Annotated in this window: 109 protein-coding genes, 10 pseudogenes and 2 riboswitches; of the genes and pseudogenes, 32 read left to right on the plus strand and 87 right to left on the minus strand. The window is 36.7% G+C overall.

Annotation, left to right across the window (positions count from 1 at the left end; genetic code table 11):
- Positions 1 to 153: 153 nt before the first annotated feature.
- The 4 genes from RCG17_RS00370 to RCG17_RS00385 all read right to left on the minus strand — a co-directional run bounded on the left by RCG17_RS00370 (position 154) and on the right by RCG17_RS00385 (position 4543).
- Positions 154 to 945 carry an LssY C-terminal domain-containing protein gene (locus RCG17_RS00370; RefSeq protein WP_308173340.1) on the minus strand — a complete coding sequence of 264 codons (792 nt, stop codon included), beginning with the start codon at positions 943 to 945 and terminating at the stop codon, positions 154 to 156.
- Positions 946 to 1306: 361 nt separating this feature from the next.
- Entirely contained in the window at positions 1307 to 2314 is a 1008-nt protein-coding gene (locus RCG17_RS00375; protein WP_308173341.1) for a DUF3231 family protein, read from the minus strand.
- Positions 2315 to 2520: 206 nt separating this feature from the next.
- The gene (locus RCG17_RS00380) at positions 2521 to 3525 is read right to left on the minus strand and encodes an ABC transporter substrate-binding protein (RefSeq protein ID WP_308173342.1); all 1005 of its coding nucleotides are present in this window, start codon (positions 3523 to 3525) and stop codon (positions 2521 to 2523) included.
- 124 nt (positions 3526 to 3649) lie between these two features.
- Positions 3650 to 4543 (minus strand): TauD/TfdA dioxygenase family protein, encoded by an 894-nt coding sequence (locus RCG17_RS00385; protein ID WP_308173343.1) that lies wholly within the window; start codon positions 4541 to 4543, stop codon positions 3650 to 3652.
- A 423-nt stretch (positions 4544 to 4966) separates the two neighbouring features.
- Here RCG17_RS00385 and RCG17_RS00390 point away from each other — a divergent pair, with 423 nt between their 5' ends.
- On the plus strand, positions 4967 to 5725 hold the full coding sequence (locus RCG17_RS00390; RefSeq protein ID WP_308173344.1) for an ABC transporter ATP-binding protein: 759 nt from the start codon (positions 4967 to 4969) through the stop codon (positions 5723 to 5725).
- A gap of 24 nt (positions 5726 to 5749) precedes the next feature.
- A complete protein-coding gene (locus RCG17_RS00395; protein ID WP_374120883.1) occupies positions 5750 to 6574 on the plus strand; it encodes an ABC transporter permease in 825 nt (274 codons plus the stop codon).
- Between the two features lie 48 nt (positions 6575 to 6622).
- Here the strand turns inward: RCG17_RS00395 and RCG17_RS00400 are convergent, their stop codons facing one another.
- Both RCG17_RS00400 and RCG17_RS00405 read right to left on the minus strand, forming a co-directional pair.
- Positions 6623 to 7090: a DUF8821 family protein gene (locus RCG17_RS00400; RefSeq protein ID WP_308173346.1), complete on the minus strand. Its 468-nt coding sequence runs from the start codon at positions 7088 to 7090 to the stop codon at positions 6623 to 6625.
- A gap of 22 nt (positions 7091 to 7112) precedes the next feature.
- Positions 7113 to 7595 carry a GyrI-like domain-containing protein gene (locus RCG17_RS00405; protein WP_308173347.1) on the minus strand — a complete coding sequence of 161 codons (483 nt, stop codon included), beginning with the start codon at positions 7593 to 7595 and terminating at the stop codon, positions 7113 to 7115.
- Between the two features lie 110 nt (positions 7596 to 7705).
- Between RCG17_RS00405 and RCG17_RS00410 the strand changes: the two genes are divergently transcribed.
- Entirely contained in the window at positions 7706 to 8656 is a 951-nt protein-coding gene (locus RCG17_RS00410; RefSeq protein ID WP_308173348.1) for a helix-turn-helix transcriptional regulator, read from the plus strand.
- A gap of 153 nt (positions 8657 to 8809) precedes the next feature.
- Here the strand turns inward: RCG17_RS00410 and RCG17_RS00415 are convergent.
- Positions 8810 to 11979 (minus strand): annotated as a pseudogene (locus RCG17_RS00415) (ATP-binding cassette domain-containing protein).
- 188 nt (positions 11980 to 12167) lie between these two features.
- Here RCG17_RS00415 and RCG17_RS00420 point away from each other — a divergent pair.
- Positions 12168 to 12839: a hypothetical protein gene (locus RCG17_RS00420; RefSeq protein WP_308173349.1), complete on the plus strand. Its 672-nt coding sequence runs from the start codon at positions 12168 to 12170 to the stop codon at positions 12837 to 12839.
- A 39-nt stretch (positions 12840 to 12878) separates the two neighbouring features.
- Here the strand turns inward: RCG17_RS00420 and RCG17_RS00425 are convergent.
- From RCG17_RS00425 to ppsA, 4 genes and pseudogenes are all read right to left on the minus strand, one after another.
- Positions 12879 to 14522 (minus strand): annotated as a pseudogene (locus tag RCG17_RS00425) (thiamine pyrophosphate-binding protein).
- Positions 14523 to 14535: 13 nt separating this feature from the next.
- Positions 14536 to 17341 (minus strand): annotated as a pseudogene (locus RCG17_RS00430) (EAL domain-containing protein).
- Positions 17342 to 17773: 432 nt separating this feature from the next.
- Positions 17774 to 18349: a GNAT family N-acetyltransferase gene (locus RCG17_RS00435; protein ID WP_308173350.1), complete on the minus strand. Its 576-nt coding sequence runs from the start codon at positions 18347 to 18349 to the stop codon at positions 17774 to 17776.
- A 127-nt stretch (positions 18350 to 18476) separates the two neighbouring features.
- A pseudogene (gene ppsA, locus RCG17_RS00440) lies at positions 18477 to 21086 on the minus strand (phosphoenolpyruvate synthase).
- Positions 21087 to 21328: 242 nt separating this feature from the next.
- Between ppsA and RCG17_RS00445 the strand changes: the two are divergent.
- Entirely contained in the window at positions 21329 to 22699 is a 1371-nt protein-coding gene (locus RCG17_RS00445; RefSeq protein WP_308173351.1) for an aldehyde dehydrogenase, read from the plus strand.
- A 141-nt stretch (positions 22700 to 22840) separates the two neighbouring features.
- Complete coding sequence (locus RCG17_RS00450; RefSeq protein ID WP_308173352.1) at positions 22841 to 23347, plus strand: cupin domain-containing protein; 507 nt, start codon at positions 22841 to 22843, stop codon at positions 23345 to 23347.
- Between the two features lie 119 nt (positions 23348 to 23466).
- On the opposite strand, the gene RCG17_RS00455 is transcribed toward RCG17_RS00450, so the two are convergent.
- Entirely contained in the window at positions 23467 to 24453 is a 987-nt protein-coding gene (locus RCG17_RS00455) for an NADPH:quinone reductase (RefSeq protein WP_308173353.1), read from the minus strand.
- A 169-nt stretch (positions 24454 to 24622) separates the two neighbouring features.
- Between RCG17_RS00455 and RCG17_RS00460 the strand changes: the two genes are divergently transcribed.
- Positions 24623 to 25120: a hypothetical protein gene (locus RCG17_RS00460; protein WP_308173354.1), complete on the plus strand. Its 498-nt coding sequence runs from the start codon at positions 24623 to 24625 to the stop codon at positions 25118 to 25120.
- Between the two features lie 767 nt (positions 25121 to 25887).
- Here the strand turns inward: RCG17_RS00460 and RCG17_RS00465 are convergent.
- The 10 genes from RCG17_RS00465 to RCG17_RS00505 form a co-directional block, all read right to left on the minus strand.
- Positions 25888 to 26685: a putative protein N(5)-glutamine methyltransferase gene (locus tag RCG17_RS00465; protein WP_308175731.1), complete on the minus strand. Its 798-nt coding sequence runs from the start codon at positions 26683 to 26685 to the stop codon at positions 25888 to 25890.
- A gap of 185 nt (positions 26686 to 26870) precedes the next feature.
- Positions 26871 to 27107 (minus strand): SelT/SelW/SelH family (seleno)protein, encoded by a 237-nt coding sequence (locus RCG17_RS00470; RefSeq protein ID WP_308173355.1) that lies wholly within the window; start codon positions 27105 to 27107, stop codon positions 26871 to 26873.
- 342 nt (positions 27108 to 27449) lie between these two features.
- Positions 27450 to 27530, minus strand: coding sequence for a putative holin-like toxin (locus tag RCG17_RS28180; RefSeq protein WP_374120932.1), 81 nt, complete (start codon positions 27528 to 27530; stop codon positions 27450 to 27452).
- Between the two features lie 358 nt (positions 27531 to 27888).
- Positions 27889 to 28182, minus strand: a complete 294-nt coding sequence (locus RCG17_RS00475; protein ID WP_308173356.1) for a hypothetical protein — start codon at positions 28180 to 28182, stop codon at positions 27889 to 27891.
- 118 nt (positions 28183 to 28300) lie between these two features.
- Complete coding sequence (locus RCG17_RS00480; RefSeq protein WP_308173357.1) at positions 28301 to 28528, minus strand: HAMP domain-containing sensor histidine kinase; 228 nt, start codon at positions 28526 to 28528, stop codon at positions 28301 to 28303.
- 12 nt (positions 28529 to 28540) lie between these two features.
- Positions 28541 to 29374, minus strand: coding sequence for a two-component system sensor histidine kinase NtrB (locus RCG17_RS00485; RefSeq protein WP_308173358.1), 834 nt, complete (start codon positions 29372 to 29374; stop codon positions 28541 to 28543).
- 448 nt (positions 29375 to 29822) lie between these two features.
- Positions 29823 to 30254 carry a hypothetical protein gene (locus RCG17_RS00490; protein ID WP_308173359.1) on the minus strand — a complete coding sequence of 144 codons (432 nt, stop codon included), beginning with the start codon at positions 30252 to 30254 and terminating at the stop codon, positions 29823 to 29825.
- Between the two features lie 293 nt (positions 30255 to 30547).
- A complete protein-coding gene (gene pgaD / locus RCG17_RS00495) occupies positions 30548 to 30913 on the minus strand; it encodes a poly-beta-1,6-N-acetyl-D-glucosamine biosynthesis protein PgaD (protein WP_308173360.1) in 366 nt (121 codons plus the stop codon).
- Positions 30914 to 30932: 19 nt separating this feature from the next.
- A complete protein-coding gene (pgaC, locus tag RCG17_RS00500; protein WP_308173361.1) occupies positions 30933 to 32171 on the minus strand; it encodes a poly-beta-1,6-N-acetyl-D-glucosamine synthase in 1239 nt (412 codons plus the stop codon).
- A 151-nt stretch (positions 32172 to 32322) separates the two neighbouring features.
- The gene (locus RCG17_RS00505; protein WP_308173362.1) at positions 32323 to 33135 is read right to left on the minus strand and encodes a DNA/RNA non-specific endonuclease; all 813 of its coding nucleotides are present in this window, start codon (positions 33133 to 33135) and stop codon (positions 32323 to 32325) included.
- A 215-nt stretch (positions 33136 to 33350) separates the two neighbouring features.
- Here RCG17_RS00505 and purF (RCG17_RS00510) point away from each other — a divergent pair, with 215 nt between their 5' ends.
- Positions 33351 to 34730 (plus strand): amidophosphoribosyltransferase, encoded by a 1380-nt coding sequence (gene purF / locus RCG17_RS00510; protein WP_308173363.1) that lies wholly within the window; start codon positions 33351 to 33353, stop codon positions 34728 to 34730.
- A 455-nt stretch (positions 34731 to 35185) separates the two neighbouring features.
- Here the strand turns inward: purF (RCG17_RS00510) and RCG17_RS00515 are convergent, their stop codons facing one another.
- The gene (locus RCG17_RS00515; RefSeq protein WP_308173364.1) at positions 35186 to 36181 is read right to left on the minus strand and encodes an aldo/keto reductase; all 996 of its coding nucleotides are present in this window, start codon (positions 36179 to 36181) and stop codon (positions 35186 to 35188) included.
- A gap of 267 nt (positions 36182 to 36448) precedes the next feature.
- Here RCG17_RS00515 and RCG17_RS00520 point away from each other — a divergent pair, with 267 nt between their 5' ends.
- Entirely contained in the window at positions 36449 to 36994 is a 546-nt protein-coding gene (locus tag RCG17_RS00520) for a TetR/AcrR family transcriptional regulator (protein ID WP_308173365.1), read from the plus strand.
- A 198-nt stretch (positions 36995 to 37192) separates the two neighbouring features.
- On the opposite strand, the gene RCG17_RS00525 is transcribed toward RCG17_RS00520, so the two are convergent.
- From RCG17_RS00525 to RCG17_RS00535, 3 genes and pseudogenes are all read right to left on the minus strand, one after another.
- Positions 37193 to 37606, minus strand: a complete 414-nt coding sequence (locus RCG17_RS00525) for a hypothetical protein (RefSeq protein ID WP_308173366.1) — start codon at positions 37604 to 37606, stop codon at positions 37193 to 37195.
- 324 nt (positions 37607 to 37930) lie between these two features.
- Positions 37931 to 38299, minus strand: a complete 369-nt coding sequence (locus RCG17_RS00530) for a PAS domain-containing protein (protein ID WP_308175732.1) — start codon at positions 38297 to 38299, stop codon at positions 37931 to 37933.
- A pseudogene (locus RCG17_RS00535) lies at positions 38279 to 39423 on the minus strand (nitrate/nitrite transporter); the annotation flags it as partial. The pseudogene RCG17_RS00535 and the gene RCG17_RS00530, both read right to left, overlap by 21 nt.
- A 292-nt stretch (positions 39424 to 39715) precedes the next feature.
- Here RCG17_RS00535 and RCG17_RS00540 point away from each other — a divergent pair.
- The 3 genes from RCG17_RS00540 (at position 39716) to RCG17_RS00550 (ending at position 41647) form a co-directional block, all read left to right on the plus strand.
- Positions 39716 to 39919 (plus strand): hypothetical protein, encoded by a 204-nt coding sequence (locus tag RCG17_RS00540; RefSeq protein ID WP_308173367.1) that lies wholly within the window; start codon positions 39716 to 39718, stop codon positions 39917 to 39919.
- Between the two features lie 925 nt (positions 39920 to 40844).
- Positions 40845 to 41447 carry a metallophosphoesterase gene (locus RCG17_RS00545; protein WP_308173368.1) on the plus strand — a complete coding sequence of 201 codons (603 nt, stop codon included), beginning with the start codon at positions 40845 to 40847 and terminating at the stop codon, positions 41445 to 41447.
- The gene (locus RCG17_RS00550; protein ID WP_308173369.1) at positions 41444 to 41647 is read left to right on the plus strand and encodes a hypothetical protein; all 204 of its coding nucleotides are present in this window, start codon (positions 41444 to 41446) and stop codon (positions 41645 to 41647) included. The genes RCG17_RS00545 and RCG17_RS00550 overlap by 4 nt, the downstream gene beginning before the upstream one ends.
- Positions 41648 to 41884: 237 nt before the next feature.
- On the opposite strand, the gene RCG17_RS00555 is transcribed toward RCG17_RS00550, so the two are convergent.
- Entirely contained in the window at positions 41885 to 42781 is an 897-nt protein-coding gene (locus RCG17_RS00555; protein ID WP_308173370.1) for an RCC1 domain-containing protein, read from the minus strand.
- 493 nt (positions 42782 to 43274) lie between these two features.
- Positions 43275 to 43535, minus strand: a complete 261-nt coding sequence (locus RCG17_RS00560) for a hypothetical protein (RefSeq protein WP_308173371.1) — start codon at positions 43533 to 43535, stop codon at positions 43275 to 43277.
- Between the two features lie 72 nt (positions 43536 to 43607).
- On the opposite strand from RCG17_RS00560, the gene RCG17_RS00565 reads away from it, so the two are divergent.
- Positions 43608 to 43742, plus strand: a complete 135-nt coding sequence (locus RCG17_RS00565; RefSeq protein ID WP_308173372.1) for a hypothetical protein — start codon at positions 43608 to 43610, stop codon at positions 43740 to 43742.
- 451 nt (positions 43743 to 44193) lie between these two features.
- Here the strand turns inward: RCG17_RS00565 and RCG17_RS00570 are convergent, their stop codons facing one another.
- From RCG17_RS00570 to RCG17_RS00625, 12 genes and pseudogenes are all read right to left on the minus strand, one after another.
- On the minus strand, positions 44194 to 44661 hold the full coding sequence (locus RCG17_RS00570; RefSeq protein WP_308173373.1) for a hypothetical protein: 468 nt from the start codon (positions 44659 to 44661) through the stop codon (positions 44194 to 44196).
- A gap of 117 nt (positions 44662 to 44778) precedes the next feature.
- Positions 44779 to 45438, minus strand: a pseudogene (locus tag RCG17_RS00575) (NAD(P)H-dependent oxidoreductase).
- A gap of 45 nt (positions 45439 to 45483) precedes the next feature.
- Positions 45484 to 46182, minus strand: a complete 699-nt coding sequence (locus tag RCG17_RS00580; protein WP_308173374.1) for a pirin family protein — start codon at positions 46180 to 46182, stop codon at positions 45484 to 45486.
- Positions 46183 to 46234: 52 nt separating this feature from the next.
- Entirely contained in the window at positions 46235 to 46369 is a 135-nt protein-coding gene (locus tag RCG17_RS00585; RefSeq protein WP_308173375.1) for a BA3454 family stress response protein, read from the minus strand.
- A 33-nt stretch (positions 46370 to 46402) separates the two neighbouring features.
- The gene (locus tag RCG17_RS00590) at positions 46403 to 46678 is read right to left on the minus strand and encodes a hypothetical protein (RefSeq protein WP_308173376.1); all 276 of its coding nucleotides are present in this window, start codon (positions 46676 to 46678) and stop codon (positions 46403 to 46405) included.
- A 17-nt stretch (positions 46679 to 46695) separates the two neighbouring features.
- The gene (locus tag RCG17_RS00595; protein ID WP_308173377.1) at positions 46696 to 47304 is read right to left on the minus strand and encodes an alpha/beta hydrolase; all 609 of its coding nucleotides are present in this window, start codon (positions 47302 to 47304) and stop codon (positions 46696 to 46698) included.
- Positions 47304 to 48248, minus strand: a complete 945-nt coding sequence (locus RCG17_RS00600) for a ring-cleaving dioxygenase (RefSeq protein WP_308173378.1) — start codon at positions 48246 to 48248, stop codon at positions 47304 to 47306. Before RCG17_RS00600 ends, RCG17_RS00595 begins: the two co-directional genes overlap by 1 nt.
- Positions 48249 to 48273: 25 nt before the next feature.
- A complete protein-coding gene (locus RCG17_RS00605) occupies positions 48274 to 48882 on the minus strand; it encodes a flavin reductase family protein (RefSeq protein ID WP_308173379.1) in 609 nt (202 codons plus the stop codon).
- Between the two features lie 23 nt (positions 48883 to 48905).
- Complete coding sequence (locus tag RCG17_RS00610; protein WP_308173380.1) at positions 48906 to 49844, minus strand: ring-cleaving dioxygenase; 939 nt, start codon at positions 49842 to 49844, stop codon at positions 48906 to 48908.
- A 112-nt stretch (positions 49845 to 49956) separates the two neighbouring features.
- Entirely contained in the window at positions 49957 to 50355 is a 399-nt protein-coding gene (locus RCG17_RS00615; protein ID WP_308173381.1) for a DoxX family protein, read from the minus strand.
- Between the two features lie 85 nt (positions 50356 to 50440).
- Complete coding sequence (locus RCG17_RS00620) at positions 50441 to 50839, minus strand: MarR family winged helix-turn-helix transcriptional regulator (protein WP_308173382.1); 399 nt, start codon at positions 50837 to 50839, stop codon at positions 50441 to 50443.
- 203 nt (positions 50840 to 51042) lie between these two features.
- Positions 51043 to 51153 (minus strand): annotated as a pseudogene (locus RCG17_RS00625) (IS3 family transposase); the annotation flags it as partial.
- A 376-nt stretch (positions 51154 to 51529) separates the two neighbouring features.
- On the opposite strand from RCG17_RS00625, the gene RCG17_RS00630 reads away from it, so the two are divergent.
- Entirely contained in the window at positions 51530 to 51760 is a 231-nt protein-coding gene (locus RCG17_RS00630; protein ID WP_308173383.1) for a hypothetical protein, read from the plus strand.
- A 199-nt stretch (positions 51761 to 51959) separates the two neighbouring features.
- Here the strand turns inward: RCG17_RS00630 and RCG17_RS00635 are convergent, their stop codons facing one another.
- The 3 genes from RCG17_RS00635 to RCG17_RS00645 form a co-directional block, all read right to left on the minus strand.
- Positions 51960 to 53591 carry a P-loop domain-containing protein gene (locus RCG17_RS00635; protein ID WP_308173384.1) on the minus strand — a complete coding sequence of 544 codons (1632 nt, stop codon included), beginning with the start codon at positions 53589 to 53591 and terminating at the stop codon, positions 51960 to 51962.
- A gap of 825 nt (positions 53592 to 54416) precedes the next feature.
- Positions 54417 to 55265 (minus strand): sialate O-acetylesterase, encoded by an 849-nt coding sequence (locus RCG17_RS00640; RefSeq protein ID WP_308173385.1) that lies wholly within the window; start codon positions 55263 to 55265, stop codon positions 54417 to 54419.
- Between the two features lie 203 nt (positions 55266 to 55468).
- Positions 55469 to 56668, minus strand: a complete 1200-nt coding sequence (locus RCG17_RS00645; protein ID WP_308173386.1) for a class I SAM-dependent rRNA methyltransferase — start codon at positions 56666 to 56668, stop codon at positions 55469 to 55471.
- Positions 56669 to 57251: 583 nt separating this feature from the next.
- Here RCG17_RS00645 and RCG17_RS00650 point away from each other — a divergent pair.
- Together RCG17_RS00650 and RCG17_RS00655 are read left to right on the plus strand one after the other, a co-directional pair.
- A complete protein-coding gene (locus RCG17_RS00650) occupies positions 57252 to 57434 on the plus strand; it encodes a DUF2187 family protein (protein WP_308173387.1) in 183 nt (60 codons plus the stop codon).
- 241 nt (positions 57435 to 57675) lie between these two features.
- A complete protein-coding gene (locus RCG17_RS00655) occupies positions 57676 to 58476 on the plus strand; it encodes a carbon-nitrogen hydrolase family protein (RefSeq protein WP_308173388.1) in 801 nt (266 codons plus the stop codon).
- 184 nt (positions 58477 to 58660) lie between these two features.
- Here RCG17_RS00655 and RCG17_RS00660 read toward each other — a convergent pair whose 3' ends face one another.
- The 7 genes from RCG17_RS00660 to RCG17_RS00690 form a co-directional block, all read right to left on the minus strand.
- Positions 58661 to 59854 (minus strand): Ger(x)C family spore germination protein, encoded by a 1194-nt coding sequence (locus tag RCG17_RS00660; protein ID WP_308173389.1) that lies wholly within the window; start codon positions 59852 to 59854, stop codon positions 58661 to 58663.
- Positions 59851 to 61437, minus strand: coding sequence for a spore germination protein (locus tag RCG17_RS00665; RefSeq protein WP_308173390.1), 1587 nt, complete (start codon positions 61435 to 61437; stop codon positions 59851 to 59853). Before RCG17_RS00665 ends, RCG17_RS00660 begins: the two co-directional genes overlap by 4 nt.
- A gap of 14 nt (positions 61438 to 61451) precedes the next feature.
- A complete protein-coding gene (locus RCG17_RS00670) occupies positions 61452 to 62546 on the minus strand; it encodes a GerAB/ArcD/ProY family transporter (RefSeq protein ID WP_308173391.1) in 1095 nt (364 codons plus the stop codon).
- A 519-nt stretch (positions 62547 to 63065) separates the two neighbouring features.
- Complete coding sequence (locus tag RCG17_RS00675) at positions 63066 to 63833, minus strand: hypothetical protein (RefSeq protein WP_308173392.1); 768 nt, start codon at positions 63831 to 63833, stop codon at positions 63066 to 63068.
- A gap of 171 nt (positions 63834 to 64004) precedes the next feature.
- On the minus strand, positions 64005 to 65744 hold the full coding sequence (locus RCG17_RS00680) for a glycosyl hydrolase family 18 protein (RefSeq protein WP_308173393.1): 1740 nt from the start codon (positions 65742 to 65744) through the stop codon (positions 64005 to 64007).
- Positions 65745 to 66018: 274 nt separating this feature from the next.
- Positions 66019 to 66816, minus strand: a complete 798-nt coding sequence (gene murI / locus RCG17_RS00685; protein ID WP_308173394.1) for a glutamate racemase — start codon at positions 66814 to 66816, stop codon at positions 66019 to 66021.
- Positions 66817 to 67016: 200 nt separating this feature from the next.
- Positions 67017 to 67448 (minus strand): VOC family protein, encoded by a 432-nt coding sequence (locus RCG17_RS00690; RefSeq protein ID WP_308173395.1) that lies wholly within the window; start codon positions 67446 to 67448, stop codon positions 67017 to 67019.
- 400 nt (positions 67449 to 67848) lie between these two features.
- On the opposite strand from RCG17_RS00690, the gene RCG17_RS00695 reads away from it, so the two are divergent.
- Positions 67849 to 68337, plus strand: a complete 489-nt coding sequence (locus RCG17_RS00695) for a CBO0543 family protein (RefSeq protein WP_308173396.1) — start codon at positions 67849 to 67851, stop codon at positions 68335 to 68337.
- Positions 68338 to 68348: 11 nt separating this feature from the next.
- Entirely contained in the window at positions 68349 to 68825 is a 477-nt protein-coding gene (locus tag RCG17_RS00700; RefSeq protein ID WP_308173397.1) for a hypothetical protein, read from the plus strand.
- A gap of 309 nt (positions 68826 to 69134) precedes the next feature.
- On the opposite strand, the gene RCG17_RS00705 is transcribed toward RCG17_RS00700, so the two are convergent.
- Both RCG17_RS00705 and RCG17_RS00710 read right to left on the minus strand, forming a co-directional pair.
- Positions 69135 to 69545, minus strand: coding sequence for an aldo/keto reductase (locus RCG17_RS00705; protein WP_308175733.1), 411 nt, complete (start codon positions 69543 to 69545; stop codon positions 69135 to 69137).
- Between the two features lie 48 nt (positions 69546 to 69593).
- Positions 69594 to 70349: a carboxymuconolactone decarboxylase family protein gene (locus RCG17_RS00710; RefSeq protein ID WP_308173398.1), complete on the minus strand. Its 756-nt coding sequence runs from the start codon at positions 70347 to 70349 to the stop codon at positions 69594 to 69596.
- A 352-nt stretch (positions 70350 to 70701) separates the two neighbouring features.
- Here RCG17_RS00710 and RCG17_RS00715 point away from each other — a divergent pair, with 352 nt between their 5' ends.
- Positions 70702 to 71304: a type II toxin-antitoxin system SpoIISA family toxin gene (locus RCG17_RS00715; RefSeq protein ID WP_308175734.1), complete on the plus strand. Its 603-nt coding sequence runs from the start codon at positions 70702 to 70704 to the stop codon at positions 71302 to 71304.
- A 277-nt stretch (positions 71305 to 71581) separates the two neighbouring features.
- The gene (locus RCG17_RS00720; RefSeq protein ID WP_308173399.1) at positions 71582 to 71707 is read left to right on the plus strand and encodes a hypothetical protein; all 126 of its coding nucleotides are present in this window, start codon (positions 71582 to 71584) and stop codon (positions 71705 to 71707) included.
- A gap of 447 nt (positions 71708 to 72154) precedes the next feature.
- Here RCG17_RS00720 and RCG17_RS00725 read toward each other — a convergent pair whose 3' ends face one another.
- Positions 72155 to 73231 (minus strand): YjgB family protein, encoded by a 1077-nt coding sequence (locus RCG17_RS00725; protein WP_308173400.1) that lies wholly within the window; start codon positions 73229 to 73231, stop codon positions 72155 to 72157.
- A gap of 818 nt (positions 73232 to 74049) precedes the next feature.
- A pseudogene (locus RCG17_RS28185) lies at positions 74050 to 74256 on the minus strand (amino acid permease); the annotation flags it as partial.
- A gap of 280 nt (positions 74257 to 74536) precedes the next feature.
- A riboswitch (cyclic di-AMP (ydaO/yuaA leader) is annotated at positions 74537 to 74681 on the minus strand.
- Positions 74682 to 74875: 194 nt separating this feature from the next.
- Between RCG17_RS28185 and RCG17_RS00735 the strand changes: the two are divergent.
- Positions 74876 to 76357, plus strand: a complete 1482-nt coding sequence (locus RCG17_RS00735) for an ATP-binding protein (protein ID WP_308173402.1) — start codon at positions 74876 to 74878, stop codon at positions 76355 to 76357.
- Complete coding sequence (locus RCG17_RS00740; RefSeq protein WP_308173403.1) at positions 76347 to 77051, plus strand: response regulator; 705 nt, start codon at positions 76347 to 76349, stop codon at positions 77049 to 77051. The genes RCG17_RS00735 and RCG17_RS00740 overlap by 11 nt, the downstream gene beginning before the upstream one ends.
- 191 nt (positions 77052 to 77242) lie before the next feature.
- Here RCG17_RS00740 and RCG17_RS00745 read toward each other — a convergent pair whose 3' ends face one another.
- On the minus strand, positions 77243 to 78139 hold the full coding sequence (locus RCG17_RS00745) for a DMT family transporter (RefSeq protein WP_308175735.1): 897 nt from the start codon (positions 78137 to 78139) through the stop codon (positions 77243 to 77245).
- Positions 78140 to 78228: 89 nt separating this feature from the next.
- Entirely contained in the window at positions 78229 to 78363 is a 135-nt protein-coding gene (locus RCG17_RS00750; protein ID WP_308173404.1) for a hypothetical protein, read from the minus strand.
- A 128-nt stretch (positions 78364 to 78491) separates the two neighbouring features.
- Here RCG17_RS00750 and RCG17_RS00755 point away from each other — a divergent pair, with 128 nt between their 5' ends.
- Together RCG17_RS00755 and RCG17_RS00760 are read left to right on the plus strand one after the other, a co-directional pair.
- On the plus strand, positions 78492 to 79361 hold the full coding sequence (locus RCG17_RS00755; RefSeq protein WP_308173405.1) for a LysR family transcriptional regulator: 870 nt from the start codon (positions 78492 to 78494) through the stop codon (positions 79359 to 79361).
- A 186-nt stretch (positions 79362 to 79547) separates the two neighbouring features.
- Positions 79548 to 79727: a DUF2187 family protein gene (locus tag RCG17_RS00760; RefSeq protein ID WP_308175736.1), complete on the plus strand. Its 180-nt coding sequence runs from the start codon at positions 79548 to 79550 to the stop codon at positions 79725 to 79727.
- A gap of 157 nt (positions 79728 to 79884) precedes the next feature.
- Here the strand turns inward: RCG17_RS00760 and RCG17_RS00765 are convergent, their stop codons facing one another.
- From RCG17_RS00765 to RCG17_RS00780, 4 genes are all read right to left on the minus strand, one after another.
- Positions 79885 to 80670: a Cof-type HAD-IIB family hydrolase gene (locus RCG17_RS00765; protein WP_308173406.1), complete on the minus strand. Its 786-nt coding sequence runs from the start codon at positions 80668 to 80670 to the stop codon at positions 79885 to 79887.
- A 72-nt stretch (positions 80671 to 80742) separates the two neighbouring features.
- Positions 80743 to 81516 carry a DeoR/GlpR family DNA-binding transcription regulator gene (locus RCG17_RS00770; protein WP_308173407.1) on the minus strand — a complete coding sequence of 258 codons (774 nt, stop codon included), beginning with the start codon at positions 81514 to 81516 and terminating at the stop codon, positions 80743 to 80745.
- Positions 81517 to 81797: 281 nt separating this feature from the next.
- Positions 81798 to 82400, minus strand: coding sequence for a DoxX family protein (locus RCG17_RS00775; RefSeq protein ID WP_308173408.1), 603 nt, complete (start codon positions 82398 to 82400; stop codon positions 81798 to 81800).
- 207 nt (positions 82401 to 82607) lie between these two features.
- Positions 82608 to 83630 carry a DUF3231 family protein gene (locus RCG17_RS00780; RefSeq protein ID WP_308173409.1) on the minus strand — a complete coding sequence of 341 codons (1023 nt, stop codon included), beginning with the start codon at positions 83628 to 83630 and terminating at the stop codon, positions 82608 to 82610.
- Between the two features lie 263 nt (positions 83631 to 83893).
- Between RCG17_RS00780 and RCG17_RS00785 the strand changes: the two genes are divergently transcribed.
- Complete coding sequence (locus RCG17_RS00785; protein ID WP_308173410.1) at positions 83894 to 84838, plus strand: aldo/keto reductase family protein; 945 nt, start codon at positions 83894 to 83896, stop codon at positions 84836 to 84838.
- 186 nt (positions 84839 to 85024) lie between these two features.
- Positions 85025 to 85513 (plus strand): pyridoxamine 5'-phosphate oxidase family protein, encoded by a 489-nt coding sequence (locus RCG17_RS00790; protein ID WP_308173411.1) that lies wholly within the window; start codon positions 85025 to 85027, stop codon positions 85511 to 85513.
- Between the two features lie 319 nt (positions 85514 to 85832).
- On the opposite strand, the gene RCG17_RS00795 is transcribed toward RCG17_RS00790, so the two are convergent.
- The 7 genes from RCG17_RS00795 to RCG17_RS00825 all read right to left on the minus strand — a co-directional run bounded on the left by RCG17_RS00795 (position 85833) and on the right by RCG17_RS00825 (position 90650).
- Positions 85833 to 87020 carry an ABC transporter permease gene (locus RCG17_RS00795; protein ID WP_308173412.1) on the minus strand — a complete coding sequence of 396 codons (1188 nt, stop codon included), beginning with the start codon at positions 87018 to 87020 and terminating at the stop codon, positions 85833 to 85835.
- A gap of 11 nt (positions 87021 to 87031) precedes the next feature.
- On the minus strand, positions 87032 to 87220 hold the full coding sequence (locus RCG17_RS00800; RefSeq protein ID WP_308173413.1) for a hypothetical protein: 189 nt from the start codon (positions 87218 to 87220) through the stop codon (positions 87032 to 87034).
- Entirely contained in the window at positions 87217 to 88155 is a 939-nt protein-coding gene (locus RCG17_RS00805; RefSeq protein ID WP_308173414.1) for an ABC transporter ATP-binding protein, read from the minus strand. The genes RCG17_RS00800 and RCG17_RS00805 overlap by 4 nt, the downstream gene beginning before the upstream one ends.
- A gap of 114 nt (positions 88156 to 88269) precedes the next feature.
- Positions 88270 to 88473, minus strand: a complete 204-nt coding sequence (locus tag RCG17_RS00810; protein WP_308173415.1) for a hypothetical protein — start codon at positions 88471 to 88473, stop codon at positions 88270 to 88272.
- A gap of 656 nt (positions 88474 to 89129) precedes the next feature.
- Positions 89130 to 89546 (minus strand): VOC family protein, encoded by a 417-nt coding sequence (locus RCG17_RS00815; protein ID WP_308173416.1) that lies wholly within the window; start codon positions 89544 to 89546, stop codon positions 89130 to 89132.
- Between the two features lie 259 nt (positions 89547 to 89805).
- On the minus strand, positions 89806 to 90000 hold the full coding sequence (locus tag RCG17_RS00820; protein ID WP_308173417.1) for a cysteine-rich CWC family protein: 195 nt from the start codon (positions 89998 to 90000) through the stop codon (positions 89806 to 89808).
- A 185-nt stretch (positions 90001 to 90185) separates the two neighbouring features.
- Positions 90186 to 90650: a MarR family winged helix-turn-helix transcriptional regulator gene (locus tag RCG17_RS00825; RefSeq protein WP_308173418.1), complete on the minus strand. Its 465-nt coding sequence runs from the start codon at positions 90648 to 90650 to the stop codon at positions 90186 to 90188.
- A gap of 1194 nt (positions 90651 to 91844) precedes the next feature.
- Between RCG17_RS00825 and RCG17_RS00830 the strand changes: the two are divergent.
- Positions 91845 to 92792 (plus strand): annotated as a pseudogene (locus RCG17_RS00830) (RNA-guided endonuclease InsQ/TnpB family protein).
- A gap of 162 nt (positions 92793 to 92954) precedes the next feature.
- Positions 92955 to 93527, plus strand: a complete 573-nt coding sequence (locus RCG17_RS00835; RefSeq protein WP_308175737.1) for a DNA-3-methyladenine glycosylase I — start codon at positions 92955 to 92957, stop codon at positions 93525 to 93527.
- A gap of 174 nt (positions 93528 to 93701) precedes the next feature.
- Here RCG17_RS00835 and RCG17_RS00840 read toward each other — a convergent pair whose 3' ends face one another.
- Positions 93702 to 93974, minus strand: a complete 273-nt coding sequence (locus tag RCG17_RS00840; RefSeq protein WP_308173419.1) for a stage V sporulation protein S — start codon at positions 93972 to 93974, stop codon at positions 93702 to 93704.
- Positions 93975 to 94231: 257 nt separating this feature from the next.
- Here RCG17_RS00840 and RCG17_RS00845 point away from each other — a divergent pair, with 257 nt between their 5' ends.
- Entirely contained in the window at positions 94232 to 94444 is a 213-nt protein-coding gene (locus RCG17_RS00845) for a hypothetical protein (RefSeq protein ID WP_308173420.1), read from the plus strand.
- Between the two features lie 357 nt (positions 94445 to 94801).
- Here the strand turns inward: RCG17_RS00845 and RCG17_RS00850 are convergent, their stop codons facing one another.
- The gene (locus RCG17_RS00850) at positions 94802 to 95323 is read right to left on the minus strand and encodes a DoxX family protein (RefSeq protein WP_308173421.1); all 522 of its coding nucleotides are present in this window, start codon (positions 95321 to 95323) and stop codon (positions 94802 to 94804) included.
- A 478-nt stretch (positions 95324 to 95801) separates the two neighbouring features.
- Here RCG17_RS00850 and RCG17_RS00855 point away from each other — a divergent pair, with 478 nt between their 5' ends.
- Together RCG17_RS00855 and RCG17_RS00860 are read left to right on the plus strand one after the other, a co-directional pair.
- Positions 95802 to 95951, plus strand: a complete 150-nt coding sequence (locus tag RCG17_RS00855) for a hypothetical protein (protein ID WP_308173422.1) — start codon at positions 95802 to 95804, stop codon at positions 95949 to 95951.
- 108 nt (positions 95952 to 96059) lie between these two features.
- Positions 96060 to 96239, plus strand: a complete 180-nt coding sequence (locus RCG17_RS00860; protein ID WP_308173423.1) for a hypothetical protein — start codon at positions 96060 to 96062, stop codon at positions 96237 to 96239.
- A 104-nt stretch (positions 96240 to 96343) separates the two neighbouring features.
- Here RCG17_RS00860 and RCG17_RS00865 read toward each other — a convergent pair whose 3' ends face one another.
- From RCG17_RS00865 to bioW, 8 genes and pseudogenes are all read right to left on the minus strand, one after another.
- Complete coding sequence (locus RCG17_RS00865; protein WP_308173424.1) at positions 96344 to 96883, minus strand: anthranilate synthase component II; 540 nt, start codon at positions 96881 to 96883, stop codon at positions 96344 to 96346.
- 453 nt (positions 96884 to 97336) lie between these two features.
- Positions 97337 to 98488: an SLC13 family permease gene (locus RCG17_RS00870; protein ID WP_308175738.1), complete on the minus strand. Its 1152-nt coding sequence runs from the start codon at positions 98486 to 98488 to the stop codon at positions 97337 to 97339.
- Between the two features lie 262 nt (positions 98489 to 98750).
- A complete protein-coding gene (locus tag RCG17_RS00875) occupies positions 98751 to 99959 on the minus strand; it encodes a cytochrome P450 (protein WP_308173425.1) in 1209 nt (402 codons plus the stop codon).
- Between the two features lie 74 nt (positions 99960 to 100033).
- Complete coding sequence (bioB, locus tag RCG17_RS00880) at positions 100034 to 101041, minus strand: biotin synthase BioB (RefSeq protein ID WP_308173426.1); 1008 nt, start codon at positions 101039 to 101041, stop codon at positions 100034 to 100036.
- Positions 101038 to 101739: a dethiobiotin synthase gene (bioD, locus tag RCG17_RS00885; RefSeq protein WP_308173427.1), complete on the minus strand. Its 702-nt coding sequence runs from the start codon at positions 101737 to 101739 to the stop codon at positions 101038 to 101040. Before bioD ends, bioB begins: the two co-directional genes overlap by 4 nt.
- On the minus strand, positions 101736 to 102908 hold the full coding sequence (bioF, locus tag RCG17_RS00890) for an 8-amino-7-oxononanoate synthase (RefSeq protein ID WP_308173428.1): 1173 nt from the start codon (positions 102906 to 102908) through the stop codon (positions 101736 to 101738). Before bioF ends, bioD begins: the two co-directional genes overlap by 4 nt.
- Positions 102898 to 104255, minus strand: a pseudogene (bioA, locus tag RCG17_RS00895) (adenosylmethionine--8-amino-7-oxononanoate transaminase). Before bioA ends, bioF begins: the two are co-directional and overlap by 11 nt.
- Positions 104236 to 105042, minus strand: coding sequence for a 6-carboxyhexanoate--CoA ligase (gene bioW, locus RCG17_RS00900; RefSeq protein ID WP_374120884.1), 807 nt, complete (start codon positions 105040 to 105042; stop codon positions 104236 to 104238). The pseudogene bioA and the gene bioW overlap by 20 nt, the downstream one beginning before the upstream one ends.
- A 35-nt stretch (positions 105043 to 105077) precedes the next feature.
- Between bioW and RCG17_RS00905 the strand changes: the two genes are divergently transcribed.
- On the plus strand, positions 105078 to 105203 hold the full coding sequence (locus RCG17_RS00905) for a hypothetical protein (protein ID WP_308173430.1): 126 nt from the start codon (positions 105078 to 105080) through the stop codon (positions 105201 to 105203).
- Between the two features lie 606 nt (positions 105204 to 105809).
- Here the strand turns inward: RCG17_RS00905 and nrdG are convergent.
- From nrdG to RCG17_RS00950, 10 genes are all read right to left on the minus strand, one after another.
- Positions 105810 to 106307 (minus strand): anaerobic ribonucleoside-triphosphate reductase activating protein, encoded by a 498-nt coding sequence (gene nrdG, locus RCG17_RS00910; RefSeq protein ID WP_308173431.1) that lies wholly within the window; start codon positions 106305 to 106307, stop codon positions 105810 to 105812.
- A gap of 30 nt (positions 106308 to 106337) precedes the next feature.
- Complete coding sequence (gene nrdD / locus RCG17_RS00915) at positions 106338 to 107879, minus strand: anaerobic ribonucleoside-triphosphate reductase (RefSeq protein ID WP_374120885.1); 1542 nt, start codon at positions 107877 to 107879, stop codon at positions 106338 to 106340.
- Entirely contained in the window at positions 107858 to 108571 is a 714-nt protein-coding gene (gene nrdD / locus RCG17_RS28190; RefSeq protein WP_374120933.1) for an anaerobic ribonucleoside-triphosphate reductase, read from the minus strand. Before nrdD (RCG17_RS28190) ends, nrdD (RCG17_RS00915) begins: the two co-directional genes overlap by 22 nt.
- 73 nt (positions 108572 to 108644) lie before the next feature.
- Entirely contained in the window at positions 108645 to 109082 is a 438-nt protein-coding gene (dut, locus tag RCG17_RS00920; RefSeq protein WP_308173432.1) for a dUTP diphosphatase, read from the minus strand.
- 11 nt (positions 109083 to 109093) lie between these two features.
- The gene (nrdF, locus tag RCG17_RS00925; RefSeq protein WP_308173433.1) at positions 109094 to 110062 is read right to left on the minus strand and encodes a class 1b ribonucleoside-diphosphate reductase subunit beta; all 969 of its coding nucleotides are present in this window, start codon (positions 110060 to 110062) and stop codon (positions 109094 to 109096) included.
- Positions 110050 to 112143 carry a class 1b ribonucleoside-diphosphate reductase subunit alpha gene (gene nrdE / locus RCG17_RS00930; RefSeq protein WP_308173434.1) on the minus strand — a complete coding sequence of 698 codons (2094 nt, stop codon included), beginning with the start codon at positions 112141 to 112143 and terminating at the stop codon, positions 110050 to 110052. The genes nrdF and nrdE overlap by 13 nt, the downstream gene beginning before the upstream one ends.
- Complete coding sequence (gene nrdI, locus RCG17_RS00935) at positions 112140 to 112499, minus strand: class Ib ribonucleoside-diphosphate reductase assembly flavoprotein NrdI (RefSeq protein ID WP_308173435.1); 360 nt, start codon at positions 112497 to 112499, stop codon at positions 112140 to 112142. Before nrdI ends, nrdE begins: the two co-directional genes overlap by 4 nt.
- Positions 112496 to 112720 (minus strand): glutaredoxin family protein, encoded by a 225-nt coding sequence (locus RCG17_RS00940; RefSeq protein ID WP_308173436.1) that lies wholly within the window; start codon positions 112718 to 112720, stop codon positions 112496 to 112498. Before RCG17_RS00940 ends, nrdI begins: the two co-directional genes overlap by 4 nt.
- Positions 112721 to 112838: 118 nt before the next feature.
- A riboswitch (cobalamin riboswitch) is annotated at positions 112839 to 113018 on the minus strand.
- Positions 113019 to 113156: 138 nt separating this feature from the next.
- Positions 113157 to 114629, minus strand: coding sequence for an amidophosphoribosyltransferase (purF, locus tag RCG17_RS00945; protein ID WP_374120934.1), 1473 nt, complete (start codon positions 114627 to 114629; stop codon positions 113157 to 113159).
- Between the two features lie 122 nt (positions 114630 to 114751).
- On the minus strand, positions 114752 to 115303 hold the full coding sequence (locus tag RCG17_RS00950; RefSeq protein WP_308173438.1) for a cob(I)yrinic acid a,c-diamide adenosyltransferase: 552 nt from the start codon (positions 115301 to 115303) through the stop codon (positions 114752 to 114754).
- Positions 115304 to 115343: the final 40 nt, after the last annotated feature.

Consider the following 115343-nt stretch of genomic DNA (forward strand, 5'->3'; position numbering starts at 1 on the left):
AAATAGGACAAGATTACTTTATAAGCCTGCCGTTCATATTACGCCTGATAGTCTTGAAATGGCGTCCAATCATAAAAAAAAACGCAGAATTTTCCCCAGCGTTTTTTTACCCACTACTCTGGCTTAAACTGCCATTTAACTGATTAACCCTAATCACAGTAAATTAAGGATTGGGGAAAGTATTTGGAACACTTCATGTTTTAAAGATAATGCCATTGACTGAGTAGAAAAATCATTTTTATTCAAAGGCTTTCCCGATATAATTGCAATATTCCCGTCCGTGAAATACCAATCTCCGCCGCCATTGAATCCAAAAAGGTTAGGCTGATCAAACGATACAACAAGTGTAGACTTCATAAATGGTTTTAGATCTTGTACAACTTTATTTCTTTCATTATCCACAAAAGGTGAAATATGATGTGTGGGCAGATGCGTACTCCCACTAAGTTCAATCCCTTGATCATAGGTAGCAGAACCCAGCCACACCTCTTCACCATGGATTGTTGTATCTGTTTTCCAAAGTCTGATGTGATCCCTATTTTGTACGGTTTTGGTTGGTTTTTCAAAAGCTAAATCTTGCTTTCGGCCAAATAGATATAGGTTACTTACAGGAGCTTTGGGATAAGGTAAATTACTTAAAGAATCTACTGCTATTTTTATACTCGTTTTATCAGTTATTGGATCGGGGATTTTCCACCCTGACTCTGTAAAATATCTGTTAATTGTCTCCTCAGGCCCTAAAATAAGGATATTAATTGGATCACCGGGGATTCCAGATTTTGTTTTAGTCTTTAAAGGATAGTCCATTTTTGATAATATTGTACTCTTCTCAAACGGATAAATCTGTATAAACAGAATAACTCCAGCACAGAAAACTAAGATGATTGCCACAGTTAAAGAAATCCGCCTGAGATATTTACGAAACCCCTTATTTGATCGTGTCATTTTAAGTTGTTCTCCTTTAACTAGGGTTTCTAAGCTCTGTTTGTTAGCGAAAAAAGACGGCCTAAATTAACATTTATCAATCAATATTTCTTTTTTGACATATTTCTTAAAAGACGGTTTAAAAAGTAACCTACAAAACCCACTAAAACAAGAATTATTAATGGAACTAAGATATTGGAAATCATTCAAACACCTCTATATCCAAATTTAACCACATACATAGTATTCTATAATTGTTGTCATTAGTCCTCTTAGGTCGTTACTTTAATAAAAAAAACGATTCTTCGCTATTGAAGAATCGCCTTCTTAATTTTATTGATGCTATTCACAAACTATGTAATATTTTATTTATAATCTCTACCTAGACTTTTCTATTGACTGCTTGCGGAGGCTGTTCAAACCAGTTTTCTTTTATCGCTAAAAGTAAGCCTTGTCCATAATACTTCTTCATATCGTCAGCTATTTGGTCTAATTTTGAAACAATATCTGTTCTTAAACTGGAAGTCATAGCCTGACTTATCATGGCAAAACAGAATATTCCCAGACAAGTATTCACAAAAAACAACATTAACTTATCTGAAAACGGAGACATCTCTACATCGGAAATTTTATAGTCCCCTGACGCTGATATCGGAATATTTTCCTTATCAAGAACCCCTTGAAGTGAATCTAATACTTTTTCGATTCCATCTCTACCCTTACTAAAATGTTGTTTTAACTCTTTTGTCTTCGCTAATTTACTAAAAGTGACAAACACCATTTTTGAAAACTGTGCTCTATGAACAATTCTAGTTAGATTAGCAATTTCAGCAGTATTTAGAGGTCTTGACCCACCAAAAAAACCACTGAGATATGTCATGGAATCAGCAAATTCCACCTCACTATCTATTGCTACGTGTGGAGGTTTCAAATATACTCCTTGTGATAACATTAGGTCTACAATTTCATTCTGGATTTTCACAGAAAATGCAATGTTTTTTTGAAAATGATCCCGCACATCGTTTCTGGCGCAATCTGATAATGCAGTTGGATATGTACTCATCGATAGGTGCGTTAGGTCAAAACAAAAATACAAAATAAATGTATCAGAAAATACTTTGAGGGCGTCAACCCTTACGTCTTCATTGGTAAAACCAAGAGGAAGAGTAAGATTCTCTTTGATAAGAATCTCTTTGAGTTCATTTAAATTATCTTGAGATTGATTTAACATCTTTTCTATCACTTGTTTTATTTCGTTATTTTCTGTGCTTGCATAAAAATATTCAAGAAGTCTTAGGTCCATACTGCTCTTTAAATAGGAAGACCAAAGGTTAGATACTTCGCTTGCGGCTAATTCTACAAAAGACATATTGTTTTTTGCAGGACTCATTTTATCCACTCCTTTCTAATTAGTTTCTCCAATCCTCTACATAATATAAGTAGTTACAATGGCAAAAGCAACGTGCATTCTCATTGCCCTTTCAGAACAGTAAACTATAGTTATTCCCATTTACTATTGTTAAGAAACTTGCAAAATACCGTCAAAAGTGAAAGGAGCAATGATGCTTTGCATTGCTCCTTTCATTATTATTGTTTTTATTTTTTTAATGTGGCATCAATGAATTCATTGTGGATTTGTTCTTTAAAATTAAATGTTTTCTTGATGTAACCTACACTCGCTAACGTGTCAATTGAATCTTGTTGAGCCTTAATGGAATCTTCTGTAAATAATAAATTTGGCTTATCTGCTGTAATTATTTTCTTAATGATATTCGGTGAAAGTTTTGTTTTATTCGAATATATTTTAGAGGCTTCTTCTGGGTTATTGATTTGCCAATCTGCTGCTTTTTTGTAAACCTTTAAAAAAGCTTTAACAAGTTCAGGATGATCTTTGGCAAACCCTGTTCTTGCTATAATAGCTCCAGGAGCTAATATTTTCTTATTCACTTCAAGCGCAATTGCATTTCCATTTTCAACATTATTAAGATAATAGGGGTTCCAAACGACCCATGCATCTAATTTTTTTGATTGAAATGCAGATTGCCCATCATCTGGTTGTAAATTAATTAATTTAACATCACCCGTTGTTAAAGCATGCGCTTTCAATGCCTTAATTAAATACACTTGGGCAGTTGTACCCAATGCAACACCAACAGTTTTACCCTTTAAATCAGTAATACTCTTTATGTCCCCATTTTTTTGAACTAAAATTCGAACATTTGATTCCCCTGAACTTGTTTGTCCGATCACTTCAAACGGTAAACTTTTATCGATCCCTGCAATAAGCGCACCATCACCTAAAAACGATAAGTCAACCCGATTAGAGGCCAGTGATTCTAGCAGCGGCGGACCACTAGAGAATTCACTCCATTGAACTTTTGCATTCAATCCCTTAAACTCTTGATCAAACCAGCCCTTCTCCCTGGCTATAACTAAAGGCCCCATCTTCCCGTTTAAAGCGATATTAACAGTAGTCGGGCTGCCTGTATTTTTACTTGTCTCATTTGTTTTCCCTGCAGCTGAACTGCACGCTGTTAATAATGCTGTAGTTAGAACAGCCAAAAATAATCCAAATGCATACTTACGATACCCTTTTCCCATGAGATCCTCCTTTGATTTTCCCTTCTACTATCAACGTGTTGTAATAACTATGATAAAAAGAGGTTCTACAAGGAATGATTCTCCTTATAGAACCGCTAATTGTAGAATTGCACTCTCTTTACAATTATTTCTTATCAATTAGTCTGCTCGCTTCATTATTTTGACTAACAGGTACATTTTTTCCGACTGTTACTCGCCGAACCACTCGGTGATGATTTCCATAGTCAGCCACCGCATAATGTTGTGTTGCTAGATTATCCCAGATGGCGACGTCACCTTCATTCCATTTCCAACGGACTGTATTTTCTAAGCGAGTAACGTAAGAATCAAATATACTTAGCAATCTTTCAGATTCACTTGTTGTGTATCCTTCTATCTTTCCTGCAAATCCTCCTAATAACAGATGCTTTTTCCCTGTTTCGGCGTGAACATGAACAACTGGATGCCTTGTTTTATAGATCGTTGATTCAAAGACAGCTCGATAGTTCTTTCTGACCTCATCATCTGCTAGGTCACTTCGTTTATATTGAGCATAATCAAATTCATTGGAATGAATCGCCCATAACTGGTTTGCTAATTCTTTCAATGCTGCGGGAAGATCTTCATACGCCGTGTTTGTATTTGCCCAAACTGTATCGCCGCCAACCTCTGGAATGGTTACTCCTCTTAATATGGAGTATTTAGGAACTTCAGGAACAAAGGTTACATCCGTATGCCAATGATTGGCCTTTGCGCCTAGCTGAGAATCTAACTCAAAAATAAAGTTGGTGTCACTTTTAACTGGTACTGTTGGGTGTGCGTAAGGTTCGCCTAATAATTTTGCAAATGCTTCTTGAGTTGAGTCATTTAAATGAATTTGATCTCTTAAAAATATTACTTTATGCTCATGTAAGGCCTGTTTAATTTCATTTAATACACCTGGATCCAGATCACTGCTTAATTGAATACCTTGTATTTCTGCACCAATCCTTCCTGCTAATTGCACCACTTTTAATTGTTTTGCTTGATTTGTAGCCATTGAGATATTCCTCCTAATTTTATGTTTTTACAACGTCTTCTTATGAATTTATATCCCATTTAGCACATCCAATTAGTCAGATTAATAATAAAAAATAAAAAAGAGATTTAACAAAGGGAGAGCGTTGGCTTCTCTTTGTTAAATCTCTAGTTGTCTAGTCGATTTTTATCATTTCTAATTAAATTGGGATAAATTGTTAAGCAGGTCGTTGTATGAATGAATCTTAACAATAATGCAAATAGTCTGTCAACCTTTTTTTATTATTCCTATTGTTTTAGTTGGGTATTGAATTTCAAAATAATACATGATAAGTTATTATCAAATGATTTAACCGAATCGACTAGCCTTCTAGAGATTCAGTGAAATGACCTAAAATGGCATTTCGCTGAATCTCTTTTTTATTTTTAGAAAGGATGATGATGAATGTTAAAGATTCAACAGGTAAGTAAAACATTTAGGAATGATGATGAAAGTGTCCATGTTTTAGATAATCTGGATCTCTCCGTAAAAACTGGCGAGTTTTTGTCTATTATTGGTCCCAGTGGTTGCGGAAAAAGTACTTTATTAAAGTTGATTGCAGGGCTGGATTTAGAGTTTGCTGGCGACATTACTGTAGGTGATAAGTTGATTAATGGAGCTTCTAAAGACCGCGGCTTCATTTTCCAGGAGCATCGCTTGTTTCCTTGGCTTAACGTTGAGAAAAATATTTCAGGCAACCTTTCATTAAAAGATCCCGATATAAGAAAAAGAGTGGATCATTTAATCTCTCTTGTTAAACTTAAGGGATTTGAAAAATCGTATCCACGACAGCTATCCGGTGGAATGTCACAACGGGTGGCAATCGCTAGAGCTTTACTGCGCAATCCTGAAATTTTATTATTAGATGAACCATTCGGAGCCCTAGATGCTTTCACTCGCACCCATCTTCAAGAAGCTTTACTAGAAATTTGGGAGCAAAATCAGACAACAATGGTGCTTGTTACCCATGATATCGATGAAGCGATTTTTTTATCATCTAGAGTTGTGGTAATGGATTCAAATCCAGGACGTATTAAAGCGATCGTTCCTATTGATTTACCAAATCCAAGAACAAGAACGGGCAAAGCTTTCCAAGAATTTAGAACTATCATATTGAATCACCTCGACCATAAAGTCGATGACATAGAAGATTGGATTATTTAATAAACCACAGAAAGGATGACATACATGTCAATTCATTCAGTTACTCAGAACAATGCAATTACTTTAACGAAAAAAGAATCAAAATTAACAACAAGGAATGTTGTGGTTCGCGGATGGTTCCTCCCTGTTTTGGTACTCATTTTATGGCAAATTTTAGGTTCAGTTGGGATTTTGCCAGCTCAATTATTTTCATCACCCTTGTTAATTGTTATACGTTCCAATGAACTTATTCAGTCAGGGGAACTAGCAAAACATTTGCAAATAAGTTTAACCCGAGCATTTCTTGGCTTTACTATAGGGGGGGGGTTCGGACTATTAATCGGGGTTATAGTTGGTATGAAAAAAAGAGCAGAAGAGTATTTAAACCCCAGTATCCAAATGTTACGCACAGTTCCTTTACTTGTGATTACACCGCTTTTTATTATGTGGTTCGGGTTTGGTGAATTATCAAAAGTGCTCTTGATTGCTTTAGGGGCCTTCTTCCCTCTTTATTTACAAACTTTTTTGGGCATTCGTAATGTCGATAAAAAACTTTACGAGGTTGCACAAATTTTAGAGTACAACCGTCTAGAACAAATCACCAAACTCATGATTCCTGCTTCTTTACCAAACATATTACTTGGTATACGCTTATCCTTAAGCGCAGCTTGGATGTGCTTAGTGGTCGCTGAATTGTTAGGTGCAGATAAAGGGATCGGCTTCATGATCCAGGATGCTCGATCATTTATGCAAACAGACACCGTCTTTGTAGGTATTATCATCTTCGCTCTTGCTGGTAAAATATCCGACTCTATAGTCCGTTTCTTAGAAAATCGTTTACTTAAATGGCAAGATAGCTTCAAAGCTTAATATGAAATTGGCGCAATCATCTTTTGATCATTGCGCCTTTTGCTTACTTTAATATTCGCCTTTAATGACAAAATATGAGCCACGAATTGTTCCAGCTAGTTTAGATTTTTGCCTAGCAAACTTAAACTTCCCTTCTAACTCCTTTGGTACCTCCATCCCATCAGAAAGCTTTAAACCAACGGCCCGCTTCGGCTTAGGGTCATCAACCGTATACATGACGTTGACCTCAAGACCATCTTCATAAAAGACGTAGGCCATTTTAATATTTTCTACTTGAAAACGCGACGTTTCTAAAGGTTTGGCCGCAAACTCGATATCACGTTCTTCTTTCAAAATTCGGTTCACATAATCAAGGGTCTCCTGGCTCTCACTGGCTGGTACAACCGTAAATTCATGCTTGTATTTATTCATAAAATAACGGGCTTCATTCGCACGTAAACCTGCAAGCGCATCTACTACAGGTGAAGACTCTAAGCCAACTGTAGACACATTTTTAAAATCAACGATATAGGACATTTCCCACACTCCTTCTCTCTCTTTATTTCCTCACTACAGGAATCCACATTTCACCATATACTAAGCCGTTTCCCTGTCCCATCTCAACAACTGTATTTGGCCCGCCAACATAGGCAAAATCCTTTGCTTCTGGCAAAACTTGTCCAAAGGCAATGCCAGCAAGCATATTATTCAATTCGTCAACCGTCTTCTCTTCTCCTTTAACAACTAAATATTCCCCCTTAGGAAACTGGATCACCCTGGCTTCTTCTGGTGCCGCCGATGCCTCTGCCATAACGCCGGCATAATGCATCATCTTGTTATTCACAGCTTCGTTCACGGCAAAAATGTAGTCATTTACAGCTAAGGATTTTAATGTGTCAAGCCTGCCATCTTGGCTAGCTGCCTGCCAAAAATCTGCCTTCTCTTTATTTAAACCAGCAAAGTCTGTGTAATGGCTCTTAAGCTCCGTTCCCAAACCAATCACGGTAAAGCTATCTTTTTCTTCTAGTGTATAATCTGCCATATTCAAAACCATCCTCTTCTTTATATTAATCAAATGACTTGTTTTCTTCACTTGATGGGTCTATCATATCCTTTAATCATGTCAAAAAATGATACTGTTTAGGAGTCCATATGAAAAAAGTTGAACGGATTAATATCATCATGCGGTATATTAACAACCGCACCCAGTTTACCATTTCTGAAATCATGCAGGAATTTAACATTTCTCGTTCGACAGCGATCAGAGATATTAGGGAAATTGAGGCCATGGGGATGCCGCTTGTCGCTGAAACTGGAAGGGATGGGGGTTATTTTGTCATGCACAACTCTGTCCTGCCCGCTGTTCGCTTTACCGATAATGAGGTCAAAGCTCTATTTATTGCCTTTATGGCGACAAGAAATCAACAGCTCCCCTATCTAAAGAGCCGTCAGTCTTTAGCTGAAAAATTACTAAGCCTCATCTCCGAAAACCAGCAGGAGGATCTAGTGCTTTTAAATCAAATTTTGCTTTTTGAAGGGACCAACCCCCATAATCCGGACCTGCTTGAGCTTTCAGACCTCCCCCATCCTATGTTAGAAAAACTCATCCAAATTCTACTTTTGGATAGCTATTTATTAATTTCAATCAATGAAAAGACTTATCCTATTTATCTCTTACACCTTTATCAGGAAAAAGGACTTTGGCTGATTGAAGGCTTTGACTTAAAGGAAGAAAAAAAGCAGATTTTTGCTGTCGATCAACTTACAAGTGTTGAACCCTTCCAGACGAAAGAAAGATTAAGTAAGAAAAAGATTTACGAAAAACTAAGCAAGCAGGAAGAAGTTTTCAACTTGATCCTTGAACTTGGTCCAAAAGCGATCTCCCAGTTCAAAAAATACCATCCTTTAAAAGTTTCAATTTCCTATACGAATCCTTACCAAACCACTGCCATTCTAAAGACTTTTATCAATGTAAATAAGCCTGAAGAATTGACCGAAATAACAAATTGGCTCTTGTTTTTAGGTGAGGATATCAAGGTCAGAGAAGTACCAGAAAAATTCTTAGGAGGTTTACAAGGGAGATTAAACTTATACTGCCTCTAAGCATGGACCATTTGCCTGCAATTCTTCAATACACTGCATATTTTGGGTAGCGCCAGCAGTCTGACACTACCCCTATACGACATATTTTGTACATATCAAGAGCTTGTTATAACAACAATGAGCATGTCAATCTTTTGGAGTAAATATTCTCATTCAATTATTGTGCTCAAGGTATTGATGTACTGCCATCAAATCTCGTTTATTCAACTCACGAATACGATTGAAAATTGGAATATCTGCAATAGCCTCAAAATTTAAGCTTTCAGCAACAACATTTCTTACTTTACCTGTTAGCCAAGTTTGCACATCTATACCATCAACGACTTCCTTCCGTCCTTCATCATTGATGCCACTAGCAAAACAACTGACACATGGTACCGATAATTTATACACGCCGTCATGAAGATTATCTTCTGAAATGACTTTCTTTCCTTTACAGAATGGACATGGATGACTAGCTTTAATCTTATTAATTTGGGTAACAATTTTTTTGTAACCAAATGCTTCATAGACATAGATTAGTTTTTTGTACTTTCCATTGGTGAAATACTTATCAATAATGGCTTCTCTGGTTTCGTCAATATTGGGAAAATCACAGATTGTGATCCGATTTTTGCTGCTTATTGCTTCGAGATTGCCTTTAATTTTGTCCCAGAATGGTAAAACATTTTGTAATACCATTTCATATCCGATAAAACTTGCTAATTCCAATTCAAACATTTTCAACCTGACTTGTGTTTCCCTAGGCAGCAGTGAGACATCTTCTGTCAAAGTCAGATCGCCGCCAACAATTGATTTTAGTTTTTCCAGTTCTGGTAACGTCCCAACTGTTTTGATCACTTCATCAATTGGCTGTTGAATAATCTCACGAATATCAATATCGCCAAATCTAAGTTTTTTATGGTGATTGAGCACAGTTCCATGACAAATTGGACAGGTAATCATTTCTCTTGATTCTTTCATTTGCTCTTTAATCACTGATTTCGAGATCACCATATACATCCCAATGATCTTATTAAAGCCCTCCCATGTCCTCCGCGTCTTGCCTGCTTTATCATAGAATGACTTTTCCCAATACCCGTATAAAAAGGTATGCTTTTCTTCTTCTGTCATCTCATTAAAGCTTTTACTAATATCCTGACCTAGTTCATTCTTAATTTCATCAAATAGGAATTGCAATTTCGGATATTGATAATGTTTTAATACCTTCATCACGTCTGCATGTAGTAAGCCATCCCAGAATGGTGCGTTTTTGTCTTGAATGACAAGATCCAAATCAAATTTTCCTGCCACCCGGCGGCCCGAGCAGTATGGGCAATGATTTTCTTGATTATAAAAATCAAAGCTTCTTGTATCTTTATTGGTTGGATGTGCAGCGACAATATGGTTGATTAAACCACCTATCTCAAAGAGAAAGCTATATTGACTATACAAATGCCTCTCAAGATCAATCGCAATTACAGGTGCGATGTTATCAGAATCGAATTCCCCATAAATCAGACGAGCCATTGATGATAAGCTTTTTAAGATACCGCCCTTATAAACGTGTTCTGCATTTTTAAAATACTCAATATGATTTTCTTTTAAGTAGTGAATTCCCCTCTGATCTTTGAGCGTTGAAGAAATATGTATGGGGGCAACACGATCTTCATTCCTTTTTTTACGGAAATAATCATCATGACTGACAACATCAAGATGTTTGACAGATTCATGCTGCCTTTTACCAAAATCAATGATAAAATCAGAGCTTTCCATCATATAGGCGTTATGTTCAATCATCATAATACTGACAGATTCATCTTGAAGAATGTTCCTGACACTATAAATGAATTGGTTTAAAATATTTTGTGATAAACCTTTTGAAGGCTCGTCAAAAATAAACAACGTATACGGGTTTCTTGAGTTAGAAAACAACTCAGAAACTAAGTGAACACATTGAAATTCACCTGTCGACAAGGATTGTGTTTTTCTTTCCAATGTCAAATAACCAAGTCCCAGTTTGATCAGTAAGCTCAAGCGCTTATAAGCGATGTCTTCATTTGGAAGATCCTCAATGATATCTTCAATCGAGCGCTCAAATATATCATCAATTTCGTCACTGTATTTGGTGAGTTTCTTTTTAATATCAAGAAACGTCGCTACTGTTGAACGGCTAGTAATCGATTGGTTTCGGTCCTGTCCGACCATGACCAGTTTATCTTTTGGATATCGCTTCTGAAAATCCTTGGCGATACACTCATTGACAAGTGTCGATTTACCGCAGCCTGATTCACCCGTAACGGTGACAAGCCTATTTTTAGGGATCTGAATTTCATCCATTTGAATATTACGAAAGTGAAGATCCTGAAATTGATAGTATTCAGTAGGCATGGCCTGATTGCCTTCCCAAAAGATTGGCTTTGGACGCGGTGATTCATCGACAATCTTTCCGCCATATTTCCCACTGCCAGGGCCAAAGAACACTGGCTTATCAGCTGTATTTAGCACCGTGTCAGCATGATCAATCAGCCAAATTTGATTCTTATAGCCTAAGCTTTTAATCTGTTCTAAAATTTTCAATAGCGTTTGGTGATCAAGACCCACGGAGATCTCATCAATAATAATCACGGTATTTTCACTTGCTGCCATGAATTCTGCCAAGTAAAGTCTTGTTAATTCCCCGCCTGACAATGTACCCATAATCCGATTTAAGGTTAAGTACCCTATATTCATATTGATTATATTTTTAAGAATATGTTGCTTCGGCTCACTAATATGTAATTCTTCTGATAAAGAAAGGATCGATTCAATGCTTAATTCATTGATATCGGAAATACTATGTGGTTTTTCAAATAGTTCAATTTGTTTCTGCTCAACTTCCGAATTATAGCGTCGGCCCCCACACTTTGGGCACTCGACATTTTTGGTAGTCCCGCGTCCTTTACAAGTCGGACACCAGCCTAATTCATTATTAAAGGAAAAAACTTCTGGAGAAAGATGAAATTTTTCAGCAATCCTCACACGAATCTCTGTAAAACACCGGTATGGGTGCCAATGGTCGAACGCGGATTGGAAGAAATCGATGATTTTCCGAGAAAAAGAACTAAAGGCATTTCTTCCATTTTGATGGCACTGAAATTGGTTTCCATTATTGCTGGAAATAAATATTGATATTCAGCCTTTGGCAATAAGGAAACAAGACGCTTCTTGGATTCTTCACCAATTGTTTGACAAAATGTGGTTTTACCAGATCCGGACAAGCCAGCAATCCCTAACGATTGATCTTCAGGCAAGACGACATCTAAACGGTCAATATTGTTGGCAATTAATTGATTTATTTTCATCGGAATTCCACTCCAATCTCTACAACAAGTATTGCCATGTTAGCACAACTTCAAATGAAATTGTTGTATTTTTTTCAAATTGACAATCTTTCGATCTACAACTAGCCTTGCATGCAGTATAGTGTAATTAATAATATAATAGTAAGGACTTATTGACTATAAATTTTTTCGACAGGAGTTATATTTTGATGTTACCTTCAGACATATTAAACCGAGTAAAAACATCATTAAAGAAAGATTTTGGAGAAAACTTCTCTCATCAAGAATTAGATGCTCAAATTGAAGCGATGACAAAGGCAGAAATCATGGATAAATATTTCAATACTTTTGAAGAAAAAATAGATCATTCTGTGGTTTTCCGATTCATTCAGTCTATTTTCCATTTTGATTTAGACAACAAGCCTGTTAATACGGAAAAAGATCTATCATCCGCAGTAATCGATTCCTTTCTTTATGAAGAGGAAGAAAAAATAACGGGAGCAAAAATCCGCAGCATTATCAATCAAATTTTTGGAATAAATTTAGATGCGATTTCTGCATTAGATGGGGCAAAAATCTCTTTATATTCAAAAGATCAGTGGGTTTTGCAGCACGATAAAGACCTATTTGTGGTACATACGGGTAATGACGATATCGATGTTCGCATTTATCCAACAAAATATTTTACAGAAGAAACTGGATTAGAAACGCTCCCAAAGGATTTACAGCATTCATTATCAAAAATGGGATTCTATTATGATGAAAAAACCAGAAGTTATTATTACAGGAATCCATCCGAAGAAGCTGTACCAGATGCCTTTAAGGGACAAACAATGGGAACAGTCTTGAACACTATTAAGCAAAGCTATTCTAGTCTTTAAACAGGTAAAGGATGGGAACTCGTCCCATCCTTTTATTATTTATTTTCCAAAAGAAGATAAAAACTTAACACGGTCACCGATAGGAGGAGTATTATTATCGATCAATGCTACTTCTAAAACAGCAGGCCCATCCATATTGTTTAAACGATCGATCACGTCTTGATTTATATCTTCTAAGTCATTCACTCGAAAACTAGGGATATTCATCGCCGCAGCCATTGCCGAAATATTAATCATTTCCTGTTCAAACGATGGATGCGTGCGCTTAAATTGTAACGAATGCCCGTGATAGACCATTCCTAAACGTGCATTATTCATCACAACAAATAAAATTGGCAAATGGTATTCTTTTGCTGTTAGGATTTCCATCCCATGCATAAAAAAGCAGCCGTCTCCCGTAAGACACACAACTGGACGCTCTGGTTCGGCAAGTTTTGACCCTAGTGCTGATCCTATCCCTGTTCCCATTGCTCCAAAATGCACATTAATATTAAAAGTATCTGAATCGAAAACCTTCATATAATGAATGACATAAGACATGAATTCGCCAATATCCACAACATATCTGGTGGAGGAAGGTAAATATTTTTGTAGATTTAAGAAGACATTTTGCGTGTTATACTCATCCTCATCCGCAACTATATCATTTCTTTTTTCAATGAAAAGCTTTGAACGATTGTTTGGCAAACCTAGTGTCCTTAATTCTTCAATTAAAAATAATAAACTTAAATTGATGTCACCAAGAACAGGGATATCAATCTGGTACTTACGATTAAATACCGTCTCATCATAGTCCATTTGGATCGTGAAACGATCTTTTGTAAGGCTTGAATTATAATTATTCGTTGCGGTTTCACCTAAGCTTGAGCCTACAACCAATAACACCTGCCCATCGCCTTTTTCAATAAACTCGGAAGCAGCTTTATGGCTGGCAAACCCGAACACTCCTGCCGAAAGACGATGCTCCTCAGGAATATATCCTTTTGCCACAGGGGTTGTAATAATTGGCCAATCCAATAATTCAGCTAACTCGATTACTTGCTCAACGGAGTTCCTGATTCCCTGCCCTGCAAAAATATAACCTTTTTCTCTTTTTAATAGCTCTTGAGCTGCATTTTTTATTACGTCAAGATTAGGAACGATCGGTTTTCTTATCGCTTTAGCTGGTATCACAAAATCAGTTACTTTTTCGTGCTGAACATCAATTGGGATGGAAAGATGCACCTAACCTGGTACTCCAGATACCGCAATTTCAACAGCCTTCACAACTTCATGAAGTAAAACCCTTGAATCATTAATATTTACACTATATTTGGTAACAGATTGATAGATTGGGTCAGCATTTAGCTCTTGCGAAGCATTTAATCCCACTGTATTAACAGGAACGGCACCCGTAATAAATAATACCGGTAAGTGCTCCCGCATCGCATTTGCTGCCCCCGTTACCAGATTCGTGCCTCCAGGACCGCTTGAGCCAATACAAACACTCAGTTCATTTGTGTATTTGGCATAAGCAGCAGCCATATAGGATGCCGCCCCTTCATGCTTTGTCACAATCGGAGTGATTTCCGTCATCTCATTAAGCTCATCAAAAATGGCATTGACTGATCCTGCTGGAATACCAAAAATATGTTTCACACCATTACCTTTTAAATATTCTAACAAAATTCGTGCTGCTTTCATGATAGTCCCCCAATTAATCTAGTATTTTAAATGCTCTGTTTAGATATTTATTGGTAATTTCTTCAGCAGGTATTGGCCGGCTGAAAGAAAAATCCTTGCATTAAGTGACAATTTCGATCTGAAAGAAATTCTGCTTGTTCTTTTGTTTCGACACCTTCAGCAATGACATGAAGATTCAAATTTTGAGCCAGTGTGATAATGGTATTTGTAATAGCCGCATCATCAACTGTCATATCCTTGATAAAGGTTTTATCGATTTTTAAAGTATCGATCGGCAAGTCTTTCAAATAACCTAAAGAGGAATATCCAGTACCGAAATCATCAATGGCAATGTTAATTCCAAGACCTTTTAATTTTTTCATTGTTTTTAAGGTTAACTCTGTATTTTTAACAATTAAATTTTCAGTGAGTTCCAGCTGTAAATATTCAGGTGAGAGCCCTACTTTTTTCAAAACATTTTTAACCGTCGAAAATAAGTTTTTTTGTTCAAACTGACGAACAGATAAATTGACGGACATACAAATAAACTCGTTGCTTTGATTATGCCATTCCTTTAGTTGTCTACAGGCCTCTTTCAGAACCCATTCCCCGATCGGAACAATTAAGCCTGTTTCTTCCGCAATCGGGATGAATTTATCAGGCGGCATCATGCCATGCTCGGGATGCTGCCATCTCAATAAAGCTTCTACCCCGACAATTTTTCTTGTTTGATAGTTTATTTGCGGCTGGTAATAGACAACAAGTTCTTCATTTTCTAAAGCCTTATATAAAGCATTTTCAAGCTTGATGTTTTCAAAAGTTCTAGTGTCCATTCCCTCACTAAAGAAATGATAATGATTACCAGAAATTTCTTTCGATTTATACATAGCCGTGTCGGCATTTTTGATTAAAATTTCCGAAGTGTCGCCATTTTCGGGAAATAAACTAATACCGATACTTGCTTTAATATACATTTCATTATCCAATAATTTAAAGGGTTTAGAAAAAGAAGCAATGACACGATTCACAACCCTTTGCACTTCACGTTCACTTTTAATATTAGGCAAATAGATGGTAAATTCATCTCCCCCTTGCCGTGAAACCGTTGAACTTTTCGGAACGCAGGCACTTAAACGCTTTGAAACCTGCATCAGTAAGTTATCCCCTACGCTGTGCCCAAGTGTATCATTGACAAACTTAAAGCGGTCTAAATCCAAATATAAAACCGCTAATCTTCCACCAATCATTTTGGCATGTGTAAGTCCTTGGTCAAGCCTGTCTTTTAAAAGAACTCGATTAGGTAAATCTGTTAAGCTATCAAAATAGGCATGATATTTAATCTTTTCCTCTAATTGCTTTCTTTCTGTTATATCTTTAAATGTGACCACTTCACCGACAATTTGGTTGCCCTCTTTGATCGAGGAGATCACATATTCCACCGGGAAGCTGGAATTATCTTTTCTAAAAAATTTATTATCTTTATAGAAATTTTCCCATTTTCCATTAAAAATAGATGGTGCGTGAATGGGCCGTTTTGGTTCACTTCCATTGAAAACAACACAGGCTGGTTTCCCTATTAATTCATCTTCCCTTTCATAGCCTAACATAGAAGCCCCAGCTGGATTACAAAATGTAATCCTTCGATTTAGATCTAAACCAAAAATTCCATCACCCGCAGAATTAAGAATTAATTCCTTCTCACGGCTAAGCTGCTGCAATTCTGCCACAACTCTTTGAAGTTCTCTATTTTTCTCAGTTAATTCAGACGTTCTCTCTTCAATAATGACCTCTTGCTTTTCCATATATAATAAGTTTGATAGCGTAGAGGCTGTTGCGTCAACGATCGATTGAGCAAGTTGTACTTGTGCTTCAGAAAAGCTGGACACATTGTCGGTAAGATTGACCACTGCGATTTGACCTAAAACCTCGCCCATAGAAACTAATGGAAACATGAATAAGCCCTTAATTCCAAAATTACGGCAAACCTCATGATTTGGCCGTTCGTCTGCAAAGACATTTGGAATGAGAATCGGCCTTTTTTTGGATAACACCTCTTGCATCACAGCGTCATTCGTTGCATCGAATTTTATCTTATTATGTTCTTCAAGCCAGTCCTCTTCGGTCCAGTCACTATCCTTACTCAACTTTGCTGGTTTAATTCTTTTTTCAGCAAACGGTTCCAATAGGTGAACGCCAATATTATCATTTTCTAAGACTATCCCTAAGTAGTGAAAACACTTATCGAGGCTTCCCTGCATAGAGGAACACATCGAAAGATCACGCGTAACATCAAGTAATAATTGCTTCTCTTTTATAAGCTTTTCCTTATAGGTTAAATTATTTGTGTTTTGAATGGCAACGGCAGCCATATTAACGTAGGCCTCAACCGTTTGAATTTCTGACTCCGTTAAGTTCATAGGAGTTCCGTAATCAAATAAAAAAACAAGACCAAATAATTCTTGCTCAAAAGAGATAGGAAGAACTAATAGTGACTTGATTCGGAACCCTTTTACGGCTCTTGGGTCCGGGCGGCTATCCTTTGATGTATCAGGGATATAGATTGCTTTTTTTGTTTCAATGACTTCTTTTGCCAATAAATCGAATTCCGTGTCAATAACGTGCATATCCAGTGTCCAACCGTTAATGACCTCGGGTTTTCCTACATATCCTCTAAATGTTCCATCCTCCTGCGGCAAATAAATACCAACAGAATCACATTGGACGATTTCTTCAGATATAGCCGTTGTGACATGCTGCAATACTTCGCGCAAATCCAGCTTCGTATTGATCATTTTTGTTATGTTTGCAAGTCGCGAATATCTTGTTTGTTCCTTTAACATTCACACATACTCCAATCTAATGTTGTTATCCCCTTGGAATTGGTGGTATATATCCCTATTTCAAATATGTGTTCACGATCATGAACAGCGCCGATAGGACTATGGTGTTTCCTTACCCTTTCGACAAAAAGTCCTAGTTTTTTCATTTTACCTTAGTTTGCGGGGAAATTAGAAGAGTTAACAAAAATTTTATAATTTAAATCACTTGATTTTTGTTTCCAGTTTTAAATGATGATTTTAAATTGATTTGTTAAAAAAATAGCGAATTATTCGAAAAACAGCATGAAAATTCAAGAGTTAGCTGAAAAGACAGGTTTAACAGCCCACATCATTTGTTTTAGACATTCCCAAAAAGATATATACCAAATCCAAGAGTTTCTCTTAATTATTAGAAAGAGCCTGGTATTCCTACCAGGCTCACAAAATTATTTTTCACAAATTGTCCAATATATTTTCATTTAAAGGCTTTTTATTAAAGGTTAAGACTTCATCAACTGGCTGATAGGATTCTCCATAAAAGTGTTCATCCTTATATGTGTGAATCATATCATAGGTTTTTTTCATAGCTTCAAAAATCATTTCTTCAGATTCATTGTACGGTGCCCAATAGAGAATTTCCATAGGATTAACTTCGTTTGTCTCCAGCGAACGTCTTCTATAACCAATGGAATGGGCGTGCTCGAACCCTTCCCGTTTATAATAATGTAGCCTTTTCTCGGTATCACTGTCTTTATAGTTAACTGGTTCCACTTCAAGGATTATAGGTTTTCCTTTGCGTTTCATGTTTTCCATCAGTTTATGACCAAGTCCCTGTCCACGGGCACTTTTCGAAACGAATAGGTAATCAATAAAGACAAATGTGTCAAATTCCGCAAACATAAGGACATGATGAGGGCCCTCATCCTTATGATATATGTTAGAACGCTCTTTAAGGAGTGTTTCCATATGTTCTTTTGATTTCATTTCCTCAACCGGAAAATACTGATTTAATTTTTCATACCAATGCATAGATTTACTCCCTTATATTGTTATAACTTTTCCTAGAAATATAATACAAGAGAAGTATGTGTTGATTTTTATAATTAATACCAAATTACCTTTTCAAATTCAGGTTTCTTTTTTTAAGTAAAGCCCCCTATAGTATCTCTATATACCCCGCTGTTCCATTCACCCTGATCCTTTGTCCATCCTCGATCAACTTCGTGGCATATTCTACTCCGACAACTGCTGGTAAGCCATATTCACGTGCGATAACGGCTCCATGGGTCATCAGTCCGCCAACTTCAGTAACCAGCCCTTTTATGGATACAAACAATGGTGTCCAGCCAGGGTCAGTAAAAGAGGTAACCAAAATATCTCCCTCTTCTAGAACAGCCTCTTCCAGGTTTAAGATAACGCGTGCTCTTCCCTCTACCACTCCTGAGGAAACAGGCAGACCTGGTATCGCTTCGGCTGGAAGATTTTCTCGTTTGTACTCACCTGAAACGATTTCACCATCAGACGTGATCACACGTGGGGGAGTTAGTTTTTCATATAATTTGTACTCGTCTTTTCGATGGCTGATCATTTGGTAATCGAGCTTATTTGTGCGTACAACATCATGAAGTTCATCAAAAGTGAGATAGTATATATCTTCTATTTTATGAATAACGCCCTTTTTTACGAGTTTTTCGGCTTCTTTCAGTATAGCCTGCTTATAAACGAAGGTCCGATTAATCATGCCGTATTTTGGATATTCACGATATCCAATGAAATTCCGAATTAAATCAATCATTCGTTTTGTTTCTTTGGCCTTCTGTTCACCATCTGGAAATTGCTTCAATCGCTCTAATAACTCTTGTTCTTTTTTCAAAGCTTCCTGCCGTCCTTGTTCAAATTTCTGAATGGCAGCATTAGGCTCAAAATTTTTGATATTGCTGAGAATCATAGGGACAAGTGTAATTGGTTTTTCGCTCCAGCGAGTTTTCGTAATATCAATCTCTCCGCTACATCGCATTCCGTATTTGTTAAGATACTTATTGATAGCGTCATGGGCAACACGTCCACCATCAAACTTAACCAGTTCATCCAAAAAGTTATCATCTTTTACGTTTTGTAAATAATCAATGACTTCTGGATAAGGGCGAATTACATCTGCGACATCCATTAGCGCCAGACCCATTTCCGAAGTAATATTATTTGGTACCGATTGAGAAAGTGTGTCTGCTGCGTTTTTTTCACCTAACCACACGTTCATTTTTTCATTAATCCACATTGAAGCATTCATCGCAGCCATAAATACAGCTGAACTTTGCGGGTCAAATAAAATCTTCTTTAATTCTTGGATATCTTCGAGGATAAAATCAAATAATTCCGGTCCTGATTTCGTTTGGATATTTTGTTTTAACTCTTCTATGGAGGTTTGACTCTTCTTAATCAAATCATCAACGATTGCGGGATCGATTTCGGTTTGGGCTTGAGAATCCGCAGATGAAACGGTTTTTTTACTCGAACCCTGTTCTGGCTTATCATTAAATACAGGTTTTATGAAATCTCCTCGCTCGATAATGGTCATAAGTGCATCTTTCATGAGCGGGTCATGTTGTCCCATGTTAGCTAATAACATGTTTCTGCTATTAGGTGAAGCCAACATTTTTGTAATATCGACAAACAACCTTCCGCCAGCTTTACGCATGGGTGCAGGAGTTATTAACAAGTGAAAAGCCAATCCCAATGGTTTCATGGGATCGGTCATCATTTGCTGGTGGCCGACAGATAAATAGACGTGGCTTTCTTGATCATTCGCTTCAGGGATCGGAAAAAGAGTAGTAATGGGCCGGCTCTGGACAATATAAAATCGATCATCAGCCAAACACCATTCGATATCTTGCGGGCTGCCAAAATAAGCCTCAATCTGTCTTCCAATGCGTGCTAATTGTAATATTTGTTCATCAGTAAGTGTTTGAGTCTTTTGTTTCTCAGGATCGATCTGCAGTGTCTCTGTTCCGCCCTCTTTTCGTGCATAGATAGCCAATTTTTTGGCTGCTACCATTTTATCGACAATTGTACCCTCCTGTACTTTATAACAATCGGCAGAAACCAAACCAGAGACCAATGCTTCTCCGAGCCCGAAACTGGCATCAATGGATAGCAGCCTTCGGTTAGAGGTAATAGGATCAGCAGTAAATAAAATTCCTGAAGCCTGAGGAAAAACCATCCTTTGAACGATCACGGATATAAAAACTTGTCTGTGGTCAAATCTATTTTGTATTCGATATATTACCGCCCGGTCTGCAAATAAAGAAGCCCAACATTTTTTGATATACTGCAAGATAGCTTCTTTTCCGAAGATATTTAAAAAAGTGTCTTGCTGGCCGGCAAAAGAGGCATGTGGTAAATCTTCGGCAGTTGCACTAGAACGCACTGCATAAGCATGTTCATTACCAAGATGGGAAAGATGTTGAGTCACTGCTTTCATTACATCAGAAGGAATTTCTGCTTCGTTAATGATTTTTCGAATCTTCCTGCTGATTTCACCAATTTTTTCTCAATCTTCTGCTTTTAGCATTGATAGTTGATCCAACAAAGCATCATACGTTTCATTTTGTTCAATGGCTTTTTGATATCCCACTGTCGTAACACAAAATCCTTCTGGTACTTGTATTCCTTCAATTTTTGATAATTCCCCTAAATTTAAACCTTTTCCGCCAACGAGCAAACGCTGCGTTTTTTCTATTTCCTGAAAACCGAGAACCAAAGAATTCATCCAAATCTCTCCTAAGCATTCATGTTCTATTGATTTTATCAGTAGTACATGAGAATAATAAGTCTATATTAACCATTTTTTAAATGTTATAATTAAAGTAGGAAGAGAATTATTCTTACCCGATTCATCTCCTCGAAAGCCGTACATTTCCCTTATAACCCACAATCTCAATTTTTTAAAAAACTTTTTCCATCAACTCTTAACATTTTCCTACGTAAAAAAACTCCAACCGGAGGTTTTCAATGAATAACTATAAAAACTTAATTGAAAAACAAAAAACATACTTTCAAACCAATATAACAAGGGATGTTCCTTTTCGTTTAGATGCGCTTCAGAAATTAAGAACTTCCATTCAACTACATGAAAAAGAACTAATGGACGCATTGAAATCTGACTTAAATAAGTCGGATTTTGAATCCTATTCAACCGAAATTGGTGTGGTACTCGAAGAAATACGGTTCACATTGCGACATTTAAGAGCATGGACAAGTCCAAAAAGAGTCAAAACACCGCTCACCCATATTGGTTCAAAGAGCTATCTTTTTTCTGAACCGTATGGCGTTGCGCTGATTATCTCACCATGGAACTACCCGTTTCAATTGGCGTTCGCTCCGTTAATTGGTGCCATTGCTGCTGGTAATTGTGCCATTATCAAGCCTTCCGAACTAACGCCGAAAACATCTGAGTTGATGGCTAAAATAATAAACGACATTTTTTCGGCAGAATATATATCCGTTGCCCTGGGTGGGGTTGAGGTAAGCACTGCACTTTTAAATGAGGATGTTGATTATATCTTTTTCACAGGCAGTGTCCCGGTAGGAAAAATAATCATGGAAGCAGCTGCCAAAAACTTAACTCCCGTCACATTAGAATTAGGCGGAAAAAGTCCCTGTATCGTTCATGACGATGCGAAAATACATCTTGCTGCAAAAAGAATCGCATGGGGAAAGTATATGAACGCCGGGCAAACCTGTATTGCTCCGGATTACCTCTATCTTCACCAAAACATTAGAGATGAATTTTTGCACCATTTAAAAGACGCCATTCAAGAGCTTTATGGAGTAAACCCATTAAAGAACGAAAACTTTACCCATATTGTGAGCGAAAAGCATTTCAACCGCCTTCGTTCTTTTCTTACCAACGGCAGCCTCTATACTGGCGGAAACACAAATCAAGAAATGCTGATGATCGAACCAACTGTTTTAACCAATATTACATGGAAAGATGCGATTATGCAGGATGAAATATTTGGGCCCATTCTTCCGGTGATTGAGTATAACAATCTTAACGAAGTGATCAATGGCATCCGACAGCATCCAAAGCCTCTTTCACTATATCTCTTTTCTGAAAGTCCGACAGTACAAGAAGAGATTTCACATAATGTTTCGTATGGAGGAGGATGCATAAATGATACCGTTTATCATTTTGTATCACCGTACTTGCCATTTGGAGGGGTTGGAAACAGCGGGATTGGTGCCTATCATGGAAAGGGTAGCTTTGATACTTTTTCTCATGGAAAAAGTGTCCTGAAGCAAACAACATTATTTGATCTACCGTTTCGATATCCTAACGTAAAAAACGGTCTTAAAAAAATAAAGATGTTTTTAAAGTAGCAATTGCTTCCGATTTGTCTTTTTTCAATAGCTTCAAAAATTGACCATTTGTGTTGGACTAAGTTCGCCCTGTATTTATGTACGTTCCTATATGTTAGTGCATACGATAATTTGTAAAAATCTGTGAAGGGATTGAATGAGATGTACTATACTCCTTGGACGTATCCATACCCATATCAGCCAAATTATTATGCTCTTGAACCAATGTATCATTACTGGAATATGTACGATGACTCAAGAAATAAGGGAAAAGATTATGGGCGAAAACCATTTGTAATCAATATCAATGAAGCTGCGAAGCATAACAATACCTATCGTACCGCTATATGGACAGGAGAACATTTCCAAGTTACATTGATGAGTATTAATGTTGGTGATGACATTGGGCTAGAAATTCACCCTCACGTTGATCAATTCTTACGGATTGAACAAGGTAAAGGGATTGTACAAATGGGCAAGAGAAAAGATCATTTAAACTTTGTTCAACACGTTTCTGATGATTTTGCCATTATGATCCCTGCTGGCACCTGGCATAATGTAACCAATACAGGTAATACCCCCTTAAAACTTTATTCTATATATGCTCCCCCACAACATCCATTTGGTACGGTTCATTTAACAAAAGCACAGGCTATGGCGGCTGAATGATCGGATTCTAATGAATTGTTACTTCATAAAAAAATAACAGCCTGTATCGATCATTTTAAATAATGACTGATACAGGCTGTTGTAGCATTTTTTGTGAAATTAGACTAACATTAACTGTTCTAGTCTTCTGCGATTTTCAATACCATTTTCCCTTTAGCTTTGCTTGTTAAAATCTCTGCTTGTGCTTTGGCCGCTTCTTCTAGAGGCAGGATGGTTCCGACCAAAGGTTTCAGTCCCCCGTTTTTCAGCGCTGCTTCAACAGCAGCCAAACTTTGTTTATATTCTTCCTCTGGCGCATTCCAAACGGCCATGCCGAGGATATCGGCTTCTTTAGCCATGGTCATGCGAGGATTGAAATCTAATGAGCCGCGATTGCCAATTATGACCACACGACCATATTTATTTATATACTGTAAATCTTTCTCCAGATTTACATTCGCTAGCATTTCAATGATGACATCCACGCCGGCATCATTCGTAATAGAAGAAATGGCTTCCAAATAATCCGGTTGATTATGATTAAGAACGGCATCAGCACCAGATTCTTTAATTAATTCCATGCCTTCTTCAGTCCCGGCTGTTCCAATTACTTGTGCACCTGCGTATTTTGCCAGTTGGACGGCTAAGATCCCTACACCGCCTGACGCACCATGGACTAGTACCGTTTCACCCGGCTTTAAGCGTCCCCTGTGAAAAAGGGCACGATAAGCAGCTGTAACGGGAACGCCCAGCGCTGCTCCCTGTTCGAAGCTAACCGATTCCTGCAATTTATACACAGCTGTAGCATCACAAACCACTTTCTCCGCATATGTACCCGTTTGTCTTTTAGCTGGAACAGAAGCGACAAACACACGATCGCCATTCTTTAGCCTCGTGACACCTGGCCCAACTTCATCCACCACGCCTGCACCATCAAACCCAGGGATATATGGAAATTGCGGTGTATAAAAGGCATAACCCCCTGCCCGTATATACGCCTCAAACGGATTTACTCCCGCATAATAAAGCTTTACACGGACCTCGTTTTCAGTTGGCACCGGTTCTTCAGCATCAACCATTTTTAAAACTTCAGGTTCCCCGAAGGATAACATTTGAATAGCTTTCATTTAGATTCCTCCTTTTTATTCGTTCCTTTTTGTATGGTACACCATTCCCTTATCTTGGAACAACCCATTTCTATATTATTCATTTTATAAAAATCCATAGTTGTCCTCTATCAAGTGATACAAATTTGAATAAAGATATATAAACAGAGTTATTGGGAGGTGAATGATTTTGCCCAAACATAAAAAAATGAGACATGCTAGTAAATCGAAAAGCTGTAATTGTAATATACAGTTTGAAAAGATTCGGAAACAACTTGACAGAATTGAAGATACCATTGAATCCAAGTGTGTTCAACCGCCAACTGAGACTCGATGCGAATGCAGTGCGAATTTTAATGGTTTAAAAATACAAACAGGCGGTTCCCAAATAATAGAAGGAACCATTTGCAATAACTGTCGTTTTGGTATTGAACTCGGGTTTGCAGCGCCAGGCATAGACTTTCAAGGCGTATTGATAGAAGCCGTTACCTGCCTCATTAATAATACAATGACTGCTACAGGGATTGGCAGATTGTCTGGAAAGTTGGTAGACTTTGAACTATTCCTGACAAGAAATCCCAATACGATCAGATTAAGGGTTTTCAAATGTCAGGAAACTTTTATAGATACAACATTCACAGGTGCTGAAATTGGTCCGCTTTTTTCCATAACTCGGTGCCCAAGATAAACTATGGAAAGTGAGCTCGTAATTTATTAAGAATGCTGAGGGGTACTTCTTGAAGAAGTCGTCCCCCTTTTAGTTTAAAAGATTAATCAATCAACTTTCTATAAATATCTTTCCAAGGTGCATCCAAACGTTCACTATGACAAATCCAAACCTACATCAACAGAACATTTGTTCATTTAACAGCCTTTTTGGTATTATCTACGATGTGTTTTTAGCACATTATGTAATTAGTGAAAAAATATGTTATTTTGTAAAAAAAGTATCCAAATTACCAAACATTAGTTTACATAACATTATTATTGTACCTTATATCCGTTAAGTTCAGAAAATCCATTAGAGTTAAAGGTCTAGCTATTGTTCCAGATTCTTGGAAGATTGCCATCTTGTTACCTTTGAGTGTTACTTTTGTCCTCGATGGTCACAAGATTCCTATTTTTGTTACCTTCGAGGCCCTTTTTCGCCCCCGATGGTCACGAAATCCCTTTTCTTGTTACCTTCGAGGCCCTTTTTTGCTCCCAATGGTTACAAGACCCCTTTTCTCATAAAAATTTGTAAAATGGCTTCTCCCATCCTCACTCCGTTAGGAAATAGATTACTGTCCTCCATTGTTTTATGTCTTTTCAATTCAAATAGTAGATTTCAAAACATGACTACAAAAACCACTCATATTTACCTATCTATTATGATAGACCAAAAGGCTTATTTTTCCAACAAAAAAAGAACCTCTCCCTGTGAAAAGAGGTTCAAATGTGATTAGTTGTGCTTCCTTAAGTTGTTCCAATAACAACTGTTGCATCCAACTCTTCATCTCTAGCTATTTTAGAAATTAGTCCAGCATTAACAAAGATTTCAAGGGTTTGGCCTGCCTGTATTTCACTCGTCTCTACCAATAAATGTCCTCCAGGAGCAAGCCAGTGAAGAGCCTCTTTTGCTACCTTACGCTTGAAGTCAAGTCCGTCCGTTCCTCCGTCGAGTGCCCATTTTGGTTCATACAAGCGCGCCTCTTGGGGAAGCAGCTTTATTGAATCAGTGGGAACGTAAGGTACGTTGGCAACTATTATGTTTACACGGCCTCTCAACCAATGGGGCAATGCATTATACAAGTCACCTTGATAAACGTGACCGTCCATATTCTTTATGTTGTTGGAAGTACATTGTACAGCAACGGGATCAATGTCAGCTGAGTGTAAGAATACCTGATTTAATTTGTCCGCTATGGCAGCACCAACAGCACCGGAACCGCAGCACAAATCCACAACGATATCACAATTACGGGTCAATGTTTTTGCCTGCTGAACAAGAAATTGCGTACGTTGCCTTGGTACAAAAACTCCCCTCTTTACTTCTATCCGCAGCCCACAAAACATTGTAAACCCAAGTACATATTCAAGTGGTAAACCGCTGGCTCGTAGTTCTACCATTTTCATTAAATCCTCTAAACTATCAGCCTCTAAGATCAGTAACTTTGCTTCTTCTTCTGCAAAAACACATCCTGCACTCCGCAGTCTGCCAATTATACATTTTTCTAATTTATTATCTAAAGAGAAAGTTGTTTTCTGCCCTATTTACCTCACCACTCTTTAAATTTCTGTTTTTTATCATCCTTATTCTTGAACTAAAATAAATATCCATCATCACCTGTCATTTAACTTAGATAATTTCTGTACAGATCTTTTTCACAAGCACGATGCCCGATGGCACAACAAAAGGATGCGATTATATTCCGCATCCTTTTTCAATCAAATGGATATCAATTGGTTTTCGCTTTAATAGTTCCCAAAATTTCCCCTTCGTTTGGGAAACGCCCCAGTTCCTTTTTTGAGAATATGGTATGACTGTTTAAGGTCACCTCGAATACCCCTCCAGAACCTGGAAGTAATTCAAGTTTGTTGATGTCAGTTTTGAATTCTTTTAAAAGTTCTTTCGCCAAACTGACGGCTCTTGGCAAAAAATTTCAAGCGGTACAATATTGAATACGAATTTCCATAGCTTATCACTCCAATTTATATTTTTTGAAATATCTGACTTTATTTTATACCTTTATACAAGTTTATTGAATTTATTTGCACTTAGATGGTAATAGCTCAATTTCTCACCCCTAAATAATTAGAGACTATCATCTTCAATTAATATCTGTTTTTAATCTTAAAATCTAGAGGAGAATATTAAGTATTTTGAATGAATTGGGTTATAATATAGTTAAGTTCTTGCATAAATTAAAAAAGACCGATCATGCTGGATACATGTTCGGTCCAGCAATAGACGGTTCTCATAAAGGGAATCGGCTAAATGAGTGTATAATCCACCTGGGCGCAAACTCTAGGGTGGATTATTTTTGTTTGAAGGACAGAATACTTACGATTAAACTAGCAAAAGCAATCGTAAACATTAAAGTTTCGAACACTGTCATTAAGCAACACCCCCTTTCTGTTTGGGAGTGTGCCGAATCACCCTGAGAATTCCAAATCTATTGTATTTATAGTTTATCACATTATCGCTCAAACAGGAACAAACGTTTGTATACCCGATTTATAACTATTTATTAGTATAGAAAATAATTACAGGTAATATTAACTAGTAATTGAATGAACACTCTAGTCAGGATGTAATCAATATTTTTTACCATAGCAGTACTCCGGTACTATTTTCCAGACAAATTAATGTTTTTTTAATACCTGCTAAAAAAATATAAAAAGCCAAATTTCTCAGTATTAAAATTGAGAAATTTGGCTTTTCGATGCTACACAAAACTGCGCAATTGCAGAAGATCATTCCTGTTCTTTTCCTTCAATAATTAATTCAAGCTCATTATAAAAGTTGAGAACAAGTGGTTCAGGCAACCGTTCAAGGATTTCCTTTATTTCGACAAGATCTTCCGCCTCTTCGATGGTAGTTAGCTTCTTTCCTAATTGCTGATACCAAATCTTTAATTCGTCGATAAATTCATAAAAATGCAACTCAAACCGTTCGGCGAAGTCTGCGCTTTCATCGTAGGAAGTTTTCTTCATCGCCTCCCAATCTTCAAGTGCTGTCTCTAATTTCATTTTCACATTTTTAAACATTCGATCACCTTCCTTTTTCAGTTTTCACTATCTATCCTAGATATTTGATTTTAATTAAAGTGTAAAATAATCCACACCTTTCAACTAAGATGGGGATTATTTTGCGTTTAGGCCACATTTAATATGGATTTTGAATAAATTCTTCATTAAGATGCACTGGTAATTGAATATAAAACGTAGTTCCTTTCCCAGAAACACTTTCAACTGAGATAACCCCGTGATGTTCATTTATAGTGTTATATACCTGGGTAAGTCCTAAACCAGTGCCGTTTATTTTGTTTGAGAAAAACGGAGTTCCTAACATTTTTAATTTGTCTTGAGGAATACCCATACCTGTATCAGACAAGTTTATATGAACTCATCCATCTTGGTTGTAAAGATCAATCTTTATTTTCCCATCGCCTTCAATGGCTTCAACAGCGTTCTTAATAAGATTAAAAAAAGCTTTTATTAAAGAATTTCTCTTACCAACTATGGTTATTTCCGATTCGCTTACATCCATTTCGATTTCTAATGAATATAGTTTTTCTTGAAATAAAGTTAAGATCGACGTTAACTCCTTATGTACATCGATTTGAATAAAAGGATCTTCTTTCAAGGCAGGTCTAGATATTTGTAAGACATTTTGTAAAGTTTCCACTGCTTTATTTAATTCACTTTCCATCGTATCTAAATAAGAATGGGAAAATGATTCTTTTAATAACTGTAAAAATCCTTTAACGGCTGTAAGTGGATTTTTGATTTCGTGAACAATCCCAGCTGCTAATTGGCCTATGGAAGCTAATCTTTCATTATTACTTGATAATTCTTCTGATAATTTACGATGAGAAATGTCTCGAATAGCAATTTGAGCGAACACTTTTCCATCGAAATAGTAGGGAACACTTGAAAATTCAATATCCACTAATTTCCCATTACTTTGTTTAATTTTTGCATCTTTTAGTTCTAAAGTTTCTCCATTTTCAATTACTCTTTTTATACGTTTACTAGCCATACTATGTTGACTTGAAGGGACAAACTGATATATTTTTTTATATAAAATTTCATCGATTGGAAGATTAAATAGTTTTAAACCGTATGTATTACAATAAATAATCTCCTCGTTTTCATTAACAATAATAATTGCATTCGTTAAATTATTAACTACTTGTTGAAATTCGATAAAATCTATGGAATTTATTGTTTGTACCAATTTTGCCCCCCTTTCTTCTTTTATTTAAACTATCCTATCAATATTTTTATTAACAATAAATATGAAAATTCAAAAGCACATAATTTTTTCATACTAAGCGCTTGCGAAAAGTGACTGGCACTGTTCGCAATATATAAAAAAGTTTTTTAGTCCTTTAGATTCAAATAAAATTATACTAGAAAAAGTAAATAAATGTATGGAAATTTTTACAGCAGCGAACATATCTACTATTTACTAGTTAGATTAAGGTTTTTTATGAGATCTGCGTTTATAAATTTTTTAAAAAGAACGATATTTGCACAAGCGGTTTAAGAAAAACTTCATATTTTAAAGTGACAGGATTTCAAAGGCCTAAATTTTAATAGAGGAGTAAAAAAATGATTGGTATTAATGAAATTCAAGCAGCGGTTGAGGAATTGAAAGTGGCTGGATTAGATGAATTCCTAGTTCAAGAGCCAACTGCAGGTCCTCTTTCCCGCCGGTCAAGTTCAAGGCGCTCTCGCAGTTCTAGACGCTCGAGTTCAAGACGTTCGAGTTCAAGGCGCTCGAGTTCAAGGCGCTCAAGTTCAAGGCGCTCGAGTTCAAGGCGCTCAAGTTCAAGACGCTCGAGTTCAAGGCGCTCAAGTTCAAGGCGCTCAAGTTCAAGGCGCTCAAGTTCAAGGCGCTCGAGTTCCAGCTCAAGTTCAAGGCGCTCGAGTTCCAGCTCAAGTTCAAGGTGCTCGAGTTCCAGCTCAAAAAGAAGAACGAGTTCAAATCGTCGTTCAAGTTCTAGTTGTAGAAGTCGGGTGATCAGTCCAGTACCATCAAAATGCAGCTCAAGCCCCAGACGTAGTTCGAGCTCAAGCTCAAGTTCCAGTTCAAGAAGAAGAAGAACCAACACAAGACGTAGAGCTGGTTCATGAAGACTATGGTAAAACACTGTCAAACTTGAATGATAATAGGAACTCGATGAACAAAAAAATCCCGCGGCGTACATCGTCGGGGATTTTATTATATTATATGGAATTCAGCAATTATATTGTTTTGTCAATTCCCTCCATATATCGGCCGAGATGAGCTTGCGAACAGTGACTGTCACTGTTCGCAAGTGAATGTTTTACTTGAATAGTAGGTAGCAGCCCATTTGCTCACCTGAAAAAAATATAAAAAGCCAAATTTCTCAGTATTGGTTATTTATCTTTCAACGTAGTTTTTTTGTTGCAATTGTAAAACCTCAATAGTAGAAAGGGAATAATAATCAGCTATTTCCTCAATTTCAGTGGGAATTGGGAAAGAACGGCGAAAAAGTTTTCCAAACCTTCGCTTATTATATATCCCCCATAAGGTTAAAACTAGGAACGAAATTATAATTACTATAACTGTAACTAAAATAATGATACTAGAATTCACCAATGATAAAGCGTAAATATTTCTATTTATTTTCCATTCTAAATGAGACCCCAGCATAAATAAAAACAAAACTAAAAATATCCATCCGATAGCAGTGGTAACAGCTTCAAAAATCTTTCTTTTTGTTTTCTTTTCACTTTGAATTATCATCATATTACTCCTAGAACTTTTAGAGATGCACTCCTCGATCCGGACTTTCCCATGTAGCAAACTCATTTTTTGACTTTCTTAAAATTTTTACAGCATGAGGCAATGAGAAAACAACTAATAATGCAGCTATATGCCAATAGATTAGAGGATACCAAATGGTCCATATTAAATACTTTAAGATGTCTTTTTCATAACGTCTTTCAATTGTTAGTGCAACTAAAAACTGTATTATACAGATGACGGAAAGATAATTGCCAATCCAGAGTATTGGAGATGTAAATTCATGTGTGAATAAAAATTTATAAATGGTCACCAATGTTGTAAAAAACCAAGTATAAGCCCATAAAATACTTAGCACTTGCTCCATGTATACCGGAAATAAGCGACGTTGCCTCCAATCTAAAAAGATGTCTTTATGACGAAGGACAACTTCCATTCCACCTTGAGCCCATCTAGACCGTTGTTTCCAGATTCCTTTTAATGTTTCCGGAACTAACATCCAACATAAAGCTCTTGGTTCATACCGAACATCCCAAAACCTGCGTTGGAGTTTCCACGTAATTCCAATATCATCTGTGATTAAGTCTGTATCCCATAAACCAACATCCATTAAAGCCTTTTTCCTAAAGACAACAAATACGCCTGAGACAGTCATTACTTTGCCTAGAATTCTCTGTGTTCTTTTAATTAACCCAATAATACTGGCGTATTCTGCAAGTTGGATTTTTGATAAAAGATTTGACCTATTTCTAATTCTTGGATTTCCTGTAACCGCCCCTACCCTCTCACCATATTTCGGAACAATGAAATGAGGCATAATGTAGAGTAATGCATCCTTATCAAGCAAAGCATCGCTATCAATAGCTGCGATATATTCTCCTTTTGCAACAAGAACTCCTTGCTTTAAGGCATTAGCCTTTCCCTTGTTTTCTTTCACATTTACGACTCGTAAGTTCGAATATTTGCTTAAAAGCTCTTTTAATATATGAACGGTGTTGTCTTTGCTCCCGTCATTGATCACAATAATTTCATAATTGGGGTAGTTTAAACTAGCACAATGATGTACGGTCTCTTCGATAGTCTTTTCTTCGTTATAAGCAGGGACCAAAATCGAAACAAAAGGCATTTCATCTAATATTGGTATCTTATTTGAAGTATTTTTTTCTCTCCTGAAAAAAAAGATGACTCCTCCAATTGACCAAATAACACCCATAATTAATGGGTAATAAAATAAAAAAAGCACTGGAATTTGTTTCAATAATGAACACCTCCAGTTCTTTCAACTTAGAAAGTACTTGTCATCATTATAAATTATATTTACATAATGTCTATGCTAATTAATTGGAAAATCGTTATGTTTAGTCATGAAACCTTCAACCTTCCTCTGCCCTAACATTCATACAACGACTTTATTGTAACGTTGATGTGCCGTCTCCATAGTTTATCACTACGCCACCCTCAACATTAAAGATATAAACGTTAAATTCTAATTGATTATCCTCAACACTCTTGGCTTGCATGTGCACTCCGCGAGCGACTAATTCATTTCCTCTGAAGATCGGCTCAACCTGGTACCTTACGTGATTATCGGTTGTTTTAAGATACTTCGCCACCTCATCCTCATAAATTAACATACCAGGGTCATTTAAACTTCTGGTACCTGTCATTAGATTTTTCATATTGTTGTTTTGTCCGGTGAATTGATATCCGATCAGATGGCTACGATTGTACAGCCATTCCCGCTTCCCATTTACAGTTATTTGTTTGTTGTGCCAGCCAGTTGGTTTAACATAAAGTGGTTCTCGCTTTGCTGTTGGCATCATTGATTTATGCAACATAGCGTTTGCAACTCCAACCCGATTGTATGGATCTAGATTAGAAAAGGTTTCCCAGTTTCCTTTGCTTAAACTAAGGTCATCTGCTGTAAAAGTTGTACGGTTCTGGTTAACTGCGACAACTTGGTTTTTACCGTCAAAATTTAAATTGGTTAATTGATTATAAATATCGGTGTTTGTCGGTTGGCTTTGGTCTGCTGTTGTATTTGTTGTTGTGTTTTCTGTTGCTGCCGTACTCGAAGTTTCCTTTGTTACTGCTGTTTTTGTATCTGAAATAGCTTTTGATGCAGCATTATGTGTGGATGTCACATTAGCATTACTGCACCCAGCCAGAATGCTTAGCATAAGTATTGCTATAACAGAAATTTGCTTCATTGATTTTTTCAATTAATTCTCCTCCATAGAAAAATGGCTTTTATAGCACTATTACATCTTACATCAATTTTAAAATTTTAGTAAAAAAACATATAAAAAGCCAAAGTTCCAAGTGTTAGTATTTTACTTTTAAACTGTTAAAAACTTTTATCGTTTTATTGAAAAAAGGATAGAAATGATTCTTTCGACAAAAATAATAAAATGATTTTGTACGGGAGGATGAAAAAATGGAATTAGAAATGCGAGAGAAATGCGGAGTATTTGGAGTCTTTAATCACTCCAAAGCTGCTGACTTAACCTATTACGGCCTACATGCCTTACAGCATCGCGGTCAAGAGAGTGCAGGAATTGTAGTAAGTGATGGGAAAACCTTTCGACATCACCGAGGAATGGGGTTAGTCACACAGGTATTTTCCAGAGATATCCTTAATGGACTAAACGGAAATATGGCAATTGGTCATGTACGATACTCCACTTCGGGAGCAAGTTCGATACAAAACGCACAGCCTCTCGTTTTTAAATACAGCGAGGGCGATTTGGCAGTAGCCCATAACGGAAACCTTGTAAATGCAAATATCGAACGGAAAGTCTTGCATCAGCAAGGGGCGATTTTTCAGACTACAACTGATACGGAAATTATCGCTCACTTAATCGCCCGTTCAAGCAAAAAGTATTTTTCGCAGGCGGCCCCTGAAGTTCTAAAGATGCTTGACGGTTCATTCGCACTCTTAATTATGACAGAAAAGCAGATGTTGGTTGCTTTAGATCGGCAGGGATTGCGGCCGCTAAGCCTTGGGAAAATTGGGGATTCAATCGTGGCAGCCTCGGAAACATGTGCTCTAAATGCCGTTAATGCAACGTTTTGGAGGGACGTTGAACCGGGCGAATGGCTTCTTATTGACGAAAAAGGTATACAAACAGGTCGCTTTGCCGCAAAAGGAGAGGTTTCCCTTTGTTCCTTTGAATTTGTTTATTTTGCCCGCCCTGATAGTGTCATTCATGGCAGAAGTGTCTTAGCCATTAGAAAGGAATTAGGACAAATTCTAGCAAAAGAGCATCCCGTACAAGCTGATGTTGTCGTGGCAGTACCTGAATCGAGCGTCCCTGCCGCACTGGGGTATGCCCAAGAATCGGGAATCCCCTATGAAATGGGGATCATCAAAAATCCATATGCCGGCAGATCATTTATTGAACCGACACAAGAATTACGCGATTTAGCAGTCCGTCTCAAATTAAGCGGCGTACAAGAAATACTTGAAAATAAAAAAGTGGTCCTTGTCGATGATTCCATTGTTCGGGGAACAACAAGCAAACGCATTGTGGAACTGATTCGGCAAGCAGGTGCTAAGGAAGTCCATGTCAGAATTACTTCACCCATGGTAAAAAATCCTTGCTTTTATGGGATAGACATGCCGACTAAAGAGGAGTTATTTGCTAACAAACATGAACATGAACAAGCAATGGGGGAAGCGATTGGAGCCGATTCTTTAGCGTTTTTAAGCACTGAAGGTTTATTGGAGGCGGTCGATGTAGATCTTGCAGAAACTAGTCGCCGATGTATTGCCTGTTTTAGCGGAGCGTATCCTACTAAGTTATATTTAAAGTAATAATTGAAAATCGATGTATCCAGAGGCAAGGGAAAAAGAGAAAAGCAAAATCATTCGTGTAATTGGTGATTGTAGAAACCAGTGCTGCGTTTTACTATGTTAGGTGTAACTACAAATTATATACCCCAACAGAATAAGGCTAGCAAGAAAACCCATTCTTAAAAGAAGCCAAGTAAGAATGGGTTTTCTTGCAAAAGATAATTAATCTCTTTTTGAATGTACGTTATTCTGAAGATTCTCTTTCTGAACTTGGCAAACATATATCGTAACTTGGCCATGTAAGAAATCCCCCCAACACTTCTTATTAAACAAACCCACCCTCCGTTTAAGTACAAAAATTCACAAAGTTGCACCTTCTACTTGATTAATGTCATGAAAATTATTCATTGCTCAAATTCATCAATGACTTTAAGAGCAGAGTGTAAAAACCCTGCTCCTGGAAAAATTTCATCTATTTACAGTGCACCAACTACTGGGTGCGGAACATACGGTTCTTCTAAGTACGCAATTTCATCAGGTGTTAATGTTATGGTTAGGGCTCCGACGGCATCTTCAAGATGGGATATTTTCGTTGCCCCGATAATCGGTGATGTCACCGATTCTTTCTGTAACAACCAAGCAATTGAGATTTGTGAACGAAGGACACCGTGTTTTTCAGCCAGCTCTGCAACCCGCTCTGCAATTAATCGGTCAGTGCTTGCAGTGGCATCGTACTTTGATCTCTGCGTTTGGTCGGTTTCGGAACGAAGTGTTGTTTCTGACCAATCACGCGTCAATCTACCTGAAGCAAGTGGGCTGTATGGAGTCACTCCGATTTTCTCCTCCTTACATAGCGGTAACATTTCTCGTTCTTCTTCACGATACAAGAGATTGAGGTGGTTCTGCATCGATACAAACCGTGTCCATCCATTTTTCTCTGCCACATTCAATGCTTTTAGGAACTGCCAGGCATACATGGCGGAAGCACCAATATATCGTGCTTTACCAGCTTTCACAACATCATGTAATGCTTCCATTGTCTCTTCGATCGGTGTGTCATAATCCCAACGGTGGATGATATAAAGGTCTACATAATCTGTTCCCAAGCGTTTAAGACTCTTGTCAATTTCGCTCATAATATGCTTTCGGGAGAGACCTCTGCTGTTGGGTCCTTTCCTGTTTAAATCTTTACCAAGCGGAAAATAAACCTTAGTGGCAAGGACAACCTCATCTCGGTTTGCAAAATCCTTAAGCGCACGTCCAACAAATTCCTCACTTGTTCCATCGGAATAGACATTCGCTGTATCAAAGAAATTAATTCCTAAATCAAGGGCTTTTTTGATGACAGACCGACTACTCTCTTCATCAATTACCCAAGGGTGAACCCAACGTTCCTTCTCACCAAAACCCATGCATCCGAGACAAAGCCGAGATACATCCAAGCCAGTATTTCCAAGTTTCACGTATTCCATTTCGTTTCTCCTCGCTTTCGAATATCTATACCAACTTTTAGTATTAACAGAAACAAAATTCTTAAAATGGTTAAATGATTGAGGATTGTCCATTTATGTACAATTAAATAAAAACTGTCTATTAAAACATCTATACATTAATGAACATCTGTATATAATTATAAATAGAAATAGGGAGTTTACAATTGTTAAAAGACCAAATTTTGTTCATTAGTGAACAAATCAATTAAAATTGTTTATTATTATGGAAGTCTGGTGAATCTTATCATGGCAAAAGTAGATAGGAGAATACTCAAATCTCAACAAGCCATAAAAAATGCTGTGGTTGAGCTGATGTCTGAAAAAAGTTTTGATGACATTAAGATTCAAGATATTTCCGACAAGGCAAATGTTAGCCGAGGAACTATTTATCTTCATTATTTGGATAAATATGATTTGTTGGATAAGCTCATTGCAGATCATATCAATGAAATGCAAGCCATTTGCGAATCAGCCTCTGAATTGGATTTTATAGATGCTAATCTGCCATGGTTCGAATACATTGAAAGTCATTATTTATTCTTTTCAACGATGTTAGCAAGTAAGGGGGCTCCTTCTTTTCGTAGTCAGTTCCTTAAGTTTCTTATAGAAGAGTTTAAAGATGAAGTGGATGTTGCAAAAGGAAAAAATCAAGGTTTAAATGAAGATGTTATTCTTCAATTTATTGTGACCTCGTACGTAGGAATAGTGGAATGGTGGATTACAAATGGGATGCCTTATCCGCCCCGTGTCATGGCAGAACAAGTTGGATTTTTGTTAGAGAGAAATCTTTAGAAAGCATTCATTCTTGCTCTTTCATATGTGTACAAATACGTAAATATCAAATTTCAGTTAGCAATATGTTTAACGTTTTCAGGGTTATTTTTTGATAGTAATATGTGTTCTCAAAATAAACAGATAAGGGTACAACGTCTGTTGTACCCTCACAATTTGATATACAATATATTTTACAAAAATTGTTTCATAAAAGACTTACTTCTCCGCCATCCACGGGTTTTGTTGTTTAAGCATTTCATCATAACTGTAATCGAATCCTTCAACAAATACTGTTGGAGTCTTGAACAATACAATACTTGATACCTCTTTAGCTAAATCTTTATCCCAACCTTCAGGCCAAACCTTTGTTTTTAGCGTGCTATAATATCGGTTTGGTTCTATTGAGTGAAGGTTCCTATTATTCATTTCAAAACTTGTTATTGGACTTGTCTTCTTACGAAGAACTTTACTAAATGGGTAGTATGCAATTGTCAAAGCAAGTTCCATAAACCATGTCAGAAATGAGATAAATTTGTGTCTGAAAACCATCAAGCCTCCAAACATAGTTACTGCACAGACAGCGGCCGTAATCTCCATATTCTTTTCAAAAAGTGTGTTAATAATGTTCATCGTATAAGACCCAACCTTCTAAAATGTATATTTACTGTTAAAAGCTCTCATATTCTTGTAAAAGTACCACCATGCTTGTTAACTGAGTGTACCTGAAGCTCGCAACTTTCATTTAACAAGATAATCAACTTATTTACATTGTAAGTATAAATTCATAAATTTTATATTTGGAGTTCTTTATGAATCTGTTCACAAATTAGTCGAAAAGATTTGAACACTTCGTGACAAAAAAACAAAAGAAAACAGCCCTTTTCATTCTGAGAAGGACTGTATTAGTATAAATGTTAAATTCCGATATAATAATCTGAGATTTTTTGCTTTTACTCATTTTTCACTGACATCACTTAATAATCCTATATAATACTTTAATTCCCCAGCATCATTTCTCACTTCACTGATCGTAAGCCATTCTGGATAGATCTCTCCATTTTTCCGCTTATTCCAAATATTTCCTTGCCAATATCCCTCGCTTTTAATGGATTGCCACATCTTTTGATAAAAATTCTGGTCATGTCTCCCCGATTGTAATACATTAGGATTTTTTCCAATTATCTCTTCCGCATCATAACCAGTTACTTTTGTAAACGAACGGTTTACTTTTTCAATGATTCCGTGAGTGTTAGTGACCATCATGCTTTGTCCAATATTTTCTAAAATCCTTGTTTCCAAATTTAACTTATCAAGGTAAAACATCCAAACAACAATGACAAAACTTGTAAGAGAGAACATCGCAAGCGACATAAAACCGATTGCGTATTGTCCTGTCATTCCAAAGACGATTGATAATACAAGCGGTGGGAAGAATCCCCCAAGCCCTCCCATTGCGGAAACTATTCCATTTGCAATTCCTGCCTGTTTTGAAAAATAATAAGGAACCAATTTAAAGATCGTTCCATTACCAATACCTGCACAAATGGCAACTAATAGACACCCGATTGTATATAAGGTTATGTTGGGAGTAAAAGAAAGTAAAACTCCGGAAAAGGCTAGTCCGTTGAAAACAAAGAATAAAATTTTAAATGGATTAATTTTATCACCGAGCCACCCTCCTATTGGTCGAAGCAGTGTTGCTAATGTGATAAATCCAGCTGTTCTAAGACCTGCATCAACGGTTGTTAATTTAAAGTTTGAAACTAAAAAATTAGGAAGATATACAGTGAACGCAACAAATGAACCGAATGTTATGAAATAAAATAAACTTAAAAACCAAAGCTTTTCATTTTTGTATACACTTTTGATTTGTCCCATTAATGGCTTATTCACTTTTTGTTCTTTTCGATCACCAGTTAAGAAATTTAACAGGGCAAATAAAATAACAGGTATTAAAAATAATAGAACTGTATTCTGCCAACCCAAAGCATTTGTTAAAACGGGAGCACAAAATGACGTTATCGCGGTACCAATATTTCCAGCACCATAAATCCCATTTACAAAACCATGACGTTCCTTTGGATAATACTTTGGCAATGAAGTAACCCCGATGGAAAACACAGCTCCCCCAACCCCAAGCAATAACCCACCCGTAATTAAATCTGCATAGGAATTTGCACGACTTAAATAAAAAACTGGAAAAATTAAAATTAGAAAGCTAATAAAAAACATATTTCTTGCACCAACCGGTTGGTCCAATATCCTAAGGGAATTCTTAATATGGAACCTAAAATGACGGGAATGGCTGTTACTAAGGCTGTTTGATTAGGAGTCAGTGGAATATCCAACTTGATTTTGGACATTAAAGATGAAAGAATCACCCAACACATAAACCCGACAACAAGGCTTAAGCTTTGAAGTGTTAATTGCCATTTTCGAGACTGCATGGCTAACCTTCTCCTTTCATAATTGTCAAAAATAATAATGGTCTTCATCTCAAATAATTTGTACATATATTTATGCTTTATTCTGAACCCGTTTTTATACCGAAGAAATCACCTAGAAGTTGTTAATATTGTAAAAAATCACACACATATATTTGCCTAATTATGTGAATTTTTTTACACGATGTTATTGCTTTGAGCATTTCCAAGGTTTTTTTGTTAAATGGACAAATTTCCGATATGAACAGCATATTTATGAATGCGTGTACCAATATTTTATAAGGAGGGTAATGCAATGGGTGTTGGGCGAATTTTTGTTGAAGCTTTGTTTTATTTGGTAGCTGCGTGCTTGTGCATTGTTAGCATTTATGATGTTCTTTGGGCATACCAAATTCATAATGCTGCACCTGTGCTGGTTGCCATTTTTTTGTGGATAGTCTACTTCGCCATTTTAGGCGCAGTACGCTTTTTCCGTAGAAAAAAAGCTACAAATAGTTAGGTGGGTTTTAAGTAAGGAGGAGTGGGAATTCTCCACTTCTCCTCCTAACCGATTTTATATAACTGTAAATATTATTATTAATACTTCCAATTAATACTTATATTTGTGATTTCTAATAATGATTTGGTGGATAGTTAATCTCTGGAACGAAAGATAATTGTTGAGTATAAGATCGGTATCAGTATCAATAGAAGTATGCCCTACTTTTAAAACTGTCATGTCAATTATGAAGGTTTTGTTTGAGCCCATTCTTCGCCCTCTTTATTTAAGAAAGCAGCGGACTATTATTTTTCTGCTGCTTATTAATTCTTTGTTTTACAGGCTTCCGGTTTACGTCTATCGTCTTCATCAACCCCCTCTCGATAGGACGTGTGTTTCTTTGAGGTGTTAATAAGCTCTACCGCTGGATTTATGCGTAAAAAAAACACCTTCCCAAAGGTAAGTAAAGGAAGGTTATTTGGCATGCACTTTTTATGTAAATCATGCAATTATTAAACTTTTTATTGAAAAATGTCGACAAACTATTAGCTGGTTTAGCATTAGTACATCATACTTTTTGCCGCAACTGTTACAAATAAATTGTTCCATCATTGATCAATCCTTTTGGATAATTTTTTCTATAAATTAGACTTTTTTATACAAAACAGGTAAAAAAATATACCTAAATATAGGCAATAGCATCCATCTCAATTTTGAATCCATGATTAGCAAATCATCTAAAATTAAATGTCCCTTCGAGTCAGTTAATAAGATTGGCTTTCTTTAACTAAGCTGTTAGCTGAAGTATCATCTCTTTATTGCAGAAAGCAACAAATTTATACCACTTTTGCATTGAAATAAGCGACTTTTCTGCACTAGAATAAAGAGTATAGATGTTCCATTGTAATTTTGCTAATCTGTTTTCATTTTTATGAGGAGGGATTGAATGAGAATTGCCGTTTTGTCAGATATTCATGAAGGTTTAAATCGCAAAAATACACAGACTGATATCATGGCTCTGTTAAAAAGATGGATTGCATCCCATTTGCCAGAGGTATTTATCATTGGTGGTGACATGACTGCTGGTCCCGAAAAAAGCCTTGCCTTATTGAATCAGCTACAAAGTGAATTCCCACAAATCAAGTTTTTATTTGTGCATGGAAACCACGATATCTATCATAAGGATTCAAAATCTGCTTACGAAATACTGCTAAAATTTCCAGGTAACCTCGGGAATGGTCCAGTAGAATTAGATGAAAACTGGGTTGTTATTGGTGATGGTGGCTGGTATGATTACACGTTTGGGATCACGGGATATACTGAAGAACAATTTACACTTGGCACCTTCAATGACTTCACTTGGCCAGATAAAATTTACGCTCACTGGTCGGGACATGACTATGAAGAGACGAAACGTTATGTTGCAAAAATTGAAGGCTGGTTGAATGAGTATCGCAAAAAAATATCATTATGGTCACACATGTTGTGCCCTTCTCGCAGTATGTGTTATGTAAGGATGACCCTAGTTGGGATTTTTTCAATGCGATGATGGGCAGCTCACGCTTTGGAGAATTGGCGGTAAAATATAGTGTTAAAAAATACATTTTTGGACATATACATAAACGATACCATGATCAATATAAAGGAATTGAAATAATATGCAATCCGTTAGGCTACTATCCAAACGAATGGAACTTTACATCAGCAGAGGAGGAGATCTTTACAACGATCAAGATGATTGAGATTTAATTAGCAGCTAAAGCAAGAAAAGTATCTGGTTGTTATGTGGGGTGCCATCAAGAACATGCGAATTTACATCATTGAGGAATTTTCATTATTAAAAAGCCCAACTCTCTGTATATTAAAATAGAGAAAATGGGCTTTTTTGTTTCTTCGTTAAAACTCCCTATAGTGAAATAGCCATATTTCTATTGCAATGCTGCTCATTAACAGGGGTAGAGATTCTCTGGCTTATTGTATTTAAAACTAATTTCCGGGTAGTTGGATCTCGCACCAGCCGCTTACATCGCATTGTCCATATTCATTATCACCCACAGCAACCACCGTGCCATCCGCTTTAAGGCCGATGGAATGAGCACAACCCGCCGCAATCGCTACAATATCGCACCAATCACTTACATTACATTGACCATACTCATTCCAACCCACAGCCTCCACAGTACCATCCGCTTTAAGGCCGATGGTATGATTACTACCCACCGCAATTGCCACAATACCGCGCCAGCCGCATACATCGCATTGGTTATGTTTATTCAAACCCACTGCCGTCACCGTTCCGTCTGCTTTAAGACCGATGGTATGAAGATAACCCGCACCGACTGCCACAATATCACACCAGTCGCTTACATTGCATTGGCGATATCGGTTATTACCTACGGCCATCACCGTGCCGTCCGCTTTAAGACCTATGGTATGCCAGTCACCCGCCGCAACCACCACAATATCATGCCAACCGCTTACATTGCATTCACCTTCATTATTTCGGCCCACTGCTGCCACGGTGCCATCCGCTTTTAGACCAATGCTACGACACCAACCCGCCGCAATCGCTACAATATCGCACCAATCGTTTACATCGCATTGGTCATGCTTATTCCAACCCAATGCCGCCACAGTACCGTCCGTTTTAAGACCGATTGTATGAGCATTACCCGTGTTCGTTGCCATATGAACATTACCCGCTGCAACCGCCACCATATCGCACCAGCCACTCACATCACATTGGCCATATTTGTTATCACCCACAGCAATCACCGTGCCGTCCGCTTTAAGACCAACGGTATGACGACATCCTGCCGCAATGGCATCTTTTGGCCACCCTTTCACCTTTAACAACGCTTCTTTCGGTGAAATGTAATCCATGTTTTACCTCCTTGAAAAAAACGTGCAGTTACCTATTAAATACTTTCATTGAAATCGCTAACAGAACCAATTTACAACCTGCACTTGAATTATAGAGAAAAACTGTGACTAAATGAAAATAATCTGATTGCATTTTTGTTTTCGTTGTAAAAATTTGGATTTTTTTGCAAAAGGAAGCCAGAACCTTGCTGATTACACAATGAAATAATAGGTGCAAGATGATGTCGAACGTGCCAATGCCAAGTAGATTCCTATATTATTTTATAACACCTTGATAGGTGTCCTACACAGCTTGTACCACCATGCATATAATAAGCAAGTATATGAAAAGGAAGTGATTGAATGAAGGCAATAACGACTGGAGCATTTTTGGTTCCATTGACTAACCAAAGTGGCAGCCCCAACAACACGTTGTTTATTCTCTGGAAAAATCCAACCGATAAACCACTCACTACGTATTTACTCGGGGAAAGAACCCAATTCCCTGTTACTACTATGGGACCTCAAAAAGAGATTGAGCCCCCCATTTATTTAAAGTCATCGTTCCTGCACACAGCTTTAAGCCTCTTAATACTGGGAACCCTGCTGGATTTTTTATTCGATTTTCATTTTTTGGAAATATCGGTCGAGATGAGCTGAAAAACCAACTCAGTGTGGAGGTAATCGCTGGTACATCACCCCCTGGCGGTGTAACATTATCAGTTGCTGATCCTACTGTCTTTTTCAGACATGCAGACATGATTGAAGTGGACATCCATCCACCGAGTAACCTAACCCCACTTCCAGATGACCCCCAACTAAATATGTTCCAAGAATGATAAATACGGTGATCGTTCCAACAGCGTTCTTTAGTCATGAAGACTTAGTGGATGCAGATATTGATCCTAAAGGTGACCAATACCGTAACCAAGGACGGTATCTATGGTATGGAACAACCTTATACCCCAAAGATTACGAATGAATGATAGTCGGGTATTAAGCAAAACGAAAAGCATCTTAAAGATTTGATTAAAAAATCGAAAAAAGCCATCCCGTTTAATCCGTTTTGAGTTGCATTTCGTATAAATGGCAATGAAAATGGCGTGCGATCTGACATCAGTTTTGGCACGCCATTTCTCTGGTTTATGGAGTTATTCTTACACCTAAAAATTTAAAATGCCTTATTGAACAAAAGCCCCCGATAGTTTAAGTACAACATTTCACAATCTTTGTTTATTTATCAATAATATTTGCAAAATTTGTAAAAAAAATCATCATTGATTATTTAAATTGTGGTATTTATAATAAAAACCCATCCAGCAGCTGCAAACCAATAAGTAGATTGGAAAAGAGTAAAAAATATTGTACCCAGTATAATGATTGCTTCCAGCTTAGTTGTCTTTTTCATTCAATATCAACCTTTATGATGCGGGTCAGTTTGTGTCTTTAATCGATTTTTCCACTAATTTCTGAAACCCATAAATAATTACTGCTAAAGAAATACAAAACACATACCACATGGTATGACTTAATTTTTTCAATTTAAATACTCCTACTTTTTCCCATATTTCGGCAAAAGGATAAGCACAAATTACATCCAAAACTGCATTTGTAACAAAATATTTGAGGAAATTGCCATATGTCAGTTTAAATATCCAAAGTGTGGCTACAAAAAAAGGACCCAATATATATGTAAAATCAACAAGACCAGGAGATACAGGATTTTTATTTTCCCACCATTTTCTCTTATTAGCAATGACACTAAACATACTTATGAATAAATTTGTAAAGCTTGCTACAGGCAAAAACCTAAAAAATGATTTTTTCCCAAGAAAAGGTACAGTTATCCATGGAATAATTAGCATTCCTAAAGCGAATGCCATTTTCTTATTATTAAACATATATTTGCTCCTTTAACCGTATTTTAATTTTATAATTATTGTTCAAAATTAAGCTCTTATATATGGAAACAAAATATAAAAAGGTGAATATCTAACTTGTAGATTAACTCTATAACTTTATATATTCCCTTCCTCCACCCATTCCGCAACTGTAACTGTGCGTTTTGTTTGGTGCTTTACAGCGGCTTGAACAACAGAAAAATCCTCAACCATTTTGCCATTCTGGTCAACAGTTACACTTGTTCCATAAGGCTTTCCTCCTGCTCCGAAAATTACTGGATCAGTATATCCTGGAGTGGCAACAATAGCTCCCCATTGGTACATCGTTGTATATAATGACAAAATGGTTGTCTCTTAACCACCATGAGGGTTTTGGGCAGAAATCATAGCACTTACTACTTTATTTACAAGTTTTCCATTGAACCACAGCCCACCTGTAGTATTTAAGAATTGCTTCATCTGAGAAGGCATATTTCCGAATCTTGTTGGTACGCTAAAAATAATTGCGTCTGCCCATTCTAAATCTTCTAGTGAAACAGTTGGAACACATACTGCAACTTCCTCGGAATAATGCTTCCATGCAGGATTTGAATCAATAACATATTGTAGAGCTAATTCGGGGACTTTTAAGACCTTAACATCAGCTCCAGCTTCTTTTGCCCCTTTCGATGCCCACTGTGTTAGTTGATAATTTCACCTGTTGAACTATAAAAAATTTGCCAATGTTTTAGTCTCCTTGTCAGATGAATTTCCAAATAGTTTAGATAAGAAACTCATTTATTACACCACCTATTATTTCTATCTTCATAATTTATTTATTCACTATTCTTTTTTCATTTCTATAATTAAGATATGTGACGTTTCTACAGCTTTAATTTGAATATCTTCTTCAACAATCTCCATTCCATCTCTATCAGACAACTCAATATCATTAATTACAGAAGTACCTTCTATTTGAACTAAATAAGCCTGCCTGCCTTCTTTTACAGGGAAGGTAATCTCATTTCCTTTGTCCAATTCCAAAGAAAAAATGTTTGCATCCTGATTAATTTTGATTGGGGCATTTCCGTTTAAACCTGATACCATATGCAACCAGTTATTCTTTCTGTCTTCCCAATTGAATCTATAATCACCGTAGTTTGGCTCAAGCCCATTTCTTACAGGCAAAATCCAAATTTGCAAAAACCTAAGTGTTTCTTCTCCTAAGTTATACTCACTATGAAGCACGCCTGTTCCAGCACTCATGTATTGAACTTGGCCACGAGTTACAGTGTTATTGTTTCCCATACTATCACCATGTGTTAATTCCCCATTGACAACGTACGATATAATCTCCATATCCCTATGAGGATGTACACCAAATCCTTTTTTCACTTCAACCAAATCATCGTTGATTACTCGTAACACACCGAATTGGATATTGTCAGGATTATAGTACTCAGCGAATGAAAAATGAAATTTACTCTTTAACCATCCAATATCACTTGAACCCATTTTGCTACTTTCGATTTTTTTTAGCATAAAATTTCTCTCCTAAGTTCATTTTCAATATCCCATTTGATGACAATGTACTCTATTTACTCCATTGTTTAATCACTTGCTTTTCGGCTAAGTGCATAATTTTTTCACAAGTCATTCCTTTATTAGCAAGGACATTGGTTTGATAATTCTTACCTTTATAATTAACTGTAACGATTACCTCAAACATTTTTAATTTCTCCTTTCAAAAATAATTGTTAACCTATCTTGTTGGATATACCGTTTTATGGTCAGCCAGTATCACTAATTGTTTTTCATTAGGTTGATAATTTACTTGTACATCAGAAGAGTAATACCAGGTCTTTTCCGTTTCATTTACCTGAAATACATTTAACATATGCTTAAAATTCAAAATCTTTGAGGACATATCTTCATCAACTGGCAGACTAATCTCCCAATGTCCACCTTTATCTTCAATCGTATAAAGTTCAGTTTGGCAAAGTAGGCGGCTCCCGATCGAATGACGAATCAATAGCATTTCAAATTACCCCCATGTTACTTATAAAGTTCTTGATACCAATTTGCAGCGGCTTTCACTTCTTCCATGGTTAATTGATGACCTCTATTTTCCCAATGAATTTCAACTTTCGCATTAGCGTTTTTTAATAAAGATTCTAATTCAGCAGATTCCATTGGCGAGCAAATTGGATCATTTGTTCCAGCTGCAATAAACACATTCTTACCAGATAAATCAGGAAGATCAATTCCTTTTCTTGGAACCATTGGATGATGAAGAATGGCACCCTTTAAAGCATTTTGATAGTGGAATAATAAACTGGCAGCTATATTGGCCCCATTTGAGTAGCCAATGGCGATAATATTATTTCGGTCAAAACCATACTTTTCCGCTGCTTCGTCAAGAAACTCATTTAATTCTTTTGTACGGAAAATAAGGTCTTCTATATCAAATACTCCCTCAGCCAATCTTCGGAAGAATCGAGGCATTCCATTTTCTAATACATTTCCTCGAACACTTAAGACAGAGGCCTCATCATCCATTCTTCCGGCAAGAGGTAATAAGTCTAATTCATTACCGCCAGTACCATGAAGTAATAAAAATGTTGGTTTTTTTGGATCTTGCCCCTTATTGAAAATATGTTTCATTATTTATCTTCCTCCAAAAACCGTACCTCAACAGGTGGCAAGGCTTCTTCTAATTCTTCTCTTTTTGACTCTAACCAAGATGGAAGCATGAGTTTAGTTCCGAGTTCGTCGGGAGGTTCATCTACTGCAAAACCTGGTGGGTCGGTTGCTATTTCGAAGAGAATTCCCCCTTGTTCATGAAAATAAAGGGCTTTGAAATAGTTTCGGTCAAGAATCTCAGTCGGGTAATAGCCTTTTTCAACAAGAAGTGTTCTCCACCTTTTGTGTTCCTCTTCATCCTTTGCCCTCCATGCTATATGGTGAACTGTTCCTGCCCCCATTAGCCCTCGAACTGAAGGATTTAAGTGAATATCAATGGTGTTTCCAATGTTTCCTTCAGATTTAAATCTTAAAAATTCATTATCTTGACCAATGCATTCTAACCCTAAAATATTTTCTAGAACATCCGTTGTCCTATGTGGCTGGGCCGAAAACAGAACAGCACCGCCAAATCCTTTAATCGCATTTTCGGATTCAACTCCACCAAAGTTCCAAGTATTCATTGGTCCATCATCTCGCTCCGCCAGTTCGAGTTGAAGTCCGTCAGGGTCGTTAAATTTAATATATTTTTCACCAAAGCGAGTGGATGAAGTAAACTCCACACCAAATTTTCGTAGTCGATTCTCCCAAAATGAAACCGCACCCTTCGGTATAACATAACTGGTTACACCAACCTGACCTGTTCCAATTCGACCTTTTAGCTGTTTAGCCCATGGGAAAAAAGTGATAACAGTTCCTGGTTGACCTGTTTCATTCCCAAAATAAAGGTGATACACTTCTGGGCGGTCAAAATTTATCGTTTTTTTAACAAGCCTTAAACCAAGTACACCTGCATAAAAGTTAATATTTCTTTGTGCATCATTTACCATTGCTGAGATATGATGAATACCAGCTGTTTTTTGCATGTTTCTACCTCCATTTTTTCAATGGTTACTTGGGTCTTTCAATTTCGAAAATCTCACCAATTTTGGCGTAATTATTCCCAGCCAATCGACTTACAGCAGCTAAGCCCCTTGGATCAATTCTTCCATTTTCATAAATATCGCTTTCTATATGGAATTGAACGATTTTTCCTATAATCAGATCGCACCCTGGAGTATCCAAGCCGTCTAACTCTAGAGAATGCTCTAATAAACATTCCATTCTGATTTTCGCCTCCTTAACTCCAGGAACGGCAATTTTTACACTTTCCACTGTAGTTAAGCTTGCCAAGTCAATCTCACTTTGATTAGGGGGAAGGCTTGCAGCTGTTTTATTGATTTTTTTAACATTTTGTTCATCCACGATATGAACAACAAATTCCTTTGACTCGATGATGTTTCTTGCAGTATCCTTTCGTTTCCCCGATGCCCGTTGAATGGATAATGAAATCATCGGGGGATTGGATGACACGATATTAAAGTAACTAAAGGGTGCGCCGTTTATCACACCTTCTTTAGATTTAGTTGTAACAAAAGCAATTGGTCTTGGGATAATGCTACCTATGAGAAATTTATAGTTATCTCTTTCAGATATTGAGGCTGGATCAATAGAAAGCAATGAAATCGCCCACTTTCATAAAATCAGTCTAGTTCTCTTACTTCAAACGGTAATAATACTGCTTCAATTTTTGCCCTACGAGGTTCATACTGTGATGGCAACATCAGTTTTTCACCCATAGTCGCTACGGATTCATCATGAGCAAATCCTGGAGGATCAGTAGCAATTTCAAACAGTATTTCTCCATGTTCTCTGAAGTAAATAGCATTAAAGTAGTTTCGATCTTGTACTGGTGTAACGCCATATCCATTTGCTCGAACAAACTTTTTCCAATCTAATTGGTCCTGATTATCTTTAGCACGCCATGCTATGTGGTGTACTGTACCAACACCCATTTGTCCTCGACCAATTGGAGTTAATTTTAGGTCGATTACGTTTCCAATGTCGGCTGAAGAACGGAAACGGATGAAGCCCTCATCTTCTCCAATGAATTCAAGTCCCATAACTTTTTCTAACAAATCTGCCGTATTGTGTGGTTGGGTCGATAATAGAGTGGCTCCGCCAAAACCTTTAATAGCAACATCTGGTGTTACACCACCGAATGTCCAAGTATTGACTTCTCCTTCTTCTCTTTCAACAATTTCCAAGTGTAGCCCGTGTGGATCATCAAATTTCAAATATTGCTCACCAAAGCGTTCCATGATTGTATAAGGAACATTGAATCTTTCTAGTCTTTTTTGCCAAAACCCCATGGCACCTTTCGGGACTACATAAGAAGTAACCCCGACTTGACCATCTCCAATGGTTCCTTGCTCGGCTCCTGGCCAAGGAAAGAATGTAATAATTGTCCCTGGCTTTCCGCCTTCATTACCGAAATAAAGGTGATAAGTACCTGGATCATCAAAATTGACTGTTTGCTTAACCAAACGTAATCCCAAAACTCCAGCGTAGAAATCTACATTCTCTTGTGGATGGCCGACAATTGCTGTGATATGGTGAATACCCATTGTTTGCTTACTCATTTTTCAACGCTCCTTTTAATTTAAATAAACTTGATACCTTATTTTGTTCTTACGCATTAATTACAATCGAATGAAATTACTCTTAATTTAAGGATTCTTAATCTGAGATATTTTAGAATAAAAGAGCATCTAACGCATATTGACCAGGGCCAATTAACGCAATCCCAATAGCAACTGCAAGCAAGGTCAGGTTATATTCGTAACCATTTGCTGTTGCCCATAATCCATTAGGAGCATGCACTTTAATAATTGCCATTAACATAGTTCCAGCAATCAAAATTCCTGCAAGTGGAGTTAACAGTCCTAAAGCGAACAAAAGTCCACCAATAAATTCTGCTAATCCTGCCAAAAGGGCCATTGTTACTCCTGGTTTCATGCCAATGGATTCAAACCATCCACCAGTTCCTTTTAATCCGTAGCCGCCGAACCAACCAAACAATTTTTGAGCACCGTGGCCGATAAATAATACTCCAATTACCACACGAATTATAAATAAACCAATATTTATCATCTAAAATTCCTCCTGAATATTTCCCTCGAATTCGAGATATTAATTTTATAAAAATGCTAGTTTAAACTTTATTCCTTACTTTTTTTTAAAACTGCACCAATGTCTCGCCCTCAACAGAATCTAGTGAGCCAAACATGTGATGAACGAACTCATGATATTTCGGCATGATATCGTTCATCAATCGATTTCCGTCACCAGTTAGTGTTACGTGTATCACTCGGCGGTCATCTGGACAGGCATTACAGCTTATTAAACCTCTTTGTTCTAGCTTATCTATAACATAGGTCATCGAACCACTGGAGATTAATATACAATTTCCAATCTGCTGAATCGTTTGTTTACCTTTTTGGTAAAGTACCTCTAAAACAGAAAATTCCGTAATACTTAACTTGTTTTTTGCCATTTCTTCTTTTATTCTCTCATGAATGGCTTTAGAGGTTTGCATTAATACCAGAAAGGGTAGATTATTGCATTTCCTCTCCATTTAGTTCACCTTCTCAAATAATCTTGAATTAAAATATCTTGAATCTGAGATAATAATAATACTCACAAATTTATTTGTCAATAACCTTATTCATTTTTTATTAAACTGCATTAATCCTTATTGTTAAAGCTCCTGATATCAAACTGAAAGGCATCGGAATGAGGTGTAAAGTGTACCCCTTGTAAAGGACATTTTAAAAAAGCCTAGGCATTTTTAACAAGATGAACTCTGTATTGAGCAGGGGTCATCTTTTTTAAATTCCACTGATATCTATAATTATTTTAATATGTCATATACTGCTTAATCTCACGCTTTTTTGAAACCTTTAAAAAAGTTCTAACAAAATAAACAATTACCAAAAACAAGAAGAAAACATCCATCAAAAAGGCTCCAAATCGCATAACACTCCCTCACATTACTTTTTTATTATCTAAGTAAATTCCAATGTTTTTTCACTATCTGTTACCTTTTAGCCGATTGTCTTTTCAATTTCTCCAAACAATTTCAAGCTTTCACCTGCTTCATCTTTTCGTTCAGCTAAAACCCTACCACCAACTAAACCTGCCTTAATTATATAGAAGCAACCAGCTTAAACCAAATAATTCTAAGATAATACTTATTAAGTTAAAAATATCCACCCTCTAATTACAAAATTTTATGATAATATCACGATAGAGAGGAGGTGATGCTATGGATCCAGACAACCAATTACTAACTACAACTACTTTAGAAACTACAAAAGAAATTATTCCTGAAGTATACAAAGATGGACTGCAGCTAACGGTGAAAGAACTAGGAAAAGATCTTCACACAATCTCAAGGTTAGTTACTATTGCCCTTACTCCAATATCTGCAATGGTATGGAGTTATGATAAAATTAAAGAACATTTCATACCTTCACAGTTTGTTTCATATTACTAAATTTTTATTAAAATACCTGGCCCTGTTTGTTTGAGTGAAAATCTCTACAATCCCTTTGCCCTATAATAAATTTTCTATAAACAAGTTATTCAAGAATATGACCCTTAACCTCAAGAAAGAGCACAATTCTTGTTGCTGCAGAATTGCACCCTTTAACTTAACTATTTGATTATCAAGATAATCAATATTTATGTCGTAATTAGAGGTGTTCAGAGGGCTCAAGCTGAATAAAATTCAAATGTTTCATTCGATTTATGACAGCTAATACTTCATTAATTCTAGGCAATTCAAGCCATCTTTCGAAACCTGGAAAAAAGGAGGAAAATACAATATCCACTCCTTCTCTCTCCATATCTTCGAGAGCTTTTTTGATCTTTTCATGAAGAAAGATGACGCAATCTTGATTACTTATAGCTATTTTTCGAATTAAAAAGGCAATAGCTGCTAGCTGAGCATGTGATGTGATATTGTAAAGACCTCTTATGTCAATTTGTTCATCACCTATCATCATGTATCCCATGGGCGAAACCATCAGCTTCTCTGTACCACTGTCCTGTGGATAGCTCGAAAAGTGATCGGTGGTTATTTTTCTTTCTATCTCCCATTTCGTATGTGGGATACGTTCATGTTGTTTGTCGTGTTCACATAAACTTTTTGCTTCCTGGGTTACGTTTTTGGGCACAAAGTTGTCCATCAGGATAATTTGATCGGCAACGGATAAAAATTCACCGCTGCCTCCAATGACAAGAACGGAAGATACGCCAACAGCCTCATAAAGCTCCCTGACACGTTCCGTAAAAGGTGTAATGGGTTCATGCTTGATTAATGAACGCATTTTGCTATCTTGAATCATAAAATTGGTCGCACTTCTGTCTTCATCAATAAGAAGAAGCTTACACCCGAAGTTGATTGCCTCCATAATATTTGCGGCTTGGGAGGTGGAACCTGAGGCGTAGTCAGTCGAAAACTGTTCAGCCGAACTATTGGGTATCCATTTGATGAAAGGCGTAATATTGATATTTCTTACTGAACGGCCTTCCTCTGCAGATATTTCCATTGCACTTTGATCTGTAATCACAAATTCTCGTCCGTCTTCTTTGATGTGATTGTAAATACCAGAATTTAGTGCATCCAGCATTGTGCTTTTGCCCGAATAGCCACCTCCGGTGATGACCGTCACACCCTGTTTTATTCCCATTCCTCGCAAACCACAAATTTCAACTTCAACATCTTCCGGGGATGTAAAAGGCATTGCACCCTCTAGTGGCCCGCTATTGTCTTTATTTCTTGGCAAAATGCTGCCATTCGCAATAAACGCACAATAATCACTGGATTTCAGCCATTTGCGAATCATATTTTGTTTTTTTACCAATTCACAGGCAGCATTCAATTTGATGAGATCAAACTTGGCAATAAACTCCTCCACTTCTTTTGGAAGCATTTTGCAAAGCATTCTTATTGCTTTATCATTATTCTTGAATGGAAGTTGAACTGTAATCATGAAGCATAAATACCATTTTTCCGAGAGGACTTCGACAAAGGATGCATTACGTTTCAACACCACATTGGTTGGATGAAAACAATAAAAAGCACCATTTTCTTTATCAGAACGTGACCGGTTATAAATCAATTCGTTTAATGCATCAATATGATTAACCCATTCTCTAAATGCAAAATCTGAGAGAACAACTTGATCTATATGTTCATCTAAGCCGAGACGGTCAAAAGGTATTTTTATGGTGATACATGGTTTATCCTGTGTGAGTTTATGTGTCCGTTCAATGTAATAGGCGACATCATTATTCCAATAGATTGGGTCTTCATAAATCATACTGTAAGATGACTGTCCGGATTGTAATGAGCGAAAATATTGAGCTAGTCTTTTAATAAAATATCATCCTTTCATATTTGGAAAGCAGTGAATAACGGGAAAATCTACAAAAGTTGAAACGACATCTCAAGAAGGGGGCCCTTTATCCTTTGGAACAAGGTAACGACGAAACGGATCGATCCCTAATCTCCAGCTTTGAGCCTGCCCTAACATAAACCGGCACTGTTTGAAATTTTCAGTGTAAAATGAATGCCATCCTAAGTAATTAAAGTTCATTGCATATTCCCCCTAATAGAGCACAGATCAATTTATAAGAAAAAGGATTAAACCCTAACCAATTTCAAAGTAAAACCACTATTGTTACCTTGACCAACCTTTTGTCCTAAAAAAAATAACAGCCACTCCATAAGTGGCTGTCATAATCGGCAAGAACGCTTAAACGTTCCTTCTGCCTAAAAATAAAAGCTCTGAGAGTGAATTCTACCCTCAGAGCCTAATTAATATATATTCGTAAAAAAATAACTAAATAGCAATATGAGGATAAGACGTATATTTTTTTGTTAACATTATCCTCACCTCATTACGATTTATTTTTAAAGCAACACAATCATAACATTAATTTAACCATTTGAAAAGAAATGCATCGTGTCCTATTTTTTTACAAAAAATTAATAACTTTTTGTGACCGACAACCCTGATTTCACGCAGTTTCCTCAACTTTCTAAGCGGTAACTTTCCAAATTCTTGTTAAAGCTATTTCAAAGAGAAGGTAAAAAATGGGGAAGAATCCTTGTTTAGCAAGGGTTCTTCCCCACTTGTTTTACTTTACTTACTTCCATTAATATTAGAGATATTAATAGAAAACTCCTCAAAACTCAATTGTCCTAAGGCAAACTTCGTACTTTGAACAAATATACGTTCATTTTTAGTTAGTTCACGTTTTGCCACCTTTTCAATCCATTCATGCTCTATGTCCAAAATATCTAAAACATGCTTTTGTTTTGAAAAAGCTTCATAGTATCTTAATCCAAATTTTCTTTGGGAGATCGCATCAATATGAATGCCATCTGGATTTGCTGTTAAGCCTTTTGATGTTACAAAATAGCAATTTTTATCGGTATGAGCAACTTTAGATAATATCTGGTTTATTTGTTTATATTCTACAGCGCTTTTTCCAAATCCGACCTCTCCAAGGTAATGACCCAACTCACCGATCATAATCGGTATTTCTGGTACATTCAATTCTTCTCTCAAGTGCTTAAATAATGAAAGCAATTTATCTTCATACGTCTTATAACGTTCTCCGTAACTGTCGCTTTCTCCTTGATGCCACAGAATTCCCACTATTTCACTTGTTTCCATAGCGAATTTTGCTTCAGAAATCGCATGTCTTGTTAATTGTCCATCAATTGTCCACTCATCAATAGAGCTTCCTCCCTCGGCACATGTTATTACCCCAATGTACTCGCCCGGATGATCCTCTGTCCAAGCCTGTGCAAAAGAGGCTGCCTGCCCAACACCAGATACGTGACGATCAAAATTAAGTGGTTCCGCCATCATTTGCCATCTACCGTTTCGCAACATTTTTATGTGCTCATTATAAATCGGCGGTACATCCTCAATAAATCCTCTGCCTGCCATATTTGATTGTCCGATTAATAATATAGATTTCATAGAAAAACCTTCTTTCTTTGTTTGCCAAGGTCTGATTAGACTAAATAGAATTAAGAGTATAGCTTCATTAGACTTTTTTTGTCAAGTCGATATTGTCTTTATTCAACTAAATGGCCTATTTACTGAATAAGAAACAATAATAAATTAAAAAGCAACTATGGAAATTTCACCATACTTGCTTTCCTGGATTGATATCACTTGCCTTAATCTTTCGGCAAATTCTTTATAAACACAACCTTAAGATAGTTGCCTTCAGGGAATTCCTTTATTGATTTAAAGTCTTTGGGAAGGGAAAATTCTTCAACTAGCTGATATTTTCTGTTGGTTTCCTTAAATGCCTGATCAATAAAACTTTTAAATTTATTCATATTAAAAGCGCTTGAATTGGTGGACGCTACAATGATCCCCTGATCTTTTGTAATAGCAATAGCTTCCTTTAAAAGATTTTTGTAGTCCTTTTCAGCGCTAAATACGATTTTTTTAGACCTTGCGAAGCTTGGTGGGTCGAGTATGACCATATCGAAGCTTAGCTGATGTTTTACCGCATACTTAAAGTAATGGAATACATCTTCAACAATGATATCCTGTGATTCAATATCTAGATTGTTCAAACGAAACTGCTCAATGGTCTTGCTCAAGCTTCTATTGGCTAAATCCACACTTGTCGTTTTAGCGCCTCCTAAGGCAGCAAACACCGAAAATGCTCCTGTGTATGAAAAGGTGTTTAGTACATTTTTTCCGTCCGCATATGCATCCCTAATTCTTTTTCTTACATCTCTTTGATCTAAAAACACACCGACCATCGCACTTTCATTTAAGTAAACTGCAAAGTTTACTCCATTTTCTTTCACGATAAGCGGGAATGTTCCTCTTTCTCCAATTACAAAATCATCATCTTCAATATATTTCCCGTTAGCATCAAATCTTTTCTTTTGATAAATTCCTTTAAAATCATCCAATTCTTTCAGGGCATTTATAATATAATCCCGAAAGTTGTAAATTCCTATGTTGTACCAGTTGATTAAATAGTAGCCAGCAAAATAGTCAATGGTTAATCCGCCTAAGCCATCGCCCTCGCCATTCACTATTCTGAAGGCATTGGTATCCGCACTATTAAAGAATGGCTCTCGATATTTAAACGCATCCTTCATTTTATTCGAAAAAAACCTTTGGTCGATCTGTTCATTTTCGTTTCTGCTAAGAACCCATCCATAACCTTTATTTTGTTTACCAAAATAACCTTTTGCTATGAAGTTTTTCTTTTCATCAACGAGCCGGATAATGGTTCCTTCTTCAGCAGCTTCGTTCAAGTTAAATATGGCTTCCTTTGATATGAGCGGATAACCGCTTTTATATTTATTTACAAACTTGCTCTTTACCTTTAAAGTGACTTCTGTTTTCATCTTATCATCCTATGTAAAAATTTTTTAATAAAAAGGTGGAGTGGAGATCTAAATTTCCGCATTTACTTATGATTCGGTTCACCATACTTAATATTTAACTGTTCAATAAATATAGCATATACTGGCCCAAATTTGGAAGACTGCTCTTGAGGACAATTAACCTTGTATTAATGTTATGATCAAAAAAAGGGAGACTCGTTTTAATGGATTGAGTCCCCTGCTTATTCGATCTTATTTAATTTGTATTAACTGTAATTATTGCTATTGCCTTCCTATCGTTTAGACACTGTGTTTTACAGAATTGATGGTATCTTTTTTCTTTGGATTTTGCCTTATTTAGAGTAGTTAATCGGAATTTCTTCGCTTATCTCTGCTTCTTAGCTTTCTCAATAGTACACTAGTCAGAAATTCTCCGCCTATGAATTATCATACCTACACGAAGATCCCAATGAATAATATCAGAACAATGATAAAACGATCTTTTCCCTTTCCGTTGCACTATCGCAATCATTGCAGCTTGTATTTTCATTTCTCCTGAATTTTTTTATATTTGCTGAAAATAATAAGTGTCGGGGGTGATAAAATGGCAAATGCTAATATTGGGGACAATATTTCTTTTAAGCGTGATGGAAAAAGCTATAAAGGAACTGTTACTGTTGTTAGAGAAAATTCTGTTATTGTTGAATACGGATACAACAAGGAAAAAGGCGAACCACTTGCAACCATAGTCAATCATAAAAATTATAAAATTACTAACGCCATTTAATGAAAAAAGTAAACATAAAGAAATCCAGCCACAATAAAGTGTGAATTGATGAGCTCACTCTACGTAGTAGAGGAGCTTAATTTTATTAATCATCATCTATTATTTCTCTGTAATAAAGTTTACATATATAGTAAAATTTTCATTAAATAGACTAATAGAGCACATTCATAGTAGATAACGAAGACAAAAAAATTTAATTCTAATAAACTCAAAAAAATTTTATATTTTTGGAGGTACTTGAATGAAAGTTGCTGTGTCTCAACTAAAATCAAGTTCGGATAAACAGGTTAATTTACTGAAAGCAAAAGAGTATATTAAAAAGGCAAAAGATCTGGGTGCAGATTTTGTTTTGCTGCCTGAAATGTATATGGCTTTTCTCCATCCAAAATTAGGTCCAAGCAGATATGCGGAAGTTGCAGAACCATTGGACGGTCCTTTTGTAAGCGCCCTGGCTGAATGTGCGAAAGAAAACCAAGTATATGTGATTTGCGGAATATACGAATCCGAGCCTGGTGAAAGCAACAGAGTGTATAACACAACGGTTTTCCTTGGACGTAATGGTGAATTGCTCCAGTCCTACCACAAAACGCATTTATACGATGCTTTTAACTATAAAGAATCTGATTCGATCATCCCTGGGAAGGTTCCTCAAGATATTATTGAAACTGAATTCGGCAAAGTGGGATTGATGGTTTGTTATGAGATCAGATTTCCAGAGATTAGCAGACGGCTAGCTATGAAAGGTGCAGATTTTCTTTTTATTCCGGCGGCTTGGGTAGACGGAGTAATGAAAGAAGAGCATTGGAAAACGCTTCTTCGTGCTAGAGCCATTGAAAATACGGTTTACGTGTTTGCTGCTGATCAAATTGGAAATAATTTTTCAGGACAAAGTATGATCATTGATCCTATGGGTGTTGTAAAGGCTAATGCCGGTGAAGAAGAAACGATCATACTATCTGAAATCGATCTTGAAAGAATTAAATGCGTTCGTGAAAAGCTGCCTAGTGTAGCTGACAGACGAGTGGAATTTTATGATATGTAGAGAGAAACAAATGACAGTGCCATGCCTTATCTTAAGCGCTGCGGATATCGACCATAAAAAAGGCGAGTAGTACCCTGCCCGCCTTTTAAAAGGTTCAGGAGAACCCTTTTTCCTTCCTATTTGCATAGCAATTTGAAAGACCTCTTCTTTTTTTACTTTTATACTGTAGATGCGACTATAGGTGTTAGTGTTCACCAACTGAAGTTAGACTCTTCGTTCGAATTCCTGTTCTTTTAATACGGACATTTACATCTATATTCACATGTGCATCTTTAAAATAGTTATTCCAATTTTTCTTTACTCTTTTATAACTTGGATAATCTTGATGATGCAGGACTTCGCCAAAACCGAAAATATCTGCTTGATATTTTTTTTGAACCTTTTGAATTGTTGCTGCTAGTTGATGTTTGATTTCCTTTTCCGTCAACCTTTCAATCTTCATGTAGGTACTAATTTGTTCTAAATCATCCTTGCATTGCATTCCATCTATATACGCTTCATCATCTACTTTTAAGTGGACAACTGCCCTATTTTTCATCATCCTCACTTTGGTATTTGTATTAGAACCAAAAATTCGAATGCCTACAAATTTGTTTTTAGCACAAGGGATAGATACGGCTGTGTGGACAAGTTTATTTTGAGTCATAAGGAAGTTACGTATATCTTCTAAGGACAAAAAACCTTTCAGTTTATCTTTTTTAAACAAGGCTAACGAATCAGCAACCACTATTGCATCAGGTGCAACCTTTTTCATATTGTCTACACTTCCGCCCTTTTCAGGAATTCCTTTAACCTTCACAGCCTCCAAAACAGGTTCTCTTCCAGGAGAAGTCCACGTTTTGATGACATCATCTAATCGTACATTCGGATCCCCTCCCCAGTTTTGCACAAATGTCTGTAGCTGCGTATGGAGTTTTAATGTCGATGCTTTTTGAAATGGATACGTTATTTTCAAAACATCCGCCGCTTTGACACCACGAGAAACCAAAAGGTTAAAATCCCCTCTGATTTCACGATTTCTATCCAAAAAATCCAAAAAATCTAATATCCCTTCTCTTGCCACTTTTTCATCAATGACCAATGTCCTCATATGAGAATAGATTAATCGCTTTGAAACCCCTACATTCATTTTTTGGGCCAGTTCGGATACTGTATTGCCTTCAAGCGTAAAGGCAAGTGAAGGAGCATTGCCTGCTTGTGTTTTGGTCGTTAATTCTTTTGAGTTAATTACTTCGACCGTTAAATCGAATTTCGCTTTCTTTCCCTTATCCAATGCTATGCCTGTTACGAGGGATATGTCTGCTAATTCCTGCTGATCCCAACAGCCCATTAATACAAACGCACATAAAAAAAAGCCAATCAAACATTTTAAGTTCACTTAGCATCTCCACCTTCCATCGGAGGGGGTGATGGGTTGGATTCAGAAAACACCTTTCTATCTTGTTCGGTTTTTAAATAAGTGGGTCTTTTAGTTAATGCCCAAAAAGGAAATCTAAATAAAACATCCTTTTGGTCTTCGATGATAAATGGAGCAACTGGAGCTAAATAGGGCACACCGAAAGAGCGAAGTGCACTTAAGTGTGCCACCATTAAAACCAGCATAATGATGACCCCATAAAACCCCAAAACAGATGATGCAAAAATAAGGATGAAACGGATTAACCTGGAAGCTGATGCAAAGGTATAGTTGGGAGCGACAAAATTAGCGATGGCCGTGATAGCTACCACAATAATCATGATATTTGAAATAATTCCAGCTTCTGCAGCAGCTTGCCCAATTACTAAAGCTCCCACAATGGAAACCATCTGCCCAACTACTTTTGGCATTCTGACACCTGCTTCCCTTAAAATTTCAAACGTTATTTCCATGATTAACACTTCTACAACTGCAGGAAATGGCACTCCCTCCCTTTGGGCGATCACGCTTATTAATAAAGATGTCGGCACTAGTTCTTGGTGGAACGTTAATAAACTAATATAAACAGAAGGAGTAAGTAACGCAATCATAAATGATAAATAACGGATAAAACGTAAGAAGGAGCCTAAAAAGAAATTTTGATAATAATCTTCAGAACTGGTAAAAAAGTTCACTAATACAGCAGGTACAATCAAAGCAAAAGGTGTCCCATCGGTCAATATAACAATTTTCCCGTCTATTAAATTTGCCGCTACTGTATCAGGTCGTTCGGTGTTTAATGCTAAAGGAAAAAAGGTAAAGCTTTTATCAGAAATTAACTCTTCAACATTTCCCGACTCAAATACGCCACTTACGTTAATTCGATTTAGACGGTCTCGTACTTCTTGGATGGTGGCCTCGTTGGCAATCCCTTTTATAAATCCGATATAAACGGTCGTTTGAGTTGTTTTTCCAATGCGAAAGGATTCAAAATGTAAATTTTTACTCCGAAGCCTTTTTCGAATTAAACTCATATTGGTAGATAATGATTCAATAAATCCATCTTTTGGGCCTCTGATAACTGTTTGTGTAGTCGGCTCCGTTACAGACCTTTTTTCAGCATTCTCCATGTTAATCGAAATCGCCTGGTCTAACTGGTTTATGACCATTACAACGCTGCCATTTACAATTTCCTGATAGATTTCTTCTGTACTGGTAAATTGTTTACATGCTACTCCGCCGAAAGCGTCTTTGCACGCATCGCTCCATGCTTGTACTGCGTTTTCGTTTTCAATGGGTTTTATATCTTGTGATAATAATTTGGAAGTCCCTTCTTTCATGGACTTATGATCAATCATGCTTTCTAAATAAAAAAAACAAAGTTCATGATGAAACGATTTTCCTTCTACCGCTTTCAGATCAGGAGAGTTTCCAAGTGTAGCCATTACCTTTTCTTTTATTTCTTCTAATGAATAATTCGAGATGTCCTGGACATCTCTCGTTATTTCCTCATCTCGAAAGATCAATTTATTTCGTAATTTTCGTTTGGATTTAAATAGGTTCAAAGTTCCACCTCATTTCAAGAACTTGTTTTTCTTTGTTTCCAAAGCAAGACAAGAAATAGCAGGATGGGGAAGCAAAATTGTAGGGGGAGATGCAGATAAATTGGAACCATTTGCAACCCTTCTTTAATGTGGTCAGCAAAATCAATCGAAACCCAAATAGAAAAAGCAGAGATGAGCATACAAACGGGTAGGACAAAATAACGATAAGGCAAATGACATATATGTTCCAAACCCTTTAAACCTGCAAATAAATACACACTTCCTTTTACTAAAACTCCTAACAGGATAATGAATACAACAAGTGCATCCACTCTTTCTATGAAGTTGGCTATGGAAATGTTTCGGGCAGCACTCAACAAAGGAAAGTTACTACGCTGTATGGCATCTACGTCGATTGAAATGATTTGCATGATTTTTGAAACGGTCATTAGAAAAGTAGCGGTCGCTACTCCTATAAGGGAAATACGTAAACGATGGTTTGTATTTGTCAAATTCGACAGGATGACGGTAAAGACAACAAGCTCCCCAAAAGGGAAAAATATCAGTTGGGTAAAGGAGGTTTTCAAAATGGGCATAATGCCTCCTCCAAGAAAGGGGCGAATTTGTTCTAAATGAATCGTTCCACTTGCAAATAAAAAAATGACGAGGAGAAAAATAAAACCCAAAAGATAAGGTGTAAATACTTCGGATGTCCTGGCCAATATCTCAATCCCAAGGTAAACAATAAATCCCATGACTAATGAAAACGTGATGGCGAACACTTCTGTCGGTGTATTTGGCATAAGAGCAGAGCTCATCAATTCTTCAAAATCCCGCAATACCCTACACGATATATAAATGAAATACACAACATATATGAAAGAAAGGATAATGGAAATTTTTCTTCCCAAACAAAATTCCATAATTTCAAATATATTTTTCCCTGGCAACCGTTTCAATAATTGAATATAAAACCAAATAATCCCTGAACCAATCAAACCTCCCAGCAGGATGGAAATCCATGCGTCATTTTTAGCATCATTCGCAATTCCAATCACAATACTGCTGCCTAATAGAAAATTAACGATTAATGCAAGTAGTTGATTGAGTGAAATGTTTTCTTTAGTCATGATGATCAAGGTTCCCCTTTGTTTATTTTCTTTTTCTTTTCTCTATAAATACGGAAGTCTAAAACGACACTTGAACTCAATCCCACAAATAAAACTATAAAAATGACTACCGTATTAGAAGGAAGTTCCATATAAGAGATATTTTTCATTGCTTGAAAAAAAGAAATATTAAAAAGCTTTCTATCAAAGAAACTCAATAATCCATATAAAGACGCAAACAATAAGAGATAAAGTAGAGAAATCAAAGTAAAACATCCTCATATTTGATGTATTCTTAGGTTGCCAAAATTATCCTATATTATCCAGCTCATTTTTTATTAGATAGCCATTTAGGCATTTAATATAAGCAGAAATGTAATAAAACCCCAGCATTATTTCAACTGGGGTTTCTTCACTCTTCTCTCAAATTGATAATGTAACCATTCCTCAATGATCTTACAAAAACTAGATGTGTATAGAACAAGTTTCTTATAGTCTTATCCTTTTAGAATAATAGGAAACATACCTCTTTCATTATTACTATTGCTTCCACAATTCCTCTGTCTTAATCACTTTGTAATTTGTATTCTGAACCGTATATCTCACAGTTGGATTATTGGGATATGACGCATTTCCATCGAAGCTCGTGATTACTGTTGTTTCGTCATTTTTAACAAATTGCTCATAGCTTCCACCAGCACCACTGATATTAGTAAAGTGTAACGTTATCATATTATTGGAAGTGCCATCCTTTACTATACTCCACAAATCCCTTCTGTAATTATCCCATGCTATTTCTTTAGAAATCTCATTATCAGAATTCTTATAAGTATTCTCCCAAAAGGCAATGACTTCATCCATACTTCCCCATACATTATGCTGAAGCGAAAATTCAATAATTTGTCCATTTGGAACCGTACCATCAGCTAGGTATTTGTCATAAGCCTCATTTTCAGCAGTAATACCTTCAAGATTACTGCCATTTCTTTTCAACAACAAAGCGTGTTCCTTGCCTTTATTATTTTTTATCGTCACAATAGTATACCCTTTAGAATCTTTATTTTCTGCGACCACATAAGAAAAATTATTCACGTAATTTACTACTAATTCACCGCTCTTAAAGTACCAAGTACTACTTACCCCATCCTCTTTTCCCGTTGCCCTCCAAATACCAGCAACATTCTCACTTGCCTTTGATACTTCTGAAGATGTAGAACCCTCAGATTGTGATGTCGTTTCTGCCGTTTCAACTTTTTTATTCGAATTTTCTATTGAAGTTTTGGATGATTCATCAGATGTTTTCCACATCCAGAAAGAACTACTCCAAGTCCAACCAATACTACACCTTAATTTTACCACCAATTTCCATTTGCAACGATGTTTCCTTTGTCCAAAATACGAAAAGGGCGCAATCATCTTTCGATCATTGCGCCCTTTAATGGAATAGGAAAAAGTCTTCTGTTTCAAGGTTTAAAATCCTTACTCTAAATCATGATAAATTTTTGCAATTAATTCCTTATTGGGATCTTGGCTGAGTTCCCACATCATCGCTCCACCCAGACCCATTGATTTGATAAATTCGGTTTTATACCCGATTGATTCGGGATCATCGTAGCTGACAAATTCAGTTCCGTTAAAGAGCCATGGAACCTTGGAGTTAGAATCCCAATAACGAGTAAATCCCTTTTGGTTCAGATCGTTTGCAACGATGTTTCCGTAGCCAACCGCGGTCCCTCCCCCGTTAAAAGGCTGATACAGGCCATTATTCTGATTATTTACCTGCTTATAGACACGGCCGTATAAAGGCATTCCTAAGACCAGTTTATTGGCAGGTACTCCATGACGGAGATCAGTTTGAACCGCATTCTGTACACTCTCGTCCGAACCAAATCCAGAATGAGGGTCCTGATACAATGGAGCATCCATTCCGGTCATTTTATCCCAGGAACCATGGATATCATAAGCCATCAATCCAATAGAATCTACATACTGTTGAATCAAATTCAGCTCTGTATCGTTTGCAAATCCTTCTCCGACACCGCCGGTAATCGTCAACAAATAGGCTTTTCCATCCTTTGCACTTTGAGCATTAAAGGTTTCTCTGATTTTTTGAATCAATAAAGTATAATTCTGCTTATCCTCTGGGCGTTTGCTATTTCCAGGTTTCCCGCCTGCCACCGGGTATTCCCAATCCAAATCGACTCCATTGAAGCCATGTTTTAATATAAACTGCAGACAGCTATTGGCAAAGATGGTCCTCGATTGATCAGTTAAAGCAATATCTGAAAACCTAGCTGACCCGTCCCAGCCTCCAACAGAAATGACCGTTTTTAAATTTGGATTTTTCTGCTTCAATTTCGTTAATTGAGAGTAGTTTTTCCCATCTACGGCCGAATCTTCCATTGCGATTTTTCCGTCTGATGAAATACTCGCAAATGCGTAATCTAATTGAGTGAGCATGCTGGCATCAATGTTGGAAACCTGGAAATTGGAATAGGCAGACCAGCCTGTATAATATCCGATTCTCTTGTATTGTTCGGAGGCAACTGAATTTTTTACAGCAACAGTTCTGGTAACCTCTGAAACTCGATTAGCTGAATCATATACAACTACTTTTAATTTTTGCTCTCCTTCCGATACCCAAGGATTTGTTGCCCAACTCACACGATAGGGTGCTTTGTTAATGGATTTAATTAAATATTTTCCGTCATTGCTATAAAATTCAACCTTGTTTATTGATTTATCATCATGGACCTTTACAGACAAAGTGACTGTCCCACTGATGGTTTTTCTATCATTTCCTATAGGGTAGACCTGAATCTGACTGATCATCGGCTGTTTTGCTACCAATGTTCTAGCCTTTATGGTATTACTTGGAGCTGACAGGTTTCCTCGGGCATCCAGCGCTTTAATATAGAAGTGATACGAAGTACCTGGATGTAAATGCTTCACCGTAAAATGATCAGTTGCCGTTTTCCCAATTACTTTATTATTCTCGTAAACTTCATAATCTTTTACACCAATTGAATCTGTTGATTTATTCCAAGCTAAACTGATACTTTCACTGGTAATTCCGAATGCATGTAAATGAGACGGTGAAGTTGGGGCAGTTCGTCCTTTAATAACGCTGTAAAGAGCTAAACCAACGAGCAAAGTAACGATCGCGATGATGAACTTCTTGATGTTTTTTAGTGACAAAAAGCGATTTTCTGACTTCATTCCCTTTCCCCCGTAAATAAACTAGTTGTTCTTTATTTTAATATAAGGGACCTCACAGATTCAGTGGTAAATAGTAGTATTGCTGAAAAAAAGAAAAAACCATTGCTGAAATGGATTAACGGAATGGGGTTTTGGTGTCACCAGATTAAAGCGTGTTATGTCCTAAGGAACTGACCCCAAAGTATAGTATCTATCAAAGGAACTGGAAAACCAGTCATCGCCTTCTCTAACATCGTTACCGAGGTGAACAGTGACTGTCACTGTTTGCCATTAACTAAACACCCGTTGTTAAAGAACTTATCCTGTCTAACATTACAAGCAACTCATGATAATTTGATAAGGTATCTTTATCTTCAACTTTTAAACTAGATTTAAAAAATAAAATATCTCCTGTTCCATCGTTCATTTGATTCCTTGCTTCGAGAACCCGTTTTAAGTTCTTTGCAGTTCCGATACTTCCAGAAATAATGTCAACATCTTCAGGAAATATTTTCTTAATACTATTTTCAAAATATGGAAAATGCGTACATCCAAGAACAATCGTGCCGTATTGGTTTAATTCATACGAAGATAGTTTTTCTTTTAAATATGGTACAACTTTCTCTTCTCTAAACTCAAAATTCTCTGCGAATTCTACAAGTCCCGGAAGTGCCAAACTTTCAACAATATCGTGATGGTCTATACTTTTCACAAGGTTATGAAATTTTTCCTCTCTGAGAGTCAAATTAGTTGCCAATACCAATACTTTTTTACGTTTTCCCTCACAGCTTTGAACAGCAGGTTTTACGGCTGGTTCAATACCTAAAATAGGGAAATCATACCTTTGGCGAAGGTCATCTACTGCAATACTGGTTGCAGTATTACATGCAATGACTAATGCTTTGATTCCTTGATTAGCCATAAAGTCAACTGCATTAAATATATATTCTCTTACCTCTTCTTTTGTTTTTTCACCATAAGGAACGTGTAAGGTATCTGCATAAAATATGTAATCTTCATTCGGTAATAACCTCAATGCTTGATGAAGTACAGTCATTCCACCTATGCCAGAATCAAAAAAACCTATTCTCACTACTTTCACTCTTCTTTTCAATTAATTTTATAAACCTATTTAATGCGAACAGTGACCGTCACCGTTCGCCGCTGAATACTAACATTTCAAAATACAACTGCTTTTGTCGGACTTAGAACTGGATTATGAATGCCCATTACATCATCAGATAGAAAGAGACTAGCCTTTTTGACTTAAATTCAAATCAAAGGTTGATTTTGTTAAAATGAAATCATTGCACCTCTTTCATCAAAAATTGCTGTTGGATTCCAAGCAACTTCCCAAAGATTGTTTTCAGGGTCAGCAAAATAAGCTGTTCTTCCTCCCCAAAAAGCATCGCTAGGTTCTCTTAGTATTTTTCCGCCTGCAATTCTAATTTCCTCAATTGTTACATCTACCTCTTCTGGTTTGTCAACATTTATTGCAAAGGATACACCACGATAGTTTTCAAAATTATGAGTAATTTGTACTCCCGCATCTTCTGCTAATTCATTAATAGGAAATAAAGTTAAGATAACACCTGCTGTTTTAAAAACAGCATAACGATCTGAACTTATTTCTGATTCCTCCCAACCTAAACTTTTATAAAATGAACGCAGAATTCGTAAGTTCAAAGCCCCAATTGTTATTAAGCTAACCCTTTGCATGACCATATTAAAATTCCTCCAATACTTTAATAAATTGGTATATTCCTCAAATGTATGTCTAATTCCTCTTCTATAAGTAACAATTGAATAAGAAATTGGATTGCGATAAGCAACCCCACAGTTCAACTAAAACAAACAAATGAGGAAGGACAATGATTATGTTTTCCAGGAAGTAAAGTATTGAAAACCAACGAATGTTTATTGAATCTGAAATTAAACGATATAATAACTTACCTGATTGGAAAAGTAAACCCATCTTTTGTATATATATCAAGGTTCTTTTAACGTCGCTTGCACCTTTATATAAATACCACCATATATAGGAATATTTTCAAAAATGTTATACAGAATAATATTTAGGTAGTTGTAGCCGTATGGCTTTTTACACATGAAAGGGTGTTCAATAATGGAAAAAAAGTTGTTGAATTTGGTTCTTGCAATGAGTATGGTTTCACTTCCATTTTTATTTAGGGGATCAAAAATGAGGGAAAATTTAGTTATCTTTTTCTCAAAAGGAGTTCTTGCTACTTTGGTTGATGCTTATGTTGTTGGGAGAAAAAAAATGGCATATCCAGTCCGCCCTTTCCCAAAAATTTTTAAAACAAATATCCTTTATGACATGCTGTTTTTTCCGGTTTTAAGTGTTATCTGGGTTAGGATGTCATATAACGATAGTTTAGGAAAAATCCTATTGAAAAGTTTGATTTTTAGTGTTCCCATGAGTATTGGGCAATGGTATTTTGAAAGGAACTCAAGACTTTTCAAATGGAAAAAATGGACACCATTACATACCTTCGGAAGTGTAAGTTTTACCTTGTTTATTATTAGAGGTTTCGTTGGGTTAATAAAAAAATTAGATAAATTAAAGGGTAATCAAAATATAACCGAGTTATAAAGGCTGATATTATGAATAAAACGCATAAGTTAGAGACAATTCTTTGGAGTATTGCATTTCCTGGTTTTGGACAACTATTAAATGGTCATCTCATAAAGGGATTTGTTTTTATACTTTTAGAATTCGTCATTAATGTAAACAGCTCATTTAACAATGCTATCATGTTAAGTTTTCTTGGGAAGATTACAGAGGCTTCTAAAGTGGTTGATCACCAATGGCTTATGTTTTATCCATGTGTATATATGTATGCCATGTATGATGCTTATAAGTTTGCAGAAGGTAAAAATCCACGCTTATCGTTTGTCCCCTTTGCATTTGGAGCCTATTTTGTCACAATAGGTCTTATGTACTCTCCAAAGGTATTTTTCGGTATATCATTTGGTCCCATATGGCTTCCAATGTTGTTTTTGATTCCAGGGATAGGGATTGGCTTTATTATTCGTTATTTTTTGATAAAACTTACTATTAAACCCAACAACGGAGGATGATCTGCCTAAGATAAAAAGATTATTTTGGAAAATTTTATTTCAACCAACAAGATAGGAAAACGCTGATGTTGATACAAATATCCAATTTTTCTGGAGAGACTTCCTCCATCAAATGGCCCTAAAATGGAAAATGAGCGCTTATCCTTGTTCAAGGATAGCGCCCTTTAATTGAAGATAAATCCTATTATTTCATCAAAATTTTCAGTCAACTGTTTTTCTGAAATTACTTGTAAACCGTTTCTTTTTAATAAAGCTGCTGTAACCCCATTCCCAGAAATTTTTTTATATGTAAACAATGATTTAGATCTTTTAACAAAAGCTTTTATTACTCCTAAATATAGTTTTGTTTTCCTCGAAGTAACGGTTCTCCTCACGGAACTCCATCCAAGGCTGTGGGCTGTGGATAATCAGAAGGTCAATGTAATCCAGTCCCAATTTTGCTAAAGACTCATCAATGGACTGCGTAGCTGCATCATAGGTCTTTGCTTCTGCAGCAACCTTTATCGTAACGAAAAGTTCTGCTCTTGCGACACCGCAGGAACGGATTCCTTCTCCTACACCCGCTTCATTCATATAAGCCTGAGCAGTATCAATATGGCGATATCCGATCGATACCGCATCACGCACTGCCTGTATTGCCTGTCCATCGTCAAGTAGCCAGGTACCAAGACCTAATTTTGGAATTTCTACACCATTTGATAGTTTGTATGTTTCGTTCATCAAGTTTTTGTCTCCTTTGCATTGTCGTTTTTAATGTAGTTTCTTATATTAATTTTCTGGAATCATTTCGTTCACACAAGCTAATGCGTTGAGCGTTCTCGGAAAGCCTATATATGGGAGGCAGTGGGTAATGGCGGTGATCAATGTTTCCTTGTCATTGCCTACATTTTTGTTACCCAGCACATGTGACTTTACTTGGCTTTCACAGCCGCCAAGCGTACTAATAATGCAGAGTGTTAACAACTCCCGAGTTTTCAAATCAAGTCCATTGCGAGTGTAAAAGTCTCCAAAGCAAAAAGCGGAAAGATAATCCTGCATATGCTTTTGATTTTCTGGTGCATTCTCACGCATTTTTGAAATGATATCACCAAAAAGCTCAACTTGTGTAGCAAGTCCTTTCTCAAAACGATTCTCTTCATCTACAGTCATTTGGCTTTCAATTGGTAAAGCGATATTCTTTGCTTTAAAAACCTCATTGACTTCATGAATGGCGTTTAATGTACTGGGGAATCCGATGTACGGGGCACACTGGTAAACCGCCTCTTTGATTTCTACAGGTGTAAGCCCAACGTTCAGTGCGGCACCTACATGTGCCTTAAGCTGAGGTAACGTCTGGTTGGTAGTAAGAACAACCAGCGTGATCAGTTCACGTTTTTTGTCATCCAAATTACCTTGGTAGAAAACTTCTCCAAAAATGAAGTGGCTTAATATGCCCTGAAAATCAGGGTCGGTAGTGTTTGCAGCAGGTACCCCATTACCAAATACCTGTTTATATTTTTCCTTACTCTTTTCAACACGGTTCATCGTTAGACCTCCTGCTAGGATTTCGATCACTTCTATTATGTCTAGGGTGCGGAATTAAATCTTATTATACAAATCAATATTGATTGAATAATCAACACCTGTTTATAATTTTAAAAAATTTCTTCATACTTTCAATGGTTAAATTAACGCAATTCGTTGATTACTCAACAAAACAATTAAAATTGTTGATTATCTTTAGCATTTCTGCATCCTTGAATGAGTTCAGAAATATGCCAGCTTTGTCCGAGAATGCAGTTTTTTCAAACGAAATATTCATCAATCAAGTCGGTAAAGTTGAACAAATTATCAAATATTAATTAATAAGTTTGGAAATAATCATGAGTCCCCTGTACTGTTATATTGGACAAAACACCCTAACAGTATTTTTACAGATTGGAAAAAATATCTCATTGTGGGTATTCTTTTTGCTTTGGTGGATGCTTTTATTTTCTTAGGAATGTACATTCTTAAAGTTGGCAACCACGAATTAGCAATTGCTACAAAACAAATAGAGATAAATGATGAAATTGTAAACAGTAATAGAGAAAAGGTAAAAAGGCTGGTTAAGCTCTTGAAAGAACAGGGGATTCCAGAGTATTATAATAGTGAGGAAGAGTATATCAGTTTATTATCAATACTCTTAGAGGAATATGCAGAACAAGAAGGTCTGGAATTAGAATTGTTAAAATTCCATACGCAAATTGAAAAAGAGGAAGCCTTTAAAGAATATAGGGGGCTAAACAAGTCATTCATTCAAAAGCAACTGCAGAAGGACAAGACCTATATAAAAAAGAAGATGGCGTACATACCCATCTTTGCGTGTTCTAAAAAGTTCGTGTTAAAGGTAACTTCACAAAAAGAAGTAACGGAAATGGATTTATCTTTAATAAACTTGTTGCTTATTACGTTTGATTTAGTGATTCGAGAAGGAACATCTAATGGAGGTGAGGAATAATGGGAAAAAGTATTTATGAAAAAAAGTCGCTTACAATTAAAGTAAGGAAACCACATGTTGAGATTCCCGAAATACCGTTAAGTCCTCGAATGAAGGAAGTTCTGGAAGAAAATGATTGAATTATTAACAGATTAAAACATACTAGACGTTCAAGACGACTTTTAGAAATTCATTAAAAAGCACTATCGAAGGCAGGGGATATAATCCTCTGTCTTTTTTCATTTATTTATTGATTCTACATATACTATACCAAGTCCTTTACGAGAGGAGGTTCCCATTGAACAGAAGAAAACCTGATAGAATTCGTGTTCCAGAAACTACGCCCACCCAATTTGACGTGAAACTACATGAAGGTAATAAAAAGGTGATTCGGTGGCTGCAAGGTTTAATGGTAAAACGATGAAGGCTATTTGATGAGATGAATATTGAATAATTAATATTTTCAAAAGAGAGTACCTTTTGCATTGTTTTTAAGTATGACATTTAGTCTCTAAATAAAAGCTGAATATGATCCCCCCTTCAAGTTTGGGGGGCACGTTTTTAACTTACTTAGACTAGCTATACCTTTTTTTATTTAAACCGCTTTTATTTTTAATAAATTCATCTAATTTTCTTAACAAAACTATTATTTTATTATTAAGAATTACCTCATTTTGCAAATCAGTTGGAGTAGCAATTCGTTTTTGAAAAAATAAAATAGCCTAGCTCCGCATTGTGGAACTAAGCTATTCCATATATTTATTTTCATTATTGCTCCCCTTGGATCACAAGTTTAATCAAAAAGTCATCGATTATTCGACGTCCATTTTGCACACCGCAAAGGAAACTATTCGTGTAGTTTACCCTTCATTTACCACTGCCTTCCGGGATCATCCGCCATAGAATTTACTGTTCCCTCTGGATAAAGAACATTATAGTGATCGATTACTGGATTAGGTTTGCTATTCGTTGGTTGAGGGAAAACCAGCTCGAGTTTAAAAGATGAATTCGCCCGATAACCAATAATCTCCTGACCATTCACCATAGCATCATGAGCAGGAGTTCCCAAAACCTCTTTGGCCTCGGCAAGAGTGATGCCCATCAATTGATTGCTGTTGGACCGTGCTTCAAAGATCTGTCCCCCTTTGTTAAAACCAATCACAACCTTATATTTTGAATAGGTGTTATATTGTCCTTTAGCAGCTGCAACAAAATCTGTTTTATCTGCCTTTCCCCATACTTTTTCTACTTCATCGATGTTCGTTGTTTTTACAGCAAAGTCGCTGCTAATTATTTTTCCTTGTTTAGCCATTGACATCATTTTGGCTAAAAGAGTTTCTGTAGAACCTAATTGAAGTTTTGTTGCTTTAGTTGTTTGAAGAGGATGGTTGGATAAAATATTTTCCACTTCCTTATACCCCGCAGGAAAAGAATAGTTATACCGTGCTGGAAGTGCAAATACATAATAATTGTTACGTCCCAACTCACTAGGGTTCAAGGGAGCAGCTCCGATGTGGAAGACTTCCTGCTGAAGTAAGTTCCATTGGTTAAGTGTAAAAACCATGATCGGTATGTCCTGCCTTGGCGTTTTAGCAGTCCAATTAGGATCACGAATTGAAATTATCGGACCTGTTTCAACAACGTTGCCGCCAGTTAGAGCAATCCCTTCCCATTGATTAGTGACAATCGAATATCCCTTCCAGATTCCTGGAAGTTTGAATTTAAACCCGTATTGGGTGTTTTCATAGACAATTGAGTTTGAAACATCAGGTGAAGTGGAAGAAGATGGAGTGTTAGGGGTGGCATTTTGCTTGTCGCTGGTGGTACTGTTCTTTTGATTGTGGCTGTTGCTGGTTGAACTGCTATTGTTTGAACATCCTGCCACCAGAAGTAAGGCCATCACTACGAAAACCCATTTCAGTGTTGCCTTTTTTAATGTTAAGATCATAAAAATCCTCCTCCATTAAATTCTTTGGCAAAAAATAAGTAAAAACCGTAGTCGAATGAGGCTCTGTTATTTTTATTATCAAAACAGCAACTAAATTGATAATAACAATTCACCAGAGAAATTCTTGAAACGTACTTTGCAGAGCACCTTATGCTAGTTTAAATGTGATGTCTTAACCTTGCCATTTGAATATTTAAGATTAAAACAATAAGGATATTTGTTCCAATTGGAGTTTCGTCTAACGAGAGCAATTAATGAAGAAATTGTTCCAAAGTAGGAATAAGCTGATCACTTTTTAGACAGTTGTCACAAATAATAATCACGGTTGAATTGGAATCATTTTTTTTTTCAGTTTCCTCATGTCTACAAATGCTACAAAATTGCTCATCCATATGCTCAACTCCCATTCATTGTTTATTATTATCTTTTTTCTAAATTATTCCTTTTTATACTTATTATACAATAAAAAGAGCCCAATAAATAACATTGGGCTTACTACTCGAGATAATTTTTTATTAATCATTTAAATGAAACGGTACAGAAGAAACCACCACATCTTTTCTATTTAAAAGAAGTGTACGAATACGAAAAGCTGACTGATTGTGTAATAGTCGATGCCAGAACTTGTGTGTGATAAATTCAGGTAAAAGAACAGTTATTCTTTTTTCTTTTCCATAACGGCGTTCCACACGTCCAATGAATTCAACTAATGGCTTTATTAAGGTACGATAACGTGAAACAACAACCACTAATCGGACACCTGGATTCCATTGTTCCCATCTTTCTTCCATCTTTTTAGCCTCTTCAGGGGAAAAAGCAATAGCAATGGGGATTGAAAAAGAGAATGCAAATGCTCCTACTGTTGCAAGCTCTAATAGGATCATTTCAGTTCCATATGCTACGGAAGAAAGAGCATCTGATGAAAGAATCGGTAATGCTTTCCACAGTTGCATTTTTTCGGCTTCTGCCTCTTCCGATTTTAATGGACGCCCCAGGATAAGCCGTTTTATTGATTGAGAAGTCATTTTCTTTCTCCTCCAAATATTTTTAATTTAAGTATCATTTTCTTATTGTTAATTTTCAAATACACTCCAGCGTATCCATTGAAAACTTTATTTATTTTACCATTATCTGAATTAATTAATTCAGTAAAATCTGCACTTTTAATACCGTATTGAAGTTCTTTTTCATTGTCTGTAAATCCCTTTTCCTTAAAATAAGCATAATAAAAAAGACCTACTTAAAAATGCTCAAGCTGCCTTTTTGCTTCCTGAACAAAAAAGCCCCTGAATCAGGTGGTCTTCTGACCTCCCTCGCTTTAGCCGACGAAGTTAGCTGACGGGTAGGATGGCGAAAGAGTATCTCATCCTTTCTACAACTTGTAGAATTAACCCCGGAAAAATTGGTTCCTCCGTTCCTGAGTTTCCTCAGAATTAAGCCGATAATATGAATTTTTTATTATGGAGTGATTGTAATCTTGTATACTTTAGTGCCCCCCTATTTCAAATCTATATGTGTATTTTAAGAGCGTTTTAATAAGAAATACAGTTAAGATGTTGTTAATTTTTTTGTTAATCGAATTCATTTTTAACATTAATATAATAATATTAGATAAATAGTATCAAAACATGAAGGATGATATTAATGAAGCAAATGAAACATATCACATGGAACAGCGGTGTGATGGTCATGATCATGATATTAATTACTTTCCTATCTTTATTTTTTAAATATATTGGAATAACTGAAACCAATATAATCATTACTTTTATATTAGGTGTTTTGCTAGTTTCAAAATATACAGAAGGTTATTTGTATGGAATAATATCATCAATAATTGGGGTATTGGATTTTAATTTCTTTTTTACAGTGCCATATTACTCACTGGCTGCTTATCGACCAGACTATCCCATAACATTTGCTATTATGTTGATTGCAGCGATCATCACAAGTACATTGACGACAAAGGTGAAAAAAGAGGCATATTTATCAACATTCCGTGAAAAACAAACACAAATTCTTTATCAGATCAGTAAAAATTTACTCCAAGCACCAGATGTAGACCAAATTTTAGAAATTGGTGCGAAAAAGATTTTTGAGTCCATCAATCATTCTGTTTTCATTACTGTGTTAAAATCATCGAATAAATTGAGTGAACCTTGCATTTTAAAAACAGATGAGAATGAACAAATGTTTTATAATTGCGTTGAAATAAAAAAAACAATCCAAACAAATAAATCTTTAGAAACGAAGAATGCAATCTATTTTCCGATTAAAGGACTTGATGAGAGTCTCGGGGTAATTGGGATTACCTGTTTCAATTCTTCTTTAACTATAGAGCAAAAAAGTTTTGTGGAAGCCATTTCTATGCAACTTGCGCTTGCAATGGAGCGTGAAAAAATCTCGAAAAAACAACAGAAAGCCCAAGTTGAAATGGAAAGAGAAAAACTTCGAGGTAATCTTCTTCGTGCAGTATCACATGATTTGCGTACACCTTTAACAGGAATTTTAGGATCTACAACTACTTTACTTGAACACGAAGAAACACTAGAAAAAGATGTGAAGAAACAATTACTTGTTGATATTTTTGAAGAATCTAAATGGCTTATCCATTCTGTCGAAAACATATTAAGCATTACCCGGATGGATGATGGTAAAGTTTCCATTAATAAAAATTTTGAATTGGTGGAGGAAGTCATTAGTGAGGCAGTGTTGAGAATAAAAAAACTTGACACTCATCATGAAATAAAAATAACCATCCCAGACGAACCTATTATGATTCCAATGGACGGAATATTAATCAAACAAGTATTGATAAACTTGCTTGATAACGCAATTAAATATACTCCACCCCATTCTACTATTAACGTGAAAGCCTTTCTTAAAGATGATTTTGTTTATTTCGAAGTAATGGATAATGGAAATGGCATACCCGATGAAAATCTGCCTTTGATCTTTAAACGATTTTTCACTACTTCTTCAAGGCGTGGCATCGGGTTAGGTCTTGCCATCTGCAAATCTATTATTACCGCTCACGGTGGTGTAATTTCTGCTTTTAATAATGAAAATGGTGGAGCAACTTTTCGATTTAAATTACCAGTAAAGGATGATACACATGGAAAATAAGCCAGTAATTCTTGTGGTTGAAGATGACAAATCGATTAGAAATTTCATTTGTGTTTCATTAAATGCAAATGGTTATAAATACATTGAAACAGATTCGGGCAAGAACGCTATTTCTTTAGCAGCATCCCATCGTCCAGATATCATTATTCTGGATTTAGGGCTTCCAGATATTGATGGGATCGATGTGATTACCGAATTAAGAAAATTAACAAAAGCCCCTATCGTTGTTGTATCGGCGCGAGGAAAAGAAAAAGAAAAAGTGCTAGCTTTAGATTCTGGTGCAGATGATTATTTAACAAAACCTTTTAGTTTGCCTGAACTGCTTGCACGACTGAGGGTGGCTTTACGTCATTTAATTCCTACTAGTATCTCTAATCAACAGGAATTGAGTTCAATGTTTACAGTCGGAGAATTGAAAATTGATTATGAAAAACGCCATGTTTATTTATCTAGTGATGAAGTTCATTTAACGCCTTTGGAATATAAATTATTGGTCTTGATGGCAAAACAAGCAGGAAAGGTATTAACACATAAATTCATCCTACGGGAGATTTGGGGTGATACGAATGGGAGTGATACATTGTCACTCCGAGTCTTTATGGCAAACATGAGAAGAAAAATTGAAAAAGAACCAGCTCAACCAAGATATTTGTTAACCGAAGTCGGAGTAGGCTACCGACTAGCGGATGAATAAAAAATGAGACACGCTGCCATAAGAGCAAGGAATTTGTTAAGAGATCATAAAAAGGGAAACTCGTTTTAATGAAATGAGTCCCCTTTTTATACGATCCTATTTAAATCTTTTAACTGTAAATATACTTCTCCTGCTGTATTAAGATTTCCACATAAAATAAGAGCAGTGGTGAAAAATTTCCACTTCTCTTATCACTGTTTCGATAAAATTTTTGTGCTCTGTTTGGATAATCTAATAAAATTGGTTTCACTAGCAATGGTAGACCCCAACAGGAGTGCACCACCCAGCATCTGATCAATAGTCAATTGTTCATGCAGGATCATTGCAGAAATCAATATAGCTACAAATGGGTCTACATAACTTAGCATAGCTATACTCTGTCCTTTTAATTTTTCCATACCAGAGAAAAACAACCAAAATCCAATCCCTGTATTGATAATCCCTAAAATTAAGATAAAAGGAATGGAAGAACCTGATACTTCGAAGATACCAAATCCGGAAGTCATGAAAACATATGGTATTAGGAGTAAAGTGGTTGTTCCGAGTTGAATGATGGTCATCTCTAACTTTCCCATATCTTTAATGAATTTATTTAAAAGCAATAACGCTGCATAAAATGCAGCTGCGATTAATCCAAAGGAAAGTCCAAGTATATCTTCTGAACTGGATGAACTCACCCCTTCTCCTACAATCATTAACATTCCTATGATCGCTACTCCAATACACACCATTTTTTTAATAGATAATTTTTCCCGAAGTACAAAAGGAGAAAGAATCATGACAAACACAGGCGCAAAATAATAACCTAGTGTTGCATTGGCAATCGTCGTATGGTCATACGATTGATAAAGAAAAATCCAATTTCCTCCCAAGGCAATACCTGAAAGAATTAAAAATAAAGCATTAGATTTAACTATCTTCCATGATATTTTTTTCTTCATCATGAAGAATATTAGCAATAAAAATAAGCATCCTAGGAAACTGCTTAGTAAAGCTCTTTCGCTCGAAGATAGATCAATGTTTCGAACTACTAAACCAATTGTACCGAAAATGATCATTGATAATATAAAATGAATTTTAGATTTCATCATTTACTCCTGCAGCAGTATAATACCATTCTTTTTATGAATTCTACATTTCGATTACTTTCGGAATGTGCTTTGCATAGGTTAAGAAGTTATTGACGATCAGCTCGGTTTTGACCTCGTTCAAATGGAATCTGTAACTTGGTTAAAGATTCATAGACCGTTTCTTGTAGATAAGACTTGTAGCTGTCTGGTGCTTTTCCCATAATATCACTCACAAAAAACATCGTTCTACACCTTTTCCTTTCCTTACTTGAATAATGAATAGCAATAATATATCATACTCACATATATTACAAAAACGAATGTTTATCATGATATGTATGACAAAACCAGATGGAATGAGGAAAGAGATATGAATATCCAAAAATATATGGCATTTGTAAAAGCAGTAGAATTGGGTAGTTTTACAAAAGCTGCCGAAATATTGGACTATTCACAGTCTGGGATTAGCCGCATGATTAACGATTTAGAAAAAGAATGGGGATTTTTCCTTTTTGAAAGAGGACGTACCGGTATCAATTTAACCTCAGATGGTTTAAAGTTACTGCCCCAATTAAAGCGAATTTGCATTGAGTATGAAATCTTAATGAAACAGATCGAAGACTTACATAATTTAGAATCCGGGATGATTCGTATTGGGACTTTTTCCAGCGTGGCATCTCATTGGCTCCCTAACATTATTAAAGTTTTTAAGAAGGATTACCCAATGATAGATTTTAAATTTCTGCTTGGTGATTATACCGAAATTGAGAGCTGGATCCTCAATGGGCGTGTTGACTTTGGATTTTTACGGCTACCGACAAATGCAGAAATGGAAACGATCTTTTTGGAGCAAGATCGTTTACTTGTCGTAATTCCTCCAGATCACCCGCTTGCTAATTGCGATAAGTTTCCAATCAACGAATTATTGAACAGTCCGTTTATGCTGTTGGAAAAGGGGGCAAAAGCTGAAATCTCTGAAATTTTTGAGAGGCATCATATTTCACCGCATGTTAATTTTACAACCTGGGATGACTATGCCATTATGTCTATGGTAGAAAATGGGTTAGGAATCAGTATATTACCAGAATTGATCTTACAGCGTATTCCTCACAAAATTATAGCGAAAGAGCTTGAAGTTCCTGCTTTTAGAAATATTGGTGTTGCTATGAGAGAACAAAAATCACTTTCCCTTGCGTCCAAGAAATTTTTAGAATATTTATCATATAGGAACAGAGAGTGAATGAGTATGATGGATCAAATTGTTAAAACAAATCACGGGTTCGCCCCTATACGTTGTTTACGAACCTTTTATGATACTTAAGAAGAGATAGAAAATATTTCATTTGTGTTTCATCTCTTTGAGAGGGTTGAACTTTCAGAATATTTCGTGTAAATTAGAAATAAAAAAGGGTGAGACATCTTGAATATGGCAGAGGTAAAAGATCAGATTCGATCCAACAAAGGAATTGTAGGTATTGTGGAAAAGGTTTATGAAAGCTCGGTAATTATAAAAATACTTAAAAATCCCACAGGCATTTTTTTTGAAAACAATGTAACCGTTATCAATCACAAAAACTATGAAGTTATCCATAAAGCAGCCTTTTAACAATAACGCTTGAGCCTGGATTATTCCAAGCTCTTTTTTTGTGTTACCGCAACAAACCTTTTTTAAACTCTTGCACCCATTAGTTTAAGTGAATTCCATCACAATATCTTTATAAAAAAAAGAGCGATACCCTTCTGCCTTTTTAGAGGACAACGCCCTATCTCACTAATATTAGACCGACCATTTGAAGACCATAATAGATTCCATTGTCTTCAACTGATTTAGTAACGTATTTTGCTGCTCCCCTTACTTTTTCTTCTGCATTGCCCATTGCCACACTGTTTTTTATTGTTGAAAGCATCTCAATATCATTTAATCCATCTCCAAAAGCATATTGACATTCTTCTGGAAATCCTAATTTGTCGATAATTTTCTCTATTCCTTTTGCTTTTGAGCCCCCCTTTGGAATAACATCAACTGAAAATTGCAGTGCTCTAACAAAATCTAAATCTGTAAATCTCTGCTCATATTGTTTCTCTTCACCATCTGGGCAAAATAGAAGGGTTTGATACAGTTCACGCCCATGATAATAATGGGGATCGTAGGTAGGACTATCCAATTTCAATAACTCAAAACTGTCCTTGATATAAGAATGTTCTGGCACATTCGATTTCATATCTTCATGATCCATGTAAACGACTGGATGATGATTACTAAGAGCTGTTTCTGTTAATTTTTTAATCAATGTAAGGTTTAGTGGATTGGTATAAAGGACTTCTCCATCTAAAACTACATATTGACCGTTATAACTTATATAAGTATTTATATCTAACTCTTTTCGCAGATCTTCAAACATAAACGGAGCTCTACCTGTTGCAATTCCCACTTCATGCCCCCTTTCTTTTAATTTATAAATCGCATCTTTTGCGGAAGTAGGTAACTTTTTATCTTGTGTAAGCAAAGTTCCGTCAATATCAAAAAAGATAATACTTTGTTCTATCATTGTAATTCCCTCTTTCTTATGGGTTCAAATGAACAAACGACCCATTTTGATTAACACAGTGACTCTTCACATCTATCCTTTTTTTGCAACAATAACCTCAATGTCGTGATCATTCAGAACCTGGGTCATTGCTTCATCTGGCTCTTTGTCAGTAATGACCATATCAATCGAGTCCAACCCTGAAATTCTATGGAACAAGCGTTTCCCAAACTTTGTACTATCTGCTAACAAAATAACCTGATCTGCATGGTGTATCATTTCCCGCTTTACGGCTCCATCTTCTTCATACGGGTACGATATTCCATCAGCAGTTATTCCGCATGCTCCTAGAAACAGTTTGTCGACTTGATATTCCGACAGCTTTTGAAGTGTCGCTGCACCGTACAAAAAGCGATGTTTGCCATTGAGTGTTCCACCCAACAAGTGCACAGTAACACCATCCTTATCGGCGAGAACACTCGCTACGTCGATTGCGTTGGTTACGACCGTAACATCCTCCGCCTCCAAACATTGGGCAGCGAAATGTACGGTGGTTGACGCATCAAAAATAACATAGTCCCCGTCTTTGACGAGATCTGCGGCGATTTGACCAATCTCCCGCTTTCCAGCAGATTCTAGGAAAAGTCTCTCCTTATAGACAGACACTTCCTTTGTCAATCGAGGTAACATTACCCCACCACGTGTACGTATAACATTACCGCTCTCAACAAGCCTCACGATGTCTCGTCTGGCAGTATCACGTGACACATTAAATAACTCACAGATCGTTCCAGCTGTAACCCGTTGATGTTGTTGTAAATAGTCCATCAAACGAACGAGTCGCTCCTCTTGGCTAAGTGATTCCAAGCAATACCACCTCCTGATGTTAATATTTTATGTGTTTATTTAAGTAAAATCAAGTTATTATAAGTTTAAATAAGTTTTTTGGTTCAATGTATAGAATTAGTTAATATTTTTATAACGGTGTCTTGTCATTCGAAGAAACAAAAAAGGAGGTTCTCTGCATAATACATGCACAAACCTCCAGGCTCAAGAAACAATTATTTAACTAACCAGAATATAAAATTAGATCTTTAAAAGAATTCACCATCTACAAAACAGGTGGATTCTTCATTTATAAAATTCATTTAACTACTAGGAGGGCTATCATTTTCCACTGTTTTATGTTTGTTAAGATGCTCCCATGGGGTACCCAAGTATTTTAATGCCCATCTATCTAATCCATACCATCCAGCTACTTTCCAGGCAAGAACAAGCCAAGTGGCAAAAACAAATAACAAAGGATTTGTACTTACTGTCCCAGCAAATAAATAACTGACGTTCATCACGCCTCCAAAAAATGCAGCTATTCCTGTTAATAATCCAACAATAAGTCCTAATCCTACTAGCACCTCACCATATGCAACAAGAATAGAAAATCCTTTAGCATGTGGAAGAACAATATTTTCAAGGAAATGTGCATACCATCCTGAGACATCAGCATGCGCAGATCCAGTATTGGCTTTAGCTATTGCCCCTTTTATAAACCCTTGAAGTGCTCCCCCTGCTTTTTCTCCAGTCCATACATCCGAATGAACCTTTTCCCATCCAGCCTGAAGCCATTCATATCCTAAATAGAGTCTTATAATTAACCAAATCCACCCTGATTTTGAACTTACAAATAAAAATTTTGAGACGGGATTATCGGGAACAAGAACCTCTTTGGGAACAACACTTTCCTTATTTTCCATTATATACCTCCAAGTAGTTTGATATTTTACATTATATGTAAATCAAAACCTACTATGTCTCTGTTTATAACCAAAAATTGATTCTCAAGTCCCACTTGAGACTGACGTTAAGTAATGTGGTGTAACGACAACCTATGTAGCAGACATAATTCATAATGAAATCGAAAAAGCCCTTACTGCTAAATACAGAAGGACTTTAAATGTGATTTACAATTGATTTTTTTTTCTTATTAACTCATCTCTATCGTATGCCATTGGAGGCTGTTCCAACCACCGGTTATTAATCATGATATTAGCTCCATCTTCAGCATACATTTGAACTTCTAAGGATAGCCTGTTATACAGTGCAGTAAGATCACCTCTAGGACTTAGACTAACAGCTGTACCGTAAAAGCCAACGCTCAAAGAAATCAAGCCACTTGTAAAGAACATCATGAGTTTATCAGAAAAAGTATGGGTTGTACTATTTGTTATTTCTGAATCCCAACTCATAGGTGCAGGAAGTTTACTTTCCTCAAGCTTACCTCTAAATAATCTAATATGTTTATTCCCAACTTCTAAACCCTTTAAAAAGAATTGTTTTACATTCTTATCCTTGGCAACCTGACTAAAGCCAGTAAGTGCAGCTACTCCCAAGGCATTTCTTTGCATATTCGCAAATAAATAATCAACTTCCGCAGCAACTAATGGTCTTTTTTCTCCGAATACATCTAACATAAACCATTGCTTTTTCACAAATTCAACCTTCTCTAAATTAGGCAGGCTCGGAGATCTGATATACAATCCTTTGGTCAATAATAATTCAGTTGACTTATCATATAATTGCATTGTTTCTGTAAGACAATCCATGTAATAGGATTTAATATCACTTCTTACAGATATTCCAACACTACCAGCATATGTTGTAAGTCCAACCTTAGACATTTGGTTGATAAAATTTAGTACAAAACTGTCGGAATAAAGTCTAGGAGCAGTTAAATTAACATCCTCTTCAATACGAAAACCATTTGGAACTACACTTTTTTCCTCTGTTAGGATTGCTGTAATCTTTTGAATATGTGACTTTGATAATTCTAAAGCAAATTTAATTATAGGCTTAATTTCAACGTCCTCAGCTTTTTCTAAAAAAAATGAAAGAATACATATGCTTGAGCTATCATTTAAGTATTGAATCCAGAGCTGACCAATTTCTCCCGCTGTTAGTCTAATCTGTTTTCCCTTTTCCTCCATAAGTAACCTCCAAAAAGATATACTAAAAAATAACTTCCCCATAAATCACCTTTAGTATGTATTTGTTACTTTAATACCCAACCTAAAAAAAAGATTGATCATCTGTCTTTAATAAAACTGACTAAACCTTTGTTTTTAATAAAGTTATAGGCCAGTAAAGCCCCTTGTTACTTTACATACAATATTCCACAAACTGGACAGCGTGGTAAAAAGTATAGTAATTTCATTATGTGTAACGAAATTATTAGGGGGGGCTATATACTATGGAATATCGCCGTTTAGGAAATACTGGGTTAAAAGTCAGTGAAATTAGTTTAGGAAGCTGGCTTACATATGGGGGTTATGTGGAAGAGCAAAACGCCACTGCATCAATTGATAAGGCGTACGACCTTGGCATTAACTTTTTTGATACAGCCAATGTTTATATGCGCGGGGAAGCTGAAATTGTGGTAGGTAAAGCGCTTAAAAAATATCAGCGGGATTCTTATGTATTAGCCACAAAGGTATTTTGGCCGATGGGTGATGGCCCTAATGACCGTGGACTTTCACGCAAACATATTATCGAACAATGCCACGCAAGTCTAAAAAGACTAAATACGGATTATGTTGATATCTATTATTGCCATCGCTATGATAAAGAAACACCGCTTGAAGAAACACTACGGGCCTTGGACGATCTTGTGCGACAAGGGAAGGTTTTTTATGTTGGCGTAAGCGAATGGACGGCTGAACAAATTACTGAAGCAGTTCATCTTGCCGATAAAAAATTGCTTGACCGCATTGTCGTCAACCAACCGCAATACAGCATGCTTGAACGCTATATTGAAAAAGAAGTGCTTCCTGTCTGCCAAAAGCATGGTATCGGACAAGTTGTCTGGTCACCGCTTGCCCAAGGCGTGTTAACAGGTAAGTATCAAAAAGGCGAAAAAGCCCCTGAAGGCAGTCGTGCGGCACAGGAAAAATATAAATCCCTGTTTGGCTTGTTAACGGATGAAAACCTTGATAAAGTAGAAAAATTAAAAGAGGTTGCGGCAGATCACAAACTCTCTCTTCCAACCCTTGCGCTTGCCTGGATTTTGCGTCAACCGAATGTTGCCAGCGCACTCGTCGGTGCTAGCCGCCCAGAGCAGCTTGAAGAAAACGTGAAAGCATCCGGTGTGAAGTTAAGCGATGAAACGTTAGCTAGAATTGAAGATATTCTACGGTAAAAACAATGCCTCTGGTTTTTCTCGCCAGAGGCATTGTTCGTTAAAGGCAAAGGCGCATCCTTTTTTAAATTGCATGAAAAGCAATAAGTTTTCAATGTCAGAGCTGAATATCCCAATCCACCATACCTGAATAATAGTTGGTGTAATGGGTAGCATACCTCTGTATACATCTATGAGGTGATGCAAATGTCTAACATGATAAAACAAGAAGAAATGGAAACATTAAGAGAGTTAATTAAAGATATAGATACGGCCATGCTTACTACGTTAACGGAAGAGGGGCTTGTTTCTCGTCCTATGAAAACTCAAGAAATAGAGTTTGATGGTGACTTATGGTTTTTCACGAAGAAAGAAACGAATAAATATGAAGAAATATTACATGATCAAGATGTTAATGTAGCTTATGCAGGTAAATCCTATGTTTCCGTCCGTGGAAGAGCGGATATCGTAGAGGATTTAGATAAGAAAAAAGAATTGTGGAGCAATGCATATGAGAAAATTATGCAAACTACTTATGATGATCCTAACGTTATCTTGATCAAGGTAACAACGGAAGCAGCCGAATATTGGGAAACCGATAATTTTACGAAGAAAGTCGCCTTTCTCTATAAACGCATGACAGGGCAAAGTTCTATATCGACAGATATTAATGAAACGGTTGAATTTAATAAATAAAAGCAAAAATGGGCTGTCTGGCCGTAAGACAATCCATTTTTGCTATATTGAGTTATGTTGATACATTTTTAGCGTATTTGTCCCTAATATTAAAATTAATTTTAAAAACAAAAAACCCCCGCCCTAACTGTAAAGTTCCTCAAAACACCCTCTTTTTGAAAGTATTAATCGTTCTGTTTCTAAAATTGGAAACATCTAATCTATCCCTTAATAATTCAATTATTATCTATTTTTTTACACCTACAAAATAACACCATTTTTCACCACAAAAAAACTCAAAAGTTTTGTATTTTGAGTTTTTAAGGTGCTGATTTAATTTCTATTTTTTCAGAAAATGCCGAATTAAAACCACGATGATGATTATTCCCGCAATTATCAACCGATTGCGTATACCGAGCCGCTGATTGAGGCTCTTGCGTCCGTCACCATTGCTCGTTTTCAGACCGCCGCTTTTCGTCTCAAGCGTTGGGGCTTCAGCAGTTGAACCACGTCGTTCCCCGCGAATATTGCGGAAAAGCTGCCGAATAAGATTACCTTCGCTATACGACAGGACATTGCGCGAATAAACGCGTTCACCGAAGTAGGCGACCAAGCCCACAGCGATGACTTGCAGCAAAAGTGCGATCCAAGCCTCACCCGCTCCCACAGCCTGATTTGCAAAGCGCGTCGGCATCATGGTTGGCGAGAGAAAGGGAATGAAGGACATTACTTGTAACACAACATTGCTTGGATTCGCATTCAGTGCGAAGCTCGCAATATATCCAATTACACTTAAATAGATCACAGGCTGTGTGGCTTGCTGAGCTTGACTCTGGTCGTTGACGAGGGAGGCAACAATGGACGCAAGCAGCAGGAATCCCACTACTGCGATAAAGGTCATCAAGGCAATATAAACGAGAAAGCCTGCATTCAGCCCTGCCATCATCGAGGTCACCTGCATAACGACGCTATTGTCTTTAAATCCAAAGTAGAGCGCCGTCCCACCGATAGCGTAAATCACGATATGCGTAAGCGCAAGCAGCATCACGCCAAGAGCCTTACCATAATACTGCACGCGGCTCGAAGTCACGGCAAGCAGGATTTCCATGATGCGATTCGACTTCTCATTTGCGATTTCCTGTGAAATGACGCCCGTGTAGAGTGTCAAGAAAATAAAGATAACAATGACCGTGAAAACCGCAAGACGGCTATTTGCTCCAATCTGTGTAGCGTTAAGCGTTTTTTCATTTGCATTCTGCGTGACCATTGAGAGATGGGCGGGCTGCAAGAGGGCTGCGGCTTCTGCACTCGACAGATGTACCTGCGCCGCACGCTTCACAATCAAGAGTTGCGTCAGTGCCGTCCGAACACTAGCTTCATTGAATTTCCCAGCCGTCTTTGAAGTCGCCATCAGCTGAAACTTCTCCGTACTTCTATCAAAAGTTAGAAAAGCATCAATATCATGATTATTCAGCTGCTTTTGCGCCTCAGACTTGCTCGCAACCTCAGAAATCGTCGCATTAATCAACTTCTCCTGCTTCAGAGCTTGTACGAGAGCCGGTTATTCACCACAGCGAGCTTCGGAGTGCCGCTATTGCCGTTCATATAGGAGATTCCGATGGCGATGATAGGCATAAGGAGCGGTCCAATGACTAGCGCCCAAAAGCTAAAGGACTTCAACCGCTTCAGATAAGCGTTTTTGGCTACAAGCCATAGTTGATTCATCATTTGCCACCTCCAATGCTCTTGTTACCCACCGATTGAACGCTATGGTCGTGTTCAACCTTCATTCGGAAAATCTCATCCAATGTCGGCGGTGCCTGCATAAAGGCTTGCACGTAGCCAGACGCACTCACTCGCTTGAAAATCTCGTGTCCGACCGCCTCCTCAGCGACTTGCACCACACGACCGCCCTTCTCTTTATCGATCGACTGCACGCCTGCAAAGCTGCGTAGTTCCTCATCGGAAATATCCGATTCCAGATAAATCCGCGTGCGACCATAGGACTCGCGAATGGCTTGCACTCCTCCTTGCAGCACGGTCTTGCCATTTTTCAGCATTGTCAGATTGTCAGAAAGAAGCTCCACATCGCTCATATTGTGATTGGAGAAGATGACCACCGCACCCTGCTCCTTTATCCGCTTGATTTCATTGCGAAGGAGCTCGGTATTGACTGGATCAAGCCCCGTAAAAGGCTCATCCAAAATCAAAAACTCTGGCTCGTGGATCATTGTCGCGATGAACTGCACCTTCTGCGCGTTTCCCTTCGAGAGCGCCTGTACCTTATCCGTAGCTTTCCCCACGACCTCAAGCCGTGTGAGCCAGTTATTGAGCTTCGCCCGTGCGTCCGCGCGCTTCATTCCGTGCAGCTCCGCAAAATAGACAATCTGATCCTCGACCGTCATCTTCTGGTAGAGCCCGCGCTCTTCCGGCAGAAAGCCAATTTTCTGCTTAAGCGCCTGCGTGATCGGCGCCCCGTTCCAGCTGATGCTGCCGCTGTCAGGGTTGATAAAGTTGAGAATCATCCGAAAAGTCGTGGTCTTGCCTGCGCCATTTTGCCCGATGAGCCCCATCACCTCGCCACCCGCAACGGTCATATCGAGCGCATCTACTGCGACCCTCTCGCCAAAGCGCTTGGACACTCCTGTGATTTTTAGCATCATATTACCTCCTAAGCTTTGTTTCACAAAGCCTTACTCACAGACTTTTTGTTGCTCTACTTCGTAAAAGCTTGTTACTGATTGAGAGCAGGGTTTCAACCGTATCAAATGATATTATTACTTTTTGATTCGCTTCGTTTGGTTGTACAATGGTGTTAAACTTGTGGCAATGATTAAGCCAAGAATGATCACTACGATCGCGCATAATTGTCCTCCAACCGATAGGGTATTAAAGAATAAGTAAATCCCAACGATTATACATATTAACGCAAAGAGAAGTGCTACAAAACCATTCATTTTAAAAATGGATTTTTCTTTCAAAATAACCACCATGATGATATAAAAATGATATCACTTTTATATCATCATACGACCGAAATCAAATAAAGTACATGAATTTTTTACTTTTTTTTCAACAATTTTTATTAAGGACAAATCCTTTAAAAAATCATAAAAAATGAGTGCATTTCCTATTCTGGATTTGCGCCCGATTGCTGAATATCGTTAATGAAGCAAAGACCCGTTTTTTTATGTGAGATATTACAAGCTTTTTACCATTTTAAATAAAATTAAAGAAATTATAGTTGAACAATCATTCTAAACTCTTTATGTTTTTTCTCTTTAACCTCTCTCGTATTAAATTCTATTTAACATTTATTATCCATTATTTGTGTAAGATTTAGAATCACTTGTTTAACAAAACTGTCCGTTTAATTGGAAATCCTCACCATTAATACTTTTTTTTCTACTTGTTGTGCAACAATCTGACCCTAGAATTGCAAAATGAGCGCCAATCCTTAAGAATGGCGCCTGTTTGTTGAAGATCATTGCTTAAATCCTATTCAAGTAAAGCACCTTTTACTTTGAGTCCATTACTTCACATACTTCTAATCTATAAAAGATAAATAAAAAGATGATACCCTTTAAGGCATCATCCCTTAGAATATTAAACATGATTTGACTTTAAACCTTACAGTTTATTCTTGATTAATTGCACTTTCATCCATATAAGCAACTTCCCATAAATGACCGTCTAAATCCTGAAATCCCCATATATACATAAACCCATGATCTTGAGGCTCACTAAAAGATTTACCACCAGATGAAAATGCCTTATTTACTATTTCATCCACTTGATCCCGACTTTCAGCCGAAAAGCTGAGAATTGCTTCGGCCGAAGTAGTAGTATCTACAATTTCCTTCTTACTAAATCCTTTAAAACGTTCCTCAAGCATTATCATAGCAAAGATATTCTCACTGATGATCATACAAGATGTGGTCTCATCGGAGAATTGTGGGTTGAACTCAAAACCAAGCTCCTTGAAAAAATTGGTGGACTTGTTCACGTTTTTTACAGATAAATTGATAAAGATATTTTTGGATGTGAATGCCATTTTTATTACCTCCTGTGAAAATTACTGGTAAGAAAGCCATGTCATTTAAGTTTTTCATTGATTGTCGCTAAATATTCCACTCTTCTTTAAGTACTTTATTCATTAAACTGACCCTAAAACGAAAATAAGCGCTAACCTTGTTTTCAGGAAAGCACCCAATTTGGGAATAACTATTTTATTGAAGAAAAGCATCCCGTTCGTTGAACAAGTACCGTTTCTTCTATTTCATGAATTCATTGTATAGTTCACTGCCTAATTTCTATATTTTCTGCTCTTCCTTATATTTATTTAAACATTTTTTACATATACAATGTTTTCTTCTACTTTCTAAAGGAACTAATTCAAAAATTTCATTAGGAAACTCTTCTGTGTCACACCAACAGTTACCATGTTCTCCAGCGCCTGCCATGCACTCGTTTTCCTCTCCACATATAGGACAATATTTATTTTCCAATTACAATCACTCCTCAATCCTTCACAATCTCATCTGTATTTTACCATGAATATTCAGTTTTCTATTTTAAACAAAGTTTTGGACATCATGAGAAATCTTATTTTATAAGAAGTAGAAACCCCTAATTTTTCAGGGTTTCCTCCATTCTTGTTCTACTAACACCCCCAGTTGAATAAAAATATTTTTTAATAACCACTATTGATTAGATGATTTAGTAATTCTTTCTGGATACGAAGTAAAGATTGAATATCTTCTTCAGGAATATTTTCTAATGCGGTAAACATTGCTTTATAAGAGATTGAATTCCTACTGGATGCCTTTGATACTTCCTCACCTTTATTCGATAATTTTAGCTTTACTTCCCTTCTATCTTCATCGGAAGTTTCCCTTTCAACCAACCCCAGTTTAACCAGTTTATCTACCCCAACACTAATTGTACTTTTTGATGATATAAGTCTTTCAGCTATCTCTTGTTGCGTTAATTCAGGAGATGCGAATAAAGTATTAAGGATTGATAATTGTTGTAATGTCAACCCAAAACTCTCAGCATTTTTTTTCGTAAATTTAGCTGTTGTCTTGTTAATAGCCCATAATGATTGATAAACTTCCTGTACTTTTTTAACTTTTGGGTCTTTGAAATCCAATCCCATTTAAGCCACTCCTTAATAAAATAGTTTCAAAAATAAACTGTTCGATAATAAACTATTTTACTTTAGAAAATGACAAAAATAAACTATTCGTTGTAAATTATCCTGCTTATTAGTTGTACTAAGGATTACATATTGAATTTTGATAGTCGTAAACTATCATAGTGTGTCTGTCATTTCAAATTCAAATGATGTTAGAAGAATTTTCTTTCGCATAGGTTTTGTAGGCTCTCCAAGCATCAGTTACAAGCACATTGTCGGAGGATAGTTTAGCTTCGTTTAGATTTAGACTTTTCACAAAATATCAACATTTCTATCCCCTTTTCCTTTGAAAGAAACGATATAATTTCAATAGCCCTCTTAAATTCTCATATAATTCCTCGTTTTAAAATTCCCCAAGAAAGTAGGTCGATGCGTATGATGAAAAAAAGAAACAAATCGAAACAGCCCCCTCCTATGAAACCACAAGTTCGGGTCAAAACCATTCCTATTAAGGATGAGAAAGAGCGGCAGCAAATATTTATGGACTTAGCTACAAGTTCAGAGTTTGATATGAGGCATCGGGGTGTTTTTGAGTATTATGGGAAAGACTTAATCGCCTACAAACGCGAAAAGCCTTCTGACCAAGAACGCAACGAATTTCTCCGTATCTTCTCCAAATTTATGACCGATTGTTTCGAAGATAACTGTCCTTCCTCCTGGAAACATTGTCAGCCATCTTTTTGGGAAGAATTGATTTTCACTTTCTATCCCCACTCAATGACCATTTCACCAGACGGAAAATCCACTGAACACTTTCTGGGCCAATTGCTTACGTTTGTCCGCTGGCTTGATAAGAAAAACGGAACCATCCATTATCCAATTGTTGAAAATTATGCTCTAAATGCAGTAACTGAACTGAAAACATGCGAGCGTTTGTTAAATGCCCTCTTTCTAATCCATTATCCCCGAATTTTTCACGAAGATTGGGATTTCGATGCAGACCAAGAGCGAATTATTCAAATGCTTGATGAATCTGTTGATAAATGTAGCGGCTTATTTGAAGTGTCCAGTATTGACCATGATTCCGTTGTCCTTACGAAATTTAATTCGAAAAATTCCTACCATGTTGAAGAAATACCATCAGAATTGATGGTTCCTGGCATGCTTCTAATGGGAGTGCTTGGAAAACATCATCGTTCACAATATTGGAGTTGGATTTTTACTGAAGGCGTTTATCCGCCAAGTGCATTTCGTAATTTCTTTGATGGGAAGGCAAAGTTTCCAAAGTTCAAAAAGAAGAAAAATCAAGATATCAAAGCCTACTTTCCGAAGAATAACAAGACAGATTGGACAATTGAACGTAACCGTATTAAGATTCCTACCTTGGGTTGGGTTAAGCTAAAAGAGTTCGGCTATATCCCAACAAACGCCCAAGTTATCAGTGGTACGGTATCTCAAAAAGCGGGGCGATACTACGTATCGGTCTTATGTGAGGTACAACTAAGAGAGGAAGAACTTCAAATTAACAACCATGACGGAATTGGGATTGATCAAGGTATCAAGGATTTTGCCATTTGCAGTAATGGGGAAGTGTTTGGAAACGTAAATCGTTCCAAAAGAGTTAAGAGGTTGGAAAAAAGTTTAAAACGGCAACAAAAGAAATTAAGTCGTAAGTATGAAACCAAGAAAAAACAAACCAAAAAGAAAGGAAGTGAACCCTGTTACTATAAAAACATACAAAAACAAATCAAAGTCGTTCAAAAACTTCATGCTAGATTAACCAATATTCGAACAGAATATGTTCGGACTGTCGTAACTCGAGTGGTGAAAGCCAAACCCTCTTATATTACGATTGAGGATTTAAACGTGAGGGGGATGATGAAAAACCATCATCTTGCTAAAAGTATTCAAAATCAAAAATTCTACTATTTTCGTACATAGTTGGAACAGAAATGCAATCAGCAAGGAATTGAATTGCGGATCGTTAACCGCTTCTACCCTTCTTCTAAATTATGTTCTTGCTGTGGTCACAAAAAGATTCAATTATCGTTGTCTGAAAGGACATACAAATGTGAATTCTGTGACATGGAAATGGATAGGGATTTTAACGCCAGTTTAAATCTGAAATACGCAACCGACTATACAGTTGTCACCACACGATAGCTGATAGTTAGTACGGGGGGCTACCTCGGAATGAACGCCTGTGGAGAGCCAAACCAACGATAGTAGCGGGCAATTAGCGAGGTCGGGTTCGTGGAAGCAGGAAAAGTCTAGCATAAATGAATCATGACATTTGTTTATGTTTTTAGTAGCAGTACAAAAATGATTAAACGGTGTGGTTGGTCTTCAGATAAAGACTTGTATATACAATATCATGACACGGAATGGGGGGTTCCGGTATATGATGACCAGGTTCTCTTTGAAATGCTTTGCTTGGAAGAGGCACAAGCAGGATTGAGCTGGTGGACTATTCTCCAAAAACGTGAACATTATAAAAAAGTATTTGATGATTTTGAAGCCGAAAAAATCATCCACTATACAGAGGATAAGTTGGCTTCCTTGATGGAAGATAAAGGTATTGTTCGCAACAAACGGAAAATCCAAAGTGTTGTTACCAATGCGGAGGTGGTCTTACGAATTCAAAAAGAATACGGTTCTTTCTCTTCCTACATATGGAATTTTGTAGGAGGAAATCCCATTATCAATCATTGGGAGACTCCACAGGATGTACCAGCTTCCACTGAAATTAGCGACAAAATGAGTAAGCAACTAAAAAAAGACGGATTCAAGTTTGTCGGAACAACGATCTGTTACTCCTTTATGCAGGCGGTCGGAATGGTAAACGACCATATACTGGAATGCTTTTGTCATCCGTTGAATAAAAGTACAAATTACTAACGTGTTGGGGATCCCCTCCTTACAATAAAAACTCTGCCACTCGGATGGCAGAGTTTTTATTGTGGTTCCTATTATTTCTGGACAAAAGCGCTAATCCCTTCTGAAGGATAGCGCCCTTTTGCTGAAGGGAAATTTTATAAAAATAATTCTTTTATTGATCGTCTCAACGTAAATCTATCGTTTTTTTCTAGGACCTATCAATAATTTGATTGCTGTTCTATTTTCATTATTGATTATAACATCTGTAAATGCAGGAACAAAAACCAGATTAACACCACTAGGAGCAACGAATCCTCTTGCAATAGCAATGGCTTTAATCGCTTGATTTAAAGCACCCGCTCCAATCGCCTGAATTTCTGTATGTCCACTTTCTCTTATTATGCCTGCAATTGCACCTGCAACTGAATTCGGATTTGATTTTGATGATACTTTTAATACATTATCCATCTAAATTTCTCCCCCTGTTATTTAATCGCTTGATATGATCACTGGAAAAAAGAATGTAATTAACGCTATTTTAATAATATTCAAATTCAAATTAAACAGAACTATTGATATTTATGCTAAAAACGAGCTGCCGGTCTGTCAGTTGATCTTCAACTCTTGCATTCCTATAGCTGAATAAGAAAACTTGATAAAATAATTGTTTTGAAAGGAAAAAACCTTCTTTATGTCGAAAATATATAAATAAAGGGGATGACCCAATGAATAAAGTTGGTTTATTAAAAAATCTACGCAATGCCAGTCGAGGTAATTTCTTTTCAACAGAGGTTCCAAAGGCTACAAAAGAAGATGAAAAAAAGATTGAAGAATTAATTGGAGAATTAGAAAATGAAGGAAAAATCAAGTTAAGAGAATGTGTGCAGCGAGAATACTCAGTTTATTTACATGGAATAATTAAGTATGCAGTAGAATAATCAGGTTCCTTTTTATTCGGGTGAAACACAATAGGATCTCAGAGTTCTTCTACTAATTCCGTTAACGAATAAGAAAAAGCTCGTCACAACAGCCTTTCATCCTAAAAGGATGACTTGTAATTTAAACAAAAATTTAAATAGATTCTCAGTCTATTTAAATTTTTTGCGTGTTCATTTTTTTCTTTTGGATTGGCTCAGTAAAAAGTTGTGGGGTGATTTCAAGCAGAAGATTTATTTATATAAATAAATCCGTCTATTTAATAGAAAAGGGAGACTCATTTTAATGAAATGAGTCTCCTGTTTATTCGATCCTACTAATTTCTTTTAACTGTAATTATTGCTATTGCCTTCGTTGCTTTAAGCACTGTGTTTAACAGAATTGATGTTATTTTCTTCTTTACCGGCAAATTTATTAATGAATGGAATCACCCAACGGTCTAAACCGATACGGCCAGCATTGAAACCAGCAGCAAGAATGATTACACCTAGTAAAATATCTAATGGGTTAGAAGAAACAACTCCAGCCATTACATATGAGAAGTTCATCACAAGTCCAAAGAATGCAGCAGCTGTTGTTAAGCAACCAAGGATTAAACCTAAGCCTACTAAAAACTCACCATAAGGAACAAGGACGTTGAAAATGTGTGCGTTTGGTAAAGCAAAGTGTTGTAAGAAACTAACATATGTTGGATATTCAACTGCTTTTGCTGGACTTAGAACTGGATTATGAATGGCCCCTGCTAGGAATCCACTTGCATCAAATTTGCCGCCAGATATTTTTTCAAATCCTGCCATCATGAATTCATATCCAACGTATAAACGAATAATGGTAAGAATGTAAGATGCTATTTTATTCTCTCTTAGAAATTTGTTAAACATTTAAAAGACCCCTTTTCTATAAACGATATTATTAACTTGATTACATTGTTATTATAGATCGTTTTACTTTAAAGGAGCGTTGTTTGTTCAATGTTTCACATATAGTTCAAAAAGAATTGAACATTTATTGACAAGGATTCTTGATTAGGCTGCGAGAAACTGTCACTTATGGTTTAAGAAACCAAAATAGATTCCGTTTCTTATTACAATGCTTGAAAAATGGAGAGTAGTAGTAAAAACCATTTGCACCGCATACAGTTTGTGGTGCACATGACCGTTTAGATAGAATATTCACAATCTCCTTACCCATAAAATGGTTTAAACAAGGAAATAACTTCTAATATCTAAAATATAGATATTAAATCATCATATCTATCAATAAATCGAATAGGTTTTAGAATTTTATTTTTCTATAATAGTAATATTGCTGTTTAGAAACATCGATAATACAATGCGCAACGGTAATGAAATTTTAGCAATGTGGAAAAAAAGCGAGATTGATCCTAATAAACAGCTTACCTTCTATTGTGGAACTGGATGGAGAGCATCAGAAGTACTGTTCTACGCTGATGTAATGGGCTTAAAACATATTGCAGAGTACGAGGTGGATGGAATGAATGGAGTATGAATCCTGCAAATCCAGTTGAAACAGGCGCACCAAAAAAATAGCAAATAAAGTGAAAAAGACAATCCGTTTGGCATTGTCTTTTTCTTCTTGTATAGGAGAATGAAACCGATGAAAAACATGAAGAATCTTCTTATTTTTATACTAACCTTGATTGTTCAATTTTCCAATATTATTTTGGCAATGGTTCTTGAAGATTTTTCAACGAAACAGATGGGTGTTGCCAGATATGGCAATTCCATATTCTTTTGCCGATTTAATACATTTGTTTTAATAAGAGTAGTGAATTAATTTAGGAACATTTCTATTAAGTTGGTTGGAGTGTGTCTCTATGAAAATTAATAATTTGGTGGAGGATTTTGTTTTGTTAATTGCATTTTTATTTTCCTTTACCATCATTTAATAAAAAAGTTCTGTAACATCTTTAATCCATTTTTTGTCAAAATAGCCTCAGGATGGAACTGAACTCCTTCTACTTTAAACTGCTTATGTCGTATTGCCATAATTTCTCTATTTTCACTTCTTGCACTAATTTCAAGGCATTTAGGAAATGTAGATTCATCTACGACTAATGAATGATATCTTGCCACCTGTAATGGTGACGAAATGGACTGAAAGATACATTTTTGATCATGTGTAATTAACGAAACTTTTCCATGCATCGGTTTCATTGCTTTTTTAATTATACCGCCAAATGCTTGGGCAATAATCTGTTGCCCCAGGCAGACACCTAATATAGGGATTTCTTTATAAAAGTTTTTTACGATATCCAAGCAAATACCTGCATGGTCTGGATTATAGTCCGGTTTCATCTCTTTAATCCTACCAAGTGACACCTGATCGTTGCGAATAACAACAACATCTTTGCCAATTTTTTTAATATATTGAACTAAATTAAATGTAAAAGAGTCATAGTTGTCAATTACTAATATCATAATATTAAATACGTGCTCCACTTCAGTTAAAATATTGGATATTTATTTCTCTAATTTATTAAAGTGTTCCTTATAATGATATCAAAAAAACTATTTTTAGGTTCTAACATACAAATCATTAAAGCCGACACTTGATAGATAGGATTCATGCAGCAGTATAAACTTTCCAAACTTGCCTAAGTCAAGTATTGAGTCAGAAATTGCGTGTTTAAATTTTATAATACATCCCATTTTACACAAACAATGATTCACCTTAATAACGTAATCTAGAAAGGACGCCTCTTTATTCAAGAAAGGCGCCTGATTATTTATTATTGAAAAATGCGAAAGAGTTGCAAAATTGGTTTCTTAGTTATTTCAGTTCATTCTCTAAATTTCGTTATTTTTATATAATGTCTCTTCAATCTTAGTTATTGTCAACCTTGTTGGATATCTTTTAGAAACCGTTCATTATTAAAAGAAATTTTGATTTTTCATCGTAAAATAATATACAAGAGTTAAAAGAGCTAAAATTGAAAAGTTATAAAAGCTAAACCTTATAAGGTACATTTTACTTTTTTGTGGATCTCTCTTAATAAAAAGTTTAAATGAAATCACACTTGCGAGAGAAGCAACAATCGTACCAAGTCCACCTAAATTCACACCTACTAATAAAGGCTGCCAATTCACAGAGAATTTTGATAAAAAGATCGCAGCTGGTACATTGCTTATAAGTTGGCTTAAAATTATGGAACTGAAAAAGATTGATGTGGGACTTTTGAGATTTTCGCTGGCAAATGTGTGTACTACCTTTAATTCCGATATGTTTCCTATAAATATAAAAAAACATATAAAAGTAATAAGCAATAAATAATCAATTTTCTTCAATAATTTTATATCAAGTATACATGAGGTTCCCAATGCGATGATGAACGCAAGTTTGTAGCTTAAAACCCCTAGTATAGATGCAGATATGATGCCAAATAGTATTCCCCATACTGTTGCCTTTTTTTTATTTTTTATAGGAATATACGGAAGTTCCATTTCCAATGTTTTACTATTCAATCTTTGATTAAAAAAGAATAACAGAACTATTCCAAGAACCACTAATAGAAGAATTGTTGTAAAAAATTGTATAGGCCTTATTCCGTAGTTAGTAAATATGAAAAGATTTTGAGGATTTCCCATTGGAGTTAGGCTGCTTCCGATGTTAGCCGCAATTGTCTCTAGTATAATAGTATCTAACATAGAAGTTTGTATAATCTTACTAATTATAAGTGTTAATGGTACAAATGTTATTAATGCCACATCATTCGTTACAAGCATGGAACTAAAAAAGCATAATAAAATTAGGATTGCTGAAACACTTTTACTATTATGACATTTACTCAGTATAGCAATGGCGAACTTATCCAATAGTTTAAGATCTTCCAGAGCCTTAACTACGAGCATAAGATTAAATAAACTGACTAATACTTTAAAATTTATATATTCTAGTTTTGGTGCATGGAATAAACAGCTTACGATTGCTAACAAGAGTGATATGGTAAATACAATATCTTTTTTTAAAATTCCAAATTTCAATTTCACTTTTTTTTCGTTTTCCACATAAATATATTCTTTCACCAATCCCCCTCCAGTTCTATCTATTCTACTACATACCCCTGTTTCTTGCATTTGAAACCTCAATGCAGTTAAAAAATACCACCATTTCCATAAAATTATAAAAAAAATGGCGTTTTTTCGTTATGGGGGTAATGACTTGTCTTGGCTTGATGGGCATGGGGGGACTTAGCGGCAGGCGCTCTATATTTCCACCTTTTTAACCAGGATCATTCCATTTCGAACCTTTTCCATCACTTCAACAACAATAAATATATGCCCTAACTCAGTCAAAAGTAATTTGCAGTTCTCTTAACGATCTAAAACCAATAAGATTTCGCCATTGTAAGTCAGGAGTAACTAATTGAAGGTTGTGCGTCCGTTGCAGGAGTGTTTGAATCGCAATCCTAGCTTCTAAACGTGCCAATGGGGCACCTAAACAAAAATGAGAACCATATCCAAATGCAAGATGAGGATTAGGATTTCTCATTATATTAAGAAGATGGGGGTCAACGAACTTTTTCGGATCTCGATTAGCAGCTCCCAAAAGAATATATACTTGTTCGCCTTTTTTAATCGTCATTTGGTTCATTTCAATATCTTCCGATGCAAGACGGGCAATCATCTGTGTTGGGCTCTCATAGCGCAAAAACTCCTCGACGGCGTTTTCAATATGTAATGGATTTTCTTTTAGCATCAATAATTGCACAAAATTGTTCAATAAGGCAAGGATCGAATTGCTGATAAGATTTACGGTTGTCTCATGTCCAGCAATTACAAGTAAAATACATGTTGCTAGTAATTCCTCTTCCGTTAATTTGTCCCCTTGTTGTTCTTCTTTCATTAACATACTGATAAGGTCATCTTGAGGATGACATTTCCGTTTTTTAAACAGCCCTTTAAAATAAGCTTGTAATTTCACAATCGTAACATTACCATTAACTAACTCCTGTCTTGATCGAGTAAAATCAATGGATTGGATTAAGCTTGCAGTCCATTCTCCAAATTGGTATCTCTCTTCTCGAGGTACTCCTAAAATGTTAGCGATAATAAGGCTTGCTAAAGGAAATGCAAAATCTGAAACAATGTCCATTCTTTTCTTATTCTGAACCCGATCAAGTAAATCATTAACCGTTTCTTGGATGTAAGAACGATGATATTCCACCATTTTTGGGGTAAAAACATTACTTACTAACAGTCGTAATCGCTTATGGTCAGGTTGATTCTTAAAAAGCAACATATCATTCTGAATATTTTTAAGATGTTCATATTTTTTTGATGTCTGAGGAAGAGGAATGCGATTTTTAAATCTCGTATCTCTAAGAATTGCTACCGCCTCATCATATCCTGTCACGTACCATCCTGGATATTTTAATAGATTCCCCCAATAGATCGGATGAATGGAACGCAGATTATCGTAAAATGGATAAGGATTTTTAAAAAACTCAGGAGAAGTAAATGTCAATGGTATGGTTTGATTTAAATGGGTTGTCATGTCATGCCCCCTAAAATACGATCACGAGAGTTTTACAGAGATATATAACTCACATCTCTGTAAAACTCTTATATTTATTTTTCCACTGCTAAGCTAGCTTTCATTTCTTCTACTGACTCTACCTCAAATCCTAGGTCACGCAGCATTTTATAATCTTCAATTTCCTCTTGACCACCTGTTGTTAAGTAATCTCCAATGAAGATGGAATTGGCTGCATATAGCCCTAATGGCTGTAAGGAACGAAGGTTGACTTCCCGTCCGCCTGAAATTCGAATTTCCTTTGTTGGATTGATAAAACGAAATAGTGCCAACACTTTTAAACAATAAAGTGGATTTAATTCTTTTGTACCTTCTAGTAGAGTACCATCAATCGCATGTAGGAAATTAACTGGAATAGAATCTGCATCAAGAGCTTTTAAACTGTTAGCCATATCCACTACATCCTGCTTTGTTTCTCTCATGCCGACAATGACACCTGAACATGGAGACAATCCGGATTCTTTTACTGTTTCCACCGTATTGACGCGATCATCATAGGTATGTGATGTAGTAATATTCTCATGGTTGCTTGCAGATGTATTGATATTATGGTTGTAACGGTTTACCCCAGCTTCTTTTAGTCGCTTCGCTTGTTCTGGCTTTAACAGACCAAGACAGGCACAAATTTTTAATCCGTATGATTCCTTTATTTCTTTTACTGCTTCCACTACGTGATCGATATCTTTATTAGATGGCCCTCTACCACTTGCAACAATACAGTACGTCCCTACATTTAAATCATGTGCACGCTTTGCTCCTTCAAGGATCGTATCCTTATCTACCATTCTGTATGAATTAATCGGTGCTGTCGAAATAGAAGATTGAGAGCAATAGCCGCAATTTTCCGGACAGTGTCCAGATTTGGCATTCATGATCATATTAAGCTTTACTTTTTTTCCAAAATAGTGCTTTCTTATTTGAAAAGCCGCATGCATAAGTAATAGTACGTCATCATCTGGACATTCTAATATCGAAAGGGCCTCCTCATTTGTCACTTTCTTCCCATCTAACACTTGATCTGCAAGTTCCATCCATTTATTCAATTTCCTACCTCCAATTGATTGATTAGTAATGTCACATCGATATGATCTTTTACCATTTGTTGAATGCTTTCTTTTGTTATTTCTTTAAGCTTCGGTGTGATGCCTAATATAGGGACCCCACATAACTCTTCAATTAGTTTCGGGTTTGTTTTTTCCGCAAGATTAGGATTTTCACTTAAGCCGTTAATCACGATCCCAGCAATTGTAAGACCCTTACTTTTTGCATATTGAACCGTTAGAAAAATATGATTGACTGTACCAAGATTAGGTCGGGCTACAAGTACGATTGGCAGCTGTAACGCCTGAATTAAGTCACTAACCAAGAAATTTTCACCCAGTGGCACTGAAATACCTCCTGCACCTTCAACGATGAAAAAATCGTGTTTTTCTCTAATCTTTTCCCAGTGGTGTAAAACCTCTTCAATCCCGACGATCTTCCCTTCTCGCTTCCCTGCCACATACGGTGCAAGTGGTTCTTTAAATTCAAAAGGGGTAATCTCTTCAATGGATAAATCTGTTTGTGACATTTGTTTCAGTAAGCTTGTATCGCTTGCTGGATCTTCACGCGAAATACCGCTTAGCATTGGCTTAAACACACCAACATCTATCTTCATTTCCTTTAATACGGCTGCCAATCCGCTTGATATAATGGTTTTTCCAATATCTGTATCTGTTCCCGTCACAAAAAAACCGTTCATTGTATCATGTTCAACTCTTTTCCGATAAAGTGAAAGCACTCCAATAAGTATTCTATTTCTTTCAAACTATGGTCGGAGGTGACGGTTAGCCGGATACGACTTTCTCCTATTGGTACAGTTGGCGGACGGATCGCAGGTGCGTATATTCCATTTTCCAGCAACTTTTCCGCAAAAATGACAGCCTTTTGGGGATCTCCGATAATCACAGGAATAATCGGGGTAATATCTCCCTTCACGGAATAACCCATTTCTGTTAAACTAATTTTTATTTTTTTTACATTGGAAAGCAACCGTTGTCGGTTCTCATTACTATTTTCAATAATTTCCAAGGCCGCATACGAAGAAGCACAGATTGAAGGCGGCATAGCTGTTTGAAAAATAAATGTTCTCGCATGGTTTAACAGAAAATCAATTAACACCTTTGAACCAGCAACAAAACCACCTTCCGTACCGATAGCTTTGCTTAAGGTTCCAATTACCACATCAGGATGAATACCAAAAAGTTCACTTGTGCCCCTGCCATTTTCCCCTAAGACACCTGTTGCGTGTGCATCATCAACAATAACGTAGGCTTGATATTGTTTAGCAAGTGAGATCATTTGATCAAGAGGAGCAATTGTACCATCCATACTAAAGACTCCATCTGTTACAATAAAACGTCGCTGATAGGATTGTGTTTCTATTAATTTTGCTTCAAGATCATCCATATCGATATGGTTATAAATGACGGTGTCAGCTTTTGATAATCGGCATCCATCGATTATACTTGCATGATTTAATTGATCGCTTAGAATGACATCCCATTTTTCAGGTAAGGATGATAGCACGCCGACATTTGCTAAAAAACCGCTGGAAAACAGGAGGGCTGCCTCTGTTTGCTTAAAATCGGCGATTTTTTCTTCAAGCTTTTGATGCCAATTTGTATGACCTGTCGTTAACCTCAATCCACTGCTTCCTACCCCAAATTCGTGCAGGATCGTTTCTGCTGCATAAACCAAGCGTCGATCATTCGCCAGTCCTAAATAATTATTGGAGGAAAAGACGATCTGTCTCTTTCCATCAATCAACATCTCAGGAAGAGGAGCCGTATTCATGGTTCGAAACTTCCGATACAAACCTGCCTCTTTTGTCTTATCTAATCGCTGGCTTAACCATCCATCAAGCTCCAAAACTTGTCACCCCATTTGTTACCTTAATGATGGCTTCTTTCATGATCATGACCATCGCTTTAAGTTCTTCCTGCGTACTAACAAGAGGAGGAAAAAAAACAATGACATCACCTAATGGCCTCGTTAACATACCAAGCTCTCTCATTTTTAACGTAACCTGATAACCTACTCGTTTATGAGCAGCAAAGGGCTCCTTTGTTTCCTTAGAGTGAACAAGTTCGATTCCACACATAAAGCCCAGCTGCCTGATATCTCCAACGTGCGGAAGCGATTGCAGTTCTTGAAGGAGTATATGGAGATACTCAGCTTTTATGGCTACCTGTTCGACAATATTTTCAGATTCAAACAAACGTAAATTTTCAATGGCAACTGCACACCCAAGCTGATTTCCCGTATAAGAATGACCATGGAACAATGTTTTTAACTTTTCATAGTCATCATAGAATGCCATGTAGATTTCCTCTGTTGTCAATGTTGCAGCTATTGGCAAATAGCCTCCTGTAATCCCTTTCCCAACTGCCATTATGTCTGGTTGGACACCTTCGTGTTCACAGGCAAACATTTTCCCCGTACGGCCAAATCCCGCAGCCACTTCATCCACAATCATTAAGACATCATATTTTGTACAAAGCTTGCGTACACCTGCTAAAAATCCTTCCGGCATCACAATCATACCACCGGCCCCTGGACCATTGATTCAATCGTAAGGGCAGCAATTTCTTGATTTCTTTCAATCAGGAGCTGTTCCAGTATATCTAAACATTCATCACGGCACTGTACAGGATCGCCACTCTTAGAGTGATAGACATTAGGAATGGGTGCTTTAAAGCTCTCAAACATTAATGGACCGTACACTTGATGATAAAGGTCGATGGAGCCAACACTAACGGCGCCAATCGTATCGCCATGATAGCCATTTTGCATCGCGATAAACTTTTGCTTCTCCCGTCTGCCAATATTCATCCAATATTGAAATGCCATCTTAAGAGCAATTTCCATCGCTTCTGCGCCACTATCTGAATAAAAGACGCGCGTGAGCTTTTCAGGAGTGATTTCAATTAATTTTTCAGCAAGCTCTGTTGCTGGAACATTTGTCATCCCTAACAAGGTAGAGTGGGCTATTTTATTAAGCTGTTTCTTAATCGCAGCATCCAGTTCTTGTTTTCGATGGCCATGTACATTGAGCCAAAGAGCAGAAAATCCGTCATAATATTCCTTACCCTCAATGTCTTTTACTTTTATGCCGTTTCCACTTTCAATAATGAAAGGATTTTCATCATAATCTTTCATTTGCGTAAAAGGCAGCCAAAGATACTTTTTACTTTTTTCAATTAGATCTTGTGTCATTTTCTTCCTCCCATTCAACGAATACAGGCTGTTTTTCTAAGTAGTGTATGTATGTATGAAGATCTGTTAAGCCATTCACAAAGAAAATTCGACAGCCTCGTTCATCACCGTATTCTTTTAGTTTTGTAATACGTTGATAGCCTAACTTTTTACTTGCAACATAGCCTGTTATGTATTCAGGATCATCTGACCAACATAATTCTGCGACAGTCGCTGGATGTTCATTCACCTTAGTTGCAAGTACAAGTGCCTCCTTCACTCTGGAATTCTTAGGCATCATATAGCAGTTAGCCCATTTTTCAAAATTCGTGTCCAACCAGTCCATTCTAGAAACACGCACGCCCTTTTCTTTCCGATCATCAATTCGTTCATTTGACTGAATATCAATCAACATAGCACCTCTAATACCTGAATATTCAGTCATAAATTGATAAGCTTTTTCAATGCTCGCTCTCTGGATCCCCTCTTTCTCCAAAAGCCTTCTGGCGAATGATTGCCCTTCTTCTATTGAGTCCACTTCATTTGTTACAATTTGTAATGGCTTCATTCGTTTAATAGGTTCATCAATCAATTCAAACTGAATCTGCATAAAATCTGGATTTCCTCGTGAATGATTTAAGCCTTTTTCTAGCAGGGCATTTACTGCATATTTCAGATTTCCATAGTTTGAAAGTACTTCTCCACCCGATATATGCTTTCCACCATGTTCATGGGCTCCATTCTTAGCAGCCCGCATTCTGACACTATAATAGTTACCATCTAACAACTTTCTTTCCTCCCTTTTCATTTGTTTAAATCGTCCTTGTTATTGGAATTACGGTTATGATACTCATTTTCTTTGAACTGCTGCAAACATTGGCACTCTACCAACAATGGTTTCTAGTGGATTCGCCATATAGTGAATCTGCGATCAGTGGGGATTTTGTTCATCACACACTGATCCGTTAGTTGCATCTAACAGGATGTGACGCTCTTAGCCTGTGTTCATCTAATCGAGCTTTTATGGGCAGTTTACGGCCACCTAGAATTCTCCGTTGTCTCAACTTCTTGAGTGGGGGTCTTACTGCCGTTAATGTGGGATAAATAAAAAAAATGAAATAATAGACTCATATTATCCATTTATTAACAGAGGTTTCCGTTTTTCAACCATTCGCTATATATGTTAACTGAATTCATATATCGGTTAACATATTAAATGTTAAAACGTTTCATTTATTCTGTCAATATTTTTAATTTTTATTTGGTTAATATCGAAATGAAAAAACAAAGGAAAATTCAAAAAGAAAATGGAAATTCCCTCTATAAACTAATTTAACAGGTAGTTCCTGCTGGTCACTTGTCCCGACACCCCATTGCTAGTTGTCTGTTCCGCCTTCTTTCAGAACAACTTATACAGAAATATGATGCTGTGCAAGCATGTGTTACGAAATACAAAAAGGCGCTCTCCACTTATTTTTGGATTACACCCTGTACAAAATTAGTGAATTGATAAACAATCAAAAAGAAAGAGCGTGTTTTGACAAAGAAGACTGATCAAAACACGCTGTTTTCCATTTAAGCAATATATATGACAACTTCTTGTTTCTTCAATGAAGCCGGTACATTAATAATACGTTGATTGCAACTTCCACGAAACAGTTTTTTCGGTCCCTTCTTTTCTATTAAAAACTTTCCATCTACTAATATATCTATTTCTTGTAGAAATGCTTGTAAATAAGAATTCTTTTCAGACCAACGTAAAAGTTCTTCAAATGTAAAACCTGTATAAGACCAAATATTTAATCCTTTTGCTTTTATGCGTTTAACTAACGAAAATAGCTCTTTGCAATAAAGAAATGGTTCTCCACCAGAAAGTGTTAATCCATCTAAAAAAGGATTCTCTATGATTTGAGTATAAATATCGTCTTCGACATACAGTTCTCCATAGTCTTTATCCCAGGATTCTGGATTATGGCATCCCGGGCAGTGATGAGGACATCCTGATACGAAAAGAACAGCTCTCCATCCTTCTCCATTGGAAATCGAATCCGAATAAAACCCAGCTATGTTCATATTTGTTCACCTTGCCTTATATCATTTGTTTCAAGAATGAACTACCCGGTCTCGTAATTCTGCCTTTTTCCCTTCATTCCATTTGGCTGTTGTACCTACTAAGTAGCCGGTAATTCGTTGAATTACATCAACATTATTACTTTGACACGATTCACACTCTATTGTTTCTGCTTTACTCGTTTCATGTCCACAATCTAAGCAACGACAAACCGTATGATTTAGGCTGAAATAACCAATTTGTAATTGATGCGCCATAAGCACTATCTTGCTAATAGCTCGCCAGTTTTCAGATGCCTTTCCATCTAATTCAATATACGAAATATGTCCACCCAATGTAAGTGCATGATATGGAGCTTCAATTTGCATTTTCTTGATTGCAGAAATATGATGCCATACTGGCACATGATTCGAGTTTGTATAATATTCTCGCGTATTTACTCCTTCAACTTCACCAAAACGTTCTCGGTCAAGTTTAGGTAGCTTTTTGCACAAGGATTCAGCTGGTGTAGCAAGTAAGCTATAGTTAAGTTGATAATGTTCTTTTAATTCTGCACATTTATTTCGCATAAAGGTGATGATTTCTAATCCTTTTGTTTGTGCTTCATCTGATTCTCCATGATGTTTTCCCATTAATGCGAGTAAACATTCTGCTAATCCAATAAAGCCGACAGCTAAAGTAGATTGATTCATCACTTTTTCAATAGGATCTTCTGGTTTTAATTCATTACCCCCCCGCCATAAGTATTTCATGACCGTTGGAAATTGTTTCGCTAAAGCTTGTTTCTGGAAATCATAGCGTATTTTTAATTGTTCTCCGACTTCGTCTACTAAATACTCAAGTTTTCTATAAAAACAAGTCCATTTCTCTTCTACGGAATGCCCTTCTTTTTCTACTTCTTCCATCGTCTCTAATGCAGCACGCACTAAGTTAATAGTAGTAAAAGATGCATTTCCTCGACCGATAGATGTTTTTTCTCCATGATTATTTTCGAAGACACGAGTACGACAACCCATTGTAGCCGTTTCAAACAGATAACGTGTTGGATCTTCGGCTGTCCATTTTTCATGATGATTAAATGGTGCATCTAAGTTAATAAAGTTTGGAAAGAAACGTTTAGCCGTTACGCGGCAAGCTACTTGAAATAAATCATAATTAGGATCACCTTCTTTTAAGTTCACACCGTCTTTTACTTTAAAAATTTGAATGGGAAAAATAGCAGTTTGCCCATTGCCAACTCCTCGTTCTGTTGAAAGTAGTAATTGCTCCATGACACAGCGCCCTTCTGGGGATGTATCCGTTCCATAATTAATGGAAGAGAAAACGACTTGATTCCCCCCGCGTGAATGAATGCTGTTCATGTTATGAACAAATCCTTCCATTGCTTGATATACGGAGTTTATTGTACGATTTAAAGCATATTGAATCACTCTCTCGTCTCCGGTTAATCCATCCAAATCTTTTTCTTTATAAACAGAAATAGGGACAGCTATTAATTTGTCAAAATCACTTCCCGCAAATTCACAAGCTTTCTTCAATTCTTTTTCATAGGTCACTTTAACAAATGGAGCCATATAGAAATCAAAAGCCTAATTGCTTGTCCTCCGTGCATTTCATTTTGAGCATTCTCAAGTGAAATACAGGCCATTACTGCAGCCCCATGAATACTATTCGGCCGACGCAATGCGGCATGATTAACCTCCATTCCATTTTCTAGCATTTTATCAAGCGGATGTTGTACGCAAGTTAAGCTTCGAGTTGGATAATAATCAAGGTCATGGATATGGATCGCTCCTGTTCGGTGCAAGAAACGATGCTCGGGTTTAAGTAACTCTGCTGCTGTATAAGATTTTGTCGTTTCGCTCGCGAATTTCATCATCATACCAGAAGGTGTCTCAGCACTCATATTGGCATTTTCTTTTGTAATATCATTTGATTCAGCCCTAATAATAGATGCAATGGTTTCAAATGATTTTCCATTTCTAGCTTTCGTTCTTTCTTCACGATATAAAATATAAGCTTTTGCTACATCTGTTCTCTCACTCTTCATAAGCTCGATTTCTATTAAGTCTTGAATTTCTTCTACTGAAATTCGAAATTGTTGAACTTGTTCCTTCACACCTTCTAATACCTTTTGAGCTAATTTAGGTGTAATTCCTTGTTCTGTTGCTTGTTCAGCTTTTTCAATGGCCTGAATTATTTTTTCAGAACAAAATGGGACAACACATTTATCTCGTTTTATTACTTCTTGTATTTTATTCTCCACTGCCAAAGTAATCACATTCTTTCATAAAATTGCCTTTAAGGGCTGCTGTTTAGCATTGTCCAAAACATATCTCTTATTTTTTACCACTTGAGCCAAATCCTGATGCTCCTCGTTCAGATTCAGATAACTCATTTACCTCTTTAAGCTGAACCAACGGTACATGCTGAATCACCATTTGAGCTATACGCATAGACTTTTCTACTACAAATGTTTCTTTTCCGTGATTAATGATAATCACGCCAATTTCTCCTCGATATCCTTCATCTATGGTCCCGGGACTATTCAGTACCATCACACTATGTTTTAAAGCTAGACCACTTCTAGGTCGTATCTGCGCTTCCGTTCCTTTTGGCAGTTCCATTTGTAACCCTGTTTGAATTAATCTTGCTTCTCCTGATGGGATCTCAACAGTTGCAATGGAATAAAGATCCATTCCGGCATCTCCTGGATTTGCTTGTAAAGGAAGCAACGCATCAGCATGAATTCTTTTGATTTTTACTTCTAAGTTCATATTGTTTCTCCTTATCTATTAAAATGAAAGGTTTCGTCTGTAATAGGAGCTACTTTTGCTTTTGCATAAGTAGAACCCTTTTGTGAAAAGAAATCATACGTAGAGCCTTCGTTACGAATCCCATTCATCACAATTGGATTGACTTCTTCCTCGGGAAACATGGATTCGAAGCCGACATTCATTAACGCTTTATTAGCGTTATAGCGTACATACGCTTTAACCTCTGGTGATAAGCCTGTTTCAGCATATACATCATCGGTATATTGCATTTCATTTTGGTACAGATCGAGTAAAAGTTCATAGCCCCATACTTTCAACTCATCCTGCTTTTCCTTTGTAAATTGCTTGAATAAATTTTGAGCAAAAAACCCTACTGCCACACCGTGGATTGATTCATCGCGTAAGATTAATGAAATGACCTCGGCACTATTACGCAGGAAACCTTGTCCACCTAAAAATAGGGGGTAGAAAAAGCCTGAGTAAAATAAGAAGGATTCAAGCATGACGGATGAAAACATCGCTTTCCATAAGCTTTCTGAATTTCCTACTTCTATATTGTTATAAATATCGCCAATTTTATTTGCTTTGTATTGCAGATACTCGTTTTTCTTCACCCATTCAAAAAGCTCGTCGATTTCTGTGTTGGTACAAAGGGTTGTAAATATATAGGAGTAAGATTTCGCATGAATAGCTTCAAATGCTGCAAAAACAGTGAAAACAGCCTTTTCCTGTAAATCCGTTGCATAGGCAGCAATATGATTCATGCCAATATTTGTTTGAACCGTATCAAGTAACGTCAATCCAGCAAATACTTTTTTATATGTATCCTGATGTTCAAAGCTTTGCCACTGTTTAACGTCTTTACTAACGGCGATTTCTTCTGGAAACCAAATTTGCTTCCATTGCTGATCCCAAAATACTTTTGCAAGTTCACTCGTTGGCTTATTCCAGTTGACCGCCTCGTACGTTAAATTTGACATGCCACACACTCCTCTAATGTTTGTAATCGTTGGCGTACATAGTAAATAGACTTAATCCCCTTCATCCAAGCATAAATATAAATTTTCGCTAGTTGCTCGGTTGTCCAATTGTCAGTGACATAAAGCGTCATCGAAATTCCTTGATCTACATGTTTTTGAGCAGCAGCATATAAATCGATCAAATCATATGGATTGACATCGTATGCCTCTACGTATAAATGTGCATTATCGTTTGTTAAATGAGGCATTGGATAAATCGTGCGACTATCGGCATAATCACGTATTTCAACTCGCTCTGTACAAGGAGCAATGGAAGCTGTGCAGCTACGAATATATGAAATACTGCCCGTTGGCGCAACAGCTATACGGTATGAATGAAATAAGCCGTATTGCATGATATCCTCTTTTAATGTCTGCCACATCTTTTGCGTGATGAGTGGAATATTTCCCAGTGCTTTTATCACAACGGGTGATAGTTCTTGTTCCTCTTTATTCACATATTGATCAAAATAAATGCCTGATGCGTAATCACTGACCTCAAATCGATAGAATGACTCGCCGCTTTCTTTAGCCATTTCCATTGATGTTTTCAGTGAATAATAGTTCATCGCTTCCATAAAGCAATCGATAAAATCAATAGATTCCTTTGAACCGTATAAGATTCCCTGCGTCACAAGATGTCCATGTAAATTCATTACTCCAAGCCCGACAGAATGCATTAATTTATTTGCTTTGGCAACAGACGGCACATTTTTGATGTCAGTCATTTTTGAAACGTTGGTTAACAAACGCATGGCCGTATTTATTAACTTTGCAAAATCTTTCACCTTACCTGCTGCATGGATATCAATAGATCCTAAATTACAGGATACATCTAAGCCATATTCATTTGGTTCATCTTTGTCAGTAATTAAACTTATTTGCTGTACTTGTAATATTTCCGTACACAGATTAGACATTTTCACACGACCAATATTTTTGAGTGGATGGACTTCGTTGACATTGTCATCAAAGATTTCAAATGGATAGCCCGATTCAAATTGTGCCTTTTTTACTTCTGTATATAGCTTCCTTGCATTTAGTCGTTTTATTTTACGGATATTAGGATTATCTAAAAGCTCGTAATACATCTCTGTAATCGAAATCTCAGACATACGTTCGCCGTATTCTTTAAAAATATCGTATGGACTAAACAACACAACATCTTTATCTCTTTTCATTAGTTCAAAGAAAATATTTGGAATAATGATCCCTGTTGATAGTGTTGCCAGGCGAATTTTATCATCGGCATTTGGTTTTTTCGAAGAAATAAAGTTTTCTATATCTGCATGAAAAATATTTAAATAGGCAACACCAGATCCGTTTCGTTGTCCAAGCTGATTAGAATAGCTAAATGAGTTTTCTAGAAGTTTAGCCACTGGTATGACACCACTAGCACGGTTTAAAATCCCTTTAATCGGATCACCTAATGGACGCAAATCAGTTAAGTTCACCCCTACACCGCCGCCAAGACGTGATAATTCCAAACAATAACCAATATTTTCGGCAATACTATTCATTGAGTCATCCATTGATAATTTAAAACAGCTAACTAACTCGCCACGGGCCTTCTTTCCGCTATTTAAAGCAGTTGGTGTGGCAGGTTGATAAGCCTCCATCATGACTTCCACTGCTCGTTCTGCCAGTTCAGTATTCCCTTGTGCTAAATACAAGGCAATGATCACAATACGATCTTCATATTTTTCTAAAATTTCTTCCCCGTCACGGCTTTTCATGGCATAGCTATCGTAAAACTTGCTAGCGCTCATAAAAGACGGAAAACGGAAGTGATAATCATAAGCTTTTGTATACATTCTTTTAATAAATTCCATGTCGTACATGTCAATAAACTCTTTTTCATAGTAGCCCTCATCTACTAGATAACGAATTTTTTCTTCAATATCAATAGAGTAACGCAGACGTACATTGACATATTCTAAAAAGTAACGGCGTGTTGCTTCACGGTCTTTTTCCAATTCTAATTGTCCTGTCGTGCTAAAACGATTAAGGACATCATTATTTAACTTTAAATACGTTTTCATCCCTTCACCCTCGTCTCATAAAACTCTTGAACGGCTTCATAATCGGCTTGATATCCTCGTAAATCTAGTTTGCGCACGAGTGGTATATGATACATCGTTGCAATTTTATCACCGGCACCGCCAAATATCGTATGACCAAAGTTGCTATTACCACTAGCAACTACACCTTTACAAAGTTTTGCGTTTTGGTCTAAAAAACGGACAACTTTTGCTGGAATATCACCTAACCCATCTGTATAGGTAATCAATAGAAAAGGCTTATTTAACATTAATTCTTCAGAAATCTCAATTGGCTCGGCCTTTAATTTAGTTGCTATAAATCGTACATTGCCAGTTCGACTCGCATAAGCAATCATTTTGCAATCAGCTCAATTTGGGAAATAACTTCCTTTACATCACCTATAAACTTTCCTTCAAATTCAAGAACTGGAACACTTAAAAAGCCTGCTTCGATAATTGTTTGCTTTGCTTGTTCATCTTGATCAATGTTAATGATGTCTGCTTCAAGCCCGACCCGTTGTAATTCGGATTTCACCCAGAGGCATTTTGGACAGATTGTTTTCGTATAAAGTTTCATATAATCCCTCTTTTCGTCATAGAAAAAGGCTACCTCTTCGAAAAGAGATAGCCTAAAATGGAAACGTTCAGAGATTGAAAAATGTCGACGTCTCCATTCCTCAATCCCCGAAGAAATGATTATTCTGTTTTATATAGGCAGGTCTCCTGGCTTTGCTTCATTCTCCGATTCCCTTCCCATGCGAATGCATAGTGGCTTTGAATCATTGTCAGCATTACAGTTGCGGGGACAGCGTCGGTATTTCACCGAACTTCCCTTTTAAACTACATCTAGTAGTACCTATACAAAACTAATACCATATATTGTTTTTAATCGTATTAAGTTTACCATCCTTCTAATAAAAAGTAAATCTATAAATTAATAAATTCTCTGCGATTTTAAATACAAATGCCTTTTAATCAACATTTTAGTAGAGGTATTTCCTTTATAACATATCTTATTTGAAAGATAATGATTTAATATTCTCTGCTGATAGTTTAGTCGGATATTTCTGATCAAAGCAGCAGGCACAGACGCCGGAGGAGGCTGAGTTTTCTTGCATGAGGCCAATCGCCTCTATCATTCCGTTCTCACTTAAATAATGAAGCGAGTCTGCTTGGATTATTTGCTTAATTTCCTCCACTGAATATGTTGCGGCAATTAGTTTATTACGATCCGGTGTATCAATACCGTAAAAGCATGGATAAATGTACGGTGGCGAGGCAATAAGTACATGAACCTCTTTCGCACCAGCTTGACGCAGCAGGTTTACGATTCTTCTGGAAGTCGTCCCCCGTACAATTGAATCATCGATCATGACTACACGTTTACCCTCCACCACCTTACGGACGGCGCTCAATTTCATTTTCACGCCATTTTCGCGCATTTCTTGGCTTGGTTGAATAAAAGTACGCCCGATATAACGGTTTTTAATCAGCCCCATCTCATTAGGGATTCCCGTTGCTTCTGCATAACCCATCGCTGCCGAAAGACTGGAATCAGGAACGCCTGTCACGATATCAGCTTCAACGAAAGATTCAAGTGCGAGTTGCCTTCCCATTCTTTTCCGTGCCAAATGTACATTAATCCCATTTAGATTGCTGTCAGGGCGGGAAAAATAGACAAATTCCATGACACAAAGTGCCTTTTGTTCCATTGCAGTAAATCGCTCTACATGTAAACCGTTTGAATCAATAATGAGCAGCTCGCCTGGTAAAATATCACGGACGTAGGTGGCTCCAACTGTATCTAAGGCACAGGTTTCAGAAGCAAATACATAAGCATCTCCATATCTGCCCATTACTAACGGTCGTAATCCATTCCGATCCAGTGCTACGTATAACCTATCATTCACCATAATCAGGAAAGTAAATCCACCAATGACCTGTTGCAGCGCCTCTTTAATGGCTAACGTAATATCAGTTTGTTTTGAGTGTGCGATCAGATGGATAATTACTTCCGTATCACTTGTTGTCTGGAAGATTGAACCTGTTGCCTCCAATGTCTTACGAAGCTCCACCGCATTAACCAAATTACCATTCATACAAACAGCAATGTTGCCTCCATGGTATTTGGATACAAGCGGCTGTGCGTTCTCCAAGGTGCTACCACCTGCAGTGGAATATCTGACGTGGCCAATACTTGTGCTTCCTTTTAGTTCAGAAAGTTTTTCCTGATTGAAAACTTCTTTTACCAGCCCCATCCCACGGTGATTGAGAAACTGGTCGTCATAAAGAGTACAAATCCCCGCACTTTCTTCCCCACGATGCTGCAGGGCGTGAAGTCCATAATAGGTCAATGATGAAGCATCTGGATGTCCATAAACTCCGAAAACCCCGCATTCTTCCTTCAACTTAAGGGTATATTCATCGGCCCCTTCATTGTAATAATTCCCCCATCCCGACTTTAATTTCCTGAATTCATCCAATATATAAACACGTCCTTTCAAGAGGATGCAACCTTTCGACATAACAAACGTTTTTACAAAGGTTTTCGTATGCTTACAATGTTTATGAGTGCTATCATCATATTTTTATAAATGAAGATTATCCATCAATTTTCGTGCAGTACGGGTTCATTTACATTTAACTTGTAGTTTACGAAGCGGGCGGACACAAATAGAAAATCAGATAAACGATTTAAATATTGGAGTACTAGTGGGTTTACTTTGTCTTTTACCGAAACAGCATATCTTTCCGCCCTTCTTGCCATCGTTCGGGCAACATGTAAGGCGGTAGCAGCTGGATGTCCTCCCGGTAGAATAAATTGCTTTAATCGTTTTAATTGTGCATCCCACTCATCAATTTGTTTTTCTAGTTCTTTGATATCTGATTCAGAAACTTTCCATTTAATTTCTTTACCAGCAGGTGTTGCTATTTCTGCTCCGACGTGAAACATTAAAGTTTGTACTCTATGAAATGCTTCTAAAAATATTTCTTTTCCTTGGAACTCTTCATTTAATAAAAAGCTAAGAGCAAGTCCTATCATCGAATTGGCCTCATCACAAGTGCCATATGCTTTTACACATAAGTCGTCTTTCGGCACCCTTTGTCCATATACCAATGATGTTAATCCTGTATCACCTGTCCTAGTATATATTTTCATTTTTAAAACATCCTTTTTTAGTTTATAAAACACGATTAAT

Origin of the sequence: Neobacillus sp. PS3-12 (genome assembly GCF_030915385.1) — a bacterium.
Lineage (GTDB): Bacteria > Bacillota > Bacilli > Bacillales > Cytobacillaceae > JAEVLT01.

Coding starts and splice junctions, on each gene's coding strand:
- RCG17_RS00370 (WP_308173340.1), bottom strand. CDS start 945: ATGACACGATCAAATAAGGGGTTTCGTAAATATCTCAGGCGGATTTCT.
- RCG17_RS00375 (WP_308173341.1), bottom strand. CDS start 2,314: ATGAGTCCTGCAAAAAACAATATGTCTTTTGTAGAATTAGCCGCAAGC.
- RCG17_RS00380 (WP_308173342.1), bottom strand. CDS start 3,525: ATGGGAAAAGGGTATCGTAAGTATGCATTTGGATTATTTTTGGCTGTT.
- RCG17_RS00385 (WP_308173343.1), bottom strand. CDS start 4,543: ATGGCTACAAATCAAGCAAAACAATTAAAAGTGGTGCAATTAGCAGGA.
- RCG17_RS00390 (WP_308173344.1), top strand. CDS start 4,967: ATGTTAAAGATTCAACAGGTAAGTAAAACATTTAGGAATGATGATGAA.
- RCG17_RS00395 (WP_374120883.1), top strand. CDS start 5,750: ATGTCAATTCATTCAGTTACTCAGAACAATGCAATTACTTTAACGAAA.
- RCG17_RS00400 (WP_308173346.1), bottom strand. CDS start 7,090: ATGTCCTATATCGTTGATTTTAAAAATGTGTCTACAGTTGGCTTAGAG.
- RCG17_RS00405 (WP_308173347.1), bottom strand. CDS start 7,595: ATGGCAGATTATACACTAGAAGAAAAAGATAGCTTTACCGTGATTGGT.
- RCG17_RS00410 (WP_308173348.1), top strand. CDS start 7,706: ATGAAAAAAGTTGAACGGATTAATATCATCATGCGGTATATTAACAAC.
- RCG17_RS00420 (WP_308173349.1), top strand. CDS start 12,168: ATGTTACCTTCAGACATATTAAACCGAGTAAAAACATCATTAAAGAAA.
- RCG17_RS00435 (WP_308173350.1), bottom strand. CDS start 18,349: ATGCATTGGTATGAAAAATTAAATCAGTATTTTCCGGTTGAGGAAATG.
- RCG17_RS00445 (WP_308173351.1), top strand. CDS start 21,329: ATGAATAACTATAAAAACTTAATTGAAAAACAAAAAACATACTTTCAA.
- RCG17_RS00450 (WP_308173352.1), top strand. CDS start 22,841: ATGTACTATACTCCTTGGACGTATCCATACCCATATCAGCCAAATTAT.
- RCG17_RS00455 (WP_308173353.1), bottom strand. CDS start 24,453: ATGAAAGCTATTCAAATGTTATCCTTCGGGGAACCTGAAGTTTTAAAA.
- RCG17_RS28180 (WP_374120932.1), bottom strand. CDS start 27,530: ATGACAGTGTTCGAAACTTTAATGTTTACGATTGCTTTTGCTAGTTTA.
- RCG17_RS00475 (WP_308173356.1), bottom strand. CDS start 28,182: ATGTTTAAAAATGTGAAAATGAAATTAGAGACAGCACTTGAAGATTGG.
- pgaD (WP_308173360.1), bottom strand. CDS start 30,913: ATGATAATTCAAAGTGAAAAGAAAACAAAAAGAAAGATTTTTGAAGCT.
- purF (WP_308173363.1), top strand. CDS start 33,351: ATGGAATTAGAAATGCGAGAGAAATGCGGAGTATTTGGAGTCTTTAAT.
- RCG17_RS00515 (WP_308173364.1), bottom strand. CDS start 36,181: ATGGAATACGTGAAACTTGGAAATACTGGCTTGGATGTATCTCGGCTT.
- RCG17_RS00520 (WP_308173365.1), top strand. CDS start 36,449: ATGGCAAAAGTAGATAGGAGAATACTCAAATCTCAACAAGCCATAAAA.
- RCG17_RS00525 (WP_308173366.1), bottom strand. CDS start 37,606: ATGAACATTATTAACACACTTTTTGAAAAGAATATGGAGATTACGGCC.
- RCG17_RS00530 (WP_308175732.1), bottom strand. CDS start 38,299: ATGTTTTACCTTGATAAGTTAAATTTGGAAACAAGGATTTTAGAAAAT.
- RCG17_RS00540 (WP_308173367.1), top strand. CDS start 39,716: ATGGGTGTTGGGCGAATTTTTGTTGAAGCTTTGTTTTATTTGGTAGCT.
- RCG17_RS00545 (WP_308173368.1), top strand. CDS start 40,845: ATGAGAATTGCCGTTTTGTCAGATATTCATGAAGGTTTAAATCGCAAA.
- RCG17_RS00550 (WP_308173369.1), top strand. CDS start 41,444: ATGATGGGCAGCTCACGCTTTGGAGAATTGGCGGTAAAATATAGTGTT.
- RCG17_RS00555 (WP_308173370.1), bottom strand. CDS start 42,781: ATGGATTACATTTCACCGAAAGAAGCGTTGTTAAAGGTGAAAGGGTGG.
- RCG17_RS00560 (WP_308173371.1), bottom strand. CDS start 43,535: ATGTCCACTTCAATCATGTCTGCATGTCTGAAAAAGACAGTAGGATCA.
- RCG17_RS00570 (WP_308173373.1), bottom strand. CDS start 44,661: ATGTTTAATAATAAGAAAATGGCATTCGCTTTAGGAATGCTAATTATT.
- RCG17_RS00580 (WP_308173374.1), bottom strand. CDS start 46,182: ATGCTAAAAAAAATCGAAAGTAGCAAAATGGGTTCAAGTGATATTGGA.
- RCG17_RS00585 (WP_308173375.1), bottom strand. CDS start 46,369: ATGTTTGAGGTAATCGTTACAGTTAATTATAAAGGTAAGAATTATCAA.
- RCG17_RS00590 (WP_308173376.1), bottom strand. CDS start 46,678: ATGCTATTGATTCGTCATTCGATCGGGAGCCGCCTACTTTGCCAAACT.
- RCG17_RS00595 (WP_308173377.1), bottom strand. CDS start 47,304: ATGAAACATATTTTCAATAAGGGGCAAGATCCAAAAAAACCAACATTT.
- RCG17_RS00600 (WP_308173378.1), bottom strand. CDS start 48,248: ATGCAAAAAACAGCTGGTATTCATCATATCTCAGCAATGGTAAATGAT.
- RCG17_RS00610 (WP_308173380.1), bottom strand. CDS start 49,844: ATGAGTAAGCAAACAATGGGTATTCACCATATCACAGCAATTGTCGGC.
- RCG17_RS00615 (WP_308173381.1), bottom strand. CDS start 50,355: ATGATAAATATTGGTTTATTTATAATTCGTGTGGTAATTGGAGTATTA.
- RCG17_RS00620 (WP_308173382.1), bottom strand. CDS start 50,839: ATGGAGAGGAAATGCAATAATCTACCCTTTCTGGTATTAATGCAAACC.
- RCG17_RS00630 (WP_308173383.1), top strand. CDS start 51,530: ATGGATCCAGACAACCAATTACTAACTACAACTACTTTAGAAACTACA.
- RCG17_RS00635 (WP_308173384.1), bottom strand. CDS start 53,591: ATGATTTATGAAGACCCAATCTATTGGAATAATGATGTCGCCTATTAC.
- RCG17_RS00640 (WP_308173385.1), bottom strand. CDS start 55,265: ATGAAATCTATATTATTAATCGGACAATCAAATATGGCAGGCAGAGGA.
- RCG17_RS00645 (WP_308173386.1), bottom strand. CDS start 56,668: ATGAAAACAGAAGTCACTTTAAAGGTAAAGAGCAAGTTTGTAAATAAA.
- RCG17_RS00650 (WP_308173387.1), top strand. CDS start 57,252: ATGGCAAATGCTAATATTGGGGACAATATTTCTTTTAAGCGTGATGGA.
- RCG17_RS00655 (WP_308173388.1), top strand. CDS start 57,676: ATGAAAGTTGCTGTGTCTCAACTAAAATCAAGTTCGGATAAACAGGTT.
- RCG17_RS00670 (WP_308173391.1), bottom strand. CDS start 62,546: ATGACTAAAGAAAACATTTCACTCAATCAACTACTTGCATTAATCGTT.
- RCG17_RS00675 (WP_308173392.1), bottom strand. CDS start 63,833: ATGTGGAAAACATCTGATGAATCATCCAAAACTTCAATAGAAAATTCG.
- RCG17_RS00680 (WP_308173393.1), bottom strand. CDS start 65,744: ATGAAGTCAGAAAATCGCTTTTTGTCACTAAAAAACATCAAGAAGTTC.
- RCG17_RS00690 (WP_308173395.1), bottom strand. CDS start 67,448: ATGGTCATGCAAAGGGTTAGCTTAATAACAATTGGGGCTTTGAACTTA.
- RCG17_RS00695 (WP_308173396.1), top strand. CDS start 67,849: ATGGAAAAAAAGTTGTTGAATTTGGTTCTTGCAATGAGTATGGTTTCA.
- RCG17_RS00700 (WP_308173397.1), top strand. CDS start 68,349: ATGAATAAAACGCATAAGTTAGAGACAATTCTTTGGAGTATTGCATTT.
- RCG17_RS00705 (WP_308175733.1), bottom strand. CDS start 69,545: ATGAACGAAACATACAAACTATCAAATGGTGTAGAAATTCCAAAATTA.
- RCG17_RS00710 (WP_308173398.1), bottom strand. CDS start 70,349: ATGAACCGTGTTGAAAAGAGTAAGGAAAAATATAAACAGGTATTTGGT.
- RCG17_RS00725 (WP_308173400.1), bottom strand. CDS start 73,231: ATGATCTTAACATTAAAAAAGGCAACACTGAAATGGGTTTTCGTAGTG.
- RCG17_RS00735 (WP_308173402.1), top strand. CDS start 74,876: ATGAAGCAAATGAAACATATCACATGGAACAGCGGTGTGATGGTCATG.
- RCG17_RS00740 (WP_308173403.1), top strand. CDS start 76,347: ATGGAAAATAAGCCAGTAATTCTTGTGGTTGAAGATGACAAATCGATT.
- RCG17_RS00745 (WP_308175735.1), bottom strand. CDS start 78,139: ATGAAATCTAAAATTCATTTTATATTATCAATGATCATTTTCGGTACA.
- RCG17_RS00750 (WP_308173404.1), bottom strand. CDS start 78,363: ATGTTTTTTGTGAGTGATATTATGGGAAAAGCACCAGACAGCTACAAG.
- RCG17_RS00755 (WP_308173405.1), top strand. CDS start 78,492: ATGAATATCCAAAAATATATGGCATTTGTAAAAGCAGTAGAATTGGGT.
- RCG17_RS00760 (WP_308175736.1), top strand. CDS start 79,548: ATGGCAGAGGTAAAAGATCAGATTCGATCCAACAAAGGAATTGTAGGT.
- RCG17_RS00765 (WP_308173406.1), bottom strand. CDS start 80,670: ATGATAGAACAAAGTATTATCTTTTTTGATATTGACGGAACTTTGCTT.
- RCG17_RS00775 (WP_308173408.1), bottom strand. CDS start 82,400: ATGGAAAATAAGGAAAGTGTTGTTCCCAAAGAGGTTCTTGTTCCCGAT.
- RCG17_RS00780 (WP_308173409.1), bottom strand. CDS start 83,630: ATGGAGGAAAAGGGAAAACAGATTAGACTAACAGCGGGAGAAATTGGT.
- RCG17_RS00785 (WP_308173410.1), top strand. CDS start 83,894: ATGGAATATCGCCGTTTAGGAAATACTGGGTTAAAAGTCAGTGAAATT.
- RCG17_RS00790 (WP_308173411.1), top strand. CDS start 85,025: ATGTCTAACATGATAAAACAAGAAGAAATGGAAACATTAAGAGAGTTA.
- RCG17_RS00800 (WP_308173413.1), bottom strand. CDS start 87,220: ATGATGAATCAACTATGGCTTGTAGCCAAAAACGCTTATCTGAAGCGG.
- RCG17_RS00805 (WP_308173414.1), bottom strand. CDS start 88,155: ATGATGCTAAAAATCACAGGAGTGTCCAAGCGCTTTGGCGAGAGGGTC.
- RCG17_RS00815 (WP_308173416.1), bottom strand. CDS start 89,546: ATGGCATTCACATCCAAAAATATCTTTATCAATTTATCTGTAAAAAAC.
- RCG17_RS00825 (WP_308173418.1), bottom strand. CDS start 90,650: ATGGGATTGGATTTCAAAGACCCAAAAGTTAAAAAAGTACAGGAAGTT.
- RCG17_RS00840 (WP_308173419.1), bottom strand. CDS start 93,974: ATGGATAATGTATTAAAAGTATCATCAAAATCAAATCCGAATTCAGTT.
- RCG17_RS00845 (WP_308173420.1), top strand. CDS start 94,232: ATGAATAAAGTTGGTTTATTAAAAAATCTACGCAATGCCAGTCGAGGT.
- RCG17_RS00850 (WP_308173421.1), bottom strand. CDS start 95,323: ATGTTTAACAAATTTCTAAGAGAGAATAAAATAGCATCTTACATTCTT.
- RCG17_RS00855 (WP_308173422.1), top strand. CDS start 95,802: ATGTGGAAAAAAAGCGAGATTGATCCTAATAAACAGCTTACCTTCTAT.
- RCG17_RS00860 (WP_308173423.1), top strand. CDS start 96,060: ATGAAAAACATGAAGAATCTTCTTATTTTTATACTAACCTTGATTGTT.
- RCG17_RS00865 (WP_308173424.1), bottom strand. CDS start 96,883: ATGATATTAGTAATTGACAACTATGACTCTTTTACATTTAATTTAGTT.
- RCG17_RS00875 (WP_308173425.1), bottom strand. CDS start 99,959: ATGACAACCCATTTAAATCAAACCATACCATTGACATTTACTTCTCCT.
- bioD (WP_308173427.1), bottom strand. CDS start 101,739: ATGAACGGTTTTTTTGTGACGGGAACAGATACAGATATTGGAAAAACC.
- bioW (WP_374120884.1), bottom strand. CDS start 105,042: ATGAAAAGGGAGGAAAGAAAGTTGTTAGATGGTAACTATTATAGTGTC.
- RCG17_RS00905 (WP_308173430.1), top strand. CDS start 105,078: ATGATACTCATTTTCTTTGAACTGCTGCAAACATTGGCACTCTACCAA.
- nrdG (WP_308173431.1), bottom strand. CDS start 106,307: ATGAACATAGCTGGGTTTTATTCGGATTCGATTTCCAATGGAGAAGGA.
- nrdD (WP_374120885.1), bottom strand. CDS start 107,879: ATGGCTCCATTTGTTAAAGTGACCTATGAAAAAGAATTGAAGAAAGCT.
- dut (WP_308173432.1), bottom strand. CDS start 109,082: ATGAACTTAGAAGTAAAAATCAAAAGAATTCATGCTGATGCGTTGCTT.
- nrdF (WP_308173433.1), bottom strand. CDS start 110,062: ATGTCAAATTTAACGTACGAGGCGGTCAACTGGAATAAGCCAACGAGT.
- nrdE (WP_308173434.1), bottom strand. CDS start 112,143: ATGAAAACGTATTTAAAGTTAAATAATGATGTCCTTAATCGTTTTAGC.
- nrdI (WP_308173435.1), bottom strand. CDS start 112,499: ATGATTGCTTATGCGAGTCGAACTGGCAATGTACGATTTATAGCAACT.
- RCG17_RS00940 (WP_308173436.1), bottom strand. CDS start 112,720: ATGAAACTTTATACGAAAACAATCTGTCCAAAATGCCTCTGGGTGAAA.
- RCG17_RS00950 (WP_308173438.1), bottom strand. CDS start 115,303: ATGAAAATATATACTAGGACAGGTGATACAGGATTAACATCATTGGTA.